Source organism: Rugamonas sp. FW305-51, from assembly GCF_058786935.1.
In genome coordinates this window covers 18816-115011 of record NZ_JBYSZG010000019.1, presented here as the reverse complement: position 1 = coordinate 115011, position 96196 = coordinate 18816, and the positions used below count along the sequence as shown (strand labels likewise).

General features: G+C 67.3%; 74 protein-coding genes, 4 tRNA genes and 1 pseudogene. 43 read left to right on the top strand and 36 right to left on the bottom strand.

All coding sequences use genetic code 11. The annotated features are described in order from the left end of the window. Positions 1–77: pseudogene (locus tag AC3WOS_RS15125) on the bottom strand (protocatechuate 3,4-dioxygenase subunit beta); the annotation flags it as partial. A gap of 186 nt (positions 78–263) precedes the next feature. Between AC3WOS_RS15125 and AC3WOS_RS15120 the strand changes: the two are divergent. Beyond that, complete coding sequence (locus AC3WOS_RS15120) at positions 264–1205, top strand: IclR family transcriptional regulator domain-containing protein (RefSeq protein WP_492716843.1); 942 nt, start codon at positions 264–266, stop codon at positions 1203–1205. Between the two features lie 28 nt (positions 1206–1233). On the opposite strand, the gene AC3WOS_RS15115 is transcribed toward AC3WOS_RS15120, so the two are convergent. From AC3WOS_RS15115 to AC3WOS_RS15105, 3 genes are all read right to left on the bottom strand, one after another. Next, positions 1234–1644: a putative toxin-antitoxin system toxin component, PIN family gene (locus AC3WOS_RS15115; protein ID WP_492716842.1), complete on the bottom strand. Its 411-nt coding sequence runs from the start codon at positions 1642–1644 to the stop codon at positions 1234–1236. Further along, positions 1644–1883 (bottom strand): ribbon-helix-helix domain-containing protein, encoded by a 240-nt coding sequence (locus tag AC3WOS_RS15110; protein ID WP_492716841.1) that lies wholly within the window; start codon positions 1881–1883, stop codon positions 1644–1646. The genes AC3WOS_RS15115 and AC3WOS_RS15110 overlap by 1 nt, the downstream gene beginning before the upstream one ends. Positions 1884–2061: 178 nt before the next feature. Next, positions 2062–3621, bottom strand: coding sequence for an acyl CoA:acetate/3-ketoacid CoA transferase (locus tag AC3WOS_RS15105; RefSeq protein ID WP_492716840.1), 1560 nt, complete (start codon positions 3619–3621; stop codon positions 2062–2064). A 102-nt stretch (positions 3622–3723) separates the two neighbouring features. On the opposite strand from AC3WOS_RS15105, the gene AC3WOS_RS15100 reads away from it, so the two are divergent. The 5 genes from AC3WOS_RS15100 (at position 3724) to AC3WOS_RS15080 (ending at position 9286) form a co-directional block, all read left to right on the top strand. After that, a complete protein-coding gene (locus AC3WOS_RS15100; RefSeq protein WP_492716839.1) occupies positions 3724–4515 on the top strand; it encodes a crotonase/enoyl-CoA hydratase family protein in 792 nt (263 codons plus the stop codon). Positions 4516–4545: 30 nt separating this feature from the next. Next, entirely contained in the window at positions 4546–6420 is a 1875-nt protein-coding gene (locus AC3WOS_RS15095; RefSeq protein WP_492716838.1) for a feruloyl-CoA synthase, read from the top strand. A 17-nt stretch (positions 6421–6437) separates the two neighbouring features. Further along, complete coding sequence (locus AC3WOS_RS15090) at positions 6438–7688, top strand: thiolase family protein (RefSeq protein ID WP_492716837.1); 1251 nt, start codon at positions 6438–6440, stop codon at positions 7686–7688. A 187-nt stretch (positions 7689–7875) separates the two neighbouring features. Next, positions 7876–8637: an SDR family NAD(P)-dependent oxidoreductase gene (locus tag AC3WOS_RS15085; RefSeq protein WP_492716836.1), complete on the top strand. Its 762-nt coding sequence runs from the start codon at positions 7876–7878 to the stop codon at positions 8635–8637. Positions 8638–8809: 172 nt separating this feature from the next. Next, on the top strand, positions 8810–9286 hold the full coding sequence (locus tag AC3WOS_RS15080; RefSeq protein ID WP_492716835.1) for a MarR family winged helix-turn-helix transcriptional regulator: 477 nt from the start codon (positions 8810–8812) through the stop codon (positions 9284–9286). Positions 9287–9313: 27 nt separating this feature from the next. Here the strand turns inward: AC3WOS_RS15080 and AC3WOS_RS15075 are convergent, their stop codons facing one another. Then, on the bottom strand, positions 9314–10201 hold the full coding sequence (locus tag AC3WOS_RS15075) for a helix-turn-helix domain-containing protein (protein ID WP_492716834.1): 888 nt from the start codon (positions 10199–10201) through the stop codon (positions 9314–9316). A 178-nt stretch (positions 10202–10379) separates the two neighbouring features. Between AC3WOS_RS15075 and pobA the strand changes: the two genes are divergently transcribed. The 16 genes from pobA to AC3WOS_RS14995 all read left to right on the top strand — a co-directional run bounded on the left by pobA (position 10380) and on the right by AC3WOS_RS14995 (position 32964). Next, positions 10380–11561, top strand: a complete 1182-nt coding sequence (pobA, locus tag AC3WOS_RS15070; RefSeq protein WP_492716833.1) for a 4-hydroxybenzoate 3-monooxygenase — start codon at positions 10380–10382, stop codon at positions 11559–11561. A gap of 177 nt (positions 11562–11738) precedes the next feature. After that, entirely contained in the window at positions 11739–12944 is a 1206-nt protein-coding gene (locus AC3WOS_RS15065) for a saccharopine dehydrogenase family protein (protein ID WP_492716832.1), read from the top strand. Positions 12945–12960: 16 nt separating this feature from the next. Next, positions 12961–14451 (top strand): aldehyde dehydrogenase family protein, encoded by a 1491-nt coding sequence (locus tag AC3WOS_RS15060; protein WP_492716831.1) that lies wholly within the window; start codon positions 12961–12963, stop codon positions 14449–14451. A 287-nt stretch (positions 14452–14738) separates the two neighbouring features. Beyond that, positions 14739–16163 (top strand): DUF1329 domain-containing protein, encoded by a 1425-nt coding sequence (locus AC3WOS_RS15055; protein ID WP_492716830.1) that lies wholly within the window; start codon positions 14739–14741, stop codon positions 16161–16163. Positions 16164–16189: 26 nt separating this feature from the next. After that, on the top strand, positions 16190–17818 hold the full coding sequence (locus AC3WOS_RS15050) for a DUF1302 domain-containing protein (RefSeq protein WP_492716829.1): 1629 nt from the start codon (positions 16190–16192) through the stop codon (positions 17816–17818). Between the two features lie 40 nt (positions 17819–17858). After that, on the top strand, positions 17859–20291 hold the full coding sequence (locus tag AC3WOS_RS15045) for an efflux RND transporter permease subunit (protein WP_492716828.1): 2433 nt from the start codon (positions 17859–17861) through the stop codon (positions 20289–20291). Between the two features lie 28 nt (positions 20292–20319). Further along, entirely contained in the window at positions 20320–21405 is a 1086-nt protein-coding gene (locus tag AC3WOS_RS15040; RefSeq protein WP_492716827.1) for a WD40/YVTN/BNR-like repeat-containing protein, read from the top strand. A 27-nt stretch (positions 21406–21432) separates the two neighbouring features. Then, entirely contained in the window at positions 21433–22869 is a 1437-nt protein-coding gene (locus tag AC3WOS_RS15035; RefSeq protein WP_492716826.1) for an amidase, read from the top strand. 1 nt (position 22870) lies between these two features. Further along, positions 22871–24229, top strand: a complete 1359-nt coding sequence (locus AC3WOS_RS15030; RefSeq protein WP_492716825.1) for an APC family permease — start codon at positions 22871–22873, stop codon at positions 24227–24229. A gap of 50 nt (positions 24230–24279) precedes the next feature. Then, entirely contained in the window at positions 24280–25836 is a 1557-nt protein-coding gene (locus tag AC3WOS_RS15025) for a flavin monoamine oxidase family protein (protein ID WP_492716824.1), read from the top strand. A 96-nt stretch (positions 25837–25932) separates the two neighbouring features. After that, positions 25933–27462, top strand: coding sequence for an aldehyde dehydrogenase family protein (locus AC3WOS_RS15020; protein ID WP_492716823.1), 1530 nt, complete (start codon positions 25933–25935; stop codon positions 27460–27462). Positions 27463–27485: 23 nt separating this feature from the next. After that, a complete protein-coding gene (locus AC3WOS_RS15015) occupies positions 27486–28937 on the top strand; it encodes an amidase (protein WP_492716822.1) in 1452 nt (483 codons plus the stop codon). Between the two features lie 41 nt (positions 28938–28978). Beyond that, positions 28979–29752: a TetR/AcrR family transcriptional regulator gene (locus AC3WOS_RS15010; protein WP_492716821.1), complete on the top strand. Its 774-nt coding sequence runs from the start codon at positions 28979–28981 to the stop codon at positions 29750–29752. 151 nt (positions 29753–29903) lie between these two features. After that, entirely contained in the window at positions 29904–31256 is a 1353-nt protein-coding gene (locus AC3WOS_RS15005; protein ID WP_492716820.1) for a glutamine synthetase family protein, read from the top strand. Between the two features lie 79 nt (positions 31257–31335). After that, positions 31336–32625 (top strand): NAD(P)/FAD-dependent oxidoreductase, encoded by a 1290-nt coding sequence (locus AC3WOS_RS15000; RefSeq protein WP_492716819.1) that lies wholly within the window; start codon positions 31336–31338, stop codon positions 32623–32625. Between the two features lie 90 nt (positions 32626–32715). Continuing rightward, positions 32716–32964, top strand: a complete 249-nt coding sequence (locus AC3WOS_RS14995; RefSeq protein ID WP_492716818.1) for a DUF3297 family protein — start codon at positions 32716–32718, stop codon at positions 32962–32964. A 36-nt stretch (positions 32965–33000) separates the two neighbouring features. On the opposite strand, the gene AC3WOS_RS14990 is transcribed toward AC3WOS_RS14995, so the two are convergent. Continuing rightward, positions 33001–35904 (bottom strand): EAL domain-containing protein, encoded by a 2904-nt coding sequence (locus AC3WOS_RS14990; protein ID WP_492716817.1) that lies wholly within the window; start codon positions 35902–35904, stop codon positions 33001–33003. Positions 35905–36120: 216 nt separating this feature from the next. Continuing rightward, on the bottom strand, positions 36121–37512 hold the full coding sequence (locus tag AC3WOS_RS14985) for an MFS transporter (RefSeq protein ID WP_492716816.1): 1392 nt from the start codon (positions 37510–37512) through the stop codon (positions 36121–36123). Positions 37513–37632: 120 nt separating this feature from the next. Here AC3WOS_RS14985 and AC3WOS_RS14980 point away from each other — a divergent pair, with 120 nt between their 5' ends. Further along, a complete protein-coding gene (locus AC3WOS_RS14980) occupies positions 37633–38520 on the top strand; it encodes a LysR family transcriptional regulator (protein ID WP_492716815.1) in 888 nt (295 codons plus the stop codon). 10 nt (positions 38521–38530) lie between these two features. Here AC3WOS_RS14980 and AC3WOS_RS14975 read toward each other — a convergent pair whose 3' ends face one another. The 6 genes from AC3WOS_RS14975 to AC3WOS_RS14950 all read right to left on the bottom strand — a co-directional run bounded on the left by AC3WOS_RS14975 (position 38531) and on the right by AC3WOS_RS14950 (position 47393). Continuing rightward, entirely contained in the window at positions 38531–39946 is a 1416-nt protein-coding gene (locus AC3WOS_RS14975) for an ATP-binding protein (protein WP_492716814.1), read from the bottom strand. Further along, entirely contained in the window at positions 39943–42219 is a 2277-nt protein-coding gene (locus tag AC3WOS_RS14970) for an EAL domain-containing protein (RefSeq protein ID WP_492716813.1), read from the bottom strand. Before AC3WOS_RS14970 ends, AC3WOS_RS14975 begins: the two co-directional genes overlap by 4 nt. Continuing rightward, positions 42216–43478, bottom strand: a complete 1263-nt coding sequence (locus AC3WOS_RS14965; protein ID WP_492716812.1) for a sensor histidine kinase — start codon at positions 43476–43478, stop codon at positions 42216–42218. Before AC3WOS_RS14965 ends, AC3WOS_RS14970 begins: the two co-directional genes overlap by 4 nt. Positions 43479–43496: 18 nt before the next feature. Continuing rightward, positions 43497–45284, bottom strand: a complete 1788-nt coding sequence (locus tag AC3WOS_RS14960; protein ID WP_492716811.1) for a DAHL domain-containing protein — start codon at positions 45282–45284, stop codon at positions 43497–43499. Further along, a complete protein-coding gene (locus tag AC3WOS_RS14955) occupies positions 45284–46237 on the bottom strand; it encodes a cytochrome-c peroxidase (protein ID WP_492716810.1) in 954 nt (317 codons plus the stop codon). The genes AC3WOS_RS14960 and AC3WOS_RS14955 overlap by 1 nt, the downstream gene beginning before the upstream one ends. 232 nt (positions 46238–46469) lie before the next feature. After that, positions 46470–47393, bottom strand: coding sequence for a LysR family transcriptional regulator (locus AC3WOS_RS14950; RefSeq protein WP_492716809.1), 924 nt, complete (start codon positions 47391–47393; stop codon positions 46470–46472). 158 nt (positions 47394–47551) lie between these two features. Between AC3WOS_RS14950 and AC3WOS_RS14945 the strand changes: the two genes are divergently transcribed. The 3 genes from AC3WOS_RS14945 to AC3WOS_RS14935 all read left to right on the top strand — a co-directional run bounded on the left by AC3WOS_RS14945 (position 47552) and on the right by AC3WOS_RS14935 (position 48100). Continuing rightward, positions 47552–47779, top strand: coding sequence for a 2-hydroxymuconate tautomerase family protein (locus AC3WOS_RS14945; protein ID WP_492716808.1), 228 nt, complete (start codon positions 47552–47554; stop codon positions 47777–47779). A 118-nt stretch (positions 47780–47897) separates the two neighbouring features. Then, positions 47898–47973, top strand: a tRNA-Gly gene (locus AC3WOS_RS14940). Between the two features lie 51 nt (positions 47974–48024). Next, a tRNA-Gly gene (locus tag AC3WOS_RS14935) sits at positions 48025–48100 on the top strand. A 747-nt stretch (positions 48101–48847) separates the two neighbouring features. Here the strand turns inward: AC3WOS_RS14935 and AC3WOS_RS14930 are convergent. From AC3WOS_RS14930 to AC3WOS_RS14915, 4 genes are all read right to left on the bottom strand, one after another. Then, entirely contained in the window at positions 48848–49237 is a 390-nt protein-coding gene (locus tag AC3WOS_RS14930) for a cupin domain-containing protein (protein WP_492716807.1), read from the bottom strand. 87 nt (positions 49238–49324) lie between these two features. Further along, positions 49325–50191: a response regulator gene (locus tag AC3WOS_RS14925; protein ID WP_492716806.1), complete on the bottom strand. Its 867-nt coding sequence runs from the start codon at positions 50189–50191 to the stop codon at positions 49325–49327. Then, positions 50184–52286 carry a PAS domain S-box protein gene (locus AC3WOS_RS14920; RefSeq protein ID WP_492716805.1) on the bottom strand — a complete coding sequence of 701 codons (2103 nt, stop codon included), beginning with the start codon at positions 52284–52286 and terminating at the stop codon, positions 50184–50186. Before AC3WOS_RS14920 ends, AC3WOS_RS14925 begins: the two co-directional genes overlap by 8 nt. Further along, the gene (locus AC3WOS_RS14915) at positions 52273–53016 is read right to left on the bottom strand and encodes a Crp/Fnr family transcriptional regulator (RefSeq protein WP_492716804.1); all 744 of its coding nucleotides are present in this window, start codon (positions 53014–53016) and stop codon (positions 52273–52275) included. The genes AC3WOS_RS14920 and AC3WOS_RS14915 overlap by 14 nt, the downstream gene beginning before the upstream one ends. Before the next feature lie 363 nt (positions 53017–53379). On the opposite strand from AC3WOS_RS14915, the gene AC3WOS_RS14910 reads away from it, so the two are divergent. The 3 genes from AC3WOS_RS14910 to AC3WOS_RS14900 all read left to right on the top strand — a co-directional run bounded on the left by AC3WOS_RS14910 (position 53380) and on the right by AC3WOS_RS14900 (position 56252). After that, the gene (locus AC3WOS_RS14910) at positions 53380–54174 is read left to right on the top strand and encodes a beta/gamma crystallin-related protein (RefSeq protein ID WP_492716803.1); all 795 of its coding nucleotides are present in this window, start codon (positions 53380–53382) and stop codon (positions 54172–54174) included. 61 nt (positions 54175–54235) lie between these two features. Then, positions 54236–55789, top strand: coding sequence for a phospholipase D family protein (locus AC3WOS_RS14905; protein WP_492716802.1), 1554 nt, complete (start codon positions 54236–54238; stop codon positions 55787–55789). A gap of 136 nt (positions 55790–55925) precedes the next feature. Then, on the top strand, positions 55926–56252 hold the full coding sequence (locus tag AC3WOS_RS14900; protein WP_492716801.1) for a BON domain-containing protein: 327 nt from the start codon (positions 55926–55928) through the stop codon (positions 56250–56252). A 7-nt stretch (positions 56253–56259) separates the two neighbouring features. Here AC3WOS_RS14900 and fdhF read toward each other — a convergent pair whose 3' ends face one another. Continuing rightward, on the bottom strand, positions 56260–58926 hold the full coding sequence (fdhF, locus tag AC3WOS_RS14895) for a formate dehydrogenase subunit alpha (protein WP_492716800.1): 2667 nt from the start codon (positions 58924–58926) through the stop codon (positions 56260–56262). Next, the gene (locus AC3WOS_RS14890; protein WP_492716799.1) at positions 58914–60371 is read right to left on the bottom strand and encodes a complex I 51 kDa subunit family protein; all 1458 of its coding nucleotides are present in this window, start codon (positions 60369–60371) and stop codon (positions 58914–58916) included. Before AC3WOS_RS14890 ends, fdhF begins: the two co-directional genes overlap by 13 nt. 338 nt (positions 60372–60709) lie before the next feature. Between AC3WOS_RS14890 and phbB the strand changes: the two genes are divergently transcribed. Continuing rightward, positions 60710–61432, top strand: a complete 723-nt coding sequence (phbB, locus tag AC3WOS_RS14885) for an acetoacetyl-CoA reductase (RefSeq protein ID WP_492716798.1) — start codon at positions 60710–60712, stop codon at positions 61430–61432. 8 nt (positions 61433–61440) lie between these two features. Here the strand turns inward: phbB and AC3WOS_RS14880 are convergent, their stop codons facing one another. The 3 genes from AC3WOS_RS14880 to AC3WOS_RS14870 form a co-directional block, all read right to left on the bottom strand. Next, positions 61441–62781 carry an erythromycin esterase family protein gene (locus AC3WOS_RS14880; RefSeq protein ID WP_492716797.1) on the bottom strand — a complete coding sequence of 447 codons (1341 nt, stop codon included), beginning with the start codon at positions 62779–62781 and terminating at the stop codon, positions 61441–61443. Positions 62782–62880: 99 nt separating this feature from the next. Further along, positions 62881–63177 carry a rhomboid family intramembrane serine protease gene (locus tag AC3WOS_RS14875; protein WP_492716796.1) on the bottom strand — a complete coding sequence of 99 codons (297 nt, stop codon included), beginning with the start codon at positions 63175–63177 and terminating at the stop codon, positions 62881–62883. Positions 63178–63229: 52 nt separating this feature from the next. Beyond that, positions 63230–63460: a hypothetical protein gene (locus AC3WOS_RS14870; protein WP_492716795.1), complete on the bottom strand. Its 231-nt coding sequence runs from the start codon at positions 63458–63460 to the stop codon at positions 63230–63232. A gap of 469 nt (positions 63461–63929) precedes the next feature. Between AC3WOS_RS14870 and AC3WOS_RS14865 the strand changes: the two genes are divergently transcribed. From AC3WOS_RS14865 to AC3WOS_RS14850, 4 genes are read left to right on the top strand one after another with little or no spacing between them, the layout of a single operon-like run. Next, on the top strand, positions 63930–64808 hold the full coding sequence (locus AC3WOS_RS14865) for a creatininase family protein (protein ID WP_492716794.1): 879 nt from the start codon (positions 63930–63932) through the stop codon (positions 64806–64808). Between the two features lie 32 nt (positions 64809–64840). Further along, on the top strand, positions 64841–66133 hold the full coding sequence (locus AC3WOS_RS14860; protein ID WP_492716793.1) for a YncE family protein: 1293 nt from the start codon (positions 64841–64843) through the stop codon (positions 66131–66133). 55 nt (positions 66134–66188) lie between these two features. Further along, complete coding sequence (locus tag AC3WOS_RS14855; RefSeq protein ID WP_492716792.1) at positions 66189–66776, top strand: cysteine dioxygenase family protein; 588 nt, start codon at positions 66189–66191, stop codon at positions 66774–66776. 10 nt (positions 66777–66786) lie between these two features. Next, complete coding sequence (locus tag AC3WOS_RS14850) at positions 66787–67701, top strand: substrate-binding periplasmic protein (protein ID WP_492716791.1); 915 nt, start codon at positions 66787–66789, stop codon at positions 67699–67701. 52 nt (positions 67702–67753) lie between these two features. Here the strand turns inward: AC3WOS_RS14850 and AC3WOS_RS14845 are convergent, their stop codons facing one another. Together AC3WOS_RS14845 and AC3WOS_RS14840 are read right to left on the bottom strand one after the other, a co-directional pair. Continuing rightward, the gene (locus tag AC3WOS_RS14845; RefSeq protein WP_492716790.1) at positions 67754–68593 is read right to left on the bottom strand and encodes an HDOD domain-containing protein; all 840 of its coding nucleotides are present in this window, start codon (positions 68591–68593) and stop codon (positions 67754–67756) included. A 98-nt stretch (positions 68594–68691) separates the two neighbouring features. After that, positions 68692–69981, bottom strand: a complete 1290-nt coding sequence (locus tag AC3WOS_RS14840; protein ID WP_492716789.1) for a D-amino acid dehydrogenase — start codon at positions 69979–69981, stop codon at positions 68692–68694. A 104-nt stretch (positions 69982–70085) separates the two neighbouring features. Here AC3WOS_RS14840 and AC3WOS_RS14835 point away from each other — a divergent pair, with 104 nt between their 5' ends. Both AC3WOS_RS14835 and AC3WOS_RS14830 read left to right on the top strand, forming a co-directional pair. Beyond that, positions 70086–70580, top strand: a complete 495-nt coding sequence (locus AC3WOS_RS14835; RefSeq protein WP_182157284.1) for an Lrp/AsnC ligand binding domain-containing protein — start codon at positions 70086–70088, stop codon at positions 70578–70580. Positions 70581–70817: 237 nt separating this feature from the next. Beyond that, positions 70818–72398: a hypothetical protein gene (locus AC3WOS_RS14830; RefSeq protein ID WP_492716788.1), complete on the top strand. Its 1581-nt coding sequence runs from the start codon at positions 70818–70820 to the stop codon at positions 72396–72398. 88 nt (positions 72399–72486) lie between these two features. Here AC3WOS_RS14830 and AC3WOS_RS14825 read toward each other — a convergent pair whose 3' ends face one another. From AC3WOS_RS14825 to AC3WOS_RS14810, 4 genes are all read right to left on the bottom strand, one after another. Next, complete coding sequence (locus AC3WOS_RS14825) at positions 72487–73641, bottom strand: HlyD family secretion protein (protein ID WP_492716787.1); 1155 nt, start codon at positions 73639–73641, stop codon at positions 72487–72489. Positions 73642–73663: 22 nt separating this feature from the next. Continuing rightward, positions 73664–75190, bottom strand: coding sequence for an efflux transporter outer membrane subunit (locus tag AC3WOS_RS14820; RefSeq protein ID WP_492716786.1), 1527 nt, complete (start codon positions 75188–75190; stop codon positions 73664–73666). 23 nt (positions 75191–75213) lie between these two features. Beyond that, entirely contained in the window at positions 75214–76713 is a 1500-nt protein-coding gene (locus AC3WOS_RS14815; RefSeq protein ID WP_492716844.1) for an MDR family MFS transporter, read from the bottom strand. Positions 76714–76865: 152 nt separating this feature from the next. Next, complete coding sequence (locus tag AC3WOS_RS14810) at positions 76866–77300, bottom strand: MarR family winged helix-turn-helix transcriptional regulator (protein ID WP_492716785.1); 435 nt, start codon at positions 77298–77300, stop codon at positions 76866–76868. Positions 77301–77444: 144 nt separating this feature from the next. Here AC3WOS_RS14810 and AC3WOS_RS14805 point away from each other — a divergent pair, with 144 nt between their 5' ends. After that, a complete protein-coding gene (locus AC3WOS_RS14805; protein WP_492716784.1) occupies positions 77445–78227 on the top strand; it encodes a transporter in 783 nt (260 codons plus the stop codon). Positions 78228–78331: 104 nt separating this feature from the next. Then, a complete protein-coding gene (locus AC3WOS_RS14800) occupies positions 78332–78808 on the top strand; it encodes a hypothetical protein (RefSeq protein WP_492716783.1) in 477 nt (158 codons plus the stop codon). A 29-nt stretch (positions 78809–78837) separates the two neighbouring features. Here the strand turns inward: AC3WOS_RS14800 and AC3WOS_RS14795 are convergent, their stop codons facing one another. Both AC3WOS_RS14795 and AC3WOS_RS14790 read right to left on the bottom strand, forming a co-directional pair. Further along, a complete protein-coding gene (locus AC3WOS_RS14795; protein WP_492716782.1) occupies positions 78838–79554 on the bottom strand; it encodes a sensor histidine kinase in 717 nt (238 codons plus the stop codon). A 99-nt stretch (positions 79555–79653) separates the two neighbouring features. Next, positions 79654–81270 (bottom strand): response regulator, encoded by a 1617-nt coding sequence (locus tag AC3WOS_RS14790; protein WP_492716781.1) that lies wholly within the window; start codon positions 81268–81270, stop codon positions 79654–79656. Positions 81271–81524: 254 nt separating this feature from the next. Here AC3WOS_RS14790 and AC3WOS_RS14785 point away from each other — a divergent pair, with 254 nt between their 5' ends. After that, a complete protein-coding gene (locus AC3WOS_RS14785) occupies positions 81525–81974 on the top strand; it encodes a hypothetical protein (RefSeq protein WP_492716780.1) in 450 nt (149 codons plus the stop codon). Positions 81975–82021: 47 nt separating this feature from the next. Here AC3WOS_RS14785 and AC3WOS_RS14780 read toward each other — a convergent pair whose 3' ends face one another. From AC3WOS_RS14780 to AC3WOS_RS14770, 3 genes are all read right to left on the bottom strand, one after another. After that, positions 82022–83005 carry a response regulator gene (locus tag AC3WOS_RS14780; RefSeq protein ID WP_492716779.1) on the bottom strand — a complete coding sequence of 328 codons (984 nt, stop codon included), beginning with the start codon at positions 83003–83005 and terminating at the stop codon, positions 82022–82024. 273 nt (positions 83006–83278) lie between these two features. Next, positions 83279–85189 carry a sensor histidine kinase gene (locus AC3WOS_RS14775; protein WP_492716778.1) on the bottom strand — a complete coding sequence of 637 codons (1911 nt, stop codon included), beginning with the start codon at positions 85187–85189 and terminating at the stop codon, positions 83279–83281. 141 nt (positions 85190–85330) lie between these two features. Further along, the gene (locus tag AC3WOS_RS14770; protein WP_492716777.1) at positions 85331–86158 is read right to left on the bottom strand and encodes a response regulator; all 828 of its coding nucleotides are present in this window, start codon (positions 86156–86158) and stop codon (positions 85331–85333) included. Between the two features lie 456 nt (positions 86159–86614). Here AC3WOS_RS14770 and AC3WOS_RS14765 point away from each other — a divergent pair. The 3 genes from AC3WOS_RS14765 to AC3WOS_RS14755 all read left to right on the top strand — a co-directional run bounded on the left by AC3WOS_RS14765 (position 86615) and on the right by AC3WOS_RS14755 (position 87151). Then, positions 86615–86691 (top strand) — tRNA-Arg (locus tag AC3WOS_RS14765). A 156-nt stretch (positions 86692–86847) separates the two neighbouring features. After that, entirely contained in the window at positions 86848–87015 is a 168-nt protein-coding gene (locus AC3WOS_RS14760; protein WP_492716776.1) for a hypothetical protein, read from the top strand. A 59-nt stretch (positions 87016–87074) separates the two neighbouring features. After that, a tRNA-Arg gene (locus tag AC3WOS_RS14755) sits at positions 87075–87151 on the top strand. A 74-nt stretch (positions 87152–87225) separates the two neighbouring features. On the opposite strand, the gene AC3WOS_RS14750 is transcribed toward AC3WOS_RS14755, so the two are convergent. Further along, positions 87226–90042 carry a sensor domain-containing protein gene (locus tag AC3WOS_RS14750; RefSeq protein WP_492716775.1) on the bottom strand — a complete coding sequence of 939 codons (2817 nt, stop codon included), beginning with the start codon at positions 90040–90042 and terminating at the stop codon, positions 87226–87228. 328 nt (positions 90043–90370) lie between these two features. On the opposite strand from AC3WOS_RS14750, the gene AC3WOS_RS14745 reads away from it, so the two are divergent. After that, positions 90371–91516, top strand: coding sequence for an alpha-hydroxy acid oxidase (locus AC3WOS_RS14745; RefSeq protein WP_492716774.1), 1146 nt, complete (start codon positions 90371–90373; stop codon positions 91514–91516). A 43-nt stretch (positions 91517–91559) separates the two neighbouring features. Here AC3WOS_RS14745 and AC3WOS_RS14740 read toward each other — a convergent pair whose 3' ends face one another. Then, positions 91560–92435, bottom strand: a complete 876-nt coding sequence (locus AC3WOS_RS14740; RefSeq protein ID WP_492716773.1) for a CheR family methyltransferase — start codon at positions 92433–92435, stop codon at positions 91560–91562. An 11-nt stretch (positions 92436–92446) separates the two neighbouring features. Beyond that, positions 92447–96196, bottom strand: a 3750-nt coding sequence (locus AC3WOS_RS14735) for a response regulator (RefSeq protein WP_492716772.1), incomplete at its 5' end; no start/stop codon positions are given.

Below are 96196 nucleotides of genomic sequence, written 5' to 3'. Positions count from 1 at the left end.
CCGCGCAGCAGCGTGGACTTGTAGGGCGGGTAAATCAGCTGCGGATGGATGCCGCTAGCGACGGTATCGAAATGCACGGTTCGTCTCCTGGTTGGGGTGGTAGGCCGGACCCGGTGTTGTGCGATAATCGCTCAAGGTGGCCGGTCGTTGATCGTGTTTCACTATCCTAGGTCGATGATGGGGCCGAAACAAGCGGTCAAATGCAGCGCATAGCCGTGGTTCGCACAGTTTGTGCGATATGCGCACAAATTGAGGATTATTTGATGGGCGACAGTGACAAGGGCACCGGCACGGGCACAGCCGCCGGCATCGACACAAGCATGCACGCCAACGCCAACGCCAACGCCAACGCCAACGCCAACGCCAGCATCGGTGTCAGCACCGGCGCTGGCACTGGGCTCGGCACCAGCATCGGTGCCGGCAACGACATTGATCCCGCTTCCGTCCCCGTGCCGCCGGCGCGCGACCTGATAGCGGGTCTGGACAAGGGGCTGCAAGTGATCGAGGCGTTCGACCAGGAACGCCCCAAGCTCACCATCAGCGAAGTGGCCGAGCGCACGGGGCTGACGCGGGCGGCGGCGCGGCGCTATCTGATCACGCTGGTCCACTTGGGCTACGCGCGCCAGCAGGACAAGGTGTTTTCGCTCACGCCCAAGGTGCTGCGGCTGGGCCAGTCCTATCTGCATTCGGCTCGCTTGCCGCGCATCGTCCAGCCCTTGCTGTACCGGCTGGCCTACGCGCTGGGCGAGGCCGCGTCGGCCGGGGTGCTCGAAGGCGATGAGCTGGTGTGCGTGGCCGCCGTCAGTGCTGGCCGCGTGGTATCGGCCACGCTGCAGCCGGGCACCCGGGTGCCGGCCTACTGCACGGCCAACGGGCGGGTGCTGCTGGCCAGCCTGCCGCAGGCGCAGGTGGAGCAGTACGTGGCAAGGGCACAGCCGGAGGCGCTGACGGAACACACCATCGTCAACAAGGAGCGGCTGCTGCTGGAGATCGCGCGCACCCGCGCGCAGGGCTACGCCGTCGTCAACCAGGAGCTGGAACTGGGATTGCGCACCATCGCCGTCCCGCTGCGCAATTTTCGCGGCGAGACGGTGGCGGCCATGAACGTGAGCCTGCATGCGGCCCGCATGCCGGTCGAGGAGATCGTCGAGCGCTGCCTGCCGTCGCTGTTGAAGGTGCAGGTGGAGCTGGCGGCGCTGCTGTAGGCGGCTGGCTGGCGGCTGCGCTTGCGGCTCAGAGGATGTCAGCGCAAAATGCCGCCGGCGTAACAATACGGGTCCGGCCGAAATGCCCGCGCTGCAGAAGGCCCGCCCGACGGTCTCCGGTTACCAGATAGTCCGCATCTCCGGCGAGCGCCATGGCAAGTAAGAATGCATCATTTGGGTCGTCGGCCTCTATGTCCGACGTGAGATGCTCCAGCACGATGGCGCGCTGAAGGTTGTTGACCATCGCTCCGACCCGATGCGGTTGCAGCACGGCCTGGAATTTTGGATATCGACTGGCCCTGCGCAGCTCGTCTAACTGGATCAGGGATGTGACTACTTGAAATCTGGCGGCACGCCAGGCGCGGTAAATAACGTCGGGGGCGCCGCGCGATGAAATCAGCGCGGAGAGCAACACATTAGTGTCGAGCACCACACGCATCAATTATCACGTGCCCATTGCACTGCTTCGTCAACCATGGCGCTCAATTCGTTTTCGGTTAAGCTGGCATTGGCCGCCTTTGCCTGCTCGGCCGTCAATTCCAGGATGTGGGCGCGAACGGCTGCTTCGATGAAGCGCGATAGCTCCCCTTTTCGTCCGCCACCCTGGCTTGCCAGGAAGGTGCGAAGCGACTGATCGGTTTCTGACGAAACGGCGATATTCCAACGTATCTGGCTCATAAGTCTTTAGAAAATAGTTTATCGGCCAAAGCAAATTGGACAGCTAATGCTTGCTGTCCATGCATGGCATCTACGCCTATGTAAGTTTATAGGCCAAATCGACGGCCAGTTCAAGCCGGTACGATAAACGAGAGCGCATTGTCCCGGGACCAAATATACGCGCGCACCGCGCGTCGCATCACGTCTTGCCGAGCGCCTGCTTCAATCCACCCCAGCGCGCCTGGAACAGGCCCGCGTCCATCAGTTTGACATCCCTGACGAGGGGCCGGAAACCCATATGGGCCAGCACGTCGCGTTCCAGGTCGATACCGGGCGCGATTTCCGTCAGTTCCAGGCCGTCCGCCGTCAGGCGCAGCACGGCACGTTCCGTCACGAACAGCACTTGCTGGCGGCGCCGGGCCGCGTCGAGGCCATTGAACGTGATCTGCTCGACCTGCTCGATGAACTTGCGCGATTTGCCCTCGCTGACGATACGCAGCCGGCCATCGCCCACCTCCACCTCCAGCCCGCCGGCAGTGAAGGTGCCGCAGAAAACCAGCCTGGGCGTGGCGCGCGTGATGTTGATGAAGCCGCCGCAGCCCACCGGCCGGCCATTGAATTTGCTGACGTTGACGTTGCCCCGGCTGTCCGCCTGGGCCAGTCCGAGGAAGCTGGCAGCGAGCCCGCCGCCGTCGTAGAAATCGAATTGCGCGGCCTGTTCGATGATGGAGTCGGGATTGTAGGCCAGGCCGAAATCGCCGAACTGCGCCGGCACGCCGCCGTTGATGCCGCTCTCTATGCTCAGTTGCAGCAGGTCGGCCACGCCTTCCTCGGCCGCGATGGAGGGAATGCCGGCCGGGATGCCGATGCCCAGGTTACTCACGGCGCCCGGCGCCAGCTCTAGCGCGGCGCGGCGCGCGATCACCTTGCGCTCGTCCAGCGCCATGGCCGCCAATGATCCCAGCGGCACGCGCAGGTCGCCGCACAGGGCCGGATCGAAGCCGGTGGCGATCGACTGCCTGTGGTTTTCCGGCTGGCCGATGACGACGTAGTCGACCAGCAGCCCCGGTACTTTCACTGTTTTCGGATGCAGGCTGCCGGCCCGCACCACGCGCTCGACCTGGGCGATGACGATGCCGCCGCAGGCGCGCGCCGCCTGTGCGATGGACAGCTGTTCGAGCAGGGCGCCTTCCTTGTCGAGCGTGATATTGCCGCTTTCATCGGCCAGCGTGCCGCGAATGATGGCCACGTCGATCCGGGGGCAGGGGTAGTGCAGCCATTCTTCGCCGCCGAATTCGACCAGCCGCACCAGGTCCTCGCTGCAGCGGCCATTGAGCTTGCCGCCCTCCTGGCGCGGATCGACAAAGGTGCCCAGCCCCACCTTGGTCAGCAAGCCAGGCGTGCGGGCGGCGATGTGGCGCGTCAGGTGCGACAGCGACCCTTGCGGGAAGTTGTAGGCCTCGACCTCGCCGTCGAACACCATCTTCATCATCTCCTTGCCGGTCTGGCCGAAGTGGCCGGCCACGGTGCGCCGGATCATGCCCGGATGGGCAAAGTGCACCATGCCGCCGTCGCCACCGTTGCCGATCGCGCCGCAGGCCCAGGTGGTCAGGTTGCGCGGCCGGCCGCTGGCCAGGAAGCTGCGCTCCAGCCCCTTGAGCACTTCCTCGGCCAGGCCCGTCATGGCCAGTCCACCCAGGAACAGGGTGGCGTCGTTCTCTATCAGGTTGCCAACGTCGTCGGCGCTAATGATCTTCATCCTGCTGCTCCCCGGTCAGTTTTCGTCACGCTTGCTTTTTCTTGATTTTTTATTATACTAAATAATCATTATGTTTTATAACTAAATTCGGAAGGCTTCAGCATGGATCCAGCACAGCAATCGAACGGGCTGTTAAACGTGACTTATGACGGTGCGGTCGCCTGCATCAGCATCAACCGCGCCGCCAAGCGCAATGCGCTGAGCGACGTGCTGATCGGCGCGCTGCGGCGCGCCTTCGAACAGCTGCCGGAGCCTGTGCGGGCCGTGGTGCTGGCTGGCGAAGGCGAGCATTTCTGCGCCGGCTTGGACCTGTCCGAGCTGCGCGAACGGGCCACTGGCGAGGCCATGCACCACTCGCGCATGTGGCATGCCGCTTTCGAGCAGGTGCAGTTCGGGCGGGTGCCCGTGATTGCCGTGCTGCACGGCGCAGTGGTGGGTGGCGGACTGGAACTGGCGTCGGCGGCCCATATCCGGGTGGCCGAAAGCTCGGCCTTTTACGCGCTGCCGGAGGGGCAGCGCGGCCTGTTCGTGGGCGGCGGCGGCTCGGTGCGCATCTCGCGCCTGATCGGCGTGCCTGCCATGACGGACCTGATGCTGACGGGCCGCGTGCTCGATGCGGAGGAGGGCCACCGGCTCGGCGTGTCGCAATACCTGGTGGCACCGGGGCAGGGCCTGGCCAAGGCCATGGAGCTGGCGCGCAAGGTGGGCGCCAATGCGGATATGACCAATTACGGCGTCATGCACGTACTGCCGCGCATAGCCGACCAATCCATCCAGGACGGCATGGTGACCGAATCGCTGATGGCGGCGGTGGCCGTCAGCGATCCGGACACGCGCGGCAGGCTGCTGGCCTTCCTCGAACACAAGGCGAGCAAGGTGCAGTTCAGGGCCTGAGCGAAAACCAAAAAAAGACAGGAGACACGCATGACCCACGCATCATCCCCACCGCGCTACCGCCCGCTGGCTTTCGGCATCGGCGGCGTGGACGTCGAACCCCGGGCCGGCGGCGCCGTCCACGTGCGCGTGCGCCAGGACCTTCAACCCTATCCGGAACGGATGGCCGACCGCCTGCGCCACTGGGCCGCCGTGGCGCCGCAGCGCAGCTACATGGCGCGCCGCGATGGTAATGGCGGTAATGGCGGCGAAGGCGCCTGGCGCCACATTCGTTATGCCGAAGCGCTGGACCATGCGCGCAGCATCGGCCAGGCGCTGCTGCGACGGGGCCTGTCGGCCGAACGGCCGCTGCTGATCCTGTCGGACAACGACCTGGAACATGCGATGCTGGCGCTGGCCTGCCAGTACGTCGGCATTCCCTATGCTCCCATCTCGCCGGCCTATTCGCTGCTGTCGCGCGACTACGACAAGCTGCGCCACGTGCTCCAGCTGCTGACGCCCGGCATGGTGTTCGCCGCCTGCGGCGCGCAATACGGCGCCGCCATCCGCGCCTGCGTGCCGGACGACGTCGAACTGGTGGTGACGGCCTCGCCGCCGCCCGGGCGCGCCGCCACCCTGTACGCCGATCTCGCAGCCACCCGCCCGACCGGCGACGTGGACGCGGCCTGCGCGGCGACGGGGCCGGACACCATCGCCAAGTTCCTGTTCACCTCCGGCTCCACCCGCATGCCCAAGGCCGTCATCAACACCCAGCGCATGTTGTGCAGCAACCAGCAGATGATGCTGCAGACCTGGCCCTTCCTGGCCGAGGAACCGCCGGTGCTGGTCGACTGGCTGCCGTGGAACCACACCTTCGGCGGCAACCACAACGTCGGCCTGGTGCTCTACAACGGAGGCACTTTGTACATCGACGATGGCCGTCCCACACCGCAGGGCATGGAGACGACGCTGCGCAACCTGCGCGAGATTGCCCCCACCGTCTACTTCAACGTGCCCAAGGGCTGGGAAGACCTGGCCTATGCGCTGGAGGCCGATCCCGCCCTCAGCGCTACCTTCCACAGCCGGCTGCGCATGCAGTTCTACGCGGCGGCCGCGCTGCCGCAGGCGATCTGGGACCGGCTGCACGCCGTGGCCGAACGCGATTGCGGCGAACGCATCGTGATGAACTGCGGGCTTGGCATGACGGAGACGGCGCCGTCGTCGCTGTTCGTGGTCCAGCAGCAGGTACAGGCGGGGCAGATCGGCGTGCCGCTGCCCGGCATCACCGTCAAGCTGCTGGCCGATGGCGACAAGACGGAGATCCGCTACCGTGGTCCCAACGTCACGCCCGGCTACTGGCGCGATCCGCGGCAGAGCGAGGCCGCCTTCGACGAGGAAGGCTACTTCCGCTCGGGCGACGCCGTGCGCTGGTTCGACCCGGCGCAGCCGGACCTTGGTTTCATCTTCGACGGCAGGGTGGCCGAGGACTTCAAGCTCTATACCGGCACCTGGGTCAGTGTGGGACCGCTGCGCGGGCGCATCCTACAGGAAGGCGCACCCTACCTGCAGGACGTGGTGGTGGCCGGCCAGGATCGCAAGGAGGTCGGCATCCTGATCCTGCCCAACCGCCAGCTGTGCCGCCGCCTTGCCGCGCTGGGCGACGGCGCCCCCGATGAGCAGGTGCTGCGAGCGCCGGCCGTGCGCGCCTTCTTCCAGGCCATGCTGGAGCGCTTGTACCAGCAGGGCACGGGCAGCGCCAACCGCGTGGCGCGGGCGCTGGTCCTGCTCGACCCGCCCAGCATCGACCAGGGCGAAATCACCGACAAGGGGTCGATCAACCAGCGCGCCGTGCTCACCCACCGCGCCGCGCTGGTGCAGGCGCTGTACGACGACGCCGACCCGGCCGTCCTCCATCCCCAATCCTGACCAGACAAGGACTGCAAATGACAAACAACGGTTTCTATGCCACTTTCGATGACGTATGGATGTTGGGCGGTGTGCGTACGCCCATGGTGGACTACTGCAGCCATTTCGGTGGCATTTCGCCCACCGACCTGGGTATCAAGGTGGCGCGCGAAGCGCTGCGTCGCTGCGGCGTACCGGCGGCAGATATCGGCTCCGTCATCACGGGCAATATGGCGCCGGGCGACTTCTTCCAGTACATGCTGCCGCGTCATATCGGCCTGTACGCGGGCGTGCCGATGGACGTCCCCGCGATCAACGTGCAGCGCATCTGCGGCACGGGCTTCGAGCTGATACGCCAGGCCGGCGACCAGATCGCGCGCGGCTATGCGGACGCCGTGCTGGTGGTGGGCACGGAGAACATGACGCGCAATCCCATCGCCGCCTTCGGCCACCGCACCGGTTTCAGGCTGGGGGCGCCCGTCGAGTTCAAGGACTATATGTGGGAGGCGCTGACCGATCCGGCGCCCGGCGTGACGATGCCGCAGACGGCGGAAAACCTGGCCCGTCAATACGGCATCAGCCGCGCCGACGTCGACCGTTACGCGGCGCTGTCGTTCGGCCGTGCCCTGGCCGCGCAGGAGGACGGCTTCCTGGATGGCGAAATCGTCGCCGTCGATAACGAGTCCTTTGAACTGGAGGGCTACGCCACCCGTAGCATCGCACTGCCGCCCAAGATTGGCGCGGTGACGCGCGATACTCACCCGCGTCCCTCGCCCGTGGAGGTGCTGGCCAAACTGCGTACCCTTTACGACGGCGGGGTGCAAACGGGCGGCAACAGCTCGGCCCTGGTGGACGGGGCGGCTGCCACCACCGTGGCCTCGGGCGCGTACGCGCGCGCGCACGGCCGCGCGCCGCTGGCGCGGGTGGTGGCGGCTGCCGCCGTCGGTGTGGCGCCGGAATACATGGGCATCGGCCCGGCCGCCGCGATCCGGCTGCTGCTGGCCCGCAGCGGACTGGCGCAGGACGATATCGGCGCCTTCGAGATCAACGAGGCGCAGGGCGCCCAGGTGCTTGCCGTCGAGCGGGAGCTGGGGCTGACGCGCGAACGGCTGAACGTCAACGGCGGCGCCATCGCGCTTGGCCACCCGCTGGCCGCCACCGGCGTGCGCCTCACGGTCACGCTGGCGCGCGAGCTGGCACGCAGCGGCAAGCGCTATGGCATTTCCTCGGCCTGCGTGGGCGGTGGCCAGGGCATTGCGCTGCTGATCGAAAACCCGGCTGCGAGATGAGTCGCACCGCAGCCATACCGCAGCCACACCGCGGCCACACCGCAGCCACACTGCAGCCGCACCGCAGCCACAACGCAGCCGCACCGCAGCCGCACTGCAGCCACACTGCAGCCGCACTCGAGCCGCTCTCCAGCCGCCCGTCGGCGTCAGGTTGGCCGCACCATCAATCACATCACAGGAGCATCACATGCAAATACAAGGTCAAGCCGCACTGGTAACTGGCGGCGCATCGGGATTGGGCGCGGAAACGGTACGCCAGCTGGCGCAGGCGGGCGCGCGGGTGGCGGTGCTGGACGTGAACCTGGAGGCGGCGCAGGCGCTGGCGTGCGAAGTGGGCGGCGTTGCCGTCCATTGCGATATCACCAGCGAGGCCGGCATGCGCGACGCGCTGGCCACGGCCCGCGCCGTGCATGGGCCGGCGCGCATCCTCGTCAACTGCGCCGGCATCGGCGGCGCCAGGCGCCTGGTGGGCAGGGACGGCCCCATGCCGCTGGACGATTTCAGCCGCATCGTCAACGTCAACCTGGTGGGCACCTTCAACGCGATCCGGCTGGCGGCGGCCGACATGGTGGCGCTGGCGCCATTGGAAGACCAGGAGCGGGGCGTGATCGTGTGTACTTCATCGGTGGCGGCCTACGATGGCCAGGTGGGGCAGGCCGCCTACGCCGCATCGAAGGGCGGCATCGCCTCGCTCACCTTGCCGCTGGCGCGCGACCTGGCGCAGTTCGGGGTGCGCGTGATGACGGTGGCGCCCGGCCTGTTCCTCACGCCGTTGCTGTACCAGCTGCCCGAAGAAGTGCAGCAATCGCTGGGCGCCTCCATCCCGTTCCCCAAGCGGCTGGGCAAGGCCAGCGAGTTCGCGGCGCTGGCGCTGCACATCGTGACCAACCTGTCGCTCAATGGCGAGGTGATACGGCTCGATGGCGCGCTGCGATTGCCGCCGCGCTGAGGCGGGCCCGCGCCGCCGCGCCGCCGCCCGGCCTTCGCCGCTCCGGTCATCGCCGCGTTGACGCGCCACCTTCGCCTCGCCGTCGCCCGGCGCAGCCGTCGCCGCGCCGGGGCTGCGTGGTAACATGCCGGCTGCCGGGCGGGGCGCCGCCCATCACTTTCATTGCCTGACCATGCCGCACAAGAAATCGCAACAACTTATCAGTTCCATCCAGGAGGCCGCGGAGCAGGAGCTCGACCAGAGCCTGCTTCTGAGCCTGGTCGGCTACAACTGCAAGCGCGCCTACCTGCACATCAAGCCCATGTTCGACAAGCGCATGGCCAAGTACGACTTGCGCCCAGTCGAATTCACGGTACTGAGCCTGCTCAAGGCCAATCCCAACATCAGCCAGAAGCGCTTGTCCGATGCGATCAGCGTGTCGCCGCCCAACGTGGCCACCCTGCTGGACCGGCTGGAACAGCGCGCGCTGTTGCAGCGCCAGCGCAACCCGCTCGACAAGCGGTCGCAGACGCTGGTGCTGACGGCCGAGGGCCTGCGCCTGTGCGACAAGGCCGAAAAGACAGCCAGCGAACTGGAAGCGACGGCATCGAACGCGCTGACCGACGCCGAGCGCGCCGAACTGATACGCCTGCTGCAGAAGATAGGCTGACGCCTCGCATACACTAAAAGTCCAAGGCTAGCGGCCCATCAAACTGCCGGCCTGGCGCTGGAAGTCCCTGGGCGCCAGCCCGATGCGGCGCTTGAAGAAGCGCGTGAAGTAGGCCGGATCGGCAAACCCCAGCGCATACGACACGGCATTGACCGTCATGGACGTGTAGGCCAGGTTGCGCTTGGCCTCCAGCAGTACGCGTTCATGTATCAGCTCCAGCGCCGACTTGCCGGCATGGCCGCGCGCAATAGCGTTCAGGTGGGCCGAGGTGATGCCGATCTGCCGCGCGTAATAGCCTACCGGGTAATGCCCTGCGTAGTTTTCCTCGATCAGCCGCTCGAACCGGGCGAAATGCCTGCCGCCTTTGTCGTTCACTTGCGCCGGCAGCAGCAGCATGGCCTTGCGGCTGGCCCAGACCAGGATGGTCGTCAGCAGCGCCTCTATTTGCCCCTGGCGGTGCGGCGCGGGCTGGCGGTACTCGGCCGCCAGCGCGCCGAAAGTCATGCGCGCATGGCGCCCGTCCGCATCGCCGGCCAGCGAGTGCAGGCCGGGCGCGCCCAGCACGGCCAATTCCTCGCCCAGGTGGCGCGCGATCCGCTCCAGCAGGGGATAGGCAATCGTGATCACGTGGCCCTGCGCGTGGCGGTTGAACTGGAAACCGTGGATGACGCGCTGCGGCACCAGCAGTACCTGGCCGGCGCGCATGTCGCACTGGGCTTCGTCGAGCGTGATGCGGGCGTGGCCCCGTTCCAGGAACAGCAGCTGGAACAGCCCGTGATGCTGATGCGGCACAATATGCCAATTGTGCAAGCTGCTGCGCGATGCGATCGATTCGCAGTGGACCAGGTCGGGTGTGATCCACTGTTCCGATTCGCCGTATAGCTTGAAGACTGGTACTTCGCCGGCTTTGTTCATGGCATCGCCCGTGACGGAAAGGGTTGGCGGCGGCGGCGCACGAAATAGGGCGCGATCCGCGAAAAGTCCAATATTAACGCCGAAATGTCCATTCCGTGAATTTCTCTTCGGGGCGACCATGCAGCCTGACCCCGCGGCGCACGGCATGGGCCGTCCGCGGGCTTTGAGGATACGGAAGATGAAAACACAAGTCGCCATTATCGGCGCCGGGCCTTCGGGATTGCTGCTCGGCCAACTGCTGCACCAGCAGGGTATCGCCACCGTGATACTGGAAGCGCGTACACCGGACTATGTGCTGGGCCGCATCCGCGCCGGCGTGCTGGAACAGGGTTTTGCCGACCTGCTGCGCCAGGCCGGGGCGGGCGCGCGCATGGACCGCGAGGGCCACGTACACACCGGTTTCGAGATCTGTTTCGACGGCCGCCGTGAACGGATAGACCTGCACGGCCTCACCGGCGGCAAGAGTGTGATGGTCTACGGCCAGACGGAAGTGACGCGCGACCTGATGGCGGCGCGGGAGGCCAGCGGCGGCATCACCATCTACGAAGCGGAGCAGGTGCAGCCGCACGACTTCTGCGGCGAGCGGCCCCGCGTGACCTTCGTCAAGAATGGCGCGACGGTGACCTTGGAATGCGACTACATCGCCGGCTGCGACGGCTTTCACGGCGTGTCGCGCAAGTCGGTGCCGCAGGACGCCATCAAGACCTTCGAGCGGGTCTATCCTTTCGGCTGGCTGGGCGTGCTGTCGCACACGCCGCCCGTGTCCGATGAGCTGATCTACGCCCGCCACCCGCGCGGCTTTGCCCTGTGCAGCATGCGTTCGCCCACGTTAAGCCGCTACTACGTGCAATGCGCGCTGGACGAAGACCTCGACACCTGGTCCGATCAGCGCTTCTGGGACGAGCTCAAGTCGCGCCTGCCGGACGACGTGGCGGCCCGCCTGGTGACGGGGCCGTCCATCGAAAAGAGCATCGCGCCGCTGCGCAGCTTCGTGGCCGAGCCGATGAAGTTCGGCCGCCTGTTCCTGGTGGGCGACGCCGCCCACATCGTGCCGCCCACGGGCGCCAAGGGCCTGAACCTGGCGTCGAGCGACGTCCACACGCTGTACCACGCGCTGCGCAGGACCTACCACGAGGGCCGCACCGACCTGCTGGAGAAGTATTCCGATATCTGCCTGCGCCGCATCTGGAAGGCCGAGCGCTTCTCGTGGTGGATGACGTCCGTGCTGCACAAGTTCGACGACGATGGCTTCAACCAGCGCATCCAGCAGGCCGAACTGGCCTACTACACCAGCACCGAGGCCGGCCGCACCACCATTGCCGAGAACTACGTCGGCCTGCCGTACGAGCCGGTCGAATAGGCCTGGCCGTCGCGTGGCGCCAACACTTGTGTGCCATAAAACGAACACTTAGTCGTATTTTTCATTTTATTTTCTCCGCCGCAAGCAGGTTTTCCGGTAGTATTTTGTAAAAACCGAACTAAACGTCGGTTTATGCCAGATGCGCAGGTCAACCAACAAGCGAAAGGAGCAGTACAGATGAAGAAGAAGGCAACCATCGCCATCCTCGGCGGTGCGGGCATGATGGGGCAGGGCGTCATCCGCGACCTGCTGTCGGAGCGCGCCATCGTGGGCATCGCCGAAGTGCGGCTGTTCGACACCAATCGCGAACGGATGGTGGCGCTGCGCGAACAGCTGGACGATTCCCGCCTCACCCTGCACGACCTGGACGTGGCCGATCCGGCCGCGCTGGCGCGCTCGCTGGCCGGCGCCGACATCTGCGTCAACGCCGTGCCCACGCTGGCCGGCCACCAGATGGCCATCTTCCGCGCCGCGCTGGCGGCCGGCGTCGACTACGTCGACCTGGGCGGGCTGGGCACCTACACCGTCAAGCAGCTGGAGTGGCAGGAGCGCTTCCGCCAGGCCGGCGTGGTGGCGGTGCTGGGCGTGGGCGCCGATCCCGGCATGTCGAACGTGATCTGCCGCGCCGTGGCGGACCAGCTGGATGAAGTGGACAGCATCAACCTGTACTGGGCCGCCACCCTGACGGGGCCGGAGAACCCGGTGCTGGTGCCGCCGTACAGCGTATCGACCGTGCTGGCCGAATACGCCCACCCCTGCATCCAGTTCCTGGACGGCCGCCACGTGGAATGCCTGCCCCAGACCGGCATCGAAACCATCGACCTGCCGCAGCCGTGGGGCCGCTGCGAGTTCATGTACTCGATCCACTCGGAGCAGCTGACGGTGCCGCTGGCCGACGGCATCCGCGAAAAGGGTATCCGCGAATTCACCTGGAAGTTGCACCTGCCGCAGCGCGAGCATGAGGCGTGGGTGGGCCTGGTCAAGGCCGGCTTCGGCGACTTCGAGCGGCCGGTGGAAGTGAACGGCGTGGCCGTGCGTCCGCTCGATGTGCTCAACGCCGTCATCAGCCGCAATATCGCCGAGAACCAGGAACGCATTCCGCAGCAGCAGAGCCACGAGATCCACTTCGCCATCGGCCATGGCCGGGTACGCGGCCAGGCCGCCACTGTGCGCTGCCAGGTCATCGTCCGTCCCGATCCCATGTACGACGGCTATGTGGACGCGGCCACGTCGATGAACGCCTCGATCGCCGTGCAGCTGATGCTGAGTGAGCCGCGCCGGCCCGGCGTGTACGCACCGGAAGCCTATTTCGACGCCACCAGCTATTTCCGCGAAGCGGAGAAGCGCAAGTTCGCCATCACGCTCACGCGCGATATCGCCTGACCGGGCAGGGGGAGACATGCGTAACCTGCTCTACATCGACGGCGCCTTCGTCGAACCGGCGGCCGGCGTCTTCATGGACGTGGTGGACCCGGCCAGCGAGGAAGTGTTCGCCCGCGCGGCGGCCGGCACCCGGGCCGACGTGGAGGCGGCCGTGCAGGCCGCGCGCCGCGCCTTCGACCACGGACCGTGGCCGCGCATGCCGGCCGCCGCCCGCGCCGACATCCTGCGCCGGGTGGCGGCCGACATCCGCGCCAACCTGGAGCAACTGGCGCTGCTGGAGATGCGCGACAACGGCAAACCGCTCAAGGAGGCGCGTTGGGATATCGGCGACGCGGCGTTCTGTTTCGAGTATTACGCCGACATGGCCGAACAGGCCGAGGCGGACGGCGAGACGGCGGTCGATGTGGGCGACGCCCGCTTTGCATGCCGGGTGCGCAAGGAGCCGGTGGGCGTGGTGGGCGCTATCACGCCCTGGAACTTCCCCTTGCTGATGGCGGCGTGGAAGGTGGCGCCGGCGCTGGCGTCGGGCTGCTGCGTGGTGCTCAAGCCGTCCGAACTGTGTCCGCTCAGTTGCGGAGAATTGGCGCGTTTCTTCCACCGCGCCGGCCTGCCGCCCGGTGTGTTCAACCTGGTGACGGGCCTGGGGCAGGAAGCGGGGGCGCCGCTGAGCGAACATCCCGGCATCGACAAGCTGGCCTTTACCGGCTCCGAGGCCACGGGGTCGCGCGTGATGCAGGCGGCGGCGCGCGACATCCGCAACGTCAGCCTGGAACTGGGCGGCAAGTCGCCGTTCATTATTTTCGCTGACTGCGACCTGGACAAGGCGGTGGAGTGGATACAGTTCGGCGTGTTCTGGAACCAGGGCCAGATCTGTTCCGCCACTTCGCGCGTGCTGGTCGAGCGGCCCGTGTATGAAGCCTTGCTGGCCAAATTGAAGATGGCCGCCGAGCGCATCGTGCTGGGACCCGGCGGACGGGACGGCGTGCAGATGGGGCCCATCGTATCGGCCGGCCAGTACCGGCGGGTGCTGGAGGGGATAGCGCGCGGGCGCGCGTGCGGGGCGCGGCTGGTCACCGGCGGCGGCCGGCCGGCGCACCTGGCGCGCGGCTATTTCATCGAGCCCACCATCTTTGCCGAGGTGCCGCTCGACAGCTGGATCTGGCGCGAGGAAGTGTTCGGCCCCGTGCTGTGCGTCCATCCGTTCGACACCGAGGAGAAAGCGGTGGCGTTGGCCAACGACACTCGCTACGGCCTGGCCGGCGCCGTGATGTCCGACGACCTGGCGCGCTGCGACTGGGTGGCCAGGGAACTGCGCGCCGGTGTAGTGTGGATCAACTGTTCGCAGCCCACGTTTACCCAGCTGCCGTGGGGCGGCTACAAGGCGTCGGGCCTGGGCCGGGAGCTGGGGCGCCACGGTTATGAAGCCTTCCTGGAGGTCAAGCAGATCGCCAGGTTTGACCATGGCTGCGACTGGAATTGGTATCGGCAGGGGGCGCGCGGCGGCTGAACGGCGCGGCCACGGCGGGCGGCCGCCGTGATTGTGTACGCGTCCGCTGGCAGGCCTCACTTATTTTTACAACAATGTCATAAATCGCTGGAAACTGAACAATTACTCGGTTATATTTGTATCCAGTCGCTGTTAATAAAAAAGGTACATGGTCGGTAAATGAATGGGCGAACGTATCCCGCCTGGCTTTCAAATCCGATTAAAAATTCGACTTATAACAAGCTAGAAAGTGTCCTGTCCGAATCCCGGACCAGGGCACGCCCATGATCAGATTGGAGAATATGAAAATGGCTCACCCGAATACTTCCTTTTGCCCGCACCGTCCTGCCTTCCGGCCTGACGCACTGCGTAGCCTGATTGCCTGCGCTGCATTGCTGGCCGCGGCCGGCGGCCAGGCGCTGGCTGCCGATGCCGCCCACCTGGGTACTACCCTCACGCCGCTCGGCGCCGAGGTGGCCGGCAACAAGGACGGCCGCATCCCGGCCTGGAAGAACGAAACGCAGGCCAGCGACGGCTGGGCATGGGGAAAACTGCGCAAGGACTACTGGAAGTACAAGAACGATAAAGTCCTGTACACGGTCAACGCCGCCAACCTGGCGCAGCATGCCGATGCGCTGACGCCGGGCCAGCAGGCCCTGCTCAAGCAGAACCCGGGCTTCCAGATGGAGGTCTACCCGACCCGCCGCAGCTGCGGCGTGCCGGACTTCATCGCCGAGAACACCCGCAAGAACGTGGGCACGGCCAAGCTGGGCGACGATGGCTGGAGCCTGAAATCGGCGGTGGTACCGGGCACGCCGTTCCCCGTGCCGGCCAATGGCGCGCAGGCCATGATGAACATGAAGATGCGTTACCGCGGCGTGGGCGTGGATTTCCAGAACGGCTACACCTTCGTGTCGCCGCGCCGTGGCAGCGAGGACTGGATACAGGCCGGCTTCGAACAGACCTACTTCTTCCCGGCCGGGAAAAAGGGCTCGAACAACCTGGCCGACGTCGGCAACATCGAATACTTCACCTACTTTAGCTACAAGTCGCCGGCGGCGCTGGCCGGCCAGGCGCTGGCGGCCAGCATCTATCTCGATACGCCGAGCAGCGAGACGTTCTATTACTTCCCCGGCCAGCGCCGCGTGCGCCGCCTGCCGGCCTACGCCTACGATGCGCCGCAAATCGGCTTCGAGAACCAGTACCTGCTGGACGAGACCAATATGTTCACCGGCACGCTGGACCGCTTCGACTGGAAGATCTCCGGCAAGAAGGAAGTGCTGGTGCCGTACAACGTGTTCGGCGTGTACGACTTCAAGGCCAAGATCCAGGACGTGGTACAGCGCAATGCGCTGGCCACCAGCACCCGCCGCTACGAACTGCACCGCGTGTGGGTGATCGAGGCGACCGTCAAGCAGGGCGCGCGGCACGTTTCGCCCAAGCGCACCTTCTATCTTGACGAAGACAGCTGGAACGTCGTGCTGGCCGAGGATTATGACGTGCAGGGCGCGCTGTGGAAGGTGAGGGAGGGCTACCTGGTCCCGGTCTACGAGACGGGCACCTGCGACGTGCTGGCGTTCGGCCAGTACAACCTGCCCGAAGGCCGCTACATCTTCGACTTCAACACGGTAGGCGCGGGCAGCGACGTGAAATGGCTCACCGAGACACGCGGCGAGCGCATGAAAGCGTCCTTCTTCACCTCTGAAAACCTGCGAGCCATCAGCGACCGCTGATCCGCCAGCCAACCCGGGAGAGTTCCATGAACAAGCCAATTATCTTGGCCTGCGGCCTCGGTGCGCTCGTCGCCAGCGTGGCAGCGCGTGCCGAAACCTTTAACACCGGCTTCGTGTCGGGCAGTTTCGATTCCACCATCAGCGTCGGCACCGGCATCCGTACCAGGGGCCCGGATGCGGGCCTCATCACGGCCGGCAATACGGGCGGTCCGGCCGGCGTGCTGTCGCCGACCAGCAGCCTGGGCGACCAGGGCGACCTGAATTATGCCAGGCACGATGCCTTTACCACCTACCTGAAAGGCTCGCACGAGCTGCTGCTCAAGTTCCCCGAGGACTGGACGGCGATGGGGCGGGTCAGCTGGCTGCGCGATTTCACGGCCACCCATACCACCGGCTGGACCAGCGCCACCACGCCGCCCGGCCTGGACGACAACCTGGCGCCGGACGCCCGCAAGGACTTGCGCTTCAAGGCGCGGCTGCTGGACCTGTGGGTCAGCAAGAAGTTCGACATCGACGACCACATGCTGCGCATCCGCGCCGGCAACCAGGTCATCAGCTGGGGCGAGAGCCTGTTCATCCCGGGCGGCATCAACGTCACCAATGCGGTGGACCTGATGCGCCTGTCGCAACCGGGTACCCAGATCAAGGAAGCGATCCTGCCGGCGCCCATTGTCAGCGCGGCGGCGGGCCTGGGCCATGGCCTGAACGCGGAAGCCTACGTGCAGCTGGGCTGGAACGCCAACTACATGCCGCCCACGGGCAGCTACTGGTCCACCTTCAACGGCCTGGGCGCCGGCCATGACGACTACTTCCTGCAGGAGACCAAGGCCCGCAACGGCGGCCAGTGGGGCGTATCGCTGCGCTACCAGCCGACCGGCACGCAGCTGAACCTGGGCGCCTACGCCATCAACTACCACGACAAGTCGCCGTCGTTCACCTTCAACAATCCCAATGGCGCGATGGGCTGGGTGTATGGCGAGGACAGGCGCCTGTATGGCCTGTCCGCCAATTTCCCCGTCGGCGACTGGGCGGTCGGTTCCGAGCTGTCCTACCGGCCGCGCGACGGCGCCACGCTGAACGCGGCCACCACGGCCTGCTCCTCGCAAGGCGGCAACTGCTGGGTCGACACGGCACGCATGCAGGCCGCCGTTACCGGCATGTTCAGCCTGACGCCGGACACGGCGCCGGCCATCCTGCGCCTGCTGCACGCCGATTCCGGCACCCTGCTGGCCGAGGCGGTGGCGATCCGCTTCCCGCACCTGCAGAACCAGTACGGCGACGACCTGGTGTCGGCCGGCGGCTGGGGCTGGGGCCAGGAATATTCGCCCACCGGCACCCCGGTGGCCGTGGGCACCCGCAATTCCTCGGGCGTGAACTTCGACTTCAGCTGGGTGTATGACGGCTCGCTGGTGCCGGGCTGGCAGGTGGTGCCGGAGGTGTACTACTTCCGCGCCCTTAGCGGCCGCACGCCCAACGGCGCCGCCACGTTCATGAAGGGCGCGCAGTCGGTCAACTTCACGCTGAGTTTCATCCAGAACCCGGCCAACTGGCAGGTGGCCGTCAACTACGCGCGCTTCATGGGCGGCAATGCGGTGTTCGACCAGCCTTATCGCGACCGCAGCTTTGTCGGCGTGACCATCTCGCGCAACTTCTGAACGGACTGGAATGGACGACAACATGACTAGGGAGCCGCTCATGACCCGACCTGCGCCGCGCTTGCTGGAGCGTTTCGAAGCGCTCTGCTTCGGGCAGCGCCGGCTGCTCATGGCCGCGTTGCTGGCGCTGACGGTGGTGATGGGCTGGCTGGGCTGGCAGCTGCGGATGGAGGCCGGCTTCGAAAAGCAGATGCCGACCAACCATCCGTATGTGGAAACCTTCCGCACCTACCGCAACGACGTGATGGGGGCCAACCGCCTCAACATCGTGGTGCGGGCGCGCCAGGGGACGATCTGGACGGCGGCGGGACTCAAACGCCTGTATGACGTGACCCAGGCCGTGACCTTCCTGCCGAACGTGGAGCGGCTGGGCGTGCAGTCGCTGTGGACACCCAACTCCTTCGTCAACGAGATCACGGAGGAGGGCTTCCGCGCCGATCCGCTGATCGACGGCAGCGTCACCCCGGACCGGCTGGACGAAGCGGCCATCGCCAAGATACGGGCGGCGGCGGCCCAGGGCGGCTTTGTCGGCACCCTGGTGTCGCGCGGCCAGGACAGCGCCATGATCAGTGCCGAACTGCTGGAGACGGACAAGGACGGCAAGAAGCTCGACTACGTGGCCTACAACGGCATCCTGGAGCAGCAGATACGCCAGCACTACGAGGACGCCGGCTTCACCATCGAGATCATCGGCTTTGCCAAGCAGGTGGGCGAGATCGCCGATTCGGCCAGGTCGGTGCTGAAGTTCTTCGCCCTGGCCCTGCTGCTGACGGCGGGCGCCGTGTACTGGTACTGCCGCTCCATCCTGTTCACGCTGTTGCCCATCGCCTGTTCGCTGACGTCGCTGGTGTGGCAGTTCGGCGCCTTGCACCTGCTGGGCTTCGGGCTCGATCCGCTGGCCGTGCTGGTGCCGTTCCTGGTGTTCGCCATCGGCGTGTCGCACGGCGTCCAGCAGATCAACTTCATCGTGCGTGAAGTCTCGCTGGGCAAGAGCTGCATGGACGCTTGCCGCGCCAGCTTTTCCGGCCTGCTGGTGCCGGGCACGCTGGCGCTGGCCACGGCCCTGGTGTCCTTCGTCACGCTGCTGCTGATTCCGATTCCGATGGTGCGGGAGCTGGCCATCGCCGCCTCGCTCGGCGTGGCCTTCAAGATCGTGACCAATCTGGTGATGCTGCCGGTGGCGGCTTCCTACTGCCGCATCGACAGGTCCTATGCCGACGCCGCCATGGCGCTGCGCGAGTCCCGCGCCGGCTGGCTGCGGCTGCTGGCGCGCATCGCCCGGCCGCGCAATGCGGCGCTCTGCCTGGGCGTCGTCGCGGTCATCTTCGGCCTGGCCGTGTGGCAGAGCCAGGGCCGGGTCATCGGCACGGTGGAGCCGGGCGCGCCGGAATTGCGGCCCGATGCACGCTTCAACCGCGACGCGGTGGCGATCGCCAGCAACTACGACACGGGGCTGGACTGGCTGACCGTGATCTTCGAGGCGAAAGCGATTGCCGGCGGCAGCGAGGGCCTCGGCGACGCCGCCGGAGCCGCAGGGGGAGGGCAGGGCGTGGGCTACTGCGGCAACGTCAACATCGGCCTGTTCCAGGACCGCTTCACCTGGGCCATGCAGCCGGTGGCGGGCGTGCTGTCCATCGCCTCGTTCTCGGACCAGATGAAGCAGTACAACCGCGGCTACAACGAGGGCAATCCGAAGATGGAGTCCATTCCCATCGATCCGGCCAACTTCGCGGCGCTGGCGACGGAAATCGCCCGCACCCGGGGCACCATGCGCAAGGACTGCAGCATGACGGCGGTGCACCTGTACCTGACCGACCACAAGGCCGTCACCATCAACCGCGTGATCGCAGCCGTGGAGGCGTTCGCCGCCAGCCACAGCGAACTTGGCGTCACCATCCGCCTCGCTTCCGGCAATGCGGGGGTGCTGGCCGCCGTCAACGATACGCTCGAGCACAGCGAGTTACCGATGATGCTGTATGTGTACGCGGCCATCGTGCTGCTGGTGCTTGTGACCTATCGCGATTTCCGCGCCGTGCTGGCCTGCTGCCTGCCGCTGACGGTGGGGACCTTCATCGGCTATTGGTTCATGAAGGAGCTGCAGATCGGCCTGACGGTGGCCACCTTACCGGTGATGGTGCTGGCGGTGGGCATCGGCGTCGACTACGCGTTCTATATCTACAACCGGCTGCAGCTGCACCTGGCGCACGGCCAGCCCATCGTCAAGGCGCTCGAACACGCGATCCTGGAAGTGGGCACGGCGACCATCTTCACGGCCGTGACGCTGGCCGTCGGCGTGGCCACCTGGTCGTTCTCGGCCCTGAAGTTCCAGGCCGACATGGGCAAGCTGCTGGCCTTCATGTTCATGGTGAACATGGTGATGGCGATGACGGCGCTGCCCGCCTTTGCCGTGTGGCTGGAACGGCTCTTCCCGCGCAAGCGGCCGGTCCGGGTTCCCGGCCTGCTCCAACACTGACCGCACGAGGGACGCGATGATGAATCAAATGAAAACGCGATGCAACGGCAAGCTGCTGGACGCCCTGGCCACCTTGCTGTCCGCTCTGACGCTTGCCGCGGCGGCAGGCGGTAGCACCGCTGCCACCGCCGCTGCCACCGCCGTTGCCGCTGCCGATACTGCCGGCGCTGGCGCGGCTGGTGTGGTTGGTGGCGCTGGCGCGCCGGTTGGCGCCTGGCCGGTGAGTCTGCGGCCGGCCGAAACGGCGGCCCATGCGCACCAGGCAGGCATGCTGGCCGCCGCCTGGGCCGGGCCGCGCGCCGTGGCCGTCGGCGCGCACGGCATCGTGCTGCTGTCGGACGACCAGGGCAAGTCCTGGCGCCAGGCCGGCAAGGTGCCGGCCGACGTGACGCTGACGGGCGTGTCCTTTGCCACGGAAAAGGAGGGCTGGGCCGTGGGCCACGCGGGCGTGGTGCTGCACACGGTGGACGGCGGCGAGCGCTGGGAGCTCCAGCGCAGCGCGCCGGACCAGGACCGGCCCCTGTTTGCCGTGCACTTTTTTGATGCCTCGCACGGGGTCGCCGTGGGCCTGTGGTCGCTGGTGCTCACCACCGGCGATGGCGGGCGCCACTGGACGGAACGCCAGTTGTCGCCACCACCGGGCGCGCGGCGCGCGGACCTGAACCTGTTCGGCCTGTTCGCCGGTCCCGGCGGCGCGCTGTACGCGGCGGCGGAAAAAGGCTATGTGCTGCACACGGATGACCAGGGCGCCAGCTGGAACTACCTGGCCACCGGCTACCGCGGTTCGTTCTGGACCGGCACGGCGCTGGCCGACGGTGCGCTGCTGGTGGGCGGCCTGCGCGGCGCCCTGTACCGCAGCGCGGACGCGGGCCAGCACTGGTCGCGCATCGACACCGGCACAACAGCCTCCATTACCGGCATGGCGCGCACCGGCAGCGACGGCGGCGTGCTGGCCGTGGGCCAGGACGGCCTGACGCTGCGCAGCGACGACGGCGTCGCCTTCCGCGCCGGCTACCGGTATGACCGCCTGCCATTGAACGCACTGCTCCCCAACGCCGGCTTCACGCCGCCACTGATGTCCGCCATGGGGCCGGCCCCGGCGGACGCGAAATAGACCGCAACCTACAACCAGAGGAAATCGATGTCCAACCTGCCAAGAACCGAAGAACTGTGCTACCTGCCCGCCACCCGGGCGCTGGAACTGTTCCGCCAGCGCGAGCTGTCGCCGGTGGAGCTGCTGCAAGCCTACCTGGAGCGGGCCGACCAGCTGGAACCCGTGCTCAACGCCTTCAGCGCCCAGCGCCGCGAGGAAGCACTGGCCGCCGCGCGCGAGGCTGAACGGGCCTACGGCAGCCGCTCCGCCAATCTCCGTCCGCTGGAGGGCATACCCGTCGCGCTGAAGAACGAACATACGCTGTGCGGCTGGGTCACCACCAAGGGCTCCTGGCTGCAAGGTTCCACGCCCGACACCGTCAACGCGCCCATCACCCAGCGCCTGCTCGATGCCGGCGGCGTGATCCACGCCCAGACCAACGTGCCCGAGTTCTACATGGCCGGCTTCACGCGTTCGGCCCGCCACGGCGTGACGCGCAATCCGTGGAATCCCGCCCTGACGCCGGGCGGCTCCAGCGGCGGCAGCGGCGCCGCGCTGGCGGCCGGCCTGACGGCGCTTGCCTCCGGCTCGGACATCGGCGGCTCGATCCGCATCCCGGCCAGCTACTGCGGCGTGGTGGGCCTCAAGCCCAGCTACGGCCGGGTGCCCGTCACGCCGATCGCTTATGCGCTGCACACCATGAACCACATCGGTCCCATGGCGCGCACGGTGGCCGACTGCGCCCTGATGTTCAACGTCATCAACGGTCCCCATGTGGCCGATCCCGCCACCGTCGGCCCGAGGCTGGAAGTGCCGCTGACTTTCGATACGGTCAAGGGCATGCGCATCGCCCTGTCCCACGACCTGGGTTTCGCCACCGTCCATGACGACGTGCGCATGGCGCTGGAACAGGTGGTGCAGGCGCTGCGCGAGCAGGGCGCCATTGTCGAGCCGGTGCAACTGGGCTGGGACATGCGCACCGCTGATGCCGTCGATTACCGGCTCGGTTACGAAACGGGTCGCGAATTCGCCGGCCGCATCCTGACCCAGGAGGCGGAAACGAGCGACTACATCCGCCACTTCGCCGCCGCCGGCCTGCGTGTGACGGGCGAGCAGTACCTGGCCTCGAACGACACGGTGGGTCGCATGTATGAATCGATGGCCACCGTCATGACCAGTTACGACGCCCTGATCTGCCCCACGATGGCGGGCATCGGCAGCGCGGCGGAAGGGGAGAAGGACAGCATGACCCTGCTGCGCACGGACGCCTTGACTTACCCCTTCAACCTGCTGAGCCGCCATCCCGTGCTGAGCGTGCCGTCCGGCGTGGCTCACAACGGCGTGCCGACCGGGGTCCAGATCGTCGGCCGCACCTTCGACGAAGCGACTGTGTTCCGCATCGGCGCGGCGGTGGAGCAGGCCATCTGGCGCGGCCGCCGGCCCGACACGGCGGCCACCTGCGCCACCGCCCAGGGAGATCGCTGACATGAGCACCGCGAGCGACAACGGCGAAGGCGGCTCGCTCAAGCGCGCACTGAGCTACCGCGACCTGGTGTTCTATGGCCTGGCCTACACGGCGCCCGTCGCGCCGTTGACCATGGCCGGCTTCGTGTGGAGCGAATCGGGCGGCCTGCCGGTGCTGGCCTACCTGCTGGGCGCACTGTGTGTGTACTTCACGGCCAGCAGCTACGCCGTGATGACGTCGGCCATGCCCAGCGCCGGTTCCGTGTACGGTTTCGCCAGCGGCACCATGGGGCCGTTCGCCGGCTTCATCTCGGGCTGGATGATACTGCTGGACTACCTGCTGGTGCCCGCGTTCACCTACGCCCTGTGCGCCGTCAGCCTGGAAACGCTGGTGCCGCACGGCGACCGGGCCACGTGGATCGTGCTGTCGGTGGGCGCCACGTTCGCCGTCAACTGGTTCGGCATCAGCGTCACCTCGCGGGTCAGCATCGTGTCGGTCGTGCTGCAGCTGCTGCTGGTGGCCGGCGTGGTGGTGCTGTTCCTGTTCGCGCTGCACGGCGGCCGGGGCAGCGGGGCACTGACGCTGGCGCCGCTGTACGCGGCCGGCAATGTGCATGGCGCCAGCGTGCTGGCCGCCACCTCGATCTGTGTGATGGCCTACCTGGGCTTCGACGCCGTCTCCACCCTGGCCGAGGAAGTGCGGGACCAGGACAAGGGCGTGATCGGCAAGGCCATCCTGACCAACCTGGCCCTGACCAGCACCATCTTCGTGCTGACCTCCTGGGTGATGGGCAACCTGATGGCGGGCTTTCCCATCCAGGACCCGGCCACGGTAATCTACGACATGCTGACGGCCATCTCGGGCCGCGAGGCGGCCGTCGCCCTGGCCTGGTTCCTGGTGATCGTGGTGGGTGTGCCCAACGTGCTGCCGATGCAGGTGGGCGTGGCGCGGGTGCTGTTCGCCATGGGCCGCGACCGCACCTTGCCGGCGGTGCTGGCCAAGGTCCACCGCCGCCACGGCAACCCTTACGTGGCCATGATCGTCTCGACCGCCGTCTCGCTCACCATCGCGCTGGTCATGCGCAACCGGATCAGCGAGCTGGCCATCTTCATCAGCGTGGGTGCGCTGGTGGGCTTCATGTTCGTGCATCTTTCCGTGCTGGTCCACTTCGGCCGCCGTCCCGGCCGCAGCTGGTGGTCCCACCTGGCCGTGCCGGTGGTAGGCATCGCCGTGGTCCTCACGATCCTGTCCAACCTGAACGCGGTGGCCCTGGCTGTCGGCGGTTGCTGGCTGCTGGCCGGCGTCGCCTACCGGCTGGCCACGCGCGGCAGAGCTGGTGTTGTTGGCGTTCCCGGTATCGAGACCAGTCGCGGGTCCTGAAACATTCGCGATGCAGCTGTCCCATCTCAAAACAACTTGAAAGAGACAACATGGCACACTCTCCCCTGAAACGTATCCTGGCGTCCGTGATGGACGTGGCCCGCCTGCGCAACGCGCATGGCGTATCGAATGAAGAGGCGCTGGCGTTGCAGCGCAGCCGCCGCCAGATGCTCAAGCTGTCGGCCGCCGGCTCGGTGGCGTGGTTCGCATCGAGCCCGGCGCTGGCGGCCGTTGGCAGGCATGCCGCCACCAGCGACGCGCACCTCGTCATCGTGGGCGCCGGCCTGGGCGGCCTGGCCTGCGCCTATGAGCTGAAGAAGGCTGGTTTCAACGCCACCGTGTACGAGGCGTCGGATCGCCTGGGCGGGCGCTGTTTTTCCAACACCACCACCTTCCCCGGCCAGGTAGCGGAAAACGGCGGTGAGCTGATCGACACCGACCACTTCGAGCTGCGCAAGCTGGCGTTCGACCTGGGGCTGACGCTGGACGACCTGAATGCCTACGACAAGGACATGGGCGGCGAGATCACCTTCTGGATCGACGGCGGCCGCTACACGTGGGACGAGCAGGTCAACGATTTTTCGGCCGTCTCGGCCCAGTTCGACGCCGACAACCGCGCCGCGCCCTGGCCGCAAACCTACGACAACCACACCCAGCGCGGCTGGGAGCTGGACCACATGTCGGTCACCGACTACATCAGCCAGTACATACCGGGCGGCCTCGCTTCCCGGCTGGGCAAGCTGCTCAAGCTGTTGATGGACGCCTCGGCCGGCATCGCCGCCACCGACACCAGCGCGCTGGACCTGGTGGGCTTTTTCGCCCAGCGCGGCTCGGACGAGCGCTTCCATATCCGCGGCGGCAACGACCAGGTGGTGAGCCGCATGGCCGCCACCCTGGCCGCGGGCCAGATCGTGCGCTGCCACGCGCTCACGCGCATCGTGATGAACGGCGACGCGACCTACACGCTCACCTTCAGGAACGCCAACGGCAGCATCGATGTGGCGGCCGACCATGTGGTGCTGGCGCTACCGTTCTCCATCCTGCAAAGCACCGTGGACTACAGCTGCGCGGGCTTCGACAGCCGCAAGGTGGCCACCATCCAGGACTTCAGGATGGGCATGCACGCCAAGTTCCAGATGCAGTTCAACCGCCGCATCTGGCGCGAGCAGGGCTACACCGGCCTGACCGACAACGACACGGGCTACCAGATCAGCTGGGAAGTGACGCGCGCCCAGCCCGGCAACGAAGGCATCCTGACCTGCTTCTCGGGCGACCAGGTGGCGATCGCCATGAACGACAGGCCGCTCAGCCAGAAGGCGGACGATACGCTCAACAGCCTCAATCTGGTCTTCCCCGGCATCAAAGCGCTGTGGAACGGGCGCGTGATCCTGAACTACTGGCCCGGCTACCAGTGGACCAAGGGCGCCTATTCCGCCCATCCGGTGGGCAGCTACACCACCAGCTACGGCTACGCGGGCGTACGCCAGGGGAACTGCCACTTCGCGGGCGAACATGCGTCGGTCCAGCATTCCGGTTTCCTGAACGGGGCCGTGGAGACGGGCCAGCGCTGCGCCAGCGAAATCATCCTCGCGCTGCGGGGCAATTGATCGGAGGACTGTCCGCCGCCGTTTATTCAACTGCGGCGGCGGGCAGTCCTGCCATACGCGCGGTCCAGCCGCCATCATCAGACTACCGGAACCACCATGTCAGCGAATAACTCCAGTTTCAATCCGCATCATCCGCAGATCTACCTGAACGGCGCGTACGCGGCGCCGCTCACCGGTCAGCACAAGGATGCGGTCAATCCGGCCACGCTGGCCGTCGTCGGACGCTATCCCGTGTGCGGGGAAGCGGACGTGCAGCGCGCCGTGGCCGATGCCAACGCGGCCCAGCAGCAGTGGAAGCGCACCGACACCCAGAGCCGCGCGGCGCTGCTGCACGGCGTCGCCCACGCCATCGAACAATCGGCCATCCGCGACGAACTGGCGCAGCTGATGTGCCGCGAGATGGGCAAGCCCTATCCGGACGCCGTGGGCGAACTGTCCATCTGCGCCTCCGTATTCCGCTACTACGCCGAGATGGCGCGCGACGACGGCGGCACCGTGGCCGGCACCAACCAGCCCGGCTCGTTCCAGCACATGCGCTATGAACCGTATGGCGTGAGCGTCCACATCCTGCCGTTCAACTATCCCGTGCTGCTGCTGTGCTGGACGGTGGCCGCCTCGCTGGCGGCCGGCAACGCCTGCATCATCAAGCCGGCCGAAGCGACGGCCCTGTGCACGCTGCAGTTCATGGCCCATTTTGCGGCGCTGCCGCCCGGCCTGGTGGCCTGCCTGCCCGGTAACGCCGCCACGGCGCAGGGCCTGATCCAGTCGCCCGGCACCCATGCCGTGGCCTTCACGGGCAGCGTGGCCGCCGCGCGCGCGGTGGGCGCCGCCTGCGCCCAGCACATGAAGCCGTGCGTGCTGGAGGCGGGCGGCAGCGATCCCATGATCATCTCGCGCCACGCGCCGCTGGAAGTGGCCGCCGCCGGCTGCGTCAACTCCGCCTTCCTGCTCAGCGGCCAGGTGTGCACCTCGTCCGAGCGCTTCTTCGTGGTGGACGAGATCCACGACGCCTTCGTGGCCGAATTCGCCCGCCGCACGCGCCGGCTGCGGGTGGGCGACGGCATGGGCATGGCGGAAATCGGCCCGCTGGTGAGCGAGGCGGCACGCGACAAGGTGGCGCGCCTGGTGCGCGAGGCGGTGGAGCAGGGCGCCCAGGTGGTGTGCGGCGGCCGCATTCCGCCGGACTGGCCCAGCGGCTGGTTCTACGAGCCCACCATCCTCACCGGCGTCACGCCGCAGATGGCCATCATGCGCGAGGAGTGCTTTGGCCCGGTGGCCGCCATCTGCCGCGTGGCCGACTTCGACGAGGCGCTGCGGCTGGCCAACGATACGGAATTCGGCCTGGGCGCGTCCGTCTTCACCACCGACCTGGCCGAGGCCATGGAAGCGGCCGACCGGCTCGAATCGGGCATGGTCTGGATCAACAACCCGCTGATCGACAACGACGCGCTGCCTTTCAGCGGCAGCAAGCTGTCCGGCCTGGGATGCGAACTGGGACGCCATGGCCTCAATGCCTTCCGCCGCACCAAGATGGTCATCCTCGACCACCAGCCCCGCATCCACGACTGGTGGCTGCCCCGCCCGGACGACGCTTTCTACCCGGCCCGCAAGGCCGCAACGCAATGAACAACCCCATACCAGGAACCGCCATGTACGATACCAACTACCTTTCCGCCACCGAACTGCTGTCGCGCTTCCGCGCCGGCACCCTGGACCCGGTCCAGTATTTCGACGTGCTGTCGGCCGCCGCCGAACGCCAGCAGGCCACCGTCAACTGCGCCGCCGGCCTGTTCTTCGAGCAGGGCCGCGCCCTGGCGCACGAGGCGCGGCGCCGCTACGCGCAAGGCACGGCGCGGCCGCTGGAGGGTGTGCCCGTCATCATCAAGGAAGAGACCAGCGTCAAGGGCTGGCCTCGTCCCCTGGCCTCGCTGGTGTTCAAGGACCGGGTGGCGACAGAAAACCATCCCATCGTCGACAAGCTGTTGGAGGCCGGCGCGATTCCCTATTTCCAGGCCACCAATCCCGAGTTCTGCGTGCTCGGTCACACCTGGAGCAAGATGTACGGCGTGACCCGCAACCCGTGGGCGCTCGACTATTCCTGCGGCGGTTCCAGCGGCGGCTCCGGCGCGGCGCTGGCGGCCGGCGTGGCGCCGCTGGCCACGGGCAGCGACATGGCCGGCTCGATCCGCCTGCCCGCTTCGCTGTGCGGCGTGTATGGCTACAAGCCGCCATTCGGCCGGCTGCCCTGCGCGCCGGGCGACGAATACATGGTGCAGGCCGTGGAGGGGCCGATGACGCGCAGCTTCGACGACCTGGTACTGATGCAGAACGTGCTGGCCGGTCCCCATCCCGCGTCCTACACCACGCTGCCGTACACGCCGCTGCCCACCGAATACGGCGACCTGGCCGGCATGCGCATCGCCTACTGCCCGGCGTTCGGCCATCCTGGTCTGGCGCCGGACATCGAACGCAACCTGTTGCGGGCGCTGGACGGCCTGCGGGGGCGGGGCGCCATCGTCGAGGAAGTGACATTGCGCTGGGACCTCGATGAAATCAACCACGTGCTGCTGGACGGCCTGCGCGCCATCTTTGTCGACGAATTCATGACCGACATCGGGGACGCCGACGCGGCAAAACTGTGCAGCTACGCCACCCACCTGCGTGACCAGGCGCTGCAGGGCCGTGCTTCCGTCATGCCCAGCGCCGCGCTGGGGCTGCGGCTGCACCGCGATATGCAGGAACAGGTGTGGGGCAAGGGTTATGCTGCCTTCATCTGCGCCTCGATGCTGACCACGGACCTGGCGGCCGACCAGGACCCGGTGGCCGAACCGGTGCTGGAACGCCATGGCTACCAGATCGACGCCTACCTGGGCTGGTGCCTGACGCCGCCGTTCAACCTGCTCAACCGCTATCCCGTGCTGGCCGCGCCCACCGGCCTGTCCGAACTGGGCGTGCCGACCGGGATGCAGATCGTGGCCAATGCCTACGACGACGAAACGGTGTTCAAGGTGGCGGCCAACCACGCCCGCGCCGGCAGCTCGCAACTGTTCGTGGAACAGTTTCCGGCCATGGCGCGAAACGCGCGCAACGGTGTGGCATAATCGGCGCTTTGGAACCAACTCTCAACCCAACCCGGATCAGCATGCCCAACAAGAGCTCCCGCGCCAGGGAGGAATCCGCCGCCGGCAAGCCGAAAGCGGCGCCTGCCGCCAAGCGGCGGATTCCTCAGCAAGAGCGCGGACACAAGACGATAGAAGTGATCCTGCAGGCCGCCGGCCAGGAGATCGCGCGCGGCGGGCTGGCCAAGCTCACCACGCGGCGCATCGCCGAGGCGGCCGGCTTGTCGGTGGGCGGCCTGTATGAGTACTTCCCCAACAAGGAAGCGGTGGTCCATGCCCTGGCCAGCCAGTGGCTCGAGCGCATCAAGGACGCGATCGCCGCGATCCATCCCGACAAGACGGGATGCGTGGACCTGATCCGCTACCTGGGCATGGTGTACGACGCGGTGCGGCCCCATTACCAGCAGGTGCCCGGCGTCAGCGTGCTGATTTCGCTGCTGGCCTCCGTGCCGGCCCTGCAGGCGCTGGAGGATGAGATCGACCTGCAGGTCAATGCCTTGCTGACGGACGCCATTGCGCACCTGCTGCCTTACGTGGGCCGCGACCAGTGCAGCATCATGGCCCGTACCATGACCATCCTGGACCACTATCTGCTGATCGAAGCTATCATGCGCGATCCGGCGCACGCCGCCCTGTTCGATACGCACCACCGGATCTGCCAGCACGCGCTGGCCAGCCACCTGATCCTGCTCAACGAGCAGGCGCGGACGGCAGCCAACGGCGGCGCACCCAAGTCCTTCCCCCAGCCGGCCTCGTGGCCGGCACCCCGTCCGGAAGCTCCGCCGGACGTCACCTGAGTAGTTCCCTCCCCGCGGCGGACGGCCGGCCCTTGCGCCGCGCTGTCCCGCCACCTGCATCTCCAGTCTGTACCCGATGACCGGCAACGGCCCCTGGCCGCCGGTATAACCGCTGCTCCCGCGGCAGCATCCACACACAGGAACCAAGACCATGCAAGCCAACCACGCTTACTCGAAAGACCTGCTCGCCCGCGAACCGTATGCCCGTTTCCTCGTCACCGACATCGACGGCGTCTGCCGCGGCAAGCACCTGTCGGGCGAAAAGATCGCCAGCATGCTCGATGGCGGCGGCACCATTGCCAGCGCCGTCTTCGGCTGGGACATCCAGGACCAGCTCTACAACAACGTCAGCTTCACCGGCTTCCATACCGGCCTGCCCGACGTCGGCCTGGTGCTGGATCCGGCCACGGCGCGCCGCCTGCCGTGGGATAACAACTGCTGGCTGTTCCTGGGCGAGCACACGCGCCAGGACGGCTCGCCGCTGGCGATCTGCCCGCGCCAGGTGCTCAAGCGGGTGCTGGCCAGGGCCGATGCGCTGGGCTATTCGGCCCAGGTGGGCGCGGAATTCGAGTGGTTCGTGCTGGCCGAATCGGAGCAATCGGTGCGGGCCAAGGGCTACCGCGACCTGCAGACGGCCACCCAGGGCCTGACCAACTATTCGCCGTTCCGCATCGATGCCCAGCAAGCCTTCGTGCGCGACCTGTTCACCAACCTGAACGCCATCGACGTGCCGCTCGAAGCGCTGCACACGGAGGCCGGGCCGGGCAACTTCGAGGCCGCCATCCGCTACGGCGACGCGCTCAAGACGGCCGACCGCGCCGTGCTGTTCAAGGAATCGGTGCGCGAGATCGGGCGCCGCCACGGCCTGCTCAACACCTTCATGGCCAAGTTCTCGATGGACTACGCGGGTTGCGGCCAGCACCTGCACCAGAGCCTGTGGCGCGACGGCGTCAACTGCTTCTACGACGAGGGCGCCGAGCACCGCATGAGCCAGACCATGCGCCACTTCATCGCCGGCCAGCTGCATTGCCTGCCGCACCTGCTGCCGATGGTGGCGCCGTTCATCAACAGCTACAAGCGCCTGGTGGACCACAACCTGGCCCCGGTCAAGCCGACGTGGGCGGTGGACAACCGCAACGCCTCGCTGCGCGTGATTCCCGGCAGCCGGCACGCCATGCGGCTGGAAACCCGCACCCCCGGCGCCGACGCCAATCCCTATCTGGCGATCGCGGCGGCGCTGGCCTCGGGCCTGTACGGCATCGAGCACAAGCTGGCGCTGGACGCGCCGCCCGTCTCCGGCGCCAACGGCGGGGCGGAACAGGTCGAACGCCTGCCCCGCACGCTGGCCGACGCCACGGCCGCCATGGAGCGTTCGCCGCTGGCGCGGGAGTTGTTCGGCGAGGAATTCGTGCGCCATTTCGTGGAGACCCGGCAGTGGGAGATCGCGCGCTTCAACGAAAGCGTGACGGACTGGGAACTGGCGCGCTACCTGGAGCTGGCGTGATGGCGGGCGTGGACGTGGATGTGGAGGTGGATGCCGGCGTCGGCGCTGGCGCCGGCGGCGCATGCGGCCGGGGGCGGCCATGAGCGGCGAGCGCATCGCATCGTATTACAACGCCACCGCCAACAGCGACGCGCGTTACCCGCAGGTGGAAGGCGAGGTGCGGGTCGACGTGGCCGTGATCGGCGGCGGCTTCACCGGCCTGGCCAGCGCGCTGGAACTGGCGGAGCAGGGCAAGCGGGTGGCGCTGGTCGAGGCCAACCGCATCGGCTGGGGGCAGTCCGGGCGCAATGGCGGCCAGGTGACGGGCAGCCTGTCGGGTGAAGATGCCATCGTGCGCCAGCTGGCGCGCCGGGCGGGCAGGGAGGCGGCCGAAGCCTTCATCTGGCACCTGCGCTGGCGGGGCCACGATATCATCCGCGAGCGCGTGGCCAGGTACGGCATAGACTGCGACCTCAAGTCCGGCCACCTGCACACGGCCTACAGTGCCAGCCACATGGCCGGGCTGCGGGCCGCGTACGACGACATGGCGCGGCGCGGCATGGGCGAGCTGGTGGAGCTGGTCGAGGCGGCGGATATCCCCCGTTTCCTCGATACGCCGCTCTACCACGGCGGCATCTACAACCGCAAGAACATGCACCTGCACCCGCTCAACCTGTGCCTGGGCGAGGCGCGGGCCCTGGCCGGCCTGGGCGGGCTGGTGTTCGAGGAGTCGCCGGCGCTGGAGATCGTGCATGGTGCCACGCCGGCGATCCGGCTGCCCAGGGGGCGCATCGTGGCCGACCATATCCTGTTGGCCGGCGACGTCTATCACAAGCTGGAACGGCGCAAGCTGGGCGGCAGCATCTTCCCGGCCGCGGGCGGCATCGTGACGACGGCGCCGCTGGGCGAGCTGGCGCGCCAGCTCAACCCGCACGACGTGGCCGTGTACGACAGCCGCTTCGTGCTCGACTACTACCGCATGACGGCCGACGGCCGGCTGCTGTTCGGCGGCGGCGCCAACTACTCTGGCAAGGCATCGCGCGACATCGGGGCCGAACTGCGGCCCTGCATCGAGCGCACCTTCCCGGCCTTGCGCGGGGTGGAGATAGCCTTTGAGTGGAGCTGCAACATGGGCATCGTCATCAACCGCATCCCCCAGCTGGGCCGGCTGGCGCCCAACGTGTGGTACGCGCAAGGCTATTCCGGCCACGGGCTGGCCACTTCGCACATCGTGGGCGAGGTGATGGCGCAGGCGATAGGCGGCACGATGGGGCAGTTCGACGTGTTCCAGCGCTTCCGCCACGTGCGGTTGCCGATCGGCGAGCGGATGGGACGGCAGCTGCTGGCGCTGGGGATGTGGTATTTCCAGCTGTTGGAGCGGCTGCGCTGACGGCCGGGCCGTGGCATGGGACGTCCGTTTCGTCGCCGGGGCAGGGGGGAGCCGTTGTCTCGGCGGCGGTTCTCGTGGATAATTGCGGGCATGAACGATACCACCACACTTCCCCCATTACCCGACCGCCTGTCGGTCGATCCGCGCAGCCCTTTCCATAACGTGGACGTGCTGCAGCATGACATCGGCATCAAAATCAACGACAAGGAACGTCTCGACGTCGAGGAATACTGCATCAGCGAAGGCTGGATCAAGGTCGCCGCCGGCAAGACACTGGACCGCAAGGGCCGCCCCATGCTGATCAAGCTGTCGGGCCGGGTCGAAGCGTTCTACAAGTAATCCCGCCCAGGCGCCCGCTGCGGGCGCCGCGCGCCGCTACGCCGTCCTGAGCGCCCGTCCGCTCAGGTAGAGGCGGAAGGCGTCGTTGACCACTTCCACCAATTCTTCCTGGTGTATGGGTTTCTCGATGAACTTGTACACGGCTCCCATGTTGATGGCCTGGCGCGTGACGTTGTAGTCGTCATAGGCGCTGAGCATGATGCGCGTCGTGTGCGGATGCATGCGCCGCACCCGGCTCAGGAACTCGATGCCGGTCATGGCCGGCATGCGCTGGTCGCACAGCACCACGGCCACGGCATGGCAGGCCAGCAGTTCGAAGGCCTGGCCGGGATCGGCCGTGGCATGGACGCTATAGCCTTCGTTGGCCAGCACCAGTTCCAGATAGGCCAGCAGATGGGCATCGTCGTCCAGCACCAATACTCCCGGTGAACCATGGGGCCGGGCCGTCAGGTTGGGCGGCAATCGCCGCTCGGCCTGCAGCAACTGCGCCAGCTCGGGCCCGGCCAGCGGTTTGCAGAAGAAAAAGCCCTGGATGATGTCGCAGTCGCGGCTGGTCAGCAGGGCCAGCTGGCCTTCCGTTTCCACTCCCTCGGCCACCACCTCCAGGTGCAGACTGTGCGACATGGTGACGATGGCGTCCGAGATGGCCAGGCTGCTGGGATCGGTCGTGATGTCGCGCACGAAGGAGATGTCCAGTTTCAGGCGGTCGATCGGGAAGCGGCGCAAATAGCTCATGTTCGAGTAGCCGGTGCCGAAGTCGTCGATCGACAGTTCGATGCCGATTGCCTTCATGCTGTCCATCATCGGCACGCTGCTGGCCGGGTCGGCCATCGAAATGCTTTCCGTCAGTTCCAGTTCCAGGTAGCGCGCCGGCAGGCCGCTGCGGTCCAGGGCGCGCCGCACGACCCCTTCCAGCTCCGGCTGCGCGCACTGCTTGGCCGAGACGTTGACGGCGACCGGGATCGGCTCCAGGCCGGCGTCCTGCCAGGCCTTGTTCTGGGCGCAGGCCCGCATCAGCACCCATTCGCCGATAGGGATGATCAGGCCCGTTTCCTCGGCAAAGCCGATGAAATGGCCGGGCCCCAGCAAGCCGCGCTGCGGATGGCGCCAGCGCAGCAGCGCCTCCACCCCCACCACCTTGCCGCTGCGCAGGCTGACCTGGGGCTGGTAGTGCAGCTCGAACTCGTCGCGCTCGAGCGCCTGGCGCAGACTGGCGCCCAGTTCCAGCTGCTGCCTGGCCCGTTCCTGCAGCGCCGCCGTGAAGAACTGGAAGCCGTGGCGGCCCAGCTCCTTGGCCCGGTACATGGCGATGTCGGCGTGCTTGAGCAGGGTGTCCGCATCCTCGCCGTCCTGGGGCCAGGCGGCCAGGCCCATGCTGCAATTGACGCGGACCTCGTGGGTGCCCAGCACCAGGGGCGAGCCGACCCGCTCCAGGATCTTGCGCGCCAGTTCGCTGACCTGGGCTTCGACGGCGTTGCCCGCCACCCCGCCCTGGTTGAACACCAGCACGAACTCGTCGCCGCCCAGGCGGGCCACCGTGTCGCTGGCCCGCGTGCATTCGCGCAGGCGCTGGGCCACCACTTTCAGCAAGTTGTCGCCCAGTTCGTGGCCCAGGTTGTCGTTGATCAGTTTGAAGTCGTCGAGGTCGATGCAGGCGACGATCAGCCCTTCGCCGCGGCGCCGGGCGTTGGCGATGGCCTGGTGCAGGCGGTCCAGCAGCAGGTTACGGTTGGCCAGGCCCGTGAGCAGGTCGAACTGGGCCTGGTGCGCCAACTGTTCGGCGTCGTTGCGGGCGTGGGTGATGTCGTTGAAGATGGCGACGTAATGCTCCTGCGTGTCCTTGTCGGCGCGTACCGGCGCCACGTAGACCTCGTTCCAGAACGGCGTGCCGTCCTTGCGATAGCTGCGCACCACGGCATGGCCTTCGCGCCGCTGCTGCAAGGCCAGCTGCAGTTCGTGCAGGGCCGGCTGGTCCAGCTCCTGGTGCGCCAGGAAGTCGCTCGGCTTGCCCAGCGCCTCGCCGGCCGCGTAGCCGGTGATGCGCTCGAACGCCGGGTTCACGTACTCGATGGGCATGCCGGGGCGGGTCAGGCTGGCGATCACGATGGCGTTGAAGGTCGATTCCATGGCCCGTTCGCGCAGGTGCAAGGCCTTGTTGGCCAGCAGCAGTTCATCGGCGCGGCGCTCGAGGTGGACTTGCGAATCGCGCAGCGCCGTGCTCATGGTGTTGAAGACGGCCGCCAGTTCGCCGATTTCGTTGCGTGCGTGGACGTCGACCACCACGTCGCGCCGGCCCTGGGACAGCTGATGGGCGGCCAGCCTGAGTTTTTCCAGCGGCCGCGACAGACGCCTGGCGATGTAGAAGGCGGCGCCCAGGACCAGGCAAATGCCGGCCAGCGCCAGGCAGACGCTCACCCTGAGCGACTGCACCGTCTGGGCCGCGAAGGTGTTGTACAGCGGCGTATATTCGTAGGTCAGGGCCGCCAGGATGGCCCGCCGGGCGTCATAAATGGGGACCACCACCTGGCGCATTTCACTGCCGTCGGCCGGCAGACGTTCGGTCAGGGTGCGGGGCGTGCCATCCCTGAGCGTTCCGGCGATGATGGCGCGGCGCGGGCCGGCCTCGATCGGCAGGCCGACGTCGCCGGGTACGACGTCCGCCAACACGACCAGGTTGTGGTCGACGATTTCCACTTCGGCCTTGTCGCGCGCGGCGACGAAGGCGACCACCGACCGGTAGGCGGCGCGCGGATCGGTATCTTCGTTGCGTTGTATTTCGAACGCTGCCATGGTCGCGATCGTGTTGGCGAGCTTGGCGGCTTCGCCTTCAAGCGACTGCCGCGCCAGCTGATGCTGACGGTAGACAGCCAGCGCCCCTATGCTGCTGACGGTCACGAACACGGCCATCATCGCGGTGGTGAACTTGGTCGAGATGCGCATCGTCGTTCCGCCTCAACTTGCCAGGAATGTTGTGGACGTGCAGTCCCGTTGCCGCAGGTGGCTGTCGGGGTCGGAATTTTCCTAAGATACTTTCAAATTCTGCAGTAATTCGAAGGCTTGAATTCTCACTGATTCTCACAAATTCTCAGGGGCTGGCTTGGGCTGGGGCGGCCGGCAAGCGGTCGCCGTCACTCTTGTCTCTTCGCCGCAACGCATTTAGTCGGCCAGGGCAGGGCGGGCCGGGCCGGGCCGGGTCCAGGCCGCCGTGCCGGCCGCCACCAGCAGCAACAGGGCGGACACGGCCATCGCCGCCCGTACGCCGGCCGTGATGGCCGCGAGGTCGCCGCCGGCCACGATGGCGCCGAAGATGGCCACGCCGCCCGCGCCGCCCACCTGGCGCGCCGTGTTCAGGATGGCCGACGCCGTGCCGGCCTGCTGCCGACCCACGCTGGCCAGGATGGACGTCGTCATGGCCGGCACGGCCAGCCCCATGCCGGCCGGGATCAGCATCAGGCCCGGCAGCATGGACAGGAAGCTGGCCTCCGGACCGATGCCGCAGGCGCCCAGCAGGGCGTAGCCGCTGCCGCAGATCAGCCCACCGACCAACATGGGCGTACGTAATCCCGTACGTGCCGACAGCCGGCCGCTGGCGAGATTGGAAAAGATGAAGGTGCCCGTCAGCGGCAGGAAGGCCAGGCCCGTCTGCATCACCGTGTAGCCGTGCACCCGCTGCAGGTAGAAGCTGAGGACGAAGATCACCCCGTAGTAAGTGAAATTGACCAGTACCCCGAACAGCACGGCGCCGGAAAACGGCAGGCTGGCGAACAGCTGCAACGGCAGCATGGGCGCGGCGGCGCGCCGCTCGACGGCGATAAAGGCGGCGCCGGCGGCCAGGGCGAGCAGGAAGCCGCCCTGCACGGCGGGGCTGGCGATGCCGCGCGCCTGCACTTCGATCACAGCGTCGATCAGGCCGGCCAGGGCCACGATGGCCAGCAGCTGGCCCGGCAAGTCCAGGTGGCGGGACGGCGCCTTGCCCGCCGCACGCGGCACCACCATGCAGGTCAACACGTAGCCGGCGACGCAGATAGGGACGTTGACCCAGAAGATGCTGCGCCAGCCGCCCATGGTCAGCAGCAGGCCGCCGATCACGGGACCGGCCGCGATGGAGACGCCGCCGGCGGCCGTCCACCAGCCGATGGCCTTGGCCAGCCTGACCTTGTCGTGGCTGTAGGCCGCGTTGAGGATGGACAGCGAGCTCGGTACCAGCAGCGCCGCGCCCACGCCCTGCAGGGCGCGCGCCCCGTTCAGCAGCAGCGCCGACGGCGCCAGCGCGCAGGCGACCGAGGCGGCCAGGAACAGCGCGAAGCCGGCCAGGAACACCCGGCGCGCGCCGAACTTGTCGCCCATCACGCCGGCCGACAGCAGGAACACGGCAAAGCCCAGCGTGTAGGCGTCGACCACCCATTGCAGGGCGCCGACGCCGGCATGCAGCTCGGCGCCCATGCGCGGCAGGGCCACGTTGACGATGGTGACGTCCAGCTGGACGATGATGAAGGCGAAGCTGCAGGCCAACAGCAGGGCCGGTGAGGGTGGGCGTTCGGTTGCCATGTCGGTTCCTTGATCGGTGCGGCGATTGCCGGGTATGGCCGAACTATAGGGCCGTTTGACTATTTAAAAAAATGAATAATAATGATCGTATCTATCGTTTTTTGAGAATCGAGAACCGGCATGGAACTTTCCGCCTTGCGCATCTTTAAGGCCGTGGCCGAGGAGGGCAGTGTGACGCTGGCCGCGGCGCGCCTGAACCGGGTGCAGTCGAACGTGTCGGCCCGGCTGACCCAGCTGGAGGAATCGCTGGGCGTGACCCTGTTCCACCGGGCCGGCCGGGGCTTGCAGATCACGGCCGAAGGCGAGCGCCTGCTGGCCTACGCGGACCGCCTGTTGCAGCTGGCGGACGAGGCGCAGGCCGCCATGCGCCTGGACCAGCAGCCGTCGGGCCAGTTGCGCATCGGCTCGATGGAGACGACGGCCGCGGCCCGCCTGCCGCAGGTGCTGGCCGCCTTCAACCGCAAGCATCCGCAGGTGGACCTGGTGCTCGACACGGGGCCGACCGATCAGCTGCTCGACGCCGTGCTGCGGCACCGGCTCGACCTGGCGCTGGTGGCCGCGCCCGTGCCCCATCCCGAGCTGGAGCAGCAGCCCGTGTTCGAGGAGGAGCTGGTGCTGATCACCTGTCCGACGCATGCGCCCGTGACCATGCCGCAGGACGTGGCGCGGCGCAACCTGCTGGTGTTCCGCGCCGGCTGCACCTACCGCCGCCGGCTGGAAGCGTGGTTCGGCGAGGCCGGTGTGACGCCCGGCCGCATCTCCGAATTCGGCACCTTCGAGGCCATCATCGGCTGCGTGGCGGCCGGCATGGGCGTGGCGCTGATGCCGAAGGAGATCATCAGCCAGCGCAAGCTGGGCCGCACCGTCCGGGTGCATGCGCTGCCGCCCGCCATCGCCCATGTCGATACGCTGCTGGTGTGGCGCAAGGACGTGCTGCACCATCCGGCCCGCAGCGCCTTTGCCCAGATCCTGGCGCTGGCGGCGCAGCAGTTGCGGGCCGCCGCCTGACCGGCAGCGGCTAGGCGGCGGGGCCGTCCGGTCCCGCCTGCCGCTCCGGCAGCGTCACCCGAAAGGTACTGCCCTGGCCCACGGTGCTGCGGACGGCGATGTCGCCGTCGTGCTTCTTGACGATGCCGTAGCACATGGACAGTCCCAGGCCCGTCCCCTTGCCGATCGGCTTGGTGGTGAAGAAGGGATCGAAGATGCGGGGCAGCACATCGTCCGCGACGCCGCAGCCGGTGTCGGCCACTTCGAACCAGACGCTGCCGGCGCTGCCCAGGCCGGTGCGGATGGTGATCTTGCCGCGCGCCGGGCCACACGCGTGGGCGGCGTTGACCACCAGATTCAGCACCACCTGGTTGATCTGCGACGGCAGGCATTCGACCAGCGGCAGCGCGCCATACTCCTTGACGACGTCGGCGCAGTACTTGACCTCGCTGGCCACGATGTTGAGGGTCGAGTCGATACCGGCGTGCAGGTCGGCCAGCTCCCATCGCTGCTCCGATTCCACGCGCGAGAAATCCTTCAAATCCTGGACGATCTTGCGCACCCGGCTCACGCCCTCCTTGGACTCGCGCATCAGTTGCGGGATGTCTTGCTTGAGGTAGTCCAGTTCCACCCGCTGGCGCAGCTCGGCCAGCTGGCGCGCCACGGCCGGTTCCTGCACGTCGCCGGCGATGCGCTCATAGCCGTCCAGGGCGCCGAGCAGGATGGCCAGGTACGCCTCCAGCGTGCCGAAGTTGGAGAACACGTAGCCGATCGGATTGTTGATCTCGTGCGCCACGCCGGCCGCCAGCTGGCCCAGCGAGGCCAGTTTTTCCGTCTGCACCAACTGGCTTTCGAGCAGCTTGCGTTCCCGGATCTCCGTTCCCAGCGCGGCGTTGGCGCGCAGGATGTCCCGGGCGCGCGCGGCGACCGTCTCTTCCAGGCGCTCCAGCTTGCGTGTGGCCGCGACGGCCAGGTTCCATTTCGCCGTCAGGGTATTGGCCAGCTGGCACACTTCGATCACGTCGAACGGCTTCTTGAGCACCAGCAGCCGGTCGCGCCCGTCCAGCCGCGCCAGCACGCCGGTCCAGGCATGGTCGGAGTAGGCGGTGCAGATCACCACCTGCACATGGGGATCGGCCTGCCACAGCCGCTCGACCGTCTCGACTCCGTCCCAACCGGGCGGCATGCGCATGTCGACGAAGGCCAGCGCGTAGGGCCGGCCGGCGGCGCGGGCCCGCGCCACCAGCTCGACGCCCTGCTGGCCCTGATAGGCCGAGTCGAGCGTGTAGCCGGGCCCGGCGTTGGCCGCCGGCGTGCCGAACAGGGCCGCCTCGGCCAGGTCCAGGCCCGGCGTCGCCTCCGGCGTGGCCAGGATCTTGCGGAAATCGTCGTGGATGGCGGGCAGGTCGTCGATCAGCAGGATACGGCCGTTGGGCGCCCCGTTCACTGCTGCGCCCCCGCGGCCGGCGCCAGCCGGGCGTGGGCGTCGAAGGCCTCGGCCATGAGCGCGCGCAGCGCGCCGTTGTCGAACGGCTTGCCGATATAGCGGTGCACGGCACCGTGGTTGATCGCCTGGGTCATCGCCTCGAAATCCTCGTAGCCGCTGAACAGCAAGCGTACCACGGCCGGGTACCTGAGCTTGACGTTGATGAGCACCTCGATCCCGGTCGTCTCCTGCAGCCGCTGGTCGCACAGGATCACGCCCACCGGGTGGCAGGCGAGCAGCTCGTACGCCTGCTCGGCGCGGCTGGCCAGCAAGACCTGGTAACCGTCCTGCTGCAGGGCGCGGCGCACGGCGCGCATCATGTCCTGGTCGTCGTCCACCACCAGTACCGTGCGCGCCGCGTCGCCGCGCGCGGCGGCCCCCGGCACGGCCAGGGGACCGGCGCGCAGCAGGCGGGCGCAGGCGGCCGGCGCCAGCGCCGGGCTGAAGTAATAGCCCTGCACGGCGTCGCAGGCGCAGCCGGCCAGCAGCGCCACCTGGCCCGCCGTCTCGGTCATTTCGGCCACCAGTTTGAGGCCCAGTTGGCGCGCCAGGACGACGACCGTGTTGGCGATGGCGAACGCGTCGGGATCGCCGACGATGTCGCGCACGAAGGAGCCGTCGAGCTTGAGTTTGTCGAGCGGCAGCCGGGCCAGCGCCCGCAGGTTGGCATAGCCGGTGCCGAAATCGTCGATCGCCAGGCGCACGCCGATGCGCTTGAGTTCGTGCAGCAGGGCGACGCTGTGCTCCAGATCCTGCATGGCCGTGCTCTCGGTGAACTCCAGTTCCAGATAGTGGGGGGCGACGCCGTGCGCGGCCAGGCAGTGCGCGACATGGCCGGCCAGGCCGGGGCGCTGGATTTGTCTGGCCGACACGTTCACGGCCACGCACGGGGCCGCCATGCCCTCGTCCTGCCACTGGCGGATCTGGCGGCAGGCCGCGTCGATGACCCAGGCGCCGATCGATTCGATCAGGCCGCTTTCCTCGGCCAGCGGGATGAAGCGTGCCGGCGCCACCTCGCCCAGTTCCGGATGGTGCCAGCGCAACAGCGCTTCGACGGCCGTCACGGCGCCGCTGCGCAGATCGATCTGCGGCTGGTAGTGCAGTGCCAGCTGGCCGCGCGCGATGGCCTGGCGCAGCGCGCTTTCCAGCGTCATCTGCTGGGCCAGGTGACGGTGCAGTTCGGGGTTGTACAGCTGCATGTTGTTGCGCCCGGCCTGTTTGGCGCGGTACATGGCCGCGTCCGCGCATTTGAGCAATTCGTCGGCGTCTTGGCCATCGTCCGGGTAGCGGCTGCAGCCGACGCTGCAAGTGACGGTGACCTCCTTGCCCTCCAGCGTGACCGGGCGCGCCACGCTGGCCACCACCCGTGCGATGGCCTGGGCCGCCGCCTGGGGCGCGCCGGGGTCGCGCAGCAGCAGGATGAACTCGTCGCCGCCGATGCGCGCCACCGTGTCGGCCTCGCGCAGGCAGGCCGTGATGCGTTCGGCCGTCACGCGCAGCAGCGCGTCGCCGGCCGCGTGGCCCAGGCTGTCGTTGATCCACTTGAAGCGGTCCAGGTCGATGAAGCACAGCGCCAGCGCCCCCTGGTGGCGCTGGACATGGGCGATGGCCTGGCGCAGCCGGTCGCGCAGCAGCTCGCGGTTGGGAAGCCCGGTCAGGGCGTCGTGGCTGGCCTGGTGTTGCAGTTGCGCGGTGCGCGCCTGCACGGCCGCCTGCAGGCTATCCATTTGCAGCGCCGCCAGGCGCGTGGCCTCCCACTTGGCCGTCAGCGTGCTGGCCAGCTGGCAGATTTCGATCGGGTCGAACGGCTTCTTGAGGATCAGCAGGCGGTCGCGCGCGTCGAGCCGGCCGATCACGGCTTCCCAGGACTCGTCCGCGTAGGCGGTGCAGATCACCACCTGCAGCGCCGGATCGGCCTGCCACAATTGCGCGATGGTGGCCGCGCCGTCCTGGCCGGGCGGCATGCGCATGTCGACGAAGGCCATGGCATAGGGCTGGCCCCGTTCCAGCGCGGCCTGGGCCATGGCCACGCCCTGCCGGCCCTGGTAGGCCGAATCGAGCGCGTAGGCGGCGCCGGGCAAGCCCTGTTCGGCGCCGCTGGCGCCGAACAGGGCTTGCTCGGCCGCGTCGAGCTCGGGCGTGGCGGCGCGCCCGCCGAGGATCTTGCGGAAATCAGCGTGGATTTCGGCCGTGTCGTCGATCAGCAGCACGCGCCGGTTCGGTCCCGTGTTCATGGCGCCACGGCCGGCGCGGCGGCGCGCACGGGCAGCTCCAGGGTGAAGGTGGCGCCGCTGCCGGCGCCGTCGCTGTGGGCGCTCAACTGGCCGCCCATGGCGCGCGCCGCCAGCGCGCAGCTGTGCAGGCCGAAGCCGTGGCCGCCGGCCCGCGTGCTGAAGCCGTGGGCGAAGATGCGCTCGAGCTGTTCCGGCGCGATGCCCTGGCCGTTGTCGCACACCTGCAGCCGCACCGCATCCGGCGCGGCCTGGGCCAGCCGCAGCACGAGACGGTGGCGCCGCCCCTGGGCGCCGGCCATGGCCTGTTTGGCGTTGTTGATCAGGTTGATCAGCACCTGCAGCAACTGGTGCTTGTCGAGCAGCAGGGGCGGGACGTCGTCGAATTCGCGCAGCACCTCCACCTCATGCCGGCGCAGCGCGTCCGCGCTCATGCGCAGCGCATCGTCGAGCAGCGCGCCCAGCGCCACCGGCTCGAGTACGGCGGGGGCGCCGGCGTACGATTGCTGGGTCGCCACGATCTCCTTGATGTGGTCGATGGCGGCCGACAGGTGGGCCAGTTCGGCCAGCATCTGCTGCTGTTCGGCGACCAGGGTCTGGGCCAGCTGGTCCAGGTAGCCGGGCAGCATCCGGCCCCTGGCGTCGCGGCTCAGGAAATGGGGCTGGTCGAGGTTGGCGCGCAGCAGCTGCGCCACCTTGTCGAGCGCAGCCAGGCGGGAGGCGCGCAGCTGGTCGCCGATCACGGCGGCCGACACGTTGACGCTGTTGAGGACATTGCCGACATTGTGCAGCACATTGGTGGCCACTTCGGCCATGCCGGCCCGGCGCGCCGCCGCCAGCAGCGCGGCCTGGGTCTCGCGCAATTCGGCGTTGACCCGGCGCAGCTGGCCGGGGCTGGGGATGGCCAGCGCAGCCGGCACCAGCCGCACCAGCAGCACGGCCGTGACGATGGAGGCCAGCGCCGTGACGACGTTGACGCCGGCGGCCAGCCAGTAGTCGGGATGCCAGACGGTCCAGATGTCGAGTACGTGGGTGCTGCCGCAGGCGAGGATGAAGACGCCGAAGGCGCCGAACATCCAGTCGAATGGCAAGTCGCGCCGTTTGTGGATGAAGTAGACCAGCGTCACCGGTATGGTCAGGTAGGCCAGCGCGATGATGGCGTTGGACAGGACGCTGGTCCACAGCAGTTCGGGCAGCCACAGGTAACAGTGGCCGTGCGGCATGAAGCGTTCGTCGCGCAGCAGGTTGAGCAGCTGGTCCATGGTCATCTCCTTGGCGGGTCATGCCGGCGCCTCGGCGCCGGCGCTGATGAAGGGCAATTCCAGCGTGAACGTGGCGCCCTGGCCGGGGCCGTCGCTGTGCGCGCGCAGGCTGCCGCCCATGCCCTGGCTGGCCAGCACGCAGCTATGCAGGCCGAAACCGTGGCCCCGTTCGCGCGTGGTGTAGCCATGGGCGAAGATGCGCTCGAGGTTGGCGGCCGCGATGCCCTCGCCATTGTCGGCCACCTCGATGCGTACCGTGTCGGCGCGCGGCCGCAGCAGGCGCAGCACGATGCGGCCCGGACGGCCCTGCATGGCCTGCAACGCCTGGCTGGCGTTGTTGATCAGGTTGAGCAGGATCTGCAACACCTGGTGTTTGTCGAGTAGGGCCGGCGGCAGCGGGCTCAATTCCGTGACCATCTCCACCGCGTGGCCGCCCGGCGTGGCCGCGCTCATGCGCATGGCCTCCTCGAGCAGTTCGCCCACCCGGACCGCCTCCACCACGCTGGCCGGGCCGGCATAGGCTTGCTGGGTGGCGACGATTTCCTTGATGTGTTCGACGCTGGCGCACAGCCGTCCCAGTTCCGCCTCCAGCGCGCGGCGCTCCTCGGCCCCGGCCTCGGCCAGCCGGGCCAGATAGCCGGGCAGCAGGCGGCCCTTGGGGTCGGCGCTGAGAAATCGGCCCAGCTCGCCGCTCTGGTCTGCCAGCAGGGCGGCCGCCTTGTCCAGTCCAGCCAGCCGCGAGGCACGCACCTGGGCGCCCAGCAGGCCGGCCGAGACCGTTACGCTGTTGAGCACATTGCCCACGTTGTGCAGCACATTGGTGGCGATCTCGGCCATGCCGGCGCGCCGCGCCGCGCCCAGCAGCTCGGCCTGGGCGCTGCGCAACTGGGCGGTACGTTGCTCGACCCGCTGCTCCAGCTGGTCGTTCGCCTGGCGCAGCGCGGCGTTGACGCGCTGGATCAGGGCGTGGTTGTGGATCAGGCGCGCCGCCATGCCCAGCAACAGCACCAGCAAGGCGGCGGCGAACAGCAACAGGAACTGGCGGTACAGCTGGGCCTGGGTGTAGCGGCGCCGCTGTTGCTCGCTGAGCAGACGGTCTAGGGCGTCAAGGCGCTGGCCGGTCGGGGCGGCGGCGATGGCGGCGAGCAGGGCGTCCACCCGCCCCTGTTCGCGCAACGCGGTACGGGCATGGGCGGAGAAAATGGCGATGGGCGCGGACAGCGCGGGCGCGCGCCGCAGGCCGGCATGCTCGAGCGCGTCAAGCTGGGCCGCGATCTGGCCGGCCTGTTCGGCGGAAGCGGCCCGTTCATACAGCAGGCAGGCCAGCAGGATGCCGTTGACGCGCGGTTCAAGCGTGGCGGCGCCCGGCGCGGACAGGATCTCCTGCGCCGCGCTGGGCAGGAAAGTCATCGAATTGCGCAGCACCGCGTTATGCGATTTGAATTGTTCGATCAGCGCCGCCTTGGCGTCGAGCGTGGCCTCGAAGGCGGCCACGGCGGCGCGCAGCGCCCGCGCGTCGTCGCCGTCGCGGGAGCCGCTCACCGTGTCGAGCTGGCGCCGGACGGCAGCGTGGTCCAGTAGCGGTGAGTTGAGCGGGTCGTAATTATTGTTGATGCCGACCCGGGAGCGCAGCGCGTCGCGTTCCCAGCCCGCATCGAGCTGCTTGAACTGGCGCAGCAGCGCCACATGTTCGAAATAATCGGCCGTGTCGAACTCGCGGCTGCGCGCGTACAGCAACACCAGCGCGGCCAGCAGCAGCAGCGCGCAGGCCGACGTGGCCAGCCACATGCGGCGCGGGCCGGCCATCAGGGCGGGCCCGGCACGCCGGTCAGCGTGTTGAGAAATTGCACGATGTCCTCCTTGTCCTGGCGCGTGGCGACCCGCCCCAGCTGAAAGCGGAACATGACGTCGACCGCCTCGTCGAGCGTCTTGGCCGAGGCGTCGTGGAAGTAGGGTGCCGTCAGCGCCACGTTGCGCAGGCCGGGCACCTTGAACACGTGGCGGTCGTCCGCCTGGCCGGTGACCAGGAAGCGGCCCAGGTCGGCTTCGGTCGGCTTGCCGCGTTGGCCGAAGTAGTCCCCCATGACGCCGAATTTCTGGAACATGTTGCCGCCCACGTTGACACCCTGGTGGCAGGCGATGCAGCCGTAGCGCTTGAATTTCGCATAGCCCAGCTTTTCGCGTTCCGTGATCGCGCCAGACTCGCCGCGCAGGTAGCGGTCGAAGCGCGCGTTCGGCGTCAGCAGCGTGCGCTCGTAACTGGCGATCGCATCCTCGATATTGGCGCGCGTGACGCCGTCGCGGTAGGCCGCCGCGAAGGCGTCATGATAGGGCCGGTCGCGCGCCACCCAAGCCAGCACGTCGGGCCAGCGGGCGCCCATTTCCACCGGATTGACGACCACCTGGCCGATCTGGGCCTCTAGCGTATCGGCGCGTCCGTTCCAGAATTGCTTGAAGTTGAGGGCGGCGTTTAACACGGTCGGCGCGTTGACGCTGGTGAATTGGCCGCCAAAGCCGGCCGAGCGCGCCTGGCCGTCGGCCCCGCCCCTGGCCAGGTCATGGCAGCTGGCGCAAGACGTGCGGCCGTTGGCCGACAGCCGGCGGTCGCCAAACAGCTGGCGCCCTAGCGCGGCGCGGGCCGGATCGACCTTCCATGTCTGGGGCACGGGCTTGATGGGTTCGTCGAGCGGCGCGGCGCGCGCCATGATGGCGACGGCCCCACCGAGCACGACGGCGAACAGTGCGCGATGCAGCGTCATCGTCCCTCCCGGCTTGCCCTTGCAGGGCATCTTAGTAGAATATGCCGTCTCCACGGCGTGGCGCTTTCGTCGGGATCGAACCGCCCCGCAAAACGGCGACGGCCTGGCATGGCGACGACCGTTTGATTCTACAGCAAGAGTGGGAGCGTGGGTCAAGTGCGCTGATCGCGCGGTCCGGCAAGCGTTGTATGGCGCGATCTGGCCGCCGACCTCGACGCATGTGCCATCCGGGCTAGTGCCGTTGCGCCTGGCATTGGCCGGCCAGGAAGTCGACGAAGGTGCGCACCTTCAGCGACATGTGGCGCGCGTGGGGATAGAGCAGGATGAAGGGGCGTGACGTGCCGCCGTGTTGCGGCAGCAGTTCCACCAGCTCGCCGCGCGCCAGGTCCTGTTCGACGATGAAGCGGTAGGTCTGCACCAGCCCCGCGCTGTTGCGGGCCAGCGTGGCGATGCCCAGCACGTCGTCGGCGCAGCAGTAACCGCCCGGCGTGGCGATGTCGATGACTTCCCCGCCCGCGTCGTGAAAGGTCCACGGGATGCGCCGTCCGGTGCTCGGCAGCTCGAATTGCAGGCATTCGTGGCGCTGCAGATCGTCCAGCGCCAGCGGCGCGCCGGCCCGCTTGAGGTAGGCCGGCGTGGCCACCAGCACCAGTTCCGCATCCTCCAGCTTGCGCGCCACGAGGCTGGAATCGGGCGGCAGGCGGCCCCGTATCGCCAGGTCGTAGCCTTCCTCGGCGAAATCGATGTTGCGGTTGCTGACATGGACTTCCACCTGCACCTGCGGATAGCGGGCGCGGAACGCCGGCAGCAGCGGCAGCACGCGGTAGTGGGCATACGGCGTGGGCATGCTGATGCGCAGCAGGCCGGACGGGGTGCGCTGGCCGCCCGTGATTTCCCGCTCCGCGTCGATCAGCTGGCCCAGCGCCTGCCGGCACTGTTCGAAATAGAGGCGGCCCGCGTCGGTCAGGCGGATCTGGCGCGTGGTGCGCACGAACAGGCGTACCCCCATCCGCTCTTCCAGCCGCGACACGGACCGGCTGACGGCCGCCGGCGTGACCCCGGCGGCATTGGCCGCGCCCGTAAAGCTGCCCTGTTCCGCTGCCAGGCAAAACAGCTCGATGCTGCCCACCATGATGTTGTCGAAGTTGCGTTTCATGCCCAGGCCACGTCCCTATTGATTACACCGTGTATCAACTGATTTGCGGGAGACCCCGTTTATCAGTGTCTGAGTCAAAAGTATAGTCGATACCGATGGGGCCGCTGATGGGCGGTTCCACTTTTCCAGGCTTAACTACTATCGATCGGAGATAAACCATGCCGTACGTCAATATCCGCGTCACCCGCGAGGGCGTCACCCCTGAACAGAAACTGCAGCTGATCGAAGGCGCCACCGACCTGCTGGTCCGGGTGCTGAACAAGAACCCGGCCACCACCTTCGTCATCATCGACGAGGTGGAGACGGACAACTGGGGCGTGGCGCGCGAGAACGTCACCACCCTGCGCCAGCGCGAAGCGGCGGCACGCCAGACGGCCGGTAGCTGAACTGCGCCATCGGGGAGCAAGGAGGCGGGGAGCGCGGCACTTTTGCAGGGAAATTTTGTCGAAACCGATAACTTGCACTTGAAAATACAGTCGCCCCTTGCTATAGTTCTGCCTCCACGCGGGAGTAGCTCAGTTGGTAGAGCGCAACCTTGCCAAGGTTGAGGTCGAGAGTTCGAGACTCTTCTCCCGCTCCATACGCTTCAGGGCAGATGGCAGCACGCGGTGGACACAGTAACAACTCCTATGCGGGAGTAGCTCAGTTGGTAGAGCGCAACCTTGCCAAGGTTGAGGTCGAGAGTTCGAGACTCTTCTCCCGCTCCAGAATACGAAAAAAGGGAAGCCATGTGGCTTCCCTTTTTTATAGTTCTTCACGAATTTGCGTGAATTCCAGGCACTTCCGCGCCGCTTCCGATAGTCGCAAGGTCGCAGGACACAGGGGGGCTGTCTTCTTTTTTTTCGGTTTTACTAAAATGCGCGATTGCGTAATAGACCACTATGGCCGCCACGATTTCACTCTGATTAGTGGAAAATCGCAGAACTAAAACACACGGGACGCCTCTAAAACTATATAGCCGTTTAGCGGATTTTAGTGTTGCCGCAACGGCTATTTTAGTACGCGATAGCGCGTTGCAGCGGTCCCTCGCGGGGATTCGCCGCGTTTATAAAACGCCTCTCCGGGAGCACCACCGAGCCGAAGATAAGGACCGCCTCCTCCTCATCCAGCGTCGAGAAGCCTGTCCACAGTGATGGCAACCGGGGACAAAATCACGTTACCCCAAACGATGCGTTGCCTATAATTTGGGCGGATTGCCTTTTTTCTTTATAAATCAAATGTTTGGCGCTGGTGTATCTGGCTTGTTAACAACCTTATCCACAGAAGTTGTTCACAATGCCCGGGCTACGTTGAGTTCAACCCGCCAATCGTCACCGGGGCCGTGGCGAGATCGGCCGCGATGGTGCAGTGCATGCATCGTGGCGGCGCAGCGGTGATGCGCTTGTCGTGCCAATCGGCGGCCAGGCGGCGGTGATGGCCAGCGGCCGGCTCCATGCCTGAAGCGTCGATGCGGGCTAGACATGCACCGCAAACAGCACCGCCGGCACGTCGCCGACAACGCGGCTGCAATGGCCGGCGCCGCGCGTATCCTCCAGCCGCAGGGCGCTGCCGGGCACGATATGTTGGGTGGCGCCGTCGCCCGCTTCGAACTCCATCTCGCCGGACAGCACGACGATCCACATGCGGATGGGCGACGGGTGCAGTTCGCCCACCCATCCCGCCGGCAGGTGCAGGAAGCCGTGGCGCGTCGCCGGTTCCAGTTCCGACACGCTGAACGGCGCGGCCGGCGGCGCGAACGGGCGGGGATGGACGTCGATGCTCAGTGGTGCGAAATGGGATATGCCTGCCTCGTCGGCATATAGCCGCTGACAGGTGAGGGTGTCCGATGCGCTAGCGTTTGCCATGATGGTCTCCCGGGCCGGAAGGGCGGCTGAACGGAAAGTCTACTCCCGTTTCCGCCGCAGTTCCCGCGCCACGCGCGCTGCCCGCCGTCAGCGCGTTATGACCGGAACCGGCTCCGCATCGGGCAGCTGGGCCGGCGGGGGCGTCATGCGCGCCGTCACGTCCAGCCCTATCCCGCGGTAGCCGATGAAGCGGCTGGCCGCATCGAACATGGGCTCGCCGCTCACTTGCAGATACTGGATGCTGCCGTCGTCGCGCGCGCGCCGGTACACGAAATCGAGGAAGGGCTGGCGGCCGGCGATGTTGGCGGCCAGCCGCGCCCGTTCCTGCGGGTCCCATCGCGGTTGCGCCGCGCCATCCTCGCTGGGCTGGCGGGTGACGGGGTCGATCCCCAGCATCTCGAATACCGGCCCCGAGGTCTTGGTGAACATGCCTTCCTGGTCCTGTTCCCAGTACCAGTCCGAGGCCAGTTCCGTCAGGGCCCGGTAGCGCGCCTCGCTGGCGCGCAGCTGGGCCGTGCGTTCCAGCACCACCTGCTCGAGTTCGTGGCTGTACAGGTCGAGCTTGCGATACAGCAGCCTGACCTCCAGCATATTGCGGATGCGCGTGTGCACCTCGGCCAGGTCGAACGGCTTGCCGATGAAGTCGCGGGCGCCGGCCTGCAGCGCCCGCAGTTTCTGGTCCGGCTGCGCCGTGATCACCAATACCGGCAGATAGCCGTCGCCTTCGATGGCGCGGATCTGTTCCATCACCGCAAAGCCATTGGGGGCCGGCATTTGCAGGTCCAGCAGGATCAGGTCGTAGCGCTGCGCTTCGTGCAGCGCGCAGACGGCCGACGAATCGGTGGTGGATGACACGCGGGTGTAACCCTTGTCGGCCAGGATGCGTTCGAGCAGCAGTACGTTGGCCGGCTGGTCGTCGGCAATCAGGATCTTGGCTTCCAGAATTTCACTCATCAGCATTTTGTTCTTCCTCTGCGACCGCACTGCACAGTGCTTCGTCGATCGCTTCCATGAATTCGACCACCTGGATCGGTTTGGTTAAGTAACGGTGAAAGCCTGCCTCCATGCCCTTGGCGATATCGCGTGGCATGGCGTTGGCCGAGACGGCAATGACGGGGATGGCGGCCATGGCCGGGTCGGCGCGCAGCAGGGCCAGCACCTCGTAGCCGGTGATGCCGGGCAGGTTGATGTCCATCAGGATCACGTCCGGCAGCCAGTAGCGCGCCAGTTGCAGGCCGATCTGGGCGTCCACCGCCACCAGCAGGCGCACGTCGCTGCGCCGCCCCAGCAAGCGTTCGACCAGCGCCAGATTGGCCGGATTGTCTTCGAAATAGAGCACCGTGCGCTGCTCGGGATCGGTATATTCCGGCGCCGCGCCGGCAACGTCGGCCGGGCCGGCGTCCGGCGCATTGGTCATGGGCGCATGATCCGACGCCGCAAATTCGACCCAGAACGCGCTGCCCACGCCCACCGTGCTGTCCACGCCCATCGTGCCCCCCATCAGTTCGACCAGCTGGCGCGTCACCACCAGGCCGATGCCGGTGCCTTCCTCGCTGCCGGCCTCCTGGCCCAGCCGGTTAAACGGCTGGAACAGGTGGTCCATCTGCTCGGCCGACAGGCCGACGCCGGTGTCTTGCACCGTGATGCGCACGAAGCCATGGCCGTCGTTTACGGCGCGGATCACGATGGCGCCGCCGGGCCGGTTGTACTTGATCGCGTTCGACAGCAGATTGATCATGACCTGCTTGACGCGGGTGCGGTCGCCGCGGATCGCGTGGCCCGGCTCGGCGCCGGGGAAGCGCAGCTGTATGCCCCGCAGCAAGGCCTGCGGCGCGATCAGCGTTGCGCAGTCCTCCATCACCTCGGCCAGCAGCAGCGGTTCCATCGACATGCTGAGCTTGCCCGATTCGATGGCCGCCAGGTCCAGGATTTCATTGATCAGGCGCAGCAGATACCAGCCGCCATTGAGGATCTGCTCGATCGCCTGGGCCTGCTGGGGCGTGGGCGGCGGCTGCTCCGTGGCCAGCACCTGGGCAAAGCCGAGCACGGCGTTAAGCGGGGTGCGCAACTCGTGGCTCATGCTCGACAGGAATTCCGACTTGGCGCGGCTGGCCTTTTCCGCCACCGCCTGGGTGCGTTCCAGTTCCACGTTCTTGTCCTGCAGCGCCTGTTCGAACTGCTTGCGCTCGGTGATGTCGCGCGCCGCCGCGAACACCCCTTGCAGCTTGCGGTCGCGGTCGTGCAGGGTGGTGGCGTTGTAGGACACCACGGTTTGCTTGCCGTCGTGGGCGCGGGCCGTCAGTTCGAAATTGGTCACCTTGCCCTCGCGCAGCACGCGCACGATGGCCGACTGGGCCAGCGCCGGGTCGGTGAAACAGTTCTTGAACGGGGCGCCGATCAGCTCGTCGCGCGTGCAGCCCGTCAGCGCCTCCATCTGCTGGTTGACGTCGCTGATGATGCCGCGCGGGTCGGTGGTGATCAGGGCGTCGATGTTCGATTCGATCAGCGAGCGGGTATAGAACTGCTGGTCGCGCAGGCGCTGGTCGAGCTGGGCCTGTTCCGTCTCGACGCGCTTGCGTTCGGTATTGTCGGTGCCGATCAGCAGGTAGCCGATCAGGCTGCCTTCGCCGTCGCGCAGCGCCGTCACCGAGACCATGGCGGGAAAACGGCTGCCATCCTTGCGGATGTAGGTCTGCTCATAGATGTCTTCCACCCCGCGCCGCGCCTTGCACACGAGCGCCTCGAAGCCCGGTTCGATGCGGACCTTGAACTCGTCGCTCAGGGCCAGGGCGCGGGCAATCAGTTGCTCCGGATCGGAGATGTCGGCCGGCGTCAGCTTGTCGACCACGTCGGCGGCGGCATAGCCGAGCATCCGTTCGGCGCCGACGTTGAAGATCTGGATCACACCCTGGCCATCGGTGGCGATGCTGGAAAAATTGGGGCTGTTGAAGATGGCCTCCTGCAGGGCGCCCGTCTTGAGCAGGGGCGGCCGGCCGCCTATCCTGCGCCGCAGGGCATGCAACCATGAGGCCGGATTAATGTTGCGCATGTTGCAGCTCCTGGGTGTGGTGGGTGTCCGACAGCAGACGGGCGAATTCCTTCTTGACGACGGCGTAGCATTCGCACACGTGGCCTTCGAGTCCGGCCCGGTCCAGCACCGTGATATGGCCGCGCCGGTGCGAAATGAAGCCTTCGGCCTGCAGCCGTCCGGCCGCCTCCGACACGCTCTCGCGCCGCACGCCCAGCATGTGGGAGATCAGTTCCTGGGTCATGGTCAGTTCCGCGCCGGGCAGGCGGTCCAGCGTGAGCAGCAGGAAGCGGCACATTTGCTGTTCCACCGTGTGATGGCGGTTGCACACGGCCGTCTGCGACATATGGGTCAGCAGTGCCTGGGTGTAGCGCAGCAGCAAACGCATGGCGGGGCCGTTGCGGTTGAATTCGTCCATCAGCAGTTGCGGACGCAGCCGATAACCGTGGCCGCCCGTTTGCACCACGCCCCGGCTGGGCGTGCTGTTGCCGCCCATGAAGAGCGACACGCCGAACACGCCCTCGTTGCCCACGCCGGCAATTTCGGCCGAGCCGCCGTCGTCGAGCAGGTATTGCACCGAGACGATGGCGCTGGTGGGGAAATAGACGTAGGCCAGGGTATCGCCCGAGCCGCACAGCAGCTGGCCCAGCAGCATGGGCACCAGTTCCAGATGGGGCGCCAGGCGCGCGTATTCGCTGTCCTGCAGGGCGGCCAGCAGATGATTCTGTTTCGGGTCGTGCGGGCAGGGCATGGTCAGGTTCCGATCCGGTTGGTGCGTGCGGCGGGGCCGCGCCTGGGGGCGCGGAAGAGCTGGCGGGCCGGGCGCGGCGGCCTGTCCAACGGGAGAGATGAAAGTACGGCGCGCCGGGCGCCGGGTGTCGAAGCGGATTGGGGCGATGCTAGGCCGCAAGGCGGGTGGGAATGGACGTTTCAGTTCTGGGCCGTTGACCTACCTTACCACGTATTGGCCCCGAGTGCCGCTTTGCCGGTGCTGAACCATGTGTGCTTTACCGAACAGATCCGCCCGCGTATCGGGTCCATTGTTGACGTGCATGTCCGGCTGCCGCGCGTGGGTGCGTCCCGGTGTGCAACACGACACAGAATGGAGCTCGCCATGAAACTCATCATGCAGGCCGCGCTGGCGGCCACAATGCTGTTGCCTGCCGCGTCTGTGCTGGCCCAGCAGATTACGCTGTACCAGGACGATGGCTGGCGTGGCCGTGCCTACGCCGTCCGCGGCCCGGTGCCTGACCTGGGGCGCATCGGCTTCAATGACCGCGCCTCCTCCGTTATCGTCGACGACGGCCGCTGGGAGGTATGCGACGACGTCGATTTCCAGGGACGTTGCATGATCCTGCGCCGGGGCAGCTACGAAACGCTGCGCGGCATGGGCATGAATGACCGCATCTCGTCGCTGCGCCCGGTCGGGCGGCGCCGGCATTACGAGAACGAGGCGCCGCCGCCGCTGGCGCAGCCCGACTACCAATATCGCCAGCGGCCCGGCGAGCGGCTGTACGAGGCCCAGGTGATGTCGGTGCATGCCGTCGTCGGCCCACCCGAACAGCGCTGCTGGATCGAGCGCGAGCAAGTGCAGGACAATCGCAGCAACGTCGGCGGCGCGATTGCCGGCGCCCTGATCGGCGGCGTGCTGGGGCACCAGGTCGGCGGCGGTACGGGGCGCGATGTGGCCACGGCCGGCGGCGCCCTGGCCGGTGCGGCGCTCGGATCGAACCTGGGCAACGGCGGCACCAGTGGCCGGGACGTGCGGCGCTGTGAAAGCACGGCCAGCACCACGCCCCAGTACTGGGATGTGGTGTACGTGTTCCGGGGTGTCGAGCACCAGGTGCAGCTGGCGTCCGCGCCGGGGGCCACCATTCCCGTCAACCGCGACGGTTTGCCGCGCATGTAAGGCTTAGGCCGGGAGGAGTATGGAAAGCTTGCGCCGCGTTTGCGTCTTGCTTGGCCTGACGATGCTGTTGTGCGCTGGCTGCGCGTCGCTGCCGCCCGGCGCGGCATTTCCAAGGACCGCCTCGGTGGCGCTGCCCCATCCGGAGGATACGCCGCTGGGCCGCCAATTCGCGGCCGCGGCGGCGCTCCATCCCGGCAGCTCCGGTTTCCGCCTGCTGTCGGTGGGCGTGGACGGCTTCCTGATGCGGATGCAGATGATCCATGCGGCCACACAGACCATCGACCTGCAATACTTCATTTTCCGGGGCGACGAGACGGGGCAGCTGCTGACGGGCGCCGTGCTGCTGGCCGCCGACCGCGGGGTGCGGGTACGTATCCTGGTCGACGATGGCGAGACCGTGGCCGGCGACGAGCAGCTCAGGATGCTTGAATCGCATCCGCAGATACAGCTGCGCGTGTTCAACCCGTTCCGCTACCGCGGCCATGTCACGGCCTTGCGGGCCGCCGAATTCCTGCTCGATTTCCGGCGCCTCGATTTCCGCATGCATAACAAGCTGCTGGTGGTCGATAACGCCATCGCCCTGATCGGCGGCAGGAATATCGGCGACCAGTATTTCCAGGTCGATCCCGATGGGCAGTTCGCCGACGACGACATGTTTTCGGCCGGCCCCATCGCCGGCCAGCTGTCGGCCAGCTTCGACGAATATTGGGCCAGCCCGCTGGCCATCCCCATGGAGGCGCTGGCCGGCGGCAAGACCAGCCATGCCGAGCTGGGTGCGCATCGGCGCCAGCTGCAGCAGCACCGGCAGACGCGCGAGGACCAATCGGTCGGCTATGTGATGCGCATCGCCAGCAGCGAGCCGCTGGCCGGCATCGTCGCGGGACGCACGCCGCTGATCTGGGCCCATGCGCAGCTGGTGTGCGACAGTCCGGACAAGCACGACGTGGAGCGGGGTCTCATGGTCGGCAGGCTGATGCATCGCTCCGTCGCCGCGGCCAGCGCCGCCGTGCAGGACGAGCTGCTGATGATTACCCCCTATCTGATCCCGGGACAGGAAGGCATGCGCCTGTTCCAGGCGCTGCGGGCGCGCCAGGTCCGGGTGAGAATATTGACCAGCTCACTGGAAGCGGCCAGCGTCCTGCTGGCCCAGTCCGGCTATATGCACTACCGCGTCGGCTTGCTCGCGCTGGGCGTGGAACTGTATGAAATACGCTCGCTGCTGGGCAATGTGGCCGGCAGCGGGCAGACCAGGGCCATCTCGCGCTTTGGCAATTATTCGCTGCACGCGAAGTTATTTGTGTTCGATCGCCAGAAGGTCTTTATCGGCTCGATGAACTTCGATCAGCGCTCGATGCACTTGAATACGGAAATCGGCCTGCTGATCGACAGTCCGGCGCTGGCCGGGCAAATCGCCGCCCGTTTCGACGCCATGGTCCAGCCCGAGAATGCCTATGCGCTGGCGCTGCGCCAGGGCAGTTCCGGCCCGGCGACGCTGTCGTGGCGCACGCGCGAGGGCGGCCAGGCGGTCACTTACGACGTCGAGCCGGCGCGCAGCCGCTGGCAAAGGAACATGGTTCATTTGCTGTCGCTGCTGCCGCTCGACGACGAGTTGTGAGGCGCGGGCCGCCGCGCGCCAGGGCGCCGCTCGCAGTGGCCAGGCGCGCCGGGCCTGTGTGTGCCACCGAACGGACTTCGCTTGCCGCGAGGAACATGATTGATTTTCTAAAACGATATCAAGAAAAGGAAACACCATGAAAACCCTCACTTCCATCCTCCTCGTGTGCGGCACCTTGCTGGCGCCGTTCGTCGCGCACGCGGGCGAAGGCGACACGGACCGCAAGCATCCCCTGACCTTCGTCAAGGATTCCGCCATCACGGTCAAAGTAAAAGCCCTGCTGGCCGACGACAAAATGGGCACCCTGACCCACATCAAGGTCGATACCGACCGCCACGGCGTGGTCGTGCTGAGCGGCAGCGTGCGCAGCCCGGAACAGAAGGACAAGGCGGCTGCCATCGCGCGCGGCACCGAGGGCGTGACGTCGGTCCGCAATGACCTGCGCATCCGGCAGGACGACTGAACCGTCGCTATGCCGGTGCCACGTGTACGGCCGTCACCTTGTACTCGGGTGTGTGGGCCAGCCGGTCCCGGTGCGGCGAAGTGAGCCGGTTGACATGCAGGTCGGGCCGGTGGAAGGTGGTAAACAGCTGGCCCGGCTTCATGCTTGGGCTGAGCCGTAACGGCAGTTCCACCTCGCCGTAGCGGCTGCGCACGCGCACGCGGGCGCCGTCGGCCAGGCCCAGGCGGGCCGCGTCGGCCGGCGCCATGTCGAGCAGGTCGCTGGCCTGCAGTTGCGCGTTGCCGCCGCGGTAGGTCATGGTGCCGGCGTTGAAGTGATACAGGCCGCGCCCCGTCACCAGCACGAAAGGATACGCATCGTCGCACTGTTCCGGCGTGGCCACGTAGGCAATCTGCGCCAGCCGCGCGCGGGTGGCGCCGGCAAAGCTGTCGCCATGCAGGATGGGCGTGCCGGGATGGGCGTCGTCGTCGCGCTGGGGGCAGGGCCATTGCAGGCTTTCCGTTTCCAGCCGCCGGTAACTGAGGCCGGCGCCGGCCGGCCACACGGCCCGCACTTCATTCCAGATCGCCTCGGGCCCATCGAAGTTGAAGCCGCGTACGTGGCCCATGCGCTGCGCCAGTTGCTGGATGATCCACCAGTCCGGGCGCGCGTCGCCGGGCGGCGGCACGGCTTGCCGCACGCGCTGCACGCGCCGGTCCGAGTTCATGAAGGTGCCGTCGCGCTCGAACACGCTGGCGGCTGGGAAGAACACGGTGCCGTAGGCGCGCGCTGTCTCGTTGAGGAACAGGTCCTGCACGATCACGCAGTCGAGCTGGCGCATGGCGTGCTCGCTGGCGTGCTGGTTGGCCAGCGACAGGTAGACGTCGTAGCCGAAGGCCCACAGCGCCTTGACGCTGCCACCGGCGGCGCCATCGAACATCTGCATCAGGTCCAGGCCGTCGGTGTCGGGCAGGGCGCCGCCCCACACGGCCTCAAAGCGGGCGCGGGCCTGCGCGATCGGCTGCGAGCCGGTCAGCGTGCCGGGGTCGCACCCCATCTGCGCCGATCCCTGCACGTTGTTCTGGCCCCGCAGCGGATTGATGCCGCTGCCGGGGCGACCCAGGTTGCCCGTCAACAGGGCCAGGTTAATCAGCGTCATCACGCCTTCCGTGCCCTGCGTGTGTTCCGTCATGCCCAGGCCGTGGAAGCACATGGCCGGTGCGCTGGTGGCATACAGCCGGGCCGCCGCGCGGATGTCGGCCGCCGCCACGCCGCACTGCGCGCTGACGGCTTCGGGCGCGTACGCGCGCGCGAAGGCGCTGAACTCGTCCAGGCCGTCGACCCGGCGCGCCACGAAGTCCCGCTCCACCAGGCCCTCGTCGATGATGGCGGCGGCCATGGCGTTGAACAGCAGGACGTTGGCGCCGGGCCGCACGGCCAGGTGGATCTGCGCGTACTGGGCCAGTTCGGTGCGGCGCGGATCGACCACGATCAGCGCCGCGCCCCGCAACACGGCCTGCTTGATGCGGGCGCCCACGATGGGGTGGTTCTCGGTCGGGTTGCAGCCGCACAGCAGGAAGCAGCTGGCCCGTTCGATATCGTCGAAGGCGTTGGTGGCCGCGCCCGTGCCCAGCATGGTCTTGAGCGCCTTGGCCGACGGCGTATGGCACACGCGGGCGCAGCAATCGACGTTGTTGGTGCCGATGACCATGCGGGCGAATTTCTGCGCCAGGTAGTTTTCCTCGTTGGTGGCGCGGGCCGAGCCGAGCACGCCGATGGCGTTGGCGCCATGCCGGCCCCGTATCCGCTGCAGGGCGGCCGCCGTGTGGTCCAGCGCCTCGTCCCAGCTGACCGCGCGCCATGCGTCGCCGTCGCGCAGCATGGGCGTGGTGACGCGGTCCGGCGCGTGGTTGTACTCGAACGCGTAGCGGCCCTTGACGCACAGGTGGCCGCGGTTGACGGGGTGCTCGGCCGGGCGCACGGCCACCACCTTGCCGTTACGGCTGCCCACGTCCATCTGGCAGCCCACGCCGCAGTAGACGCAGGTGCTGCGGGTCCAGCGCTCGGCCGGCTGTTGCGCGCCGCGCTTGTCGAAGATGGCGCCGGTGGGGCAGCTGTCGGCGCAGGCGCCGCAGGAGACGCAGCCGCTGTCGGCCAGCGTGCCACCCAGCGCGCTGCCCACGTGGGTGCGTTCGCCGCGCTGCCACACCTGCCATACGAACTGGCCCTGCAGCTCGTCGCAGATGCGCACGCAGCGGTTGCAGGAGATGCAGCGGTCCATCGCCACGCCCAGGTAGGGATGGCTGTCGTCGGCGTAGCGTTCCTGCCATGGGGCATCGCCGGCCGCCACGCCGTAGCGGGCCAGCAGGCGGTGGAAGGGCTGCTGCGGCTCCGCCGCCACGGCGGCGGCCGGGTAGCGCCCGGCCAGCAGCGACAGATTGGTGCGGCGCAGCGCCTCGATGGCCGGGGTGGCCGTGCGCACGGCCATGCCTTCGGTGACGATGGCCGTGCAGCTGGACACGGGCCGCGGCTCGCCCTCTATCTCCACCACGCACATGCGGCAGGCGCCGGACGGCTGTATGCGCGCATCGTGGCACAGGTGGGGAATGTCGCGCCGCGCCGCCAGCAGCACTTGCAGCAGCGTACTGCCCGGTTCAGCCGTGTGGGGCACGCCGTCGATGGTCAGATGAAGCATGATGCCAGTTCCTCCGGATAGTGGCGGGCGATGGACTGCGCGAACTCGGCCAGGCCGCGGCCGTGGCCGCACAGGCTGGTGGCCGCCAGCGCTTCGACCAGCGCCTGCCAGCGTTGGCCATCGCCGCGTGTTCCCGCCACGGCCTGCACGGCCATGCGCGCCAGTTCCGGGCTGCCCAGGTGGCAGGGCGTGCATTTGCCGCACGACTCCAGCGCTCCGAAGCGAAGCACGTGGGCCAGCAGTGCCGCGATCGGGGTGGCGTCCGTCACGGCCAGCACGCCGCCGTGGCCCACGGCGCCGCCGGCGGCCGCCATGGCGCCGTAGTCGAGCGGCGTGTCCAGCAGGGACGGCGGCAGCAGGCCGGCCAGCGGGCCGCCCACCATCACACCCGTCAGCCGGCCGCGCCGCACGCCCTGGCCCAGCATTTCCACGATGGTGCGCAGGCTAATGCCGAACTCCACTTCGTACAGGCCGGGGCGGCGGAACAGGGAGTTGAGCGACAGCAACTTGGTGCCGGGACTGTCCGCCGTGCCCAGCGCCGCGTAGCGCGCCGCGCCGTGCCGCAGTATCCACGGGATGGCGCACAGGGTTTCCACGTTGTTGACCAGGGTGGGCACGCCTTCCAGGCCACGGTCCGTGATCTGGGGCGGGCGCAGCCGCGCTTCCGGCCGCCGGCCTTCGATCGCATTCAGCATGGCCGTCTCCTCGCCGCACAGGTAGCTGCCGTGGCCCACCACCAGTTCCAGGTCGAAGCCGTGGCCGGCACCGGCATCGTGGCCCAGCCAGCCGGCCGCGTAGGCCTGAACCAGCGCGTCGCGCAGTACGGCGGCGGCCGCGTCGTATTCCTTGCGCAGGTAGATGATGCCGTGCGCGGCGCCCACCGTCAGGCCGGCGATGAGCATGGCCTCGATCAGGCGGAACGGATCGGCTTCCATCAGCATGCGGTCGCTGAAGGCGCCGGGGTCGCCCTCGTCGGCATTGGCGACGACGTATTTTTTCGGTGCGCTCTGCTGCGCGACCTTGCGCCATTTGCTGCCGGTGGGGTAGCCGGCGCCGCCCCGTCCCCGCAGGCCCGATGCATCGAGCGCCTGCAGCACGGCCTGCGGCCCCAACGCGAGCGCCTGGCGCAGGCCCACGCCGCCACCGCCGGCCAGGTAATGTTCCAGGTGACGCACGCCGCCGGTCAGCACGTTGCCCAGCAATACGGTCTCCTCGGCGTGCACTTCGCAGTAGGGCGTCGTGGTGTCGCCATGGCTGGCCGGGGCCTGGTAGCACTGGCCCAGGCAGAACAACGGCGCCGGGTCCTGCTGCGTCCGGGCCCAGCGGGCCGGATCGGCCTGGCGCGCCAGGAAGCAGGCCAGGCCCTGGCAGGCCTTGCCCTGCAACGCCACATGTTCCAGGTGGTAGAAACTGTGCGCCGCCAGATCGCGATGGATGGGTATCATGGGAGGCCCCGTCGTATGACTATGTTGCCAGCGTACGCGGTTGAGCGGCCAATTTGACTGATCCAGATCAAATTATTCACAATAAGTAATTGACAAGGACTGGCCGGCCGGGCGCCCATGCCCGTCCGGCGGCCGCCTGGCCGGCGCTGCCTCATCATGGCCGTCCGTCTCGGCCGGGGCGCGATTGCGCGTCACCCTGATCTGTATCAGTTGTTTTCAAGCGTGCGCGCTGCAAGAGGTCCAGAATAGCAATTCAGTCCGCCGGCATGCCGGCGGGCGGCGTCATCGTCATTACCCTGTTACTGCGCGGCAACGCGCCCACCACAAGGAGAATAGAGATGCAAAGAACAGCACTGGTGACCGGCGGCACGCGCGGCCTGGGACAGGCCATCTCGCTGGCCCTCAAGGCGGCGGGCCATCGCGTGGCGGCCGTCTACCACGACAACGAGGAAGCGGCGCGCACCTTTTCCGCCAGCAGCGGCATCCCCGTGTTTCATTGGGACGTGTCGGACTACGCGGCCTGCGGCGAGGGCGTGGCGCGCATCGAGCGCGAACTGGGGCCGGTGGACATTCTCGTCAACAACGCCGGCATCACCCAGGACGCCGTGCTGCACAAGATGTCGCCGGAGCAGTGGTGGGCCGTCATCAACACCAACCTGGGCTCCATGTTCAACATGACGCGTCATGTGATGGACGGCATGCGCGAGCGCCAGTACGGCCGCATCATCAACATCAGCTCCATCAACGGCGAGAAGGGCCAGATCGGCCAGACCAACTACGCGGCGGCCAAGGCCGGCATCCTGGGCTTTACCAAGGCGCTGGCGCTGGAGTGCGCGCGCAAGCACATCACCGTCAACGCCATCGCGCCCGGTTATTGCGACACGTCCATGGTGGCCAAGGTGGCGCCCGATGTGCTGCACACCATCGTCGATGCCATCCCCGTGGGACGGCTGGGCACGCCCGACGAGATAGGCCGCGCCGTCGCCTTCCTGGCCGACGAGGGTTCGGGCTTCATCACGGGCGCCACGCTGGATGTGAACGGCGGGCAATACCTGGGCTAGTCCACTGCTTACACCCCGGCCGGGAAGGTTTCCGGCGCTTCGCCCGGCTCCGCCTGGCGGCCGCCCTCCGGTCCGTCCAGCGGCGTCAGCGCGTGGCTGGTGTCGATGTGCAGGATGGCGTCGAACTGGTCGGCCAGGTGGGTCGTCAAGTAATGGCTCTGCAGTTCCGTGGTCGGCTGGTAGATTACGCCGATGGCGCGCTGCAGGCCCTGCCGGGGCAGCAGCTGGGCAGCGCCGCCTTCGCCGCGCAGCGGCAGCAGCATGCGTGCGATGCCGGTACGGTGCAGCAGGGTTTCATAGCTGTCCGCATGGGCCGGCCGCACGCGCATGGTTTCCCATGGCCCGTTCCAGCTGGAGGCGGCCGTCACGTTGCCGTCGTACGTGCTCATGCCGACCGCATAGACCTGGCCTTCATACAGCTGGCGCACCAGCTGGCCCACATTCCACTGGCCGTGATCGGCCGCGTCCGTGGCGCGCGCGTCGCCCAGGTGCGAGTTGTGGGCCCAGACCACGATGCGGGCCGCCTCGCCGTTGCGGTGCGACAGGTAATGCTCGAGCGCTTCCAGCGTCATCGTCATGTGGCGGTCGCGCACGTTCCACGACGCCACCCGGTCCTGGAACATGATGCGGTAGTACTGTTCGGCGTTGGCCACCAGGCTGGCGTTCTGCTGGGCATAAAAGAAAGCGTCGCTGCCTTCGGCGCCCGCGTGGTGCAAGTACTTGGCGCCCTGGCGGTGCATGTCGTGCAGCTGCGCCAGCACGGCCAGTTCGCATGACGGTGTCAGGCCCAGGCCGGCGGCGTAGCCGTAATCCTGGCTGTCGTGGCGGTAGCGGTCGAAGCAGGCATAGCGCTGGCGGGCCCGTTCGGCGGCGGCCGGATCGACCTGTTCCAGGTAGTGCAGCACGGCATCGACGGAGGCGAACAGGCTGTACAGGTCCAGCCCGTAGAAGCCCACCGGGTGAGCGTCGGGCAACAGGGCGCTGTTGTAGTCGCGCAGCCAGTCCACCAGGTCGGCCATTTCCGTGTTGCGCCACATCCAGGTGGGGAAACGCTTGAAGCCGGCCAGCGCGCTCTCCGCATCGGCGTCGTCGCTGCAGCCGCGCAGGTAGCGGTGCACGCGGTAGGCGTCGGGCCAGTCGGCCTCGACGGCAACGGCCGAGAAATTGCATTCGCTGATCAGGCGCTGCGTAATGCGCGCGCGCTCGTGGTAGAACTCTTGCGTGCCGTGGGTGCATTCGCCCAGCAGCACGATGCGGGCATCGCCTATCCGTTCCAGCAAGCCGTCGTAATCGCCTTCTTCACCGCTGACGACGTGGGCGCATGAAGCGATGGCCTGGATGTTGCTCATGATCTTCTCCCGCTGGCATAGCCCAGCTTTCACAATAAGACTGTCGGCGGCCGCGCGCAGCAGGGGAATGTGATGCAGATCAGGTGACTGTGAAAAACATCAGCGGGATCGACGCCAGCGCCATAACACCAGCCATGCGCCCAACATGCCGCCCAGGTGGGCGAAGTGGGCCACTTTCGCTTCCGTGCCACTCACACCCATGACCAATTCTACTCCCGCATACAGGATGACGGCCAGCCACGCGGGCAAGGGAATGGGCGGGATCAGCAGGATGATGATGCGGCGTGGAAAACAGACGCCATAGGCCAGCAGCAGGGCGAACAGGGCGGGCACGGCGTCGCCGCCGACCAACTCCAGCGCGAAGCCGGCGCAGGTGGCCAGTGTCAGCGTGCGCAAGACCGGACTGCCGCCTGCAGTCGGAGAGGCGGGCACGATGGACGCGCGGGATTCAGTTCAGTGTCCGGCGGCGGGCCAGTATCCAGCGGTGTATGTCTTCGCGCACCAGCACATCGCGGTTGGTGTCGAGCACATATTTAAAGCCCTGGAACAGGAAGTCGTCGTTGGGACTGCAGCCGAGGGCACGGGCGCCATGAATCTCCACTGGCGCGGCGCCCGACAGTGGGCATTCGCGTAACAGTTGTTGCAGTGTGGGCAGTGTGGTGCTGGATGTCGTATGCATGGCTGGCTGCTCGCTAAGGTGAGAAATCAACGGCCTGACGTCTTTACAATATCACCGCCCATCACGCGTGGAAATAGCGGCGCGATAGAAAGCGACACTAAAAAAATTCATCGATTCTTTGATGGCCATCAAGGTCGAAAAATGCATGTGACTGGCAGGTTTTTTGTCGCCGGCAAACAGTCTTTTAGATTCATCGGCTTAGTGGCCGAAGTGCAGACAACACCTGATGTGAAGTGCGGCATGGGTGCGTGTCGCCACGCAACAGCGCATGGCCGGCAGGCAAGCGGACATGCGACGGAAATGCAACGTTTGTGTTGGCGATGCACCAAAGTGGACCGGGCGGCGGAGCGCCGGCGCCGCTTGCCTGGGCGCCGCGCACGCGGGCCCGGGGAGGGGGCTGGCGCGTTCGGACCTGCCACACGGTTAAACAGGTATTTCGATTCTGGGCATTTCAAGCGATAATCCTGTCATGCCTGCAATCACCGACCTCGTCCGCCCATCCTTCCCGCCGTCGCGCGTTTCGACTTTGCCGCTGTTCCACCGTCCGGCCACGGCCACGGCCACGGCGCTGGCGTGCGTGCTGGCCTGCGCGGGCGCGCCGGTGCGGGCGGCAACGGCCAGCGTCTATCTGGAAGAGCTCACGTCGCCGGAACTGCGCGAGCGGATCGCGGCCGGCACCACCACCGCGTTGGTGCCCGTGGGCGGCACGGAGCAGAGCGGTCCCTATATCGTGCTGGGCAAGCATAACGGCCGGGCCCACCTACTGGCCGGGCGTATCGCCGAGCGCCTGGGCAATGCCGTCGTGGCGCCCACGGTCAGTTACGTACCGGAAGGCAGCATCCGGCCGCCGGCGGCCCATATGCGCTTTGCCGGCACCATCTCCATTCCCGACAGCGCGTTCGAGGCCATGCTCGACGCTGCCGCGCGCAGCTTGTGCCAGCACGGCTTGCAGAAGGTAATACTGCTGGGCGACCATGGCGGCTACCAGAAGAACCTGGAGCGCGTGGCCCAGCGCGTGAACAAGGCGCAGGCCGGCGACGCCGGCTGCCGCGTGTATGCGCCGCCCGAGTATTATCAGGCCGCGTCGGACGGCTTTGCCGCACAGCTGCGCAAGCGCGGCTACAGCGCCGCGGAAATCGGCGCCCATGCGGGGCTGGCCGACGTCTCGCTCAGCCTCGCGCTCGATCCGGCCCAGGTGCGCGGCGCCGCGCTGGCCCACGGGCCCACGCCGGGCGACGGCGTGGCCGGCGATCCGCGCCGCGCCAGCGCCGAACTGGGGCAGCTGGGCGTACAACAGATTATCGAGGCCACGGTGGGGGCGATCAAGCGCCTGCCGCCGGCCCATTGAATTTACCGCTTCCATTATCGAGGAAACCTAGGATGCACTTACCCGTCAAGCACTCTGCAAGCATTTCCGCCCGCCTGGGCCTGGCCGCGCTGGCCATCGCCGCCATCGGCGGTGCGGCCGGCGTGTATGCCGCCACCCAGGGCGGCGCTGCGGCGCCGGCCGCCGCCCCGGCACCGGCCGCGCCGGCCACCGTGGCCGGCATGCCGCCCGTGGTCGACGCCAACAACCTGTACAGCGAAACGGGCTCCAGCCACCTGAGCGCCGCCGTCAAGGGCGACCTGGAGCGCATCTACGTGCCCAACCTGCGTTCGAACGACGTCAGCGTGATCGACCCGGCCACCATGAAGGTGGTGGACCGCTTCAAGGTGGGCCGCGCGCCGCAGCACATCGTGCCGTCGTGGGACTTGCGCACGCTGTGGGTGGCCAACAATGCCGAACGCTACGACGACGGCAGCCTGACCCCGATCGATCCGCGCACGGGCAAGCCGGGCAGCGCGATCAAGGTGGACGATCCCTACAACCTGTACTTCTCGCCCGACGGTAAATCGGCCATCGTGGTGGCCGAAGCCAAGCACCGCCTGGACTTCCGCGATCCGCACACGCTGGCGCTGCAGTACTCGATCGCCACGCCCAAGTGCGGCGGCATCAACCACGCCGACTTCTCGATGGACGGCAGCTACGCGCTGTTTACCTGCGAGTTCGAAGGCAGCCTGGTCAAGATCGACCTGGTCAACCGCACCGTACTGGGCTACCTCAAGCTCAACATGCCGGCCACCCGCTACAAGGACGTGCCCACCCTGGCCGGTCCCGGCGCGACGGAAATCTGCAGCTCGAAGAAGGGCATGCCGCAGGACATACGCATTTCGCCGGACGGCAAGCGCTTCTACGTGGCCGACATGGAGGCCGACGGCGTGCACGTGGTGGACGGCGCCACGTTCAAGGAAACGGGCTTCGTGGCCACCGGCGTGGCCGCGCACGGCCTGTATCCTAGCCGCGACGGCAAGAGCCTGTATGTGGCCAACCGCGGTTCGCACCGCATCCACGGCCCGCGCAACGGCAAGGGCAGCGTGACGGTGCTCGATTTCGCCAGCGGCAAGATCACCGCCCAGTGGCCCATCCCCGGCGGCGGCAGCCCGGACATGGGCAACGTCAGCGTGGACGGCAAATCGTTGTGGTTATCGGGCCGTTATGACGATGTGGTGTACCGTATCGATACGGCGACGGGCGCCGTGGCCAAGATCAAGGTGGGCCAGGAGCCGCACGGCCTGACCGTGTGGCCGCTGCCGGGCCGCTATTCGCTGGGCCATACGGGTAACCTGCGCTAAGTGGTGTGACGCCGCCGCCACCGGCATGGGCCGGTCGATACGGGAGGGAAGGGACATGCAAGCGACAATGCCATCATGTGAACAGACCGACCTGCCGGCGCCGCTGCGGCGCTGTGCCGATGGCCTGACGGCACTGGCCGACGGCGGCGCCAGCGAGCACGATTTCGTACGGCAGGGCGGCGCCCTGCTGGCCGCGCTGGTGGCGACGGACGACTGGCTGCCGCCGGCCCAGGCCCGGCCCGACCCGCAGTACTACCGCCAGTACCTGCTGTACCGCGATCCGGCCGCGCGCTTTTCCATCGTCAGTTTCGTGTGGGGCCCGGGGCAGCATACGCCGGTCCACAACCACACGGTATGGGGCCTGGTCGGCATGCTGCGCGGGGCCGAGACGGCGCAGGATTTCGCCTTCGCCGCCGACGGCACGCTGGTCCCTTGCGGGCCGCCACAGAGGCTGGAGCCGGGCGCCGTGACGGCCGTCTCGCCCACGCTGGGCGACATCCACCAGGTGTGTAATGCGCACCAGGACCAGGTCTCCATCAGCATCCACGTGTATGGCGCCGACATTGGCGCCGTGGACCGCTCCGTGTTCGCACCGGACGGCACGGCCAAACCGTTCCGCTCCGGCTATTCCGACCCGGCCTGAGGGCGCGTCCATGCGAACCCGCGACCAGCCTGTCGTGTTGCGGCGCCTGCTGCGCTGGCTCGGCGCCGGGCTGTGCGCCGCCGCCGCCGCGCAGGCGCTGGCCGCCACGGTCGTCATGCCCCGCCCCTTGCAGGAGAAGGACCCGCGCAACGATTACCCGATCGCGCTGCTGCGCATGGCGCTGGAAAAGGCGGGCACCGCCTACGAGCTGAAGTTCGCCCCGGTGGTCATGACGCAGGACCGCGTGCTGCTGGAAATCGCCAAGGGCAACGGCGGGGTGGACATCATCGCCACCATGACCAGCCAGGAGCGCGAGGCCAGGATGCTGGCCATCCGCATCCCCATCGACAAGGGGCTGTACGGCTGGCGCATCCCCCTCGTGCGGGGTGACCACAAGGATCTGTTCGCCGAGGTGCAGGACCTGGACGGACTCAAGCAGCTGCGCTGCGGCCAGGGACACGACTGGCCGGACACGGGCATCCTGCGCGGCAACGGCATCCAGGTGTCGGCCAATTCCAGCTACGAGGCCTTGTTCAGCATGCTGGGGGTGGGGCGCATCGACTATTTTCCGCGCGCCGTGGTCGAGATCGGGCCGGAGGCGGCGGCCCATCCGGGGCTGGCCATCGATCCCTACATCGTCATCCATTACCCGACGGCGTTCTACTACTTCGTCAGCCGCCGCAATCCGCAGCTGGCCGACGCCGTCAAGCGGGGGCTGGAGGAGGCCATCGCGGACGGTTCCTTCGAGCGCCTGTTCAACCAGCACTTCGGGGCCGCCTTGCGCCAGGCCAGGCTGGACCAGCGGCGCGTGATCGAACTGGCCAACCCGCTGCTGCCGGACGGCCTGCCGCTGGAACACCGGGAGTTATGGATCATGCCGGACGACGGGCGCCGCCCCAAGGCGGGCGCCCGTTCGCAGCGCTAGCGGCCGACCGCGGCCGAGGCGGGGCCGGGCTGCCGGCGCCGGCGGCTGCGCTTCAGACCAGCAGGGCGGCGCTCATGGCGGCAGCATCGATTTCCGATTCTTCCAGCATGGACTTGAGCCTGTCCTCATCGATGAACAGGTCGACCGCCGAATCCGTATGGGGCGGCAGTTCGCGCTGCGGACCGGCCAGCGGCGACGGCACCGGCGACAGGTGGTTGGCCAGCAGCAGGGTGTCGAGCAGGTTGTCGGGCGGGATGGAGAGGAAGCCGTCGCGCAAGCCTTCGATGGCTTCGGCCACCGGCTCCGGGATGCTCAGCTTGTTCATCACTTCGCGCGTGATGATTTCCTCGCTGGCCGGCTGCCAGTTGTCGGGGTCTTCCTCCAGCAGGCCGGGGAACTCGTCGGCCCGCGACAGCAGGTAGAAGCCGCCCACCTCGTGCACGATGGCCGCGAACAGGGCCGTGTCGGGATTGACCCCCGTGACCTGGCGCGCGATGATGCGGGCCAGCGCGGCCACGTGGATGGTGTGGTCCCACAGCTGCTCGGCCTTGGCGCGCACGTCCGGATCGGTGATCTTGCTGCCGAACTGGCGCACCACCATGGCGGCGGCCAGCGCGAACAGGTTGTGGTAGCCGATGCGGATGATGGCGCCGCGCACGTTGGTGATGGCCGGCGCGCCGCTGCGGTTGAACATGGCGGAATTGGCGATGGCCACCGTACGGGCGGCCAGGATGGGCTCGGCCAGCACCAGGCTGATGGCTTGGTCGATCGGACACTCCGGATCGTCCAGCGCCAGTTGTACGCGGAGCGCCGCGTTGACGCTGGTGGGGAATACCAGTTCGCCACGAATGGCCTGGGCTGCGATGTGCCCGAATGCTTCCAGTTTATTCATGTCGAAATTATACGCACGCTGGCGCGCAATCTCAACGCAATGATGCGTTCAGGCCGCCCGCGTGCGCAACGGGACGGCCGGAACGCCGCCGGTTACGCTCAGGCGTTGACCAGCTCGGGCCGGCGCGCCCCGTCCTGGCGGCTGTAGCGGCCCACGGACAGGTCGTCGGCGCGGATGGCCGGGCGGCGCGAGGAGATGATGTCCGACAGCAGCTGGGCCGAGCCGCAGGACATGGTCCAGCCCAGCGTGCCATGGCCCGTGTTGACGAACAGGTTGCGCACGCCGGTGCGGCCGACGACGGGCGTGCCGTCCGGCGTCATGGGGCGCAGGCCTGTCCAGAAGGTGGCGGCGGCCGTGTCGCCGGCGCCGGGGAACAGGTCGTTGACCACCATTTCCAGCGTTTCGCGGCGGCGCGGGTTGAGGTCCAGGTTGTAGCCGGCGATTTCGGCCATGCCGCCCACGCGGATACGGTCGTCGAAGCGGGTGACGGCGATCTTGTAGGTCTCGTCCAGGATGGTCGAGGTGGGCGCGGCGGCGCCGTCGACGATGGGCACCGTGATGGAATAGCCCTTGAGCGGGTAGACGGGAATGTCGACCAGGTTCCTGAGCAGCGTGGTCGAATAGGCGCCCAGCGCCACCACGTAGGAGTCGGCCCGCACCATGTCGGCGCCGCATTGCACGCCGGAGATGGCGCCGCCGGCCACGGTCAGGCCCGTGATGTCGACGTTGTAGCGGAACTTGACGCCCAGCTGTTCGGCCATGGCCGTCAGGCGGGTGGTAAACAGCTGGCAGTCGCCCGTCTCGTCGTTGGGCAGGCGCAGGCCGCCCACCAGCTTGTGGCGCGAGGTGGCCAGGCCCGGTTCGGCGCCCACCAGCTGGTCGCGGTCGAGCAGCTGGAACGGCACGCCCGTCTCTTGCAGCACGCGGATATCCTTGGCCGCATCGTCGAGCTGCTTCTGGGTGCGGAACAGCTGGGTAGTGCCTTGCTGGCGGCCTTCGTATTCGATGCCGGTAGCCGCGCGCAGGGTCTTGAAGCAATCGCGGCTGTATTCGGCCAGGCGCACCATGCGTTCCTTGTTGACGGCGTAGCGCTCGGGCGTGCAGTTGCGCAGCATCTGCCACATCCATTGCAGCTGGAACTTGGTGCCGTCGGGCGTGATGGACAGCGGCGCGTGGCGCTGCACCATCCATTTCATGGCCTTCAGGGGGATGCCGGGCGCGGCCCAGGGGGACGCGTAGCCGGGCGAGATCTGCCCGGCGTTGGCGAAACTGGTTTCCAGCGCGGGGCCGGGCTGGCGGTCGAGTACCGTGACGTCGTGGCCGGCCTGCGCCAGATAGTAGGCGCTGGTCACGCCGATCACACCACTGCCCAGAATAACGACTTTCATCTACATGTCCCCTTGATTATTGGATTGCGCCAGATATATTGCTATGATAGTGTCGTTCTTCTAGTAATTGTTACTATATAACGATAGAAATTTGGTGGAAAATCATGCGAACCCAGAAAGAATCCGTCCGCAGCCTGGACAAGCTTGACCGCAAGATATTGCGCATCCTGCAGGACGATGGCCGCATCTCGATGAAGGATTTGAGCGAGCAGGTGGGCTTGTCGATCACGCCGGCCATCGAGCGCGTCAAGCGCATGGAGCGCGACGGCGTGATCACCGGCTACCATGCGCGCATCTCGCCGCCGGCGCTGGGGGCCAAGCTGCTGGTGTTCGTCGAGATCACGCTCAACCAGAAGTCGGCCTCCGTGTTCGAGCAGTTCCGGCGCGAAGTGCTGCGCATCCCGGAAGTGCAGGAGTGCCACCTGGTGTCGGGCGATTTCGATTACCTGATCAAGGCCCGCATCCATGAAATGGCCGAGTACCGCAAGCTGCTGGGCGAGATGCTGCTGCAGCTGCCCGGCGCGGCGCAGTCGAAAAGCTATGTCGTGATGGAAGAGATCAAGGAGACGCTGGTGCTGTCGACGGAAGTGCCGCAGTAGCGGGCATACCGGCGTGGGCATACCGGCCTGGGCGTACCGGCGCGGGCACACCGGCGTAGGCATACCGGCGTGGGCACACCGGCGCGGGCGTGCCAACGCGGATGGCCTGTGCGGATGGCCGGTGCGGAGCCGGGCGGCGGTCCAGGCCGGGCGGTTTTAAACACGGCAGGCGGCGGCACGGCAGGCCGCGCTTCAGGTAGAATCGCGGCATGGCACCCGTTATCGAATGGAGCAGCCGTGAACAGCACGCATGATGGCGCCCCCGGCGCCGAATCCCACCACGAGCACATCGTCGCCGTGCGCACGCTGGACGAGCACCTGTCGTCCGACCAGAGCTTCAGCTCCGCCTATGCGCGCACGCTGGGCGCCATTGCCGCCGCCGATGGCGCCGTCACACTGGCGCAATTTGCCGCCGTCACCGACATTGCCGGCGAAGGCAAATCCTCGGCCGTCTTCACCGCCCTCGTGCTGAACGCCATCGAATCGGGCGTCAGCGTGGACTGGGCCTACTCGGCGCTGGCGCGCAGCGGCGCCGGCACCCCGCAACCGGCGCGCGACGCCGCCTTTTCCATGGCCATGCCCCTATTGGCGCTGCTGGGCACGAACGCCCGGCCGCTGGCGCTGCGGCTGGCCAAGGCGCTGGGCGTCAAGCCCACCGCCGATGAACTCGAGACGCTGCCGCCGGAAGAGGAGCGCGGCCTGCTGGCCAGCCTGGGCGACCAGGCGCGCAAGCTGCTCAAGGGCCGTGGCCTGGCCGACGCCGTGGCCGACTTTGGCCGCAGCACGGGGCAGCCGGCCCTGGTCGAACAGGCGCGCGACTACCAGTCCGGCCGGATCGGGCTGGACGCGCTGCGCGAGCAGGTGGGCGCGGCCACGCGCGCCATCAGCCAGGACATCGCATCGTATATGGAGCATGCAGAATCCATGTCGGCCGGCGAGGCCGGCGCCGCCGCCGTGGCCGCGGCCGCGCAGGAGATGCGCCAGCAGGTGGTGCAGCGGCTCACGCTGATCGACGCGCGTATCGCCCACGAACGGGCGCTGCTGCTCGAGGAGATCGACGACGCCGTGCATGATGCCGGCAACGCCATCGAGCTGGCCATCGCCGAGCGCCTGCACGCGGAGCAGTGGAAGGATGAAGAAGTGTGGGAGCACATCGCGCGTAACCAGTATGGGCAGGAGATGGAGCGGCGGCTGGACCGCATCGTGCGGCGCAAGGAGCAGGCGCTGCATTTGCTGCAGGAGGATTTGCGGCTGTTCCAGTCGGCCATGCGGCTGAGCCAGTCCACCGTGTTCCAGCGTCAGCACCACTCGGCGCTGGCGCGCCTGATGCCGCGGTTACGGCTGGGCACGCGGATCGCGAACGGAGTCGACACGGCGGCCAACGTGACGCTGGTGAGCGGCGCTGTGGCGGCGGCCGGCACGGGCACGGCCGCCTACCTGTTTGGCGCGGGCGTGGTGCTGCCGGTGCTGGTACCGGTGGCGCCGTTCGTGGGCGGCGCCGTGCTGCTGGCGGGCGCCATCAAATGGTTCAGCGACGGCGGCAAGCGCAAGAAGATGGAGATACGCGACAAGCGCAGCGCGTTCGAAGCGGAATTGCGCAAGCAGCTGCGCGAAGCGGAACTATCGTTCAATGCGCAACTGGACCTGGTGGCGGACGGCTTCCACGAATCGGCGCTGCAGCTGCTCACGCCCGCGCTGCTGGAAGCGGAAGCGGCCAGCCGGGTGTCGGGCATGCGGCTGCGCATAGCCGACCGCGCCATCGCCCAAGCCCAGTCGGCCATCCACCAGCTCGACGCCGAGCTCGCCAAACCCGCCTGAAAAATAGCAGGAAAAAAATGGGGACGTACCCCTTTTTCACCATCTTCAGCAAATGGTGAAAAAGGGGTACGTCCCCATTTTTTTTCAGTTATTTCAAGTTGCGGGCGATGATGGCGTCGGCGGCGCTGGCCGCTTGGGCCAGGGGCTGGGCCAGCGCGCGCGTGGCGTACACGGGGGCGGCGGCCGTTGCGCTGCCCAGCATGGGGCCGTCCGTGTTGCTGATGTCGATCACCACCGTCGTCGACAGGCCGACCCGCAATGGGTGCCGCGCCAGTTCGTTCGGGTCGAGGGCGATACGTACCGGTACCCGCTGCACGACCTTGATCCAGTTGCCGCTGGCGTTCTGCGCCGGCAGCAGCGAGAACGCGCTGCCGGTGCCGGCCGACAGCCCCAGTACCTTGCCGTGGTAGCGCACTTTGCTGCCGTACATGTCGGCCGTGACCGTGGCCGGCTGGCCGATGCGGATGTGGCGCAATTCCGATTCTTTGTAGTTGGCGTCCACCCACAGCTGGTCCAGCGGGACGATGGACAGCAGCGGCGTGCCCGCCGCCACATGGGCGCCCACTTGCACGCTGCGCTTGGCGACATAGCCCGTCACCGGCGCCAGGATGGCGTTGCGGCGGGCGGCCAGCCAGGCCTGGGCATAGTCGGCCTTGGCCGCCTGCACGGCCGGGTGCTGGGCCAGCGCGACGCCGGCCACGCCGGCCTGGGCGGCATCGGCCTGGCGCTCGGCCACGGCGAGGGCGGCGCGGGCATTGTCCACGGCCTGGCGCGCGTGTTCCACGTCTTCGCCGGAGACGGTGTGGTCGGCCGCCAGCGGCTTGCGGCGGGCCAGGTCGTCTTCCGCGTTGCGCAGGGCCAGGCGGCGCTGGGCGATGGCGGCGTCGTACTGGGCCACGTCGGCATAGCGCTGGCGTTGCTGGCGTACGGTGGCGCCCAGGCGGGCTTCGGCCTGGTTCAGGGCGACGTCGGCGTCGGCCGCGTCCAGCTGGACGATAGGGCTGCCCGCCTGCACCAGCTGGGTGTCGTCGGCGCGGATTTCCTGCACGTTGCCGGCCACTTGCGACGACAAGGTGACGAGGTTGCCCCCCACATAGGCGTTGTCCGTCTCCTGTTCCTTCGATCCCACCAGTGCGTAGTAGGCCGCATAGGCCGCGCCGGCCAGCAGGAAGACGGCGCTAATGGCCAGCAGTACGCGCTTGCGCCGGCCGTCGTTGTGGGTGTTGTTGTTTTCGGTGCTCATCTGTATTCCGTGTCGGTGCGTATCAGTGGGTGGTGGATGCGGCGTCGTTGCGGTAGCCGCCGCCCAGGGCCTGGGTGAGGGCCACTTCGGCCTGCAACTGGGCCTGCTGCAGGGCCAATGCGCTGTCCTGCTGGCGCAGCAGGGCCAGCTGCGCCGTCAGTTCGCTGCGGCGGTCGGCCAGGCCGTGCGCGGCGCGGGCGCGCATGCTTTGCAGCTGGGCGTTGGCCGCCGCCGTCGCTTCGGCCTGGCGCGCCAGTTGCTGTTCCGTGCCTTGCAGCGCGAGGCTGTCCTGTGCCACGTCACGCACGGCTTGCACCACGGCCTGGTTGTAGGCGGCGATTTTTTCGTTGCGCTGGCTGCGCGCGCCTGCCAGCTGGGCGTTCAGGCGTTTGCTGTCGAACAGGGGCAGGGTCAGCGTGGGCGCCACGTACAGCGTGCGGCTGGCCGCTTGCAGCAGCTGGTCGAAGGAGATGGAGTTGAGACCGACCGATGCGCCCAGGTTGATGTCGGGGTAGAAGGATGCCTGTACCGCTTCAGTCTGGCTCAGGGCCGATTGCACCTGCCAGCGGGCCGCCTGCAGATCGGGGCGGCGCGCCAGCAGTTCCATGCCCAGATGGGCGGGCGCGGCGTGCGGCGCGGCAGTGATCGGGCGCGGTTGCAGACCGGTCAGCGCGCCGGCGTCGGCACCGAGCAGGGCGCGCAGCGCTTCGCGCGCGGCGCCGGCGTCGGCGCGCAACAGGGCCTGCTGTTTTTTGAGCTGGGCCAGTTCCGCCTCGGCCGTGCGCGCCGTGTCGTTCGCGGCCAGGCCGCGCGCCATGCGCCTGGCCTGGTCCTGCACCAGTTCCGCCTGGACGGCGGTCTGGCTATCCGTGTTGGCCAGCCGCGCCCATGTCCCTTGCAGGCGGAAATAGGCTTGCGCGATGGCGGCGGCCAGCGCCTGTTCGGCCTGGGCGTAGCTGGCGCGGCCCGCGTTCAATTCACCGACGGCGGCGGCGATCTGCGCGCGGTTCTTGCCCCACCAGTCGAAGTGGTAGCGCGCTTCCAGCCGCAGGTTCTCTTCCGTGAAGTAGTTGCCGCCGATGGGGGCGGGGAACAGGCCGGTGCCGGAATAGCGCTGGCGGTTGACGTTGGCGTAGCCATCCACGTCCACGCCCAGTTGCGCGCTGCTGCTCTCGAGCGCGGCGCGCGCACTGCCGATGTGGGCGGCCGCCACTTCCAGGCTGGGGGCGGAGGCCAGCGCCTGCGCCATCAGGGCGTCGAGCTGGGTGTCGCCGTAGCCGGTCCACCAGCGGGCGGCGGGCCAGCCTTCGTGCGCGAGGCGGATGTCGGCCGCCAGGCTGGCGCCGGCCACGTCGCGCTGGGGCAGTGGCGCCAGGTCTTGCGGGATGTGGGCGCAGCCGGCCACGGTCAGCACCAGCAGCGCGGCCAGCGCCGGGCGCACGGCCGCGGCATGAGTACCGGCAGAAGCGCCAACGGCAGCACGGGCGAGGGCGCGGGCGCTGCCCGCGGCAGCGGCGCCGGCCGAGACAGTGCGGGAGGGATGAAGCATTCGGATTTTCATTGGGTTCAACGTTATTCCATGGCGGCGTGGTCGGGCGCGGGCGCGGCGGCAGTTTTGGCGGGCGGGCGTATCAGCAACAGCAGCGGGATCACCAGCAGGGTGAGCACCGTCATCAGCCAGAAGTCGTCCACGTAGGCGACCATCGACGCCTGGCGCGTGATTTCGTTGTTGAGCGCGTTGGCCGCTTCCGGCGTGGCCAGGTTGTAGACGGGGCTGTCGAGCAGGGCGGGATTGCCGTAGCTGATCTTCTCGGCCAGGGCGGCGTGCATGGTCTGGGTGTTGCGCACCAGCAGGGTCTGCACCAGGGCGATGCCGATGCTGCTGCCGATGTTGCGCACCAGGCTGTAGATGGCCGTGCCTTCGGCCCGCATGTCCGGCGCCAGGGTGGCGAAGGTGGCGGCGCTCAGCGGCACGAACACGAGGCCCAGTCCCAGGCCCTGGATCACGCCGGGCCAGACGATGTCGCTGCGGGTCAGCACCAGCGTGTAGCCGCTCATCTGCCACAGCGAGAAGGCGGTGATGGCGAAGCCCGTGCCCAGCAGCAGGCGCAGGTCGAACTTGCCCACCAGCCGGCCCACCACCAGCATGGCGAACATGGTGCCCAGGCCGCTGGGCGCCGTCACCAGGCCGGCCACGGCGGCCGGGTAGCCCATCAGCCCTTGCAGCATGGTGGGCGTGAGCGCCCGCGTGGCGAACAGCACCATGCCGACGATGAAGATGAACAGCAAGCCGCTCACGTAGTTGGCGTTCTTGAGCAGCCGGTAGTCGAAGAAGGACTTGCCGGCCGGGCGCAGGGCCGTGTGGGCGGCGAAATACGCGAAGCTGAGCGTCATGACGATGGCCTCGGCCCAGGTTTCCCTGGCGGCGAACCAGTCGTTCTGCTCGCCCCGGTCCAGCAGCATCTGCAGCGCGCCGATGGCCAGGCTGAGAGTGGCGAAGCCGAAGCCGTCGAAGCGCATCTTGCGTGCGGCCGGCGACGGGCGGATGTATTTCCAGATGCCGTAGAAGGCCAGCGCGCCCACCGGCACGTTGATGAAGAACACCCAGCGCCAGTTGTAGCTGTCAGTCAGCCAGCCGCCCAGGGTGGGGCCGAGGATGGGGCCTATCATCACGCCCATGCCCCACACGGCCATGGCCGAGCCATGCTTTTCGCGCGGATTGATGTCGAGCAGCACGGCTTGCGACAGCGGCACCAGGGCCGCGCCGAATACGCCCTGCAACAGGCGGGCGGCGACGATCTGGCCCAGCGAGCTGGACAAGCCGCACAGCACCGAGGCGGCCGTAAAGCCGGCCACGGCGGTGAGGAAGATGTGCTTCTGGCCGTAGCGGTCGCACAGCCAGCCCGTGAGCGGGGTGGCGATGGCGGCGGCCACGATGAACGAGGTCAGCACCCATGTGATCTGGTCCTGCGAGGCCGACAGGCTGCCCTGCATGTGGGGCAGGGCGACGTTGGCGATGGTGCCGTCCAGCGCCTGGATGATGGTGGCCAGCATGATCGAGATGGTGATCATGCGCCGGTTCAGGCCGTCGGCGGGGATGCTGCCGCTGCCGCGATTGCCATTGCCGCCGCCGCTGTCGCCGGCGCCACTGCCGGCAACTGTACCGCCGGCGCCACTGCCGGCAACTGTACCGCCGTCGCCACCGCCGTCGCTATCGTTGCCGCTCACAGCTGGGCCTCTATGCCGGCCTGCAGCGCTTCCAGCACTTCCGTGGCCAGCCGCAGGGCTTGCGGATCGATCCGGCTCAGCAGGTCGGCCCGCAGGGCGTCCGATTCGGCCTTGAGGGTGCGGTAGATGTCCTGGCCCGTCTCCGTCAGGCTCACCAGCTTGACGCGGCGGTCGGTGGGCGAGGGCGTGCGCAGCGCGTAGCCGCCTTTGACGAGGCGGTCGATGGTGGCCACCATGGTCGGGTCTTCCACGCCGACCAGGGCGGCCAGCCGGGTCTGCGGCAGTGGCGTTTCAGCCTTGGCGACGATGGCGATGGCCATCCAGCTGGCCTGGCTCAGTCCCAGGTGCTTGAGGCGGCGGTCTACCACCTGGCGCCAGCCGCGGGCGGAGGTGTGCAGGGCGGCGGAGAATCGGTCTTCGATAGAGGACAAAATGTTTGCTCACAAATGGTTAGGTATCTAATGATTAGCTTAGCAGTATTTTTTCTGCACAGCAAGTTCAACCGGGTGCTTGGGCGGGCCGGGAAACGGTGTTAGGCTGCAAACCAAACGCTAACCAATTCAGAAAGGATAAGCATGATTAAACGTCAAGTCACCTGCCTGCTCGCGCTGGCCGCCCTGGCTGTGCTGGCCATGGTGGCCTTGCCCGGTGAGGCCGAGGAGCTGCAGGCCGTCACGCCGTACCGGCCGTCCGTGTCCAGCCCGGCCCAGTTGCCCTATCCGGGCCAGCTGGAGCTGGAACTGGGCGGCTTGAGCACCAAGGCCGACGGCGGCTACCGCAACAGCCTGCCTTACACCTTCAAGCTGGGCTTTAACGACAGCTGGGGTGTGGTGGTGGGCGGCGAGGCGTGGGTTGCGGCGCCCGACGGTGACGGCGGCCGGGTCCGTGGCGTGGGCGACACGACCGTGGTGCTCAAGCGCGCCTTCCTGGTCGACAGCGCCACCGCGTTTGGCGTGGAACTGGGCGCCAAGGCGCCCACGGCCAAGGACAGCATCGGCAGCGGCCGCGCCGACTACAGCGTCAACGCCATCTACAGCCGCGATTTCGATACGGTTCACATGGACGCCAACGTCAACCTGACCCGGCTGGGCACCTGGGAAGAGGGCAGCAGCCGCACCCAGACGGGGCTGTCGGCCTCGTTCTCCGTCCCCGTGGCCGAGCGCTGGGGGGTGACGGGCGAGCTGTCGGGTACGCGCCGCAGCGGCGCCGACCGCACGGCCCAAGCCCTGATGGCGGCCGCCTACAGCCCCAGCAAGTTGGTGACGGTGGACTTCGGCATGGCCAAGGGCCTGAACCGGGCGTCGGCCGACTGGTCCGTGTTCAGCGGCGTGGTGTTGCCGCTGGCGCGTTTGTGGTGAAATGTTCGCTAGCGAACGGTGCGGGCCATGTCTGGCAGTTAAAATGTCATTCTCGCCGGCATTATGCGGCTGATTTTCATTTTTACAACAACGAGAGAACCTTGATGAAATCCCTGATTCTTGCCGCCAGCCTGCTGGCCCTGTCTTCCACTGCCATGGCGACCGATGTGGGCGTGTCCATCAGCGTCGGCGAGCCCGGCTTTTACGGCCGCATCGACCTGGGCAACTATCCTCAGCCGCAAGTGCTGTACCGCGAACCGGTGATCGTGGAACGGACCACGCGTTACGTGGAAGCGGCGCCCATCTACCTGCGCGTGCCGCCCGGCCATGCCAAGCATTGGGACAAGCACTGCCGCGAATACCATGCCTGCGGCCAGCGCGTGTACTTTGTGGATGATAACTGGTACCAGAAGGAATACGCGCCCCGTTACCGCGCCGAGCACGGCGAGCGTGGCCGCGAATACCGCGAAGAGCGCCGCGACGACCGTCGTGACGACCGCCGCGATGACGGCGACCGTGGTCATGGCCACGGCAAAGGCCATGGCAACGGCAACGGTCACGGCCACAACCGCGACGACTGATCTCCCGCACTGCCAGGGCGGGCCGCCGGTCAAGCTACATTGAACGGCTTGGGCAGCACGACGGTCAGCGTCACGCCCCGTTCGCCGTTGGCGGCCACGGTCAGGCGGCCGCCCAGGTAGGCGGCCCGTTCGCGCGCCATGCGCAAGCCATACTTGCCGTTGGCGGCGCCCGTGCCGCCGGCGGGCAGGCCGACGCCGTCGTCACGCACGGTCAACACCAGCTGTTCCTCGTTGTCGTCGACGATCACGTCGACGGCCGTCGCTTCGGCATGGGCGGCCACGTTGCTGAGCGCTTCTTCCAGCGTGCGCAGCAGCACCACGCTGTGGCTGCGCGGGCAGTCCAGTTCCTCGTCGGGCAGGCTGCAGTGGACGGCCAGCTGGTGGCTGGCGCCGAACTGGGCGGCCTGCTCGGCCAGCGCCACCCGCACGCCGAGAAACTCCAGCTTGTCGTTCCACAGGCGGTGCTGCATTTCCCGGTTGGTTTCCACGATCTGGTGCAGCAGCTGCTTCATGTGGGCGGCCCGTTCCTGCAGGGCCGGTTCCGGCGGCATCTTCTGCATCAGCATGCCCAGGTGCATGGTGAGGGCCGTCAGCGACGAGCCCAGGCTGTCGTGCAGCTGGCGCGACAGCGAGCGCCGCTCATTGTCCCAGCACGCGTGGACGTGGCCGAGCAGTTCGCTCAATTCCGCATTGCGCTCCGCGTCTGGCGCGGCCGGGTTGGTGGTGGGGGAAGCCTGGACGGGCATGGCATACTCGGCTGGTTAAGAAACGGCGGGTTGAGGCGATCATACCTGAGGATGGAAATATCTGGCGCACCGCGGGCCGGACCGTGGCGGCGCGCGGCGTCAGTCCACGGCCTGGCCCATGCAGTGGCCGATCACCTGCAGCAGCTGTTCGACGTCGACCGGCTTGACCAGGTGCCGGTCGAAGCCCGCTTCCAGCACGCGCTGGCGATCCTCGGCCAGGCCGTAGCCGGTCAGGGCCACCAGCTTGATGTCACGCGTGGTAGGGTCGGCCCGCAGGCGGCGCGCCACTTCGTAGCCGTCCATGCCGGGCAGGCCGATATCGACCAGGGCCAGGTCGGGCCGGCAGCGGGCCGCCAGCTGCAAGCCATGGCCGCCTTCGGCCGCCTGCTGCACGGGATAGCCGTAGCAGCTCAGCATCATGGCCATCATTTCGCGGCCGTCGTCGTTGTCTTCGATCAGCAACACGGTCGGCTTGCCCGGCTGCTCGTGGCGGGCCGGCGGCGCCACGGCGGCGGCCCCGCGCGCCACGCGCGGCAGGCGCAGCGTGAAGGTGCTGCCGGCGCCGTCGCCGCCGCTCTCGGCGTGGACGCTGCCGCCATGCAGTTCGGCCAGCCGGCGCACCAGCGACAGGCCGATGCCCAGGCCGCCCTGGGCCCGGTCCAGCGTGCTGGCGCCCTGGACGAACACGTCGAACACCTGGGGCAGCAGGTCGGCGGCGATGCCCACGCCCGAGTCGCGCACCGTCAGTACGGCGTGGTCGCCGTCGGCGCCCGTCTGCACATCGATGCGCCCGCCGGGCGGGGTGTACTTGAGCGCGTTGTCGAGCAGGTTGCTGGCGATCTGTTCGAGCCGGGTGGCGTCGCCGTCGACCCAGGCCGGTTCGAGCTGCTGGTGCAGCGTGTAGTCGGCGCCGCGGCCGGTGGCGCGGCACGTTTCCAGGCAGGCCGCCACCAGCGCGGCCAGGTCCAGGGGCGCGCGGCTGAGCAGGATCTTGCCCGACATGGCGCGCGACAGGTCCAGCAGGTCGTCCACGATGCGGCCCAGGTGCTGGCTCTGGCGCTGGATGATCTGGCGCGCGCGGGCCGCGCCCTCGGCCGATACGCCGGGCAGCCCGATCAGGGTGGCGGCGCTGCTGATGGCGCTCAGGGGATTGCGCAGCTCATGGCCCAGCATGGCGAGAAATTCATCCTTGGCGTGGTTTTGGCGCTCCGCCGACTTGCGCTCCTCGATCTCGCGCGTGAGCCGTTTGTTGGTGCCCGTCAGTTCCGTGGTGCGCAGGCTGAGCTGGCGGGCCTGGCGCTTGAGTTCCTCGTTCTTCATGGCCAGCGCGACGAACACGGCGATCTTGGCGTGCAGCACCTGGGGAATGATGGGGGTGAACAGGAAATCGACGGCACCGCGCTGGTAAGCCTTGAGCCGGTCCAGTTCGTCCGTGAGGAAGGCCGTGACGAAGATGATGGGGATGTCGGCCGAGCGGGCCCGCTGGTGGATGGCCTCGGCCGTCTCGAAGCCATCCATGCCGGGCATATTGACGTCGAGCAAAATCACGGCGAAATCGTGCTTGAGTACCTGGCGCAGGGCGTCCTGGCCGGTGCGGGCCGACAAGACCTCGAACGATTCCTGTTCGGCCCACTGGTTCAGCAAGCTGGTCAGCGCAAACAGGCTGGCGGCGTCGTCGTTGACGACCAGGATCTTCGGTTTTTCTAATGTGGGCACGGGGTCAGGCCTGTCGGTCAGTGCGCTGCGCTGGGAGTGGCGGGCCGCCGGCTGCGGCGAGGGCCGGCGTGATGCCGCCAGATAAGAGCTCAGTCGATCATAGCAACAGCATTTATGAATGTCAAAAGCCGGTTCTATCGTACGCGGGCCGCACCGTACGTTGCCGCACAGACGGTAGCGGCGGCCGCCACCACAGTGGGACTTCAGGCGGGGCGGCACACGGCCGCGGCGCGACAAGCGAGGAGGATGGCATCATGAATCTCAATTCCGTGGTGAGCGACGAGTTTGCCGATGTGGACATGCGGGCGCTGGCCGAGGCCCCCGTCACGGCCCTGCGCAGCATGAGCGGCGAGGGCGCCCGCCTGCTGGCGCAGGAGTTCGGCGTACACAGTGTGCGCGACCTGGCGCGCCTCGATTGCGTCAAGTGGGCCACCGTCATTACGGCGCTGGCCGACGAGGAACCGCCCACGGCCGTGGAGCAGGCCAGGGAAACGCTGCTGGACGAGGCGGTGGAAATGACGTTTCCCGCCAGCGATCCGCTGTCCATCAACGCCAGCGTGACCCGGATCGAGGTGGCGCCGGAGACGGTGGGCGGCCATGAGGATCACCAGCATGCGGGGCAGGTGGAGGAAAGCACGGCCAAGGGCTTGCGGCAGGCGCCGGGGGGCGCACGCGGGGGCGGCACGCCGGTGTCCCGCCATTAGGTGAGCAGGGGAGGGGGCGCCCCGCCAGCGGGCAGGTGGCGGCGCCGTCAGGCCGGGGTGGACAGCATGCTGTGCTGGAGCGGGGCGTCCGGCAGGGGCGCGGCCAGGGCGGCCGCGCAGCAACGGTTCTTGCCGGAACGCTTGGCCTGGTACAGGGCGCTGTCGGCCACGGCGATCAACGATTCGACCGTGGTGGCATCGTCCGGGAACAGGCTGATGCCGATGCTGGTCGACAGCTTGAGCGTGACGCCGTTGATCAGGTAGGGTTCGGACACGGCCTCGATCAGCTTGGAGGCCGGTTCCTGGGCGTCGCGCAGGGTGCTCACGTCGCCCAGCACGATGACGAACTCGTCGCCGCCCACGCGGGCCACCGTGTCTTCCTTGCGCGAGCAGCCGGTCAGGCGGCGCGCCACCAGTTTGAGGATTTCATCGCCGTAGGCATGGCCATAGGTGTCGTTGATGCCCTTGAAGCCGTCCAGGTCCAGGTACATGACGGCCGCCTTGCTGTGCTGGCGCATGGCGTGCTGCAACACGGTGGCGATGCGATCCTCCAGCAGGCGCCGGTTGGGCAGGCCCGTCAGCGGGTCGTGCAGGGCCAGTTCCTGTTGCTGCTTGCTGTATTGGGCCAATTCCTTGTACAGCAGGCGCACTTCCAGCATGTTGTGGATGCGCTTGTGTACTTCGAGCAAGTCGAACGGCTTGCTGATGAAGTCGCGCGCACCCGCCTCCAGGGCGGCGATCTTGAAGCTGGGCTGGGCCGTCAGGGCCAGCACGGGCAGGTAGCCGCCCTGTTCGATTTCCTTGAGCCCCTTCATGACCTGGAAGCCGTTCATGCCCGGCATTTGCAGGTCGAGCAGGATCAGGTCGTAGCAGTGCTGGCGATGCAGCGGGCAGACCTGTTCCGGCAGCATGGTGGACGTGACGTCCAGGTAGCCGGCGTCGCGCAGGATTTCCTGCATCAGGTCGATATTGTCGGCGCAGTCATCCACCACCAGGATCTTGGCGTTCAGGATTTCATCTCGACTCGGCATAGTGTTCTCTGTCATTGCACGCGCCCCGGCACAGTGCCGGTAGCGTAATAAATCGATAATAGCGCGCCCTGCCGGGACACGGCGCACGCGAGAGCAATTATTTCCACATGGAAATTATTGTACCGCGTTTTCATGCTGTTTGAAGTGTAGCAAAGCCACAGAAAGTTGCTGTAGGACAGCGCCGCATGCGCAGGTAGGAATTGACTGTTGCTACTTAGCAATATCTCATGAGGCGAACCCGACGGTCGCTTGCCGGTATTGTTCAATTATAAACTAAATCGGACGGGCCACCCGGCAGCCATCGCCGGCCGTGTCCGCTGCCGCGGCCAGCGCGGCGGGAACGGGCGCCACCGGCGGCAGGGCGTACTGGGCCAAGGGCAGGCGCACGGTGAAGCAGGCGCCGCGGCCTTCCCCTTCGCTGGCGGCGCTGACGGTGCCGCCATGCTGTTCCACCAGGTGCTTGACGATGGCCAGCCCCAAGCCCAGGCCGCCATGGCGGCGGGTGGTGGAAGCGTCGCCCTGGCGGAAGCGCTCGAACACGTGGGCCAGGAATTCGGCCCGGATGCCCATGCCGTCGTCGCAGACGGCAATTTCCAGCTGGCCGTCCGCCTGGCCCAGGCGCACCGTCACGGTGCCGTCCCGTTCCGTGAACTTGAGGGCGTTGCTGAGCAGGTTCCAGATGATCTGTTGCAGCCGGTTGGGGTCGGCCGCCACGACGCCGGCCTGCGGGTCGAAGTGGCGCTCGATGCGGATCTGGCGCGCGTCGGCGGCCGGCTGCACGGCGTCGATGGCGGCCTCGGCGATCGCCTGCGGCGCCAGCACCTGCACTTCCAGCCGCACCTTGCCGGAGGTGATGCGGCTCATGTCGAGCAAATCCTCGATCAGCTGGGCCTGGGCGCGGGCGTTGCGCTCGATGGTTTGCAAGCCACGCTGCACGTCGGCCAGCTCGCGGCTGCCCCGCCGCAACACCTGGGCCCAGCCCAGGATGGCCGTCAGCGGCGTGCGCAGCTCGTGCGACAGGGTGGCCAGGAACTCGTCCTTGAGACGGCTGGTGCGTTCGGCCTCGGCGCGGGCGCAGCGTTCGCTGTCGAGCAACACCTTGCGCTCCTCGGCCGCGCGCTGGGCGGCCGCGTACAGGCGGGCGTTGTCGATGGCGACGGCGGCCTGGGCCGCGATGCCGCCGATGATGCGTTCGGTGCGCTCGGTAAACATGTCCGGTTCCGGATGGCCGAAGTGCAGGCTGCCCACCACTTCGCCGGAACGGGAGACGACGGGCACGGCCAGGTAGCTGCGCACGAGCAGGGCGGCGTCCGGCGCCGGCAACACGTAGCGCGGATCGCGCAGCAAGTCGTTGCTGCGCACCGTGCCTTCGCCGCGCGCGCCCAGGCCGAACAGGGTGCTGGCCCGGGGCCGGCCGAAGTTGGCGAACTGGGCTGGTGCGCTGCCCGACAGGGCGTGCAGCATGTGGGGCGCGCCTTCGCCGTCGCCACTGTGATAGTAGAAGGCGCCGAAGCGGGCGCCGCTGATGCGGGTGGCCGCGTCCGTCACTTCCTGCAACAGGGGCGGCAGGTCGCGGGTGGAGGCGAGGGCGTTGCCGGTGCTGTTGAGCAGTTCCAGCACGGCCGTCTCGTCGCGCAGCGCTTCCTGTACCCGCTTGACCTGGTCCACGTCGGTGCTGGTGCCGAACCAGCGCAGGGCCTGGCCGCTGGCGTCGCGCACGGGGTTGGCGCGGGTGAGGAACCAGCGGTACTGGCCGTCGGCGCCGCGGATCGGTACTTCCATTTCGAACGGCTGGCCGCTCGAGAGCGAGGCATGCCAGCGCGCCGTGAGCTGGGGCAGGCAGTCGGGCGCGTAGACGGCGGGCCAGCCTGGGCCGCTCAACTGGTCGGGCGCCGTGCCCGTGTAGGCATACCAGCGCTCGTTACACCAGATCATGTTGCCATCGCGCCCGGCGATCCACGCCAGCTGCGGCATGGCGTTGGCCAGGGCCCGCATTTCCTCCTCGCCCAGCCGCAAGCGCTCCCGCAGGGCCTGCTCGTTGCGGAGCAGGACCGCGTTGCGTTCCTCGGCCAGACGCAACGCTTCGCGCAATGCGGCGACGTCGTCATCTGCCCCGGAAGCGGGCTGGACAGCTTTTGCCGGGGCGAGCGCACGAGCGCCCATCGGCTCGGTGGAAAATGTCATGAATGGGTCTTTGCCCTAGTGAATCGTTGCAATACCTGCTTGGCCAACGGGGCAAGACGTGCGGTTTGCATGTGACGATGGCAATATTGTAGCGGGCGCGGGGCCGGCGCGCCCGCACGATAGCCGCGCCCGGGTGTGGGATTAGGGCGCGTCATGTTGTAGGCGGCGGCCGATAGTAGCCAGGGCCAGCTGCAATTGTTCGAGTTCGTACGGTTTTTGCAGGGTGGTGGCCGGCCATGGCAGGTGGCGGGTCAGCGCGTCGCCGTAGCCGGACACGAACAGCAGTTGCAGGCCGGGCTGGCGCTCCAGCGCCTGGCGCGCCAGCTCCACGCCGGACATGCCGGGCAGGCTGACGTCGCTGAACAGCACGTCGGGCCGCGCCTGGTCCAGCAGCGGCAGGGCGGCCTCGCCGCTGGCGGCCGTGTCGACCTGGTGGCCCAGGGCGCGCAGCGTCTCGCAGGCCAGGTAGCGGGCATCGCCGTTGTCTTCCACCACCAGGATGCGCAGCGGGCGCTGCTGCGGTGCGGCGGCGGCCGCCGTGGCCGGCGCGAGCGTGCACAGGATGCCGGCCACGGTGTCCTGCCCGTCGCGCACGGGCGTGTAGTACAGGTCCAGCGGCAGTTGCATGGGGACACCGTCGCGCCACACGGACAGTGGCTGACCCCGGTAGCTGGCGCTGTGGCCGGCCCAGGCTTGTTCGATGGCGGCGCCGCTCCAGCTCCAGGCCGGCGGCAGGATGGGCGGCACCTTGCCGCCCGGGGCTTGCAGGCTGGGCGTGCCGTTCAGGGCCACATAGGCGGCGTTGCAGACCATGATCTGTTCGCGGCTCCACATCAGCAACATGGGGGTGGGGCAGTTGAGCAGGATATCGACCACCAGGCGCAGCCCGGGCGGCCAGTGGACGGGTTCGCCCAGCCGGGTAAGCGACCAGTCTGGGGCGGGGGGCACGACGCGGTCTGGCAGATTCATGCGGGGCAGCTGTCGGGTGGCGTGGATGGTGAAATCCTACACCAATTGGCGGCCCATACCCAGACGGACAAAAAAAAGCCCGCTGCGGGAGCGGGCTAAATCTATTTCCTTGGAGGAGATAGAGGAGACAGGTGAATGATGCTGCATTGTAGAAATAGATGCCAATGGTGATTCATGATGTGGGAAATCACTGGCATGAATGAAGTAAGCCCCGAAGTTTGTTGCCCAAGGTGGTGCGGCGAAATAAACGGCGATCGTAAATCATGCTGGACAAGGGCGGCGAAGCTCCCTATAATCTTGCTTCTTTCGGACGGCAAGCCTTCTGAAAGAGGCAATAAACGCTGTTTCTACGTTATTGCAGAGAAGTTGATTCGGTGGTTGTATCGCCAAGCCAACTAAGTGATTGAAAATATCGCACTTTGCAAAATTTAATTAATGCGTTACAATGTTGCTTAAGCGGCTGTAGCTCAGCTGGATAGAGTACTTGGCTACGAACCAAGGGGTCGTGGGTTCGATTCCTGCCAGCCGCACCAGAATATCGGGGTCAGATTGCAAAATCTGACCCCTTTTTCTTTTCCCGCGCCGTTTTTCCCGCCTTGCCGACCACCGATCCGCACCCGGTTTGCGCCCGTCGTAGGCATTCCCATCGAAGTTGCTTTAATAGTAACTATCGTTCCATTCCATTGCAGATGCTGCCGGCCTGCCGTGCGGCGGGCTGGTTCTGGCATACCCATGGCCTGAACGGGCTGGCCGACGCCGGCGACCAGGTGGCCGTGACGCGCCGGGTCAACGGCGGCACGCGGGGACTGGCCGAACGCCTGGCCTTGTACGATACGGCGATGCAAGTGCTGGGCTGAACAAATCGCCCAATCTCCTATTGGCATCCAGAAACACCCCTGCTATAATCTTGCCTCGCGCGGCTGTAGCTCAGCTGGATAGAGTACTTGGCTACGAACCAAGGGGTCGTGGGTTCGATTCCTGCCAGCCGCACCAGAATCAGAAGTAAAGCAAGGGCCTGAAGGTGCAAACCTTCAGGCCCTTGTCGTTTGGCGCGTCCGGCCGGGCCGTCACTGCACCAGCGCCAGCCGGGCGTTGCCCTGCTCGGCGCCCCAGCGCGGATGGCTTTGGTACTGACGCACCAGTTCGGCAAAGGCATCGGCGGGCAGGGGGCGGCCGACGATGTAACCCTGGATCACGTCACAACCGTTATCGCGCAGGAACGCCAGCTGGTCGTCGTGTTCCACCCCTTCGGCGATGACCCGCAGCTTGAGGCTGTGGGCCAGCGCGATGACGGCGCGGCAGATGGCGATGTCGTCCTCGTCGTGCGGCAAGCCGTCGACGAATGATTTGTCGAGCTTGAGGGCGTCGATGGGGAAACGCTTGAGGTAGCTTAGCGAAGAGTAGCCGGTGCCGAAATCGTCCACGTCGATGTGCACCACGCCCTTGGCGCGGATCTGCATCAACATGTCGACCGCGTACTGGGCGTCGTGCATCAGCATGCTTTCCGTCACTTCCAGTTCCAGGAAGCGGGGATCGAGTCCGGTCTCGTCCAGGATCTCGGCGATGGTGGAGGACAGGTTGTTGCGTTGCAGCTGGCGTCCGGACAGGTTGACGGCCACGTTCAGCGCGGGCATGGCGGCGCCCTGCCATTGCTTGATCTGGCGGCAGACGGTTTGCAGCACCCACACCCCCACCTGTTCGATCTGGCCCGTCTCCTCCAGGATGGGAATGAATTCGCCGGGCCCCACCAGGCCCCGCTCCGGGTGTTGCCAGCGCAACAGCGCCTCGGCGCCGATGATGGCCCCTGACTTCAAGTCCAGCTTGGGCTGGTAATAGACGACGAACTCTTCGCGTTCCTGGGCCCGCCGCAGTCCGCTCTCCGTTTCCAGCCGGCCCACGGCCAGCGTGTTCATTTCCGGCGTGAAGAAGCGGTAGCCATTGCCGCCTTCCTGCTTGACGCGGTACATGGCCGTGTCGGCGTTCTTGAGCAGGCTTTCCGAGTCGCCGCTGTCGCCGGGGAAGATGGTGATGCCGATGCTGGGCGTGACAAACGTTTCCTGGCCGTCCAGCATGATGGCCGGCGCCAGCGCGTCGACGATCTTGCCGGCGACGGTGGCGGCGTCTTCCGGCCGGGCGATCTGTTCCAGGATCACGGTGAATTCGTCGCCGCCCAGGCGGGCCACCGTGTCCTCGCCGCGCATGCAGCGCTGCAGGCGCGCCGCCACTTCGCGCAGCAGGCTGTCGCCGGCGTCGTGGCCCAGGGTATCGTTGATGGTCTTGAAGCGGTCCAGGTCGAGGAACATGACGGCCACCAGGCCCTTGTGGCGCTCCACGCGGGCCAGCGCCTGCTGCAGGCGATCGCGGAACAGGTCGCGGTTGGGCAGCAGGGTGAGGGCGTCGTAGTGGGCCAGCACCTGCAGCCGGGCCTCCGCCTGACGGCGCTCGATGGCGATGCTGGTCAGATGGGCGGCGACCCAGATCAGTTCCCGGTCATGGCGCGGCTGGTCGGCCGCGTTGCGGTAGTGCGCCACGATCACCCCCAGCAGCTGCCGGGTGGAGGACAGGATGGAGACGGCGAAACAGGTCTGCAGCTCGTGCCTGGCCAGTAAATCGCGGTAGCCGGACCAGGCCGGCTCGCTGGCGACGCCTTCGATGACGCCGCTGAATTCGTCCGACAGGCCATGCTGCTGCAACGGGCCCTGGGTCGCCGCGTTGGCGAAGATCTGCTCCAGGCAGGGCTGGCCGTGGCGCACGATGGTGTCCTTCACGGCACGCGGCAGGCTGGGGCCGGTGGCATACATGAGCTGGCCGTCGGCGCTGCTTTCGCGGAACAGGATGGCGCAGAACATTTGACCGGACAACATCTCCACGTGCCGTCCCAGCACTTCCAGGGCCGCTTGCAGGGTGGTGCCGCAGACCACCATTTCCAGCACTTCCTTTTCGGCCGCCAGCAGCGACTCGGCCCGTTTGCGTTCGCTGATGTCGCGGAAACTCGATACGCGCCCGGCCACCTTGCCGTCCACGAACTGGGGCCGCGAATTCCATTCGAACAGGCGGCCGTCGCGCAGTTCCAGCATGGCGCCCTGGTCGCCGCCCACCTGCCGGGTCAAGTCCTTCTGCATGGCCAGGAAGGTTTGCGGCTCGCGCAGCTGGTCGGCCAGCAGGACCAGCGTTTCGATCGCGGCCACGCCGGCCGTGGAGCCCTTGGGCAGGTTCCACAGGTCGAAAAAGCGCTGGTTGGCCACGATGGGCCGGCCATGGATGTCGGTGACGAAGATGCCATCGGCCGTCGATTCGAGCGTGGCCGAGAAGATGGACAGGGATTTGGCCAGCCTTTCCTCGGTCGCCTTGCGCACGGTCACTTCCTCCAGCGCCAGATGGAAGGCGCGCAGCGGCACGCTCTTGAGCGAGGTGAAGGCGATCAGGCCCAGTACCAGGCCGGGAATGCACATCAGCAGCGTCACCAGCAGCATGGGCCGCAGCGAATGGCGTAATTCGAGCCGCCAGCCCAGGCCGCCGCCGTCTTGCTCCAGCATGGCGGCGCGGCTGACGGCGGGCTCGCCCGGCTCGGCCTGGTTGGCCGCCAGCAACTGCCCGTCCGGGCCGGTGAGGCGGACGGCCGTATCCTCGCCCAGCCAGGCCAGCGAGGCGGCCAGCGCCTGGGGCGAGCGGCCGGCCGGGCCGGCTGGCGCTGGCGCGCCATGCAGCATCGTGTGACCGGCCACGCGCAGCGCCACGTCGAGCGGCGCCAGTGCGCGCTGGTAGCCGACGATGAAAAACAGCAGCGGCACCAGCAAGGTCACCAGGGCGCCGCCGGCCCAGGCCAGACGGGATATCGCGCCTGGCAATTCGGGATGGGATTCCGGCGGGGGCAAGGGGGACATGGATTGGACAAAAATCAAAAGTGTTAACGGGGAGTGCGCGCATTTCACGCGCACCGGCGAGACATCTTGTTTCTGTAAGGCAATCCACTGCGCGCTGACGCGCAGTTACATGATTGAAGTTCATTAAAACACATGCCGTTTTTGAGCGGTTGGGCTAGTTGCAAAAACTCATCATATATTTTTTATATGCAATAAGCCGTGGCGAGTGATGCTGGCTATGCCGTGGCGCGGCGGGCCCGCTCTCATGGCGTTTGTTTTTTTGCATACATATTGGCTTTTGCAATGAAATGGCCGATGATTTGAAGCATCATCGACCGGGGAATTGCCCATGACCATCATCACCTGCATAGACGACTTGCGCGTCCTGGCGCAAAAACGCGTGCCGCGCATGTTCTATGACTACGCCGACGCCGGCTCTTGGACGGAATCGACCTACCGCGCCAACAGCGGCGATTTTGCGGCGATCAAATTCCGGCAGCGGGTGGCCGTCAACCTGGAAAACCGTACGCTGCACAGCACCATGGTCGGGCAGGAGGTGGCCATGCCGGTGGCGCTGGCACCGACCGGCCTGACCGGGATGCAGCATGCGGACGGCGAAATCCTGGCGGCGCGCGCGGCCGAGCGTTTCGGCGTGCCGTTCACGCTGTCGACCATGAGCATCTGCTCGATCGAAGATATTGCCGCTCATACCAGCAAACCGTTCTGGTTCCAGCTGTACGTGATGAAGGACCGCGAGTTCATCAACCGCCTGATCGACCGCGCCAAGGCCGCGCGCTGCGCGGCGCTGGTGCTGACGCTGGACTTGCAGGTGCTGGGCCAGCGCCACAAGGATTTGCGCAACGGCCTGTCGGCGCCGCCCAAGCTGACGCTGGCCAACATCGTCAACATGGCCACCAAGCCGCGCTGGTGCCTGGGCATGGCCGGCACGCGTCGTCACGGCTTTGGCAATATCGTCGGCCATGCCACGTCGGTGTCGGACATGTCGTCGCTGTCGGCCTGGACCAGCCAGCAGTTCGACCTGAGCCTGTCGTGGCAGGACGTGGAGTGGATCAAGCAGCGCTGGGGCGGCAAGCTGATACTCAAGGGCATCATGGATGCGGAAGATGCCAGGCTGGCCGCCGACAGCGGCGCCGACGCGCTGATCGTCTCCAACCATGGCGGGCGGCAGCTCGACGGCGCGCAATCGTCGATCGGCGCGCTGCCGGCCATCGTGGAGGCGGTGGGCAAGCGCATCGAAGTGCATATGGATGGCGGCATCCGCTCCGGCCAGGATGTGATCAAGGCGCTGGCGCTGGGCGCGCGCGGGGTCTATATCGGCCGGCCTTTCCTGTACGGGCTGGGCGCGATGGGCGAGCAGGGCGTGACCAAATGCCTGGAGATCATCCGTAACGAGCTGGATTTGACGATGGCGTTTTGCGGCTTGCGCGATGTGCAGCAGGTGGACCGGAACATTCTGTTGCCGGGGACGTTTTAAATTGCATGCAATATTTCAGTATTAACCATATGCACCGCCGCGGCTATGTTTGATAAATGCCAGCGCAAGCGCCCGTGCGCTTGTACCACGCCTGTTGCGGAAACAATGGCCGGTAGCTGGCCGCCAGCGCATCGTCCTCGTCGAACGTGCGGTCCAGGCCCAGCACGCCGAACGGCGCCAGGCTGTCGTGGAACAGGCGCAGCACGCGCCGCCGCAGCACGGGGCCGAAGTCGGGCAGGGCGCGGCGGCATACGATGAGCTGGAACTCGTTGAACGAGGCGTCCGTCACCAGGTTGTACTGGGCCCACGTGATGCGGTTGCGCAGCTGGGGCAGCAGCACGGCCCGTTCGCCCTGGACCTGGAAATGGTCGAGCAGTTTGCCCTGGCCACCGCAGCGCACATAGTTTTCCTGCAGCGCCGGCAGCTGGGACAGTGGCAGGCTGTCGTCCTGCGCCTCGGCCAGCTGTTCGTCGCTGGGCACGGTGGCGAAAATCTCCGTGCGGCCGTCGAGCTGCTGCTCGCGCAGCAGGATGGCCAGCGTCCACGCCTGCTGGGCGCCGGCGCAGTCGGCCAGCCATACCTTGGGCAGGGCCGCGCCGTGCAGGCAGCCGCCCAGCACGGCGCGCAGCTGCGACACTTCCTGCGCATCGTCGAACATGGCCGCCGGCGGCACGTGCAGCGCCCGCAGCAGCGCGGCCACGGCGCCATGGTCGTGCAGCACGCGGTCCTGCAGGGCCGAGATGGTGCGCGCGCCCAGCTGCGCCATCGCGGCGCGCAGCTTGTGCCGCAGCGCGCTGCGTTCGTGGCCCCGGAAGTCGTAGCCGTAACACTGGAACAGCGCTTCGAGCAGCAGTTCCAGCTCCAGTTCCTCCACGGCCGGTGCGCCGGGCTGGCCCGTGGCCGGTTCGACGGTATCCATGGCGCCCGCCATCAGTGCAGCCAGACCCGCATCAGCGACAGCAGCTGCGCCACGTCCACCGGCTTGGTGATGTAGTCCGAGGCGCCGGCCGCGATGCATTTGTCGCGGTCGCCCTTCATGGCCTTCGCCGTCAGCGTGATGATGGGCAGCGAGCGGAATTTGGGGATGCGCCGGATCGCGCGCATGGTGTCGTAGCCGTCCATCTCCGGCATCATGATGTCCATCAGGACGATCTCGATGGTGGGGTCTTTTTCCAGCACTTCGATGCCGTCGCGCCCATTCTCGGCGAACGAGACCTGCATCTGCTGGCGCTCCAGCAGCGAGGATAGGGCGAAGATGTTGCGCAGGTCGTCGTCCACGATCAGCACCTTGCGCCCGGCCAGTCCGCCCTCGGCGGCGTGGATCTCTTCGAGCATGCGGCGCTGCGCCTCGGGCAGGCTGGCCTGCGAGCGGTGCAGGAACAGCGCCGTCTCGTCCAGCAGCCGCTCCGGCGAGCGGGCGTCCTTGATGACGATGGTCTTGGCGTAGCGTTTGAGCTTGGCCACTTCCTTGCGATTGAGTTCCTTGGCCGTGTTGATCACGATGGGCAGGTCGCGCAGGGCCGGGTCCTTGCCGATGCGGTCGAGCAGGTCGAAGCCGCTGATGTCGGGTAGCGTCAGGTCCAGCACCATGCAGTCGAAGTGCGATTCGCGCAACGCGTCCAGCGCGGCCTGGCCCGTGTCCACGGCGACGATGCGCAAATCGGCGTCGCCGATCAGGGCCACGATGGCGTCGCGCTGGTGCGGCTCGTCGTCCACCACCAGCAGGCTGCGTTTGCCGCCCAGCAGGAACTTCTGGATGCGGCCGAATTCCTCGTTCAGCGCCTCCTTGCCAACCGGTTTGTTCATGTAGGAGATGGCGCCCTGGCGCAGCGCCCGCTCCCGTTCGCGCAGGCTGGACATCACATGCACCGGGATGTGGCGCGTGCTGGGGTCGCGCTTGAGGCGGTCCAGCACCGTGAAGCCGTCGATGTCGGGCAGGTCGATGTCGAGCAGGATGGCCGAGGGCAGGTAGTCGCGCGCCAGGCTCAGGGCCGAGTCGCCCTGGTGGGTGACGATGGCCTTGAAGTTCTTCTCGCGCGCGAAGTCGAGCACGATCTTGGCGAAGCGTTCGTCGTCCTCCACGATCAGCACCGACGGGTCGCCGGCCGCGATCAGGCTGCGGTCGTCGCCGGTGGCGTTGTAGTCGGCCAGGTCGTGGTCGGCATCCTGCCCGGGCGACGTGGCTTCCTGTTCGTCATGCCCGTTTTGCGGCGGCGAAGCGTATATCACTTGCGGCGGCGGGGAGGGCAGGCGCACCTGCGGCTGGCGTCCCATGTCGTAGTTGATGAAGCCGGCCCGGTTGTAGGGCAGGAACAGGGTGAAGGTGGAGCCGGCGCCAACCACGCTTTCGACCCGGATCTCGCCGCCCAGCAGGCGCGCCAGCTCGCGCGAGATGGACAGGCCCAGGCCCGTGCCGCCGTACTTGCGGGCGGTGGAGCCGTCGGCCTGCTGGAACGCCTCGAAAATCAGTTGCAGCTTGTCGGCCGCGATGCCCACGCCGGTGTCGCTGACGGCAAAGGCCAGCACGGCGTCCGCGTGCAGCAGGTTGGGGTGGTCGCTGGTAAAGCCGCTCGTCACCAGGCTGATATTGAGCGACACCTGGCCGTGGTTGGTGAACTTGAAGGCGTTCGATAGCAGGTTTTTCAGCACCTGCTGCAGGCGCGTGGTGTCGGTCATCATGGCCGTCGGCAGCGCTTCGTGCAGCACCACGGTGAACGACAGGTGCTTGGCCTCGGCCATGTGGCGGAAGGTGCGGTCGACGTAGTTGCGCAGGTTCTGGAAGCGGTATTCGGACACGTCCAGCGTGACGGTGCCCGATTCGATCTTGGACAGGTCCAGGATGTCGTTGATCAGCGTGAGCAGGTCGGAGCCGGAGCCGTGGATGGTCTTGGCGAATTCCACCTGCTTGCCCGACAGGTTGCCTTCCGGGTTGTCGCCCAGCTGCTGGGCCAGGATCAGCAGCGAATTGAGCGGGGTGCGCAGCTCGTGCGACATATTGGCCAGGAATTCGGACTTGTACTTGGACGACAGTGCCAGCTGGGTGGCCTTTTCCTCCAGTGCCAGCTTGGCCTGTTCCACTTCGCGGTTCTTGCGCTCGACCTCGATGTTCTGCTCCGACAGCAGGCGCGCCTTCTCGGCCAGCTCCTGGTTGGTCTGCTGCAGTTCCTGCGCCAGCGACTGCGACTGGGTCAGCAGCGACTCCGTGCGGCTGTTGGCCTCGATCGTGTTGAGCACCACGCCGATCGATTCCATCAGCTGGTCCAGGAAGGACAGGTGGGTTTCCGTGAAGCGGTCCAGCGAGGCGATTTCGATCACGGCCTTGACCTGCTGCTCGAACAGGATGGGCAGCACGACGATGTTGGTGGGCGGCGCCGCGCCCAGGCCGGACGAGACGACGATGTAATCGCGCGGCACGTCCGTCAGCCAGATGCGCACCTTCTCCAGCGCGCACTGGCCCACCAGCCCTTCGCCGGGCAGGAAGGAGGTGGGCAGCTTGCGGCTGGAACGGTAGCCGTAGCTGGCGATCATGCGCAGGCGGGCGTCGCTCTCCTGCGAATCCATCATGTAGAACACGCCGTGGTGGGCCGACACCAGCGGCGCCAGCTCCGACAGGATCAGCTTCGTCACGGCCTGCAGGTCGCGCTGGCCCTGCAGCAGCCGGGTGAAGCGCGCCAGGTTGGTTTTCAACCAGTCCTGCTGGGCGTTCTTGAGCGTGGTGTCCTTGAGGTTGCGGATCATCTCGTTGATGTTGTCCTTCAGGTAGGACACTTCGCCGCGCGCCTCCACCTGGATCGAACGCGACAGGTCGCCCCGCGTCACGGCCGTCGCCACCTCGGCGATGGCGCGCACCTGGTTGGTCAGGTTGGCCGCCAGCTGGTTGACGTTCTCCGTCAAGTCCTTCCACGTGCCGGCCACGCCGGACACATTGGCCTGGCCGCCCAGCTTGCCCTCGGTGCCGACCTCGCGCGCCACCCGCGTCACTTCCGAGGCGAACGAGGACAGCTGGTCCACCATCACGTTGATGGTGTCCTTCAGCTCCAGGATTTCGCCCTTGACGTCCACGGTGATCTTTTTCGACAGGTCGCCGCGCGCCACGGCCGTCGTCACGGCGGCGATGTTGCGCACCTGGCCCGTGAGGTTGGAAGCCATGAAGTTCACATTGTCCGTCAAGTCCTTCCAGGTGCCGCCCACGCCGGGCACGTAGGCCTGGCCACCGAGCTTGCCTTCCGTGCCGACCTCGCGCGCCACCCGCGTCACCTCGGAGGCGAACGACGACAATTGGTCCACCATCACGTTGATGGTGTTTTTCAGTTCCAGGATTTCGCCTTTCACGTCCACCGTGATCTTTTTCGACAGGTCGCCGTTGGCCACGGCCGTCGTCACGTCGGCGATGTTGCGCACCTGGCCCGTCAGGTTGCCGGCCATCGAGTTCACGCCGTCGGTCAAGTCCTTCCAGGTGCCGGCCACGCCGGGCACGTTGGCCTGGCCGCCCAGCTTGCCCTCGGTGCCCACTTCGCGCGCCACCCGCGTCACCTCGGAGGCGAAGGAGTTCAGCTGGTCCACCATCACGTTGATGGTGTTCTTCAGTTCCAGGATTTCGCCCTTCACGTCCACCGTGATCTTTTTCGACAGGTCGCCGTTGGCCACGGCCGTCGTCACGTCGGCGATGTTGCGCACCTG

Excerpts from the sequence above, each read along its gene's own strand:
- AC3WOS_RS14840 (WP_492716789.1), bottom strand. The coding sequence starts at position 69,981 with ATGAAAGTCGTTATTCTGGGCAGTGGTGTGATCGGCGTGACCAGCGCC.
- AC3WOS_RS14775 (WP_492716778.1), bottom strand. The coding sequence starts at position 85,189 with ATGACATTTTCCACCGAGCCGATGGGCGCTCGTGCGCTCGCCCCGGCA.
- AC3WOS_RS14950 (WP_492716809.1), bottom strand. The coding sequence starts at position 47,393 with ATGAAACGCAACTTCGACAACATCATGGTGGGCAGCATCGAGCTGTTT.
- AC3WOS_RS14990 (WP_492716817.1), bottom strand. The coding sequence starts at position 35,904 with ATGCGCATCTCGACCAAGTTCACCACCGCGATGATGGCCGTGTTCGTG.
- AC3WOS_RS14900 (WP_492716801.1), top strand. The coding sequence starts at position 55,926 with ATGAAAACCCTCACTTCCATCCTCCTCGTGTGCGGCACCTTGCTGGCG.
- AC3WOS_RS14965 (WP_492716812.1), bottom strand. The coding sequence starts at position 43,478 with ATGGACCAGCTGCTCAACCTGCTGCGCGACGAACGCTTCATGCCGCAC.
- AC3WOS_RS15010 (WP_492716821.1), top strand. The coding sequence starts at position 28,979 with ATGCCCAACAAGAGCTCCCGCGCCAGGGAGGAATCCGCCGCCGGCAAG.
- AC3WOS_RS14980 (WP_492716815.1), top strand. The coding sequence starts at position 37,633 with ATGGAACTTTCCGCCTTGCGCATCTTTAAGGCCGTGGCCGAGGAGGGC.
- pobA (WP_492716833.1), top strand. The coding sequence starts at position 10,380 with ATGAAAACACAAGTCGCCATTATCGGCGCCGGGCCTTCGGGATTGCTG.
- AC3WOS_RS14970 (WP_492716813.1), bottom strand. The coding sequence starts at position 42,219 with ATGAACACGGGACCGAACCGGCGCGTGCTGCTGATCGACGACACGGCC.
- AC3WOS_RS14985 (WP_492716816.1), bottom strand. The coding sequence starts at position 37,512 with ATGGCAACCGAACGCCCACCCTCACCGGCCCTGCTGTTGGCCTGCAGC.
- AC3WOS_RS15005 (WP_492716820.1), top strand. The coding sequence starts at position 29,904 with ATGCAAGCCAACCACGCTTACTCGAAAGACCTGCTCGCCCGCGAACCG.
- AC3WOS_RS15080 (WP_492716835.1), top strand. The coding sequence starts at position 8,810 with ATGCCGCACAAGAAATCGCAACAACTTATCAGTTCCATCCAGGAGGCC.
- AC3WOS_RS14855 (WP_492716792.1), top strand. The coding sequence starts at position 66,189 with ATGCAAGCGACAATGCCATCATGTGAACAGACCGACCTGCCGGCGCCG.
- AC3WOS_RS15120 (WP_492716843.1), top strand. The coding sequence starts at position 264 with ATGGGCGACAGTGACAAGGGCACCGGCACGGGCACAGCCGCCGGCATC.
- AC3WOS_RS14845 (WP_492716790.1), bottom strand. The coding sequence starts at position 68,593 with ATGAATAAACTGGAAGCATTCGGGCACATCGCAGCCCAGGCCATTCGT.
- AC3WOS_RS14890 (WP_492716799.1), bottom strand. The coding sequence starts at position 60,371 with ATGATACCCATCCATCGCGATCTGGCGGCGCACAGTTTCTACCACCTG.
- AC3WOS_RS14865 (WP_492716794.1), top strand. The coding sequence starts at position 63,930 with ATGCCTGCAATCACCGACCTCGTCCGCCCATCCTTCCCGCCGTCGCGC.
- AC3WOS_RS15030 (WP_492716825.1), top strand. The coding sequence starts at position 22,871 with ATGAGCACCGCGAGCGACAACGGCGAAGGCGGCTCGCTCAAGCGCGCA.
- AC3WOS_RS14750 (WP_492716775.1), bottom strand. The coding sequence starts at position 90,042 with ATGTCCCCCTTGCCCCCGCCGGAATCCCATCCCGAATTGCCAGGCGCG.
- AC3WOS_RS15100 (WP_492716839.1), top strand. The coding sequence starts at position 3,724 with ATGGATCCAGCACAGCAATCGAACGGGCTGTTAAACGTGACTTATGAC.
- AC3WOS_RS15050 (WP_492716829.1), top strand. The coding sequence starts at position 16,190 with ATGAACAAGCCAATTATCTTGGCCTGCGGCCTCGGTGCGCTCGTCGCC.
- AC3WOS_RS14995 (WP_492716818.1), top strand. The coding sequence starts at position 32,716 with ATGAACGATACCACCACACTTCCCCCATTACCCGACCGCCTGTCGGTC.
- AC3WOS_RS14920 (WP_492716805.1), bottom strand. The coding sequence starts at position 52,286 with ATGCGCAACATTAATCCGGCCTCATGGTTGCATGCCCTGCGGCGCAGG.
- AC3WOS_RS14745 (WP_492716774.1), top strand. The coding sequence starts at position 90,371 with ATGACCATCATCACCTGCATAGACGACTTGCGCGTCCTGGCGCAAAAA.
- AC3WOS_RS14870 (WP_492716795.1), bottom strand. The coding sequence starts at position 63,460 with ATGCATACGACATCCAGCACCACACTGCCCACACTGCAACAACTGTTA.
- AC3WOS_RS15115 (WP_492716842.1), bottom strand. The coding sequence starts at position 1,644 with ATGCGTGTGGTGCTCGACACTAATGTGTTGCTCTCCGCGCTGATTTCA.
- AC3WOS_RS15045 (WP_492716828.1), top strand. The coding sequence starts at position 17,859 with ATGACCCGACCTGCGCCGCGCTTGCTGGAGCGTTTCGAAGCGCTCTGC.
- AC3WOS_RS14850 (WP_492716791.1), top strand. The coding sequence starts at position 66,787 with ATGCGAACCCGCGACCAGCCTGTCGTGTTGCGGCGCCTGCTGCGCTGG.
- AC3WOS_RS15105 (WP_492716840.1), bottom strand. The coding sequence starts at position 3,621 with ATGAAGATCATTAGCGCCGACGACGTTGGCAACCTGATAGAGAACGAC.
- AC3WOS_RS15000 (WP_492716819.1), top strand. The coding sequence starts at position 31,336 with ATGAGCGGCGAGCGCATCGCATCGTATTACAACGCCACCGCCAACAGC.
- AC3WOS_RS14815 (WP_492716844.1), bottom strand. The coding sequence starts at position 76,713 with ATGATCACCATCTCGATCATGCTGGCCACCATCATCCAGGCGCTGGAC.
- AC3WOS_RS14800 (WP_492716783.1), top strand. The coding sequence starts at position 78,332 with ATGAAATCCCTGATTCTTGCCGCCAGCCTGCTGGCCCTGTCTTCCACT.
- AC3WOS_RS14960 (WP_492716811.1), bottom strand. The coding sequence starts at position 45,284 with ATGGCCGGCCCGCGCCGCATGTGGCTGGCCACGTCGGCCTGCGCGCTG.
- AC3WOS_RS15085 (WP_492716836.1), top strand. The coding sequence starts at position 7,876 with ATGCAAATACAAGGTCAAGCCGCACTGGTAACTGGCGGCGCATCGGGA.
- AC3WOS_RS15035 (WP_492716826.1), top strand. The coding sequence starts at position 21,433 with ATGTCCAACCTGCCAAGAACCGAAGAACTGTGCTACCTGCCCGCCACC.
- AC3WOS_RS15090 (WP_492716837.1), top strand. The coding sequence starts at position 6,438 with ATGACAAACAACGGTTTCTATGCCACTTTCGATGACGTATGGATGTTG.
- AC3WOS_RS15055 (WP_492716830.1), top strand. The coding sequence starts at position 14,739 with ATGGCTCACCCGAATACTTCCTTTTGCCCGCACCGTCCTGCCTTCCGG.
- AC3WOS_RS14770 (WP_492716777.1), bottom strand. The coding sequence starts at position 86,158 with ATGAATCTGCCAGACCGCGTCGTGCCCCCCGCCCCAGACTGGTCGCTT.
- AC3WOS_RS14820 (WP_492716786.1), bottom strand. The coding sequence starts at position 75,190 with ATGCTTCATCCCTCCCGCACTGTCTCGGCCGGCGCCGCTGCCGCGGGC.
- AC3WOS_RS14795 (WP_492716782.1), bottom strand. The coding sequence starts at position 79,554 with ATGCCCGTCCAGGCTTCCCCCACCACCAACCCGGCCGCGCCAGACGCG.
- phbB (WP_492716798.1), top strand. The coding sequence starts at position 60,710 with ATGCAAAGAACAGCACTGGTGACCGGCGGCACGCGCGGCCTGGGACAG.
- AC3WOS_RS14805 (WP_492716784.1), top strand. The coding sequence starts at position 77,445 with ATGATTAAACGTCAAGTCACCTGCCTGCTCGCGCTGGCCGCCCTGGCT.
- AC3WOS_RS15040 (WP_492716827.1), top strand. The coding sequence starts at position 20,320 with ATGAAAACGCGATGCAACGGCAAGCTGCTGGACGCCCTGGCCACCTTG.
- AC3WOS_RS14915 (WP_492716804.1), bottom strand. The coding sequence starts at position 53,016 with ATGCCCTGCCCGCACGACCCGAAACAGAATCATCTGCTGGCCGCCCTG.
- AC3WOS_RS15110 (WP_492716841.1), bottom strand. The coding sequence starts at position 1,883 with ATGAGCCAGATACGTTGGAATATCGCCGTTTCGTCAGAAACCGATCAG.
- AC3WOS_RS14930 (WP_492716807.1), bottom strand. The coding sequence starts at position 49,237 with ATGGCAAACGCTAGCGCATCGGACACCCTCACCTGTCAGCGGCTATAT.
- AC3WOS_RS14910 (WP_492716803.1), top strand. The coding sequence starts at position 53,380 with ATGAAACTCATCATGCAGGCCGCGCTGGCGGCCACAATGCTGTTGCCT.
- AC3WOS_RS15065 (WP_492716832.1), top strand. The coding sequence starts at position 11,739 with ATGAAGAAGAAGGCAACCATCGCCATCCTCGGCGGTGCGGGCATGATG.
- AC3WOS_RS14740 (WP_492716773.1), bottom strand. The coding sequence starts at position 92,435 with ATGGATACCGTCGAACCGGCCACGGGCCAGCCCGGCGCACCGGCCGTG.
- AC3WOS_RS14955 (WP_492716810.1), bottom strand. The coding sequence starts at position 46,237 with ATGACGCTGCATCGCGCACTGTTCGCCGTCGTGCTCGGTGGGGCCGTC.
- AC3WOS_RS14905 (WP_492716802.1), top strand. The coding sequence starts at position 54,236 with ATGCTGTTGTGCGCTGGCTGCGCGTCGCTGCCGCCCGGCGCGGCATTT.
- AC3WOS_RS14880 (WP_492716797.1), bottom strand. The coding sequence starts at position 62,781 with ATGAGCAACATCCAGGCCATCGCTTCATGCGCCCACGTCGTCAGCGGT.
- AC3WOS_RS14780 (WP_492716779.1), bottom strand. The coding sequence starts at position 83,005 with ATGCCGAGTCGAGATGAAATCCTGAACGCCAAGATCCTGGTGGTGGAT.
- AC3WOS_RS15075 (WP_492716834.1), bottom strand. The coding sequence starts at position 10,201 with ATGAACAAAGCCGGCGAAGTACCAGTCTTCAAGCTATACGGCGAATCG.
- AC3WOS_RS14860 (WP_492716793.1), top strand. The coding sequence starts at position 64,841 with ATGCACTTACCCGTCAAGCACTCTGCAAGCATTTCCGCCCGCCTGGGC.
- fdhF (WP_492716800.1), bottom strand. The coding sequence starts at position 58,926 with ATGCTTCATCTGACCATCGACGGCGTGCCCCACACGGCTGAACCGGGC.
- AC3WOS_RS15020 (WP_492716823.1), top strand. The coding sequence starts at position 25,933 with ATGTCAGCGAATAACTCCAGTTTCAATCCGCATCATCCGCAGATCTAC.
- AC3WOS_RS15015 (WP_492716822.1), top strand. The coding sequence starts at position 27,486 with ATGTACGATACCAACTACCTTTCCGCCACCGAACTGCTGTCGCGCTTC.
- AC3WOS_RS14760 (WP_492716776.1), top strand. The coding sequence starts at position 86,848 with ATGCTGCCGGCCTGCCGTGCGGCGGGCTGGTTCTGGCATACCCATGGC.
- AC3WOS_RS15095 (WP_492716838.1), top strand. The coding sequence starts at position 4,546 with ATGACCCACGCATCATCCCCACCGCGCTACCGCCCGCTGGCTTTCGGC.
- AC3WOS_RS14785 (WP_492716780.1), top strand. The coding sequence starts at position 81,525 with ATGAATCTCAATTCCGTGGTGAGCGACGAGTTTGCCGATGTGGACATG.
- AC3WOS_RS15025 (WP_492716824.1), top strand. The coding sequence starts at position 24,280 with ATGGCACACTCTCCCCTGAAACGTATCCTGGCGTCCGTGATGGACGTG.
- AC3WOS_RS15060 (WP_492716831.1), top strand. The coding sequence starts at position 12,961 with ATGCGTAACCTGCTCTACATCGACGGCGCCTTCGTCGAACCGGCGGCC.
- AC3WOS_RS14835 (WP_182157284.1), top strand. The coding sequence starts at position 70,086 with ATGCGAACCCAGAAAGAATCCGTCCGCAGCCTGGACAAGCTTGACCGC.
- AC3WOS_RS14925 (WP_492716806.1), bottom strand. The coding sequence starts at position 50,191 with ATGAGTGAAATTCTGGAAGCCAAGATCCTGATTGCCGACGACCAGCCG.
- AC3WOS_RS14945 (WP_492716808.1), top strand. The coding sequence starts at position 47,552 with ATGCCGTACGTCAATATCCGCGTCACCCGCGAGGGCGTCACCCCTGAA.
- AC3WOS_RS14825 (WP_492716787.1), bottom strand. The coding sequence starts at position 73,641 with ATGAGCACCGAAAACAACAACACCCACAACGACGGCCGGCGCAAGCGC.